94 protein-coding genes, 1 tRNA gene and 14 pseudogenes (2 of these 109 cut by a window edge) are annotated in these 115,343 nt (G+C 33.4%); 61 read left to right on the forward strand and 48 right to left on the reverse strand.

Annotated elements, in window-relative coordinates; translation table 11 throughout:
* On the forward strand, positions 1-64 hold the 3' portion of the coding sequence (tnpA, locus tag ACXKY9_RS32030; RefSeq protein ID WP_000762755.1) for an IS200/IS605-like element ISBth16 family transposase. Its footprint begins 335 nt before the window's first position; only the last 64 of its 399 coding nucleotides appear in the window; its start codon lies beyond the left edge, outside the window; its stop codon occupies positions 62-64.
* A gap of 11 nt (positions 65-75) precedes the next feature.
* Positions 76-1,188: an RNA-guided endonuclease TnpB family protein gene (locus tag ACXKY9_RS32035; RefSeq protein WP_016097395.1), complete on the forward strand. Its 1,113-nt coding sequence runs from the start codon at positions 76-78 to the stop codon at positions 1,186-1,188.
* Positions 1,189-1,329: 141 nt separating this feature from the next.
* Here ACXKY9_RS32035 and ACXKY9_RS32040 read toward each other — a convergent pair whose 3' ends face one another.
* On the reverse strand, positions 1,330-2,718 hold the full coding sequence (locus ACXKY9_RS32040) for an aminotransferase-like domain-containing protein (RefSeq protein ID WP_016090272.1): 1,389 nt from the start codon (positions 2,716-2,718) through the stop codon (positions 1,330-1,332).
* A gap of 228 nt (positions 2,719-2,946) precedes the next feature.
* Between ACXKY9_RS32040 and azlC the strand changes: the two genes are divergently transcribed.
* Both azlC and ACXKY9_RS32050 read left to right on the forward strand, forming a co-directional pair.
* Positions 2,947-3,660 carry an azaleucine resistance protein AzlC gene (azlC, locus tag ACXKY9_RS32045; RefSeq protein ID WP_000797393.1) on the forward strand — a complete coding sequence of 238 codons (714 nt, stop codon included), beginning with the start codon at positions 2,947-2,949 and terminating at the stop codon, positions 3,658-3,660.
* Complete coding sequence (locus tag ACXKY9_RS32050) at positions 3,657-3,992, forward strand: branched-chain amino acid transporter permease (RefSeq protein WP_000178819.1); 336 nt, start codon at positions 3,657-3,659, stop codon at positions 3,990-3,992. Before azlC ends, ACXKY9_RS32050 begins: the two co-directional genes overlap by 4 nt.
* A gap of 704 nt (positions 3,993-4,696) precedes the next feature.
* On the opposite strand, the gene ACXKY9_RS32055 is transcribed toward ACXKY9_RS32050, so the two are convergent.
* From ACXKY9_RS32055 to ACXKY9_RS32085, 7 genes are all read right to left on the reverse strand, one after another.
* Entirely contained in the window at positions 4,697-4,849 is a 153-nt protein-coding gene (locus ACXKY9_RS32055) for a hypothetical protein (protein WP_000691090.1), read from the reverse strand.
* A gap of 71 nt (positions 4,850-4,920) precedes the next feature.
* Positions 4,921-4,994, reverse strand: a tRNA-Ile gene (locus tag ACXKY9_RS32060).
* A gap of 224 nt (positions 4,995-5,218) precedes the next feature.
* Positions 5,219-6,223 carry a type II toxin-antitoxin system antitoxin SocA domain-containing protein gene (locus ACXKY9_RS32065; protein WP_016090271.1) on the reverse strand — a complete coding sequence of 335 codons (1,005 nt, stop codon included), beginning with the start codon at positions 6,221-6,223 and terminating at the stop codon, positions 5,219-5,221.
* 40 nt (positions 6,224-6,263) lie between these two features.
* Entirely contained in the window at positions 6,264-6,695 is a 432-nt protein-coding gene (locus ACXKY9_RS32070) for a hypothetical protein (protein ID WP_044157299.1), read from the reverse strand.
* 649 nt (positions 6,696-7,344) lie between these two features.
* Positions 7,345-8,625: a purine/pyrimidine permease gene (locus ACXKY9_RS32075; protein ID WP_013555075.1), complete on the reverse strand. Its 1,281-nt coding sequence runs from the start codon at positions 8,623-8,625 to the stop codon at positions 7,345-7,347.
* A gap of 127 nt (positions 8,626-8,752) precedes the next feature.
* On the reverse strand, positions 8,753-9,202 hold the full coding sequence (cynS, locus tag ACXKY9_RS32080) for a cyanase (RefSeq protein ID WP_016090269.1): 450 nt from the start codon (positions 9,200-9,202) through the stop codon (positions 8,753-8,755).
* A 31-nt stretch (positions 9,203-9,233) separates the two neighbouring features.
* The gene (locus ACXKY9_RS32085) at positions 9,234-9,815 is read right to left on the reverse strand and encodes a beta-class carbonic anhydrase (RefSeq protein ID WP_000926479.1); all 582 of its coding nucleotides are present in this window, start codon (positions 9,813-9,815) and stop codon (positions 9,234-9,236) included.
* A 167-nt stretch (positions 9,816-9,982) separates the two neighbouring features.
* On the opposite strand from ACXKY9_RS32085, the gene ACXKY9_RS32090 reads away from it, so the two are divergent.
* On the forward strand, positions 9,983-10,414 hold the full coding sequence (locus tag ACXKY9_RS32090) for an Lrp/AsnC family transcriptional regulator (RefSeq protein WP_000677474.1): 432 nt from the start codon (positions 9,983-9,985) through the stop codon (positions 10,412-10,414).
* 162 nt (positions 10,415-10,576) lie between these two features.
* On the opposite strand, the gene ACXKY9_RS32095 is transcribed toward ACXKY9_RS32090, so the two are convergent.
* The 6 genes and pseudogenes from ACXKY9_RS32095 to ACXKY9_RS32120 all read right to left on the reverse strand — a co-directional run bounded on the left by ACXKY9_RS32095 (position 10,577) and on the right by ACXKY9_RS32120 (position 16,208).
* On the reverse strand, positions 10,577-12,259 hold the full coding sequence (locus tag ACXKY9_RS32095) for a DUF2075 domain-containing protein (RefSeq protein WP_016090268.1): 1,683 nt from the start codon (positions 12,257-12,259) through the stop codon (positions 10,577-10,579).
* Positions 12,260-12,405: 146 nt separating this feature from the next.
* Positions 12,406-12,735: a nucleotide pyrophosphohydrolase gene (locus ACXKY9_RS32100; protein ID WP_033679414.1), complete on the reverse strand. Its 330-nt coding sequence runs from the start codon at positions 12,733-12,735 to the stop codon at positions 12,406-12,408.
* 68 nt (positions 12,736-12,803) lie between these two features.
* Positions 12,804-13,166: pseudogene (locus ACXKY9_RS32105) on the reverse strand (hypothetical protein).
* A 74-nt stretch (positions 13,167-13,240) separates the two neighbouring features.
* Positions 13,241-14,164: an HNH endonuclease gene (locus ACXKY9_RS32110; RefSeq protein WP_016090265.1), complete on the reverse strand. Its 924-nt coding sequence runs from the start codon at positions 14,162-14,164 to the stop codon at positions 13,241-13,243.
* 436 nt (positions 14,165-14,600) lie between these two features.
* A complete protein-coding gene (locus ACXKY9_RS32115) occupies positions 14,601-15,350 on the reverse strand; it encodes a zeta toxin family protein (RefSeq protein ID WP_016090264.1) in 750 nt (249 codons plus the stop codon).
* Between the two features lie 474 nt (positions 15,351-15,824).
* Positions 15,825-16,208 carry a (deoxy)nucleoside triphosphate pyrophosphohydrolase gene (locus ACXKY9_RS32120; RefSeq protein WP_000824502.1) on the reverse strand — a complete coding sequence of 128 codons (384 nt, stop codon included), beginning with the start codon at positions 16,206-16,208 and terminating at the stop codon, positions 15,825-15,827.
* A 354-nt stretch (positions 16,209-16,562) separates the two neighbouring features.
* Between ACXKY9_RS32120 and tolA the strand changes: the two genes are divergently transcribed.
* Positions 16,563-17,513 (forward strand): cell envelope integrity protein TolA, encoded by a 951-nt coding sequence (gene tolA, locus ACXKY9_RS32125; protein WP_153580423.1) that lies wholly within the window; start codon positions 16,563-16,565, stop codon positions 17,511-17,513.
* A gap of 110 nt (positions 17,514-17,623) precedes the next feature.
* Here the strand turns inward: tolA and ACXKY9_RS32130 are convergent, their stop codons facing one another.
* The gene (locus ACXKY9_RS32130) at positions 17,624-17,839 is read right to left on the reverse strand and encodes a M4 family metallopeptidase (RefSeq protein WP_016090261.1); all 216 of its coding nucleotides are present in this window, start codon (positions 17,837-17,839) and stop codon (positions 17,624-17,626) included.
* 298 nt (positions 17,840-18,137) lie between these two features.
* On the opposite strand from ACXKY9_RS32130, the gene ACXKY9_RS32135 reads away from it, so the two are divergent.
* Both ACXKY9_RS32135 and ACXKY9_RS32140 read left to right on the forward strand, forming a co-directional pair.
* Positions 18,138-19,232, forward strand: coding sequence for a Rap family tetratricopeptide repeat protein (locus tag ACXKY9_RS32135; protein ID WP_016090260.1), 1,095 nt, complete (start codon positions 18,138-18,140; stop codon positions 19,230-19,232).
* Positions 19,229-19,357: a hypothetical protein gene (locus ACXKY9_RS32140; RefSeq protein ID WP_000732003.1), complete on the forward strand. Its 129-nt coding sequence runs from the start codon at positions 19,229-19,231 to the stop codon at positions 19,355-19,357. The genes ACXKY9_RS32135 and ACXKY9_RS32140 overlap by 4 nt, the downstream gene beginning before the upstream one ends.
* Before the next feature lie 68 nt (positions 19,358-19,425).
* Here the strand turns inward: ACXKY9_RS32140 and ACXKY9_RS32145 are convergent.
* Positions 19,426-19,587, reverse strand: a pseudogene (locus ACXKY9_RS32145) (hypothetical protein).
* Positions 19,588-20,086: 499 nt separating this feature from the next.
* On the opposite strand from ACXKY9_RS32145, the gene ACXKY9_RS32150 reads away from it, so the two are divergent.
* Positions 20,087-20,503 carry a hypothetical protein gene (locus ACXKY9_RS32150; protein ID WP_000733519.1) on the forward strand — a complete coding sequence of 139 codons (417 nt, stop codon included), beginning with the start codon at positions 20,087-20,089 and terminating at the stop codon, positions 20,501-20,503.
* Positions 20,504-20,575: 72 nt separating this feature from the next.
* Here ACXKY9_RS32150 and ACXKY9_RS32155 read toward each other — a convergent pair whose 3' ends face one another.
* Together ACXKY9_RS32155 and ACXKY9_RS32160 are read right to left on the reverse strand one after the other, a co-directional pair.
* The gene (locus ACXKY9_RS32155; RefSeq protein ID WP_001167047.1) at positions 20,576-20,791 is read right to left on the reverse strand and encodes an alpha/beta-type small acid-soluble spore protein; all 216 of its coding nucleotides are present in this window, start codon (positions 20,789-20,791) and stop codon (positions 20,576-20,578) included.
* A 166-nt stretch (positions 20,792-20,957) separates the two neighbouring features.
* Positions 20,958-22,700, reverse strand: a complete 1,743-nt coding sequence (locus ACXKY9_RS32160) for a methyl-accepting chemotaxis protein (protein ID WP_016090258.1) — start codon at positions 22,698-22,700, stop codon at positions 20,958-20,960.
* Positions 22,701-23,681: 981 nt separating this feature from the next.
* On the opposite strand from ACXKY9_RS32160, the gene ACXKY9_RS32165 reads away from it, so the two are divergent.
* Entirely contained in the window at positions 23,682-24,167 is a 486-nt protein-coding gene (locus ACXKY9_RS32165; RefSeq protein WP_000913857.1) for a CPBP family glutamic-type intramembrane protease, read from the forward strand.
* Between the two features lie 34 nt (positions 24,168-24,201).
* Positions 24,202-24,676: pseudogene (locus ACXKY9_RS32170) on the forward strand (transposase); the annotation flags it as partial.
* Between the two features lie 123 nt (positions 24,677-24,799).
* On the opposite strand, the gene hepT reads toward ACXKY9_RS32170, so the two are convergent.
* The 5 genes from hepT to ACXKY9_RS32195 form a co-directional block, all read right to left on the reverse strand.
* Positions 24,800-25,213, reverse strand: a complete 414-nt coding sequence (gene hepT / locus ACXKY9_RS32175) for a type VII toxin-antitoxin system HepT family RNase toxin (protein WP_016090256.1) — start codon at positions 25,211-25,213, stop codon at positions 24,800-24,802.
* Entirely contained in the window at positions 25,203-25,610 is a 408-nt protein-coding gene (gene mntA / locus ACXKY9_RS32180; protein ID WP_000577229.1) for a type VII toxin-antitoxin system MntA family adenylyltransferase antitoxin, read from the reverse strand. The genes hepT and mntA overlap by 11 nt, the downstream gene beginning before the upstream one ends.
* Positions 25,611-26,039: 429 nt before the next feature.
* Positions 26,040-27,158: an IS200/IS605 family element RNA-guided endonuclease TnpB gene (gene tnpB, locus ACXKY9_RS32185; protein ID WP_040120030.1), complete on the reverse strand. Its 1,119-nt coding sequence runs from the start codon at positions 27,156-27,158 to the stop codon at positions 26,040-26,042.
* A 216-nt stretch (positions 27,159-27,374) separates the two neighbouring features.
* Positions 27,375-27,722 (reverse strand): YxeA family protein, encoded by a 348-nt coding sequence (locus tag ACXKY9_RS32190; protein WP_016090254.1) that lies wholly within the window; start codon positions 27,720-27,722, stop codon positions 27,375-27,377.
* Between the two features lie 210 nt (positions 27,723-27,932).
* Positions 27,933-29,582 (reverse strand): S8 family peptidase, encoded by a 1,650-nt coding sequence (locus tag ACXKY9_RS32195; protein ID WP_000688781.1) that lies wholly within the window; start codon positions 29,580-29,582, stop codon positions 27,933-27,935.
* A gap of 353 nt (positions 29,583-29,935) precedes the next feature.
* Here ACXKY9_RS32195 and ACXKY9_RS32200 point away from each other — a divergent pair, with 353 nt between their 5' ends.
* On the forward strand, positions 29,936-30,403 hold the full coding sequence (locus ACXKY9_RS32200; RefSeq protein WP_016090253.1) for an RsfA family transcriptional regulator: 468 nt from the start codon (positions 29,936-29,938) through the stop codon (positions 30,401-30,403).
* 160 nt (positions 30,404-30,563) lie between these two features.
* Here ACXKY9_RS32200 and ACXKY9_RS32205 read toward each other — a convergent pair whose 3' ends face one another.
* The gene (locus ACXKY9_RS32205) at positions 30,564-32,261 is read right to left on the reverse strand and encodes a helix-turn-helix domain-containing protein (protein ID WP_016090252.1); all 1,698 of its coding nucleotides are present in this window, start codon (positions 32,259-32,261) and stop codon (positions 30,564-30,566) included.
* Between the two features lie 93 nt (positions 32,262-32,354).
* The gene (locus ACXKY9_RS32210) at positions 32,355-32,513 is read right to left on the reverse strand and encodes a hypothetical protein (RefSeq protein ID WP_165370621.1); all 159 of its coding nucleotides are present in this window, start codon (positions 32,511-32,513) and stop codon (positions 32,355-32,357) included.
* Positions 32,514-34,086: 1,573 nt separating this feature from the next.
* Here ACXKY9_RS32210 and ACXKY9_RS32215 point away from each other — a divergent pair.
* Together ACXKY9_RS32215 and ACXKY9_RS32220 are read left to right on the forward strand one after the other, a co-directional pair.
* Positions 34,087-35,796 carry a hypothetical protein gene (locus ACXKY9_RS32215; RefSeq protein ID WP_016090251.1) on the forward strand — a complete coding sequence of 570 codons (1,710 nt, stop codon included), beginning with the start codon at positions 34,087-34,089 and terminating at the stop codon, positions 35,794-35,796.
* Between the two features lie 1,048 nt (positions 35,797-36,844).
* Positions 36,845-37,690 (forward strand): annotated as a pseudogene (locus ACXKY9_RS32220) (integrase); the annotation flags it as partial.
* 391 nt (positions 37,691-38,081) lie between these two features.
* Here the strand turns inward: ACXKY9_RS32220 and ACXKY9_RS32225 are convergent.
* The 3 genes from ACXKY9_RS32225 to ACXKY9_RS32235 form a co-directional block, all read right to left on the reverse strand.
* Positions 38,082-38,492 (reverse strand): HEPN domain-containing protein, encoded by a 411-nt coding sequence (locus tag ACXKY9_RS32225; protein WP_000798818.1) that lies wholly within the window; start codon positions 38,490-38,492, stop codon positions 38,082-38,084.
* Positions 38,479-38,865, reverse strand: coding sequence for a nucleotidyltransferase domain-containing protein (locus ACXKY9_RS32230; RefSeq protein WP_033679413.1), 387 nt, complete (start codon positions 38,863-38,865; stop codon positions 38,479-38,481). The genes ACXKY9_RS32225 and ACXKY9_RS32230 overlap by 14 nt, the downstream gene beginning before the upstream one ends.
* Positions 38,866-39,190: 325 nt before the next feature.
* Complete coding sequence (locus tag ACXKY9_RS32235) at positions 39,191-39,367, reverse strand: hypothetical protein (protein WP_000548401.1); 177 nt, start codon at positions 39,365-39,367, stop codon at positions 39,191-39,193.
* A gap of 168 nt (positions 39,368-39,535) precedes the next feature.
* On the opposite strand from ACXKY9_RS32235, the gene ACXKY9_RS32240 reads away from it, so the two are divergent.
* Positions 39,536-39,982, forward strand: a complete 447-nt coding sequence (locus ACXKY9_RS32240) for a hypothetical protein (protein WP_016090249.1) — start codon at positions 39,536-39,538, stop codon at positions 39,980-39,982.
* A 252-nt stretch (positions 39,983-40,234) separates the two neighbouring features.
* On the opposite strand, the gene ACXKY9_RS32245 is transcribed toward ACXKY9_RS32240, so the two are convergent.
* The 11 genes and pseudogenes from ACXKY9_RS32245 to ACXKY9_RS32295 form a co-directional block, all read right to left on the reverse strand.
* On the reverse strand, positions 40,235-41,002 hold the full coding sequence (locus ACXKY9_RS32245) for a PH domain-containing protein (RefSeq protein ID WP_016090248.1): 768 nt from the start codon (positions 41,000-41,002) through the stop codon (positions 40,235-40,237).
* A 194-nt stretch (positions 41,003-41,196) separates the two neighbouring features.
* Positions 41,197-41,481 (reverse strand): hypothetical protein, encoded by a 285-nt coding sequence (locus ACXKY9_RS32250; protein WP_000633815.1) that lies wholly within the window; start codon positions 41,479-41,481, stop codon positions 41,197-41,199.
* 817 nt (positions 41,482-42,298) lie between these two features.
* On the reverse strand, positions 42,299-42,586 hold the full coding sequence (locus ACXKY9_RS32255) for a hypothetical protein (protein ID WP_002183131.1): 288 nt from the start codon (positions 42,584-42,586) through the stop codon (positions 42,299-42,301).
* Between the two features lie 215 nt (positions 42,587-42,801).
* Positions 42,802-43,728, reverse strand: a complete 927-nt coding sequence (locus tag ACXKY9_RS32260; protein ID WP_170868018.1) for a hypothetical protein — start codon at positions 43,726-43,728, stop codon at positions 42,802-42,804.
* A 9-nt stretch (positions 43,729-43,737) separates the two neighbouring features.
* Positions 43,738-44,721, reverse strand: coding sequence for a hypothetical protein (locus ACXKY9_RS32265; RefSeq protein ID WP_000228952.1), 984 nt, complete (start codon positions 44,719-44,721; stop codon positions 43,738-43,740).
* 258 nt (positions 44,722-44,979) lie between these two features.
* Positions 44,980-46,680, reverse strand: a pseudogene (locus ACXKY9_RS32270) (DNA translocase FtsK); the annotation flags it as partial.
* 232 nt (positions 46,681-46,912) lie between these two features.
* Entirely contained in the window at positions 46,913-48,787 is a 1,875-nt protein-coding gene (gene ltrA, locus ACXKY9_RS32275; RefSeq protein ID WP_040120029.1) for a group II intron reverse transcriptase/maturase, read from the reverse strand.
* A gap of 671 nt (positions 48,788-49,458) precedes the next feature.
* A pseudogene (locus ACXKY9_RS32280) lies at positions 49,459-49,860 on the reverse strand (conjugal transfer protein TraG); the annotation flags it as partial.
* Positions 49,861-49,961: 101 nt separating this feature from the next.
* Positions 49,962-51,752 (reverse strand): group II intron reverse transcriptase/maturase, encoded by a 1,791-nt coding sequence (ltrA, locus tag ACXKY9_RS32285; protein WP_016090243.1) that lies wholly within the window; start codon positions 51,750-51,752, stop codon positions 49,962-49,964.
* Between the two features lie 702 nt (positions 51,753-52,454).
* Positions 52,455-52,607, reverse strand: a pseudogene (locus ACXKY9_RS32290) (conjugal transfer protein TraG); the annotation flags it as partial.
* A 111-nt stretch (positions 52,608-52,718) separates the two neighbouring features.
* Complete coding sequence (locus ACXKY9_RS32295; protein WP_001245659.1) at positions 52,719-54,542, reverse strand: reverse transcriptase/maturase family protein; 1,824 nt, start codon at positions 54,540-54,542, stop codon at positions 52,719-52,721.
* A gap of 704 nt (positions 54,543-55,246) precedes the next feature.
* Between ACXKY9_RS32295 and istA the strand changes: the two genes are divergently transcribed.
* Complete coding sequence (istA, locus tag ACXKY9_RS32300; protein ID WP_000275580.1) at positions 55,247-56,542, forward strand: IS21-like element IS232 family transposase; 1,296 nt, start codon at positions 55,247-55,249, stop codon at positions 56,540-56,542.
* Positions 56,532-57,284: an IS21-like element IS232 family helper ATPase IstB gene (gene istB / locus ACXKY9_RS32305; protein WP_000798699.1), complete on the forward strand. Its 753-nt coding sequence runs from the start codon at positions 56,532-56,534 to the stop codon at positions 57,282-57,284. The genes istA and istB overlap by 11 nt, the downstream gene beginning before the upstream one ends.
* Here the strand turns inward: istB and ACXKY9_RS32310 are convergent.
* The 3 genes from ACXKY9_RS32310 to ACXKY9_RS32320 all read right to left on the reverse strand — a co-directional run bounded on the left by ACXKY9_RS32310 (position 57,265) and on the right by ACXKY9_RS32320 (position 60,352).
* Positions 57,265-58,476, reverse strand: coding sequence for a type IV secretory system conjugative DNA transfer family protein (locus tag ACXKY9_RS32310; RefSeq protein WP_016090304.1), 1,212 nt, complete (start codon positions 58,474-58,476; stop codon positions 57,265-57,267). The two genes, istB and ACXKY9_RS32310, sit on opposite strands and share 20 nt — an antisense overlap.
* Positions 58,477-58,493: 17 nt before the next feature.
* On the reverse strand, positions 58,494-58,967 hold the full coding sequence (locus ACXKY9_RS32315; RefSeq protein ID WP_002006391.1) for a hypothetical protein: 474 nt from the start codon (positions 58,965-58,967) through the stop codon (positions 58,494-58,496).
* A 107-nt stretch (positions 58,968-59,074) separates the two neighbouring features.
* Positions 59,075-60,352, reverse strand: coding sequence for a replication-relaxation family protein (locus tag ACXKY9_RS32320; protein ID WP_016090305.1), 1,278 nt, complete (start codon positions 60,350-60,352; stop codon positions 59,075-59,077).
* Between the two features lie 1,710 nt (positions 60,353-62,062).
* Here ACXKY9_RS32320 and ACXKY9_RS32325 point away from each other — a divergent pair.
* Positions 62,063-62,485, forward strand: coding sequence for a hypothetical protein (locus ACXKY9_RS32325; RefSeq protein WP_001006726.1), 423 nt, complete (start codon positions 62,063-62,065; stop codon positions 62,483-62,485).
* Positions 62,486-62,489: 4 nt separating this feature from the next.
* Entirely contained in the window at positions 62,490-63,944 is a 1,455-nt protein-coding gene (locus ACXKY9_RS32330) for an FtsZ/tubulin family protein (RefSeq protein ID WP_001097031.1), read from the forward strand.
* Between the two features lie 34 nt (positions 63,945-63,978).
* Here ACXKY9_RS32330 and ACXKY9_RS32335 read toward each other — a convergent pair whose 3' ends face one another.
* Entirely contained in the window at positions 63,979-64,719 is a 741-nt protein-coding gene (locus ACXKY9_RS32335; protein ID WP_000572539.1) for a MerR family transcriptional regulator, read from the reverse strand.
* A 2,560-nt stretch (positions 64,720-67,279) separates the two neighbouring features.
* Here ACXKY9_RS32335 and ACXKY9_RS32340 point away from each other — a divergent pair.
* The 21 genes from ACXKY9_RS32340 to ACXKY9_RS32440 all read left to right on the forward strand — a co-directional run bounded on the left by ACXKY9_RS32340 (position 67,280) and on the right by ACXKY9_RS32440 (position 91,177).
* Complete coding sequence (locus ACXKY9_RS32340) at positions 67,280-68,227, forward strand: hypothetical protein (RefSeq protein ID WP_001002554.1); 948 nt, start codon at positions 67,280-67,282, stop codon at positions 68,225-68,227.
* 32 nt (positions 68,228-68,259) lie between these two features.
* Positions 68,260-69,753 (forward strand): hypothetical protein, encoded by a 1,494-nt coding sequence (locus ACXKY9_RS32345; RefSeq protein WP_016090307.1) that lies wholly within the window; start codon positions 68,260-68,262, stop codon positions 69,751-69,753.
* 15 nt (positions 69,754-69,768) lie between these two features.
* Positions 69,769-70,218 (forward strand): hypothetical protein, encoded by a 450-nt coding sequence (locus ACXKY9_RS32350; RefSeq protein ID WP_016090308.1) that lies wholly within the window; start codon positions 69,769-69,771, stop codon positions 70,216-70,218.
* A gap of 24 nt (positions 70,219-70,242) precedes the next feature.
* Positions 70,243-70,638 (forward strand): DUF4320 family protein, encoded by a 396-nt coding sequence (locus ACXKY9_RS32355; protein ID WP_001181729.1) that lies wholly within the window; start codon positions 70,243-70,245, stop codon positions 70,636-70,638.
* A gap of 197 nt (positions 70,639-70,835) precedes the next feature.
* Positions 70,836-72,209 carry an S-layer homology domain-containing protein gene (locus ACXKY9_RS32360; RefSeq protein ID WP_040120043.1) on the forward strand — a complete coding sequence of 458 codons (1,374 nt, stop codon included), beginning with the start codon at positions 70,836-70,838 and terminating at the stop codon, positions 72,207-72,209.
* A gap of 123 nt (positions 72,210-72,332) precedes the next feature.
* Positions 72,333-74,681: a hypothetical protein gene (locus ACXKY9_RS32365; RefSeq protein WP_040120042.1), complete on the forward strand. Its 2,349-nt coding sequence runs from the start codon at positions 72,333-72,335 to the stop codon at positions 74,679-74,681.
* Between the two features lie 131 nt (positions 74,682-74,812).
* Entirely contained in the window at positions 74,813-74,974 is a 162-nt protein-coding gene (locus tag ACXKY9_RS32370) for a hypothetical protein (protein WP_000358416.1), read from the forward strand.
* A 418-nt stretch (positions 74,975-75,392) separates the two neighbouring features.
* Positions 75,393-76,253, forward strand: a complete 861-nt coding sequence (gene cpaB, locus ACXKY9_RS32375) for a Flp pilus assembly protein CpaB (protein ID WP_016090312.1) — start codon at positions 75,393-75,395, stop codon at positions 76,251-76,253.
* A gap of 16 nt (positions 76,254-76,269) precedes the next feature.
* On the forward strand, positions 76,270-77,088 hold the full coding sequence (locus ACXKY9_RS32380) for an AAA family ATPase (RefSeq protein ID WP_000375878.1): 819 nt from the start codon (positions 76,270-76,272) through the stop codon (positions 77,086-77,088).
* Positions 77,089-77,104: 16 nt separating this feature from the next.
* Entirely contained in the window at positions 77,105-78,538 is a 1,434-nt protein-coding gene (locus ACXKY9_RS32385) for a TadA family conjugal transfer-associated ATPase (protein ID WP_016090313.1), read from the forward strand.
* Positions 78,531-79,463 carry a type II secretion system F family protein gene (locus ACXKY9_RS32390; RefSeq protein ID WP_016090314.1) on the forward strand — a complete coding sequence of 311 codons (933 nt, stop codon included), beginning with the start codon at positions 78,531-78,533 and terminating at the stop codon, positions 79,461-79,463. The genes ACXKY9_RS32385 and ACXKY9_RS32390 overlap by 8 nt, the downstream gene beginning before the upstream one ends.
* A gap of 1 nt (position 79,464) precedes the next feature.
* Positions 79,465-80,331 carry a hypothetical protein gene (locus tag ACXKY9_RS32395; protein WP_042970383.1) on the forward strand — a complete coding sequence of 289 codons (867 nt, stop codon included), beginning with the start codon at positions 79,465-79,467 and terminating at the stop codon, positions 80,329-80,331.
* 41 nt (positions 80,332-80,372) lie between these two features.
* Entirely contained in the window at positions 80,373-80,576 is a 204-nt protein-coding gene (locus ACXKY9_RS32400) for a hypothetical protein (protein ID WP_000956352.1), read from the forward strand.
* A 67-nt stretch (positions 80,577-80,643) separates the two neighbouring features.
* Positions 80,644-80,847, forward strand: a complete 204-nt coding sequence (locus ACXKY9_RS32405) for a hypothetical protein (protein WP_000949459.1) — start codon at positions 80,644-80,646, stop codon at positions 80,845-80,847.
* A 72-nt stretch (positions 80,848-80,919) separates the two neighbouring features.
* On the forward strand, positions 80,920-81,126 hold the full coding sequence (locus tag ACXKY9_RS32410) for a hypothetical protein (protein ID WP_000879960.1): 207 nt from the start codon (positions 80,920-80,922) through the stop codon (positions 81,124-81,126).
* Positions 81,127-81,212: 86 nt separating this feature from the next.
* The gene (locus ACXKY9_RS32415) at positions 81,213-81,758 is read left to right on the forward strand and encodes a hypothetical protein (protein ID WP_016090315.1); all 546 of its coding nucleotides are present in this window, start codon (positions 81,213-81,215) and stop codon (positions 81,756-81,758) included.
* Complete coding sequence (locus tag ACXKY9_RS32420) at positions 81,755-82,378, forward strand: hypothetical protein (RefSeq protein ID WP_016090316.1); 624 nt, start codon at positions 81,755-81,757, stop codon at positions 82,376-82,378. Before ACXKY9_RS32415 ends, ACXKY9_RS32420 begins: the two co-directional genes overlap by 4 nt.
* Before the next feature lie 935 nt (positions 82,379-83,313).
* Entirely contained in the window at positions 83,314-84,867 is a 1,554-nt protein-coding gene (locus ACXKY9_RS32425; RefSeq protein ID WP_016090318.1) for an NPP1 family protein, read from the forward strand.
* A gap of 1,886 nt (positions 84,868-86,753) precedes the next feature.
* Positions 86,754-87,602, forward strand: a complete 849-nt coding sequence (gene licT, locus ACXKY9_RS32430) for a BglG family transcription antiterminator LicT (RefSeq protein ID WP_016090319.1) — start codon at positions 86,754-86,756, stop codon at positions 87,600-87,602.
* A 147-nt stretch (positions 87,603-87,749) separates the two neighbouring features.
* Positions 87,750-89,642: a beta-glucoside-specific PTS transporter subunit IIABC gene (locus ACXKY9_RS32435; protein WP_016090320.1), complete on the forward strand. Its 1,893-nt coding sequence runs from the start codon at positions 87,750-87,752 to the stop codon at positions 89,640-89,642.
* Between the two features lie 95 nt (positions 89,643-89,737).
* Positions 89,738-91,177, forward strand: coding sequence for a 6-phospho-beta-glucosidase (locus tag ACXKY9_RS32440; protein ID WP_016090321.1), 1,440 nt, complete (start codon positions 89,738-89,740; stop codon positions 91,175-91,177).
* A 323-nt stretch (positions 91,178-91,500) separates the two neighbouring features.
* Here the strand turns inward: ACXKY9_RS32440 and ACXKY9_RS32445 are convergent, their stop codons facing one another.
* Together ACXKY9_RS32445 and ACXKY9_RS32450 are read right to left on the reverse strand one after the other, a co-directional pair.
* The gene (locus tag ACXKY9_RS32445) at positions 91,501-91,956 is read right to left on the reverse strand and encodes a MarR family winged helix-turn-helix transcriptional regulator (RefSeq protein WP_016090322.1); all 456 of its coding nucleotides are present in this window, start codon (positions 91,954-91,956) and stop codon (positions 91,501-91,503) included.
* A gap of 374 nt (positions 91,957-92,330) precedes the next feature.
* A pseudogene (locus tag ACXKY9_RS32450) lies at positions 92,331-92,530 on the reverse strand (hypothetical protein); the annotation flags it as partial.
* Positions 92,531-92,860: 330 nt separating this feature from the next.
* On the opposite strand from ACXKY9_RS32450, the gene ACXKY9_RS32455 reads away from it, so the two are divergent.
* From ACXKY9_RS32455 to ACXKY9_RS32480, 6 genes and pseudogenes are all read left to right on the forward strand, one after another.
* Complete coding sequence (locus ACXKY9_RS32455; protein WP_016090323.1) at positions 92,861-93,019, forward strand: hypothetical protein; 159 nt, start codon at positions 92,861-92,863, stop codon at positions 93,017-93,019.
* A 513-nt stretch (positions 93,020-93,532) separates the two neighbouring features.
* Positions 93,533-93,757 carry a hypothetical protein gene (locus ACXKY9_RS32460; RefSeq protein ID WP_000486797.1) on the forward strand — a complete coding sequence of 75 codons (225 nt, stop codon included), beginning with the start codon at positions 93,533-93,535 and terminating at the stop codon, positions 93,755-93,757.
* Between the two features lie 200 nt (positions 93,758-93,957).
* A complete protein-coding gene (locus ACXKY9_RS32465) occupies positions 93,958-94,164 on the forward strand; it encodes a hypothetical protein (protein ID WP_016090324.1) in 207 nt (68 codons plus the stop codon).
* A gap of 97 nt (positions 94,165-94,261) precedes the next feature.
* Entirely contained in the window at positions 94,262-94,576 is a 315-nt protein-coding gene (locus ACXKY9_RS32470) for a hypothetical protein (RefSeq protein WP_071686439.1), read from the forward strand.
* A 625-nt stretch (positions 94,577-95,201) separates the two neighbouring features.
* Positions 95,202-95,549 (forward strand): annotated as a pseudogene (locus ACXKY9_RS32475) (hypothetical protein); the annotation flags it as partial.
* A gap of 28 nt (positions 95,550-95,577) precedes the next feature.
* A pseudogene (locus ACXKY9_RS32480) lies at positions 95,578-96,464 on the forward strand (Rpn family recombination-promoting nuclease/putative transposase).
* 510 nt (positions 96,465-96,974) lie between these two features.
* On the opposite strand, the gene ACXKY9_RS32485 reads toward ACXKY9_RS32480, so the two are convergent.
* Positions 96,975-97,109 (reverse strand): hypothetical protein, encoded by a 135-nt coding sequence (locus ACXKY9_RS32485; protein ID WP_254911346.1) that lies wholly within the window; start codon positions 97,107-97,109, stop codon positions 96,975-96,977.
* Positions 97,110-97,185: 76 nt separating this feature from the next.
* Positions 97,186-97,680, reverse strand: a complete 495-nt coding sequence (locus ACXKY9_RS32490; RefSeq protein ID WP_000899000.1) for a GNAT family N-acetyltransferase — start codon at positions 97,678-97,680, stop codon at positions 97,186-97,188.
* A 208-nt stretch (positions 97,681-97,888) separates the two neighbouring features.
* Between ACXKY9_RS32490 and ACXKY9_RS32495 the strand changes: the two are divergent.
* Positions 97,889-98,265 (forward strand): annotated as a pseudogene (locus ACXKY9_RS32495) (LacI family DNA-binding transcriptional regulator); the annotation flags it as partial.
* Here the strand turns inward: ACXKY9_RS32495 and ACXKY9_RS32500 are convergent.
* Positions 98,265-98,553 (reverse strand): annotated as a pseudogene (locus ACXKY9_RS32500) (site-specific integrase); the annotation flags it as partial. The pseudogenes ACXKY9_RS32495 and ACXKY9_RS32500 sit on opposite strands and share 1 nt — an antisense overlap.
* Positions 98,554-98,975: 422 nt before the next feature.
* Between ACXKY9_RS32500 and ACXKY9_RS32505 the strand changes: the two are divergent.
* The 14 genes and pseudogenes from ACXKY9_RS32505 to mobP2 form a co-directional block, all read left to right on the forward strand.
* Entirely contained in the window at positions 98,976-99,395 is a 420-nt protein-coding gene (locus ACXKY9_RS32505) for a hypothetical protein (RefSeq protein ID WP_016090328.1), read from the forward strand.
* A gap of 66 nt (positions 99,396-99,461) precedes the next feature.
* Entirely contained in the window at positions 99,462-99,812 is a 351-nt protein-coding gene (locus ACXKY9_RS32510; RefSeq protein ID WP_016090329.1) for a PrgI family protein, read from the forward strand.
* Positions 99,813-100,727 carry a hypothetical protein gene (locus ACXKY9_RS32515; protein ID WP_016090330.1) on the forward strand — a complete coding sequence of 305 codons (915 nt, stop codon included), beginning with the start codon at positions 99,813-99,815 and terminating at the stop codon, positions 100,725-100,727.
* Between the two features lie 65 nt (positions 100,728-100,792).
* Entirely contained in the window at positions 100,793-102,829 is a 2,037-nt protein-coding gene (locus tag ACXKY9_RS32520; protein ID WP_372588503.1) for a VirB4 family type IV secretion system protein, read from the forward strand.
* A gap of 30 nt (positions 102,830-102,859) precedes the next feature.
* On the forward strand, positions 102,860-106,894 hold the full coding sequence (locus ACXKY9_RS32525; RefSeq protein ID WP_016090332.1) for a TrbL/VirB6 family protein: 4,035 nt from the start codon (positions 102,860-102,862) through the stop codon (positions 106,892-106,894).
* Positions 106,891-107,859 (forward strand): annotated as a pseudogene (locus ACXKY9_RS32530) (lysozyme family protein); the annotation flags it as partial. The gene ACXKY9_RS32525 and the pseudogene ACXKY9_RS32530, both read left to right, overlap by 4 nt.
* 703 nt (positions 107,860-108,562) lie before the next feature.
* Positions 108,563-110,368: a group II intron reverse transcriptase/maturase gene (ltrA, locus tag ACXKY9_RS32535; protein WP_000108316.1), complete on the forward strand. Its 1,806-nt coding sequence runs from the start codon at positions 108,563-108,565 to the stop codon at positions 110,366-110,368.
* Between the two features lie 97 nt (positions 110,369-110,465).
* A pseudogene (locus ACXKY9_RS32540) lies at positions 110,466-111,242 on the forward strand (C40 family peptidase); the annotation flags it as partial.
* A gap of 23 nt (positions 111,243-111,265) precedes the next feature.
* The gene (locus tag ACXKY9_RS32545; RefSeq protein WP_016097306.1) at positions 111,266-111,874 is read left to right on the forward strand and encodes a hypothetical protein; all 609 of its coding nucleotides are present in this window, start codon (positions 111,266-111,268) and stop codon (positions 111,872-111,874) included.
* Positions 111,875-111,962: 88 nt separating this feature from the next.
* Positions 111,963-112,238, forward strand: a complete 276-nt coding sequence (locus ACXKY9_RS32550; protein WP_016097307.1) for a DUF5513 family protein — start codon at positions 111,963-111,965, stop codon at positions 112,236-112,238.
* Positions 112,235-113,092: a hypothetical protein gene (locus ACXKY9_RS32555; RefSeq protein ID WP_016097308.1), complete on the forward strand. Its 858-nt coding sequence runs from the start codon at positions 112,235-112,237 to the stop codon at positions 113,090-113,092. Before ACXKY9_RS32550 ends, ACXKY9_RS32555 begins: the two co-directional genes overlap by 4 nt.
* A gap of 277 nt (positions 113,093-113,369) precedes the next feature.
* A complete protein-coding gene (locus ACXKY9_RS32560) occupies positions 113,370-113,651 on the forward strand; it encodes a hypothetical protein (RefSeq protein ID WP_016097309.1) in 282 nt (93 codons plus the stop codon).
* Between the two features lie 16 nt (positions 113,652-113,667).
* On the forward strand, positions 113,668-114,273 hold the full coding sequence (locus tag ACXKY9_RS32565) for a hypothetical protein (RefSeq protein ID WP_016097310.1): 606 nt from the start codon (positions 113,668-113,670) through the stop codon (positions 114,271-114,273).
* Between the two features lie 18 nt (positions 114,274-114,291).
* Positions 114,292-115,343 carry the 5' portion of a MobP2 family relaxase gene (gene mobP2, locus ACXKY9_RS32570; protein WP_016097311.1) on the forward strand. 493 nt of this gene lie beyond the right edge of the window, so 1,052 of the gene's 1,545 nt are visible here — the first part of the coding sequence; it begins with the start codon at positions 114,292-114,294; its stop codon lies beyond the right edge, outside the window.

Here is a 115,343-nt window from a genome sequence, read left to right on the forward strand (position 1 = left end):
AACTATTGGTGGTTCGCCAATAGACGTAGTAAAAACATATATTGAAAATCAAAGTGAAAAGTGAGGTGAAATGATATGACAAAGCAGAATAAAGCATATAAATTCCGTTTGTATCCAACAAAAGACCAAGCACATCTTATGCGTAAAACCTTCGGTTGTGTACGTTTCGTGTATAACAGAATGTTAGCTGAACGGAAAGAAGCGTATGAAAAACATAAAGATGATAAGGATCAACTAAAGAAACAAAAGCTTCCCACTCCTGCAAAATACAAAGCAGAATTTGAGTGGTTAAAAGAAGTGGATTCATTAGCTTTGGCAAATGCTCAACTAAACTTGCAAACTGCCTATAAAAATTTCTTTCGTGGTCAAAATGACTTCCCAACATTCAAAAGCAAAAAAGACAGAAAGTCTTATACAACGAATGTAGTGAACGGAAATATTATATTGCTTAACGGTCATATCAAATTGCCAAAACTGAAAATGGTACGTATCAAACAGCATAGAGAAATACCACAAGGCCATATAATCAAGTCATGTACGATTTCTATGACACCTACTGGTAAATACTATGTGTCCATTTTGACTGAATACGAAAAAGAGATCGTACAAAAAGAAGTAGAAACAGTTGTTGGATTAGACTTTGCGATGGATCAATTATACGTCAGTTCTGAGGATGAGAGAGCCAATTATCCTAAGTTCTATCGTGAAATGTTAGACCGATTAGCAAAGGCTCAACGAGTATTATCAAGACGTACAAAAGGTTCAGGGCGTTGGAATAAACAACGTATCCGTGTAGCTAAGCTGCATGAAAAAGTAGCAAACCAACGTAAGAACTTCCTTCATCATAAGTCTAAAGAGTTAGCTACTCATTTTGATGTTGTAGCTATTGAAGATCTAAATATGAAAGGAATGTCGCAAGCACTTCATTTTGGAAAAAGTGTCGCTGACAATGGTTGGGGTATGTTCACTTCTTTTTTAGCTTATAAACTACATGAACAAGGCAAACAACTTGTGAAAATAGACAAATGGTTTCCTTCCACAAAAACATGTAGCAGTTGTGGAAATATGAAAAATATGTCATTGTCTGAGCGAGTCTATTCTTGTATATGCGGTGTAAATCTCGATAGAGATTATAACGCAGCTATCAATATCAAAAATGAAGCAATACGCCTATTGGCGTTAGTATAGATAGCAATAAAATAACCCTTGGAACAAGGGAGTTAGCTCGGCTGTCTTAGGACGAATTCGTTAGCTACCAAAAGTAACGACTAACCGAGAAGCCCCCACTTCAAACAGTCCGTTAGGACGTTAAGTGGCGGGTAGTTCACACTAGCCGAGATATTGTTTTAGTATTTCTAGCCCTATTTTCAACTCTTCTAATGAGTTTGTAGAGGATAGAGCGACTCGTAAATACTGATTAGGCATGGTTTGTGCTGTAATAAAGCGCTCGGAATGAAAAACCCGAATGCCGTGCCTCTCCAAATCTGTTTCTAATTGAAATGCATCATAATGATTTTGAATAGGTAGCCAACGGTAAAAACTAAAAGGATGCCCTACAGGCTTGTTGGAAGAAAAATATCCTGAATAAATTTCGTTTGCAGACTCTGCTAAAAATTTCTTCTGCTTAACAATTTCATGAGCTTTTCCTGATAACACTAGCTCTGTTATCACCTCTACGTCTAAAGAAGATGTTTTAACATTGACATTAAATATAGCCTTTAAAATATCCTTACGTAAGGCATCTCCGAATACCATATAAGCAACCCTTAATCCTGAACAAATGCACTTAGAAGTTCCACTAATATAAACACTTTGTTCTGGAAGTAAATTAAACATTGGTTGCTCATAATCAGAAATAACCCCTGCTGTCAAAAATGCATGAATATCATCCTCAATCAAAATTATTTGATGCTTTCGAATGATTGCTGCTAACTCTTTTTTTCGAAAATCTGAAATCATAATCGTAGTAGGATTAGAGCAAGAAGGCATTAAAAAAATACCATGAATATCTAATTGACTACATTGCTTATCGAGTTCACTTGGGAGCATTCCAAATTCATCCCCTTGAATGGGTACTAATTGAATATGTAGCATTTTTGCCAATTCGATAAAATTTGAATAGGTGTATACATCAGTTGCAATTCGGTTTCCAGGTTTAAACAACGCTGTCAATGTAATTGCTAAAGCATTTTGTGCCCCCGAAACTATTGCTATATGGTCCTGATCCACATTAATGCCGAAAGACTTCATCCAATTGAGACCTGCCGTTTTTTGGTGCGGAAGACCAGTTGGATCATTGTAATTTAATAGTTGCTCTAAATACTGTTTATCTACGACCTTTTGAATAGTCTCTGCGACAATACTATTAGTTTGCTCAAATGATGCTACTAATCCAAGATCAATACAGTTTCTGATTTCCTCTGTAGAAATAGTAATGGAACGAGTTGCATTAGGAGCTACAAAAGTTCCACTCCCTGTGATTGCATAAATTAGGCCTTTAACTTCACATAGTTTGTAAGCTCGGGTAATTGTTGTAAAGTTTAAATCTAAAAAATCTGCTAATTCTCGTTGTGGAGGCAATTTTGTTCCTGGAGCTAAAAAACCATTTACAATATCATGTTCAAGTAGTGCTGCAATAGAGGAATAAAACGGACGCTTTAATAGTTCCTTATTAGGTTTCCAAGACATAGAGTAATTTTCAAATGAATTTACTGGCATGCTTCACCTCTACGATTAAATTTTTATAGGGTAAATTTTAATAGTTAAAATTAAGATTTATAAACTTTGAAAAGTATTACAAGGATAAAAACTCAGCATTATTTTAAAGTTAGAATAACACACTTCCGCTAAAGAAAATTGTAATACATACAATTTTCTTATTCATTGTATGGATTTTATGTGTTAAATTTGTATGCAATAAAGCTCTTGATTAAGGATGTGAATAATATGAAAAATAGAAATCAAATAAGAATCGCATTCCGTGCAGCTTTTCCTTATACAATACCTATTTTTGCTGGTTTTGTATTTTTAGGAATTGCTTATGGAATCTACATGAACTCTCTGGGTTTCAGTGCAATATATCCAATTCTAATGAGTTTAATCATATTCGCAGGATCAATGGAATTTATTGCAGCTAATTTATTACTGGTTGCTTTTAATCCAATTCATGCACTTTTTCTTACTTTAATGGTGAATGCACGGCATTTATTTTATGGTATTTCTATGCTAGATAAGTATAAAGGAACTGGTAAGAAAAAGTTTTATCTTATTTTTGGACTATGTGATGAATCTTTTTCTATTAATTCTACTGTTGATATTCCAAAAGGTGTTGATAAGGGTTGGTTTATGTTCTTCGTGACACTGCTTAATCATTTGTATTGGGGTATAGGAGCCGCAATTGGTGGTATTTTTGGTTCCCTTGTACACTTCAATACAAAAGGACTAGATTTCGTTATGACAGCACTTTTCGTTGTGATTTTTGTTGAACAATGGATGAGGGAGAAAAAGCATTATAGCGCTCTTGTAGGACTGGGATTATCGATATTTAGCCTAATTATTTTTGGTGGAAACAATTTCATAATTCCTGCAATGATTATGATTTTATTAGTACTTACTATCCTAAAAAAACCAATAGAGAACATAGAGGAGGTTTCCGTGTGACAATGAGTTTACTGCAACAAGTTATAACAGTTGGTATAGTGGTTTTAGGCACAATGATTACAAGGTTCCTTCCCTTCTTAGTGTTCCCATCAGATAAACCTACTCCGCAATATGTCCAGTATCTCGGTAAGGTACTACCTTCAGCTGTCATAAGTCTTTTAGTTATTTACTGTTTTAAGGATCTGAACTTATTATCCGGCAATCATGGTGCTCCAGAATTAATTTCAGTAGGAGTAGTAATAATCCTTCACATATGGAAGAGACAAATGCTTCTCTCCATAGCAGGTGGAACAATTATCTACATGCTGTTAGTACAATTGTTTTTTAATTAAATTTAAAGTGACAAGTAATTGATCCTATCATCCTTCTATTTTAGAAATAGGATCATTATATTCAATAAACTAAAGAATAAGCAATGAATGCATTAGCATGCGCAATTCTTTTCGATAATACAGTGAGCTTCGAGAAAGATTACTATTAGACTAGTTACAACGCACCAGTGGGCTAAATCTAATTATCAATGTTGTCTCTACTTCTGTAATATTTTGTATTTAACTCCAGCTACAAAAAATATGAAGAAGGTTGGCAAATATCTTACCTCTTAGTTCAGAGCATATTAATTTTCCTAGGTAAATACAACTTTATTGTTAGGAATTCTCCTTCGTTTTGTCCTTTAAGGGAATCAGAACCTTAGCTCTTTCCAAATTCTCTTAGCGTACGAAATTTGCGTTTTGATGGCGCTACCCTATCGCTATCAAGCTAACAAGACAAAATACCCTCTAAAATGAAAAAGGCGTTATTCTTTCTGAAAAATCATAGGAAAGAATAACGTCTTTATATTAATATTGCAACCCGTATCTAAAACCGCAATAGCTATGTCCTTTCCTTTCTCCTTTTTCTCCCATACTAACGGAGAAAACTCATCTCTTAGCCTTAGGAACTACAGGGATAGCATAATCAATCAAAATCCACGAGGTTTCCGTACTTAGAAATCTCCCACTTAACGACCTTACAGCCTATAGAAATTGAAAGTAGTTTAATTCTCTAACATGGATTGCGGAACAACTTTTTTTCCCACTACTTTAAATTCAATTTCCCCTTTTTCTCCATATATTAGTTCTATAATTGGAATAGTTACCATTAATTTTCCCTTCTTTTTTCTTTCTGTCTCTAAATCAATTATTTTCATGTCACAATCCCCTTTATTTATTATAAACAAGGAGAAAGCACTCATTTGAGTGCTTTCTCCTTGTTTATAAGTGGACCTTGTAGGACTCGAACCTACGACCGAACGGTTATGAGCCGTTTGCTCTAACCAGCTGAGCTAAAGGTCCAAAGCGTAAAATTTACTTCATAAGACGTTTTCATATATATCATTTTACCATATAATGTATCAATCCACTTTACTTTTTATTTAATATGCATATTTACATCGTGTTAATAATGTTTATATTCTGCAATCCTAACCTTTTGTAATTAGTACTATCTTTTAATACCTTTATAGAGGCCTGATTAACAGTAAAAAATTCATATATCAATCATATTAAAAATGATATAGTTACAACATTGAATTGTTTATATTTTCAAATGCTTTTATGCCATATTTCTTTATATCAGAAATTGTAACTAAATTATATGCCTGTTTCATTGTATTAAAGCAATTATCTATCTCTTCTTTTTCCATAATAGGTTTACCGGGATCATTATCTTCTAATTCTAGATGCGCAACTTCCCATGGTAAGTCAAATAGAATCATTTTTTCTAAACTCTTCCCACTATAACAACCTAAAGTATTGATTACACAGTCTAATATTTCCTTTTCTATTTGAGTTAATTGATTTGTACTATCATAATTAACTTCAAGATTGTCGTACTGATATACTTTATATTTATTAAAAATAGCTCGATATACCGGGCCATGACTTCCTACTTCACAATCATCTTCAAATAAATATGTCCCAGTAAGCACCTTACAAAATCCTTGCGCATAGTATAACAGCTTTTGAAGAGCTAAAGGAGTAATATCATCATTTTTATATAGCAAATAGTTAGCAACTTCCTCGATTTTCGTAGTCTGCGTAGAAGGAATATCATCATTTTCCTGTAGCTTCGCGATTGCTTCTTTAGAGACTCTATATGCTTTTTGAGTAATTAAATCTTTATTTCTTTCCAAAATATCTAGCATAAAAGATTGATCTCTACCTAATCTTTTCAATATATCCGAGTACTGCTTCGTCGGAATATCTCCATTTACATACCTTGTTAGGGTAACCTCTCCCCAACCTAAAAGTAAAGACAATGGACGTTTTCCAATCTTATATTTTTCTAAAACCTCTCTTATTTCAGAAATAGTAACTAACTGTTCCTGTTGTCTATAGGCATGATCTAATTGTTCTAAATTATAATCATGAATGTTAGGAACAAATATTTCAGATTTACACTCCTCGCAATTTGCTTCTTTACCTACATAATGATATTGCTTCCCTCTAATGACTGTCACTTTTGAAACATCTTTAGTAGAATACTTTACCATATCTCGACAAAACTCACATAAAACCAACATAAAAATCCTCCCTCATTCTAAAACCATTAGTCACTTATCTTTACCTAAAAAGATAAGTGACTGGTTTATTCCTTTTATGAAAAGAAACAACAATCATGTATTTGTTCCTGTTCTTATTTTCAATTAGATTCATCTTAATATATATGTCTACCGACTTCTTTTGTCCCCAATTATCTAACTCATATTGTGGACAAAAGATATACAATTTTTCATGAGCAAAATTTGGATTTTTATTATCAACTGCATAACAAAAATCACGTACTCCTATATTAAGAAGAATCTCTTTCACTTTACTAGCGTTAATCTTATTAGCCTCTAAAAATTCACTATTCTCTTTCCTTTTTTCATTTCGAGAAACCGTAAATCGATTATTTTTAATTAATTCTTTAAACTCTAATATGTACTGCTCAATCTCCCCGATTGTAAAATTAGTGTGCTTTTTTGTCTCCCTATTTTGAAAGCTAATATGCATTAAAATTCTTTCCCCTTTCAAATCGTACCTCATATTTACTAGAATTACAATAAAAAAACGTATCAATTGATGCGTTTTTTAAAAATTCACAGTAAAATTCTATTCATCCTTCTTATAATGAGTACATTTATGTCGTCTACAAAACTTCTATATAATTATTTTTGCTGCGATTCGTAAATCTATTATGTATCTATTTTACAACCACAGTTTCATATATCCGTGTATACATTTAACGTAAAAAAACTACATATCCCTCCAATTTCCCTGATAAACAAATCAATTACTCATATGTTTTCTCCCCCTATATAAATTTCCTATCTTAATCTGTTGTTTTATACAGAAATATATATTTATACCTGTTTAAACCCAAACAAAAAAGGCCTCCTCAAGTCGATTAATTGTGCATAGCAAAATAAGCTAATTACACTAATCGGCTCAAAGAAGCCCTTTCAAAATTAAAGTAAGAAAAAAACTTACTTCTACAACTCAACCACAACACATAAGGTGTGGGAATGAACGGAATCAAATAAACTAACAATATACCTATATATTACAAAATACATAGGTTTATATCAAGATATTTTAAAATATTTCCAAATGCTGATTTTCATTCTTTATTTTCTTCCAAATAAAAAAGCATATAAATACTTTATTCTTTCCAAAACTGTTCCAATAGAATGACAATCACGGTACCCACGAGCAATCCATTCCTTAAAACATATTGTAAGGAAGAAGGAATGCCACTAAATGCGCTTTCTGGAAGAAACATTATTCCTAAACTGATTAATAATGTAATTCCTAATATTGTTAATCGGCGTTGATTTAATTCTTCGCTTAAAATTGATTGAAATGAAATGCCTATTACTTGGACAAATGTTGCTAAAAGTGCAGCATTGGCAATAGGGCCTGGAAGCAAGGATATAAAGCTTACGATTGAGGGAACAAAAGAAATTCCTGCTAATATAAGACTTGCTATAAGGAACGACTTCAACTTTCTTTGTCCTGTTAATTGAATAAATCCTGCTGTTGCAGGTAATGGTACAATACCAATTGTAGAAAACAACGACGAGATAATATGTGATATACCTCCGACCCATACACCACGGTTCAATGTTTGCTTTTCATTTTCTTTAGATAAGGGAGCTACTTGTTTTACAGCTGAAATAGCAGCAATTGTATTTGCAACTAAAAGAAATGTAAATAAAGTTGCAGTTAGGGTCATTCCAATATCCAATCTAGGTGTGCCCCAAGCAAATATCTCTGGTAACTTAACTAGCGTTGTATGTGTAGGCATATAAGATGATTCTCCTAAAAGAGTATACAAAAGCCAACCACATGAAATTCCAAGTAACACAGCGTACCTTTTCATCCATCCTGTCCCTTTAATTGATAAGAAAGTAATAAAGGCAAAAACAAAGAGCGCAATAATAGCTGTTGGATAATCAGGATGAGTTGCAGATCCTTGTAATCCCATCATTCCTTTTAGTAACACACCACTAAGTTGAAGTGCTAAAATTAAAAGAAATGTCCCTGTAACTAAAGGAGTAAATAAACGTAAGATTTGATGAACAAGCCCTGTTATACCAAGAACGAAGAGTAATATACCTGCAATAATTAACCCACCTTCTAAAAGTTGCAACACGTCTTTTGCACTTTGTCCCTGATGCATAGCAACTTGTCCCAGTATGACAAATATACTTACCCATGAACCGGCTGGACCATCCGCTATGGGATAGCGATGCCCAAACCATGCTTGTATAAATGAACTTATTCCCACGACTAAAAAAGTTCGCTGCATTAATGTTGAAATATCTTCTACTGATAAATGGAATATGCCACCAATAATGATAGGCAATGCAATTGCATTTGCTAATAGAAACACAAACCACTGTAGAATACTAAAGCTTGTATTAAAGTATTTTTTATTCATATTATTCTCCTTTACTGAAAAAGAATCTCATAGTAAAAATCCATCCTTTCTACACAGTTAGATTAAAAAGGATGGATTTTGTAAATCTGTAAAATCAATTTAATTGTATAGATAGATTTTTAATTAATTACCATGCACGAAATGGTAAGAATTTCCCATTAAGTGTAATAACGATACGAGGATCGCCACCTTTTGGATCTTCTTGTGTATCCACACCTAAATTGAAGTTAATTGCACTCATTACACCTTCACCAGCTTTTTCTAAGATTAATTCTCTAAGAGTTGGTGCGTATTGTAACATCATTTCATATAATCGATATAAGATTGGGTCAGTAGGAGGCATTTGCATTACTTGACCTCTAAGTGGAACTACTGTTAATGCCTGAACTACTTCTTCATCTAATTCTAATAGTTTACCGATTTTTTCTGCCTCCGGACGTGTCATTGTAGCCTGCCCTAATAATGCTGTTACAACCCAAGTCTCAGAGTTTTCACTTACTTTTGAAATTTCTTCCCATGTTAAACCTTTTGCGATTTTTGCTTCCATAATTTTTTGCGTAGCTTCTTGTCTATTCATATTTAATAACTTCCCTTCATTTAAGTAATGATTAATGTTTCATACCATTTAATGTTTTATATCCATCAACTACTACATCTAATTTACCTGTGTGAGGATCAATAACTAAACCATGTACAGGAACATCTTTTGGAATAAGTGGATGATTTCTTACTAAATCAACATTAGCTTGAGTCGAATCACAGATATCATCGAATCCAAATAGCCATTTTTCAAGGTCAACACCAGCATATTCAATTGCTGCTAAAATTTCTGGTGAAGCTACTCCACGATCTAATATTTTTTGAAGTGTTCCTTTGGGATTAGTTTGGCTTGCACCACATCTATGGTGTCCGATAAGAAAGATTTCATCTGCATTTAGATCATATACTGATGCTACAACACTTTGCATAACACTATCGAAAGGAGAAGCAATCTTACCACCTGCATTTCTGATAACTTTTGCATCTCCATCGTGTATATCTAAAGCTTTTGGAAGTAGCTCAATTAAACGAGCATCCATGCAAGAAACAACAACCATACGTTTCTTAGGCATTTTTGTTGCTTCACGGGGGGCGTATTTCTTATTTTCTACAAATTTTTCATTGAATGATAAAATATCTTGTAATAACATATTTGTAACCTCCTTTAAATCTAGATGTATTTTTTTGTTGCGTCCTCTGTGTTATAAGTAAATATAACTAATAAACAATGCGATGTAAGAGGATAAACTTAGTATAGTGAATTGTATCGATAAGCTGAATAAGTTGGCGAAACACTTTCTGCTTTTCTACTTTCACGATGAAAGGATTGGTTTATATTATTGATCAAACAGATTTTGAGATACTGAAATTATTAGGAGAAAACTCAAGAATACAATGGAAAGAACTAGGTCAAAAAATACATATGACTGGGCAGGCTGTAGGAAATCGAATTAGGAGATTAGAGGATTTAGGGATTATTGAACAATATACAATCGCTATAAACCGAATCAAACTAGGACAAACCGTGACTGCATTTGTTACTTTGTTTGTCACATCAGCTAATCATCAAGAATTTATGGATTTCTTTCAAAAAGAAGAAGAAATATCTGAAGTACATCGTGTAAGTGGTGAAGGATGTTATTTATTAAAAACACATTTTTCTTCTAATGAAGAATTGGATAACTTTCTAGGTCGACTATTAAAATATGGGAATTATCGTGTTAACCTATCAATAGGGAAGTTAAAATAAAGTCTTTTTTCTTCCGAGGGGATAAGTTATTTTCTAATCCTTATTTCTATAGAGATAATAAGAGCCTTACTACAATTTATGTGTAGTAAGGCTCTTTAAATACTTATAAAATGCTATCTAATTGGCAGGGACTACCACATTAAAGGTAACCCCTTTTCATAATTATTGACTTACTTTTGCTATCTCCTTTAAATATCTTTGCATATTTTGATTTACTGCATAGACATAACATCCATTTATTCCGCGAGATAATAATACATAATAAATACGTTTAATATAGGATGTTAACTCCTCATTATTTATATCTGTTCCCTTAATTGGAAGACCGTTTCGATCTTTATATTCTTTTGGATTCACTACAATCTTAGCCTTATTTAAATCATAGTCTCCATTTTCTTCACCTGCGTAATCACAATCAATTTCAGCTCCTAAAATCACACCAACATAATTTAAATCCGCACCTTGTGTAGTATGTATACATCCTATTTCCTCTATACTATTCTCAAAGTTAATCCAACCTTTTACCTTTGAGTTCCATTTGAATGTCTCACCTGTAACAGGATCTTTTATATCATAATGATTTTTGTCCTTCTGTGTAATCCATTTCCAAGAATAACCCGCGACTACACGACATAATTCATGTTTTTCATTTAACATTTTCATAGATTGATTCAATTCTGTAATAGAGTCTATTACCTTAAAATCATAGCCCCGCAATAACCCTTCTTCATACACTCCAACATTATTTGCTATTTGTAAATATTTACGAAGCCATGCTAAATATTGATCTCCAGATTTTAAACGGAATTGTTTATGTAAGGGATGCCTCTTATAATTTGCTGTCAACTGCTGGAATACATCTGTATTTATATCTGCTGGTCGAATTGTTTGGTATGGATCATAAACCACAGTTAAGTGATACGCAAATGTTTCTATTAATTCCAACTCAGTTGTATAACCATTATCGGTGACTAAATGTTTTAAATCACGTGCTTGTTTACCAAAATATTGTTTTAGACGATGTGCTTCGTCCACAAAAACATATTTATATTTTGTGTCCCTACTTTTTGCCTGCTTAATAAATTGTGAAGGTGACAGTACTGTAATACTTTGTAGACCTAGTTTGTTCATCAAGCTCTTATATAAATTTAATGAGTGATTTTGTGGAACAACAAGTGCTATATCCTTATAATTCAATCCCTCTCTCACTTTACCAGTTTCACTGTCATAAGCAAGCGCATATAAGATGTTTGTTAATACAATTGTTTTACCAGTACCCGGGTCCCCTGTAATCAAATGTCGACTATTTGATGTAGTAAGCATTGTATTAAAAATGTCTTTACAAACCTCAATTTGATTAGCCGATAACTCTTTAAATGGTGAATATTTATAAATAAATTTATTATGTATCTCACCTAAATTCTCACTAGCTATACCTTCTTTCATTAACTGAGCCCAAATTTCTCCAAACATATTTTCAACATTTTCAATTCCATTATAGGAATGAATTTTTTGTCCTCTGACTTTATTTAGTAAGTTAAATTTTTCATCCGCTAATAAATATTCAATTAATAATGTTTCAATATGTTTAATTGAGCTTTCATTAAATAAATCACTCTTTATCACAATAACTTCCTTGAATGTTTTATCTTCATCATTTAAATGTGCAATGAAACGGCCATAAATATCTGTGGATTTACCTACATATAAATTCTTTTTATCTCGTTGAATATAAACTACTGGTATTCCATCTATTTTAGGGTCTCTAATATAACCTTGCTCAAACTCTTTTCGCTTCTTTTTAATTATGTAAAATGAAGATAATTTTGCTGCAAATGATAGCATTTGAATAACTCCCTACTTTTTAATTTTAATAATACTTAAGGATGTATGGATTTCATACTTTTAAAATACAATCCATACATCAAATCATGATCTCAACCATCTGCTTTCTCATAAGCATTTCAAAAAACTGTAAAACGATTATAGTTTTACAGTTCGTTATATTTTTTATTGCTTCCAAATGCTTTTTCTACAGGATATTTCTCTGCATTCTTTTCCAACTTTGCATGTACTACTTCTTCTAGATCAATATTTAATTTATCACTTAGCATAAGTAAATAAATCATTACATCCGCCATTTCTTCTTTTATGTCCTGCATTTTCGTCTCTGTTGCTTCTTCACTAGACTTCCATTGAAAAGCCTCAAGCAACTCTGATGCTTCTAAATTTAACGAGATTGCTAGATCCTTCGCATTATGAAACTGCCCCCAATTTCTCTCATCTCGAAATTTTATTACTGCATTTTGCAAATCTTCCATCACCATTAATCCCCTCTCAATTACTTACTATCTCTTTAAAACAAAATTCATTACATCTGGAATTCCATCTAATTAACCTTAATCCAGATATAATCATCTTCATATTTAACATTTAATTTTAATCGAATCCCCTTCATATAGTCCTCTAATCGTCTTGTGAAATCCTCATCATTGAATTGATCATATTGATCTACGCCTAAATATAACTTAAATATATTCCCTTTTGTTAAATCAAACTCCCACTTCAAAAAATTATGTAGCATATTTTCCTTACTCATGTAGCGATTCGCTTCCATATAATCTAGTAATTCATATAGATTATAGTATACCAAGTTATTTGGTTTAAGCCCTTCACATTTGGGACACTATTCTCTATATCTATCTTGTAATTGCATAATCATTTCTGTCCCACATTGATTACAGTTATACATGTACCATTCCCCTTTACTGGATAACCCAATTCGTCTCTCTTATGTTCTTCCTGTCCTTGAAGTTAAAAATTATACTATTTTCCTTTAAAAATATTCCTCTTATGCCACTTAAAGTATAATTTATTCTCCGGTTGAATTCCTATCTTAGCTTTTGGTATTAATCCAAATTTCAAATAATCTGTTTCCACTATTAATGAGGAAATATGCAGTCGTCCCTGGCCATCAAATGTGATAAAACCTTTATCATAAAGAGCATCATGATTACAGCACAGTAGTACACCGTTATACGGATCTAAGCGTTCCATACTTGTACTATCTTTCCATGGCTTAGAATGACTTGCTCTTAACAATTCTGGTAAATTTATTCCGCATAATGCACATTTTCCGTTCCAAATCTCCATTAATTCCTCTCTAAATTTTTGCTGTCCAATTCGGATTTTCGCTTTTACTTCGGATTCCGTCTCAGCTATAACCGGAATTAATGTATTGTTTTCTGTCCTTCTTACCGGATCAACTGCCAACTCTAATTGCTCATCATTGATTTTATAAATGTTTGAATCACCAATTAGTTCCATTAATTTAAGGGCTAATTCTTCATTACATGGATATAAATAACCTTGGTTTCCATTTGCATCTGATTGAAAAGGTGAATATTTAATTGGCAACAGGTGCGATATCTCTTCAAATTTCTCACGTATATTAATTGGTTTTTCTAACTCATGATATTTTAAAGATACCAAATAGCCTTCATCATTCCATTGATCATGGCTTTTCATAATCGATGGTTTATTCGATTCCTTACAATCTTCTTCAGCTATACTAACTGCTACAATATTCCCTTTTACATAATGAAAGATTCGATCCCCCTCTTTTACATCCATCATTCTTTTCCATGAATGTGGTACATTACCGCCTCTATCCTTTTTAGGTGACCAAATAATTTCTAATCCTTTTTCCTCTTGATATGTATGCCCCTGCATAACAATAAAATGATTCATATACTCTCTCCTAAAGCGTTAACTCATTACGCTATTTTCTATTTAATATAATACTAAAAAACTCTCCTATGATTAGCAAATTGTCTGTTTCATTTTCAATACCAAACAACCTTCTCTACAGAAAAATTCTGCAATTCCTTTTACTCAACAATTGAGAAATCCAACTTTATATCCATTTATAAAAACAAAAGAGTTGACCCAAAAGGCCAACTCTTCTATTTTAAATTTTTTATTTCTCTTCTTCTTCTTTTTTTACAATTTCCCGTTCATTTTTAGCGATTAAATCATGAAAATGTTCTTCTTTGTTTTCTTCAATATAATTCATAAGGTCTTTAAGTTCCATTTATATCGCCTCCTGTATTTATTATATCAATAATATAATAAAATGTCAGGATAATATCTATTAATTATCTTATAAAACTTAAACGATATATATTCACTTGAAAACAAGAGCTGATTTCTCGATAAATTGATTATTTCTACATTCATCAACAATAATTTCTTTTACTCGTTTTGATTCTTTAAAAGCAAAAACTTCTGGTTCCTTCCCTGTATTATCATATAAAGTATAGCAATCTATTAAATCTTTAATTTTAGAAAAAGTAGTCGCTACTTTCATATGGCTTTCTTCAATTATACTTTGGGGTACCAATCTTCCTGTTACTTTAAAACGCAAATTGGATCGCTCTAAGGCAACCTTGATTGGAACATCTACAATAATTGCTTTAATACTAAAACCTGCTAGTCTTAATTGTTGAATTAACTTTTTGTATTTTACTTCATTTTTCATTGTACCATCATACATACAGTTTATTTTTCTTTTCATGCAGATTTTTAAAAGTTTCATGGTAATATCACTACTTTCATCATGAACTAAAAAAGCTGCTTGTTTTATTAACTCAATGTTTCCGGATTCTATTAACTCTTGATATTCTGGTATTTTTTCTTTGATCTTATCAGGATCTATCCAAACCATGTTTTGTTTCTGATGTTTATATCCCTTACTTACTAACTCTCCAATTGAGCTTTTTCCAGCAGCAGAACCACCACCAAGTAATATAGCCTCAGGTTCTTGCTCTTGCTGCGGTTGATCATTTAGAAATAATTTAATGATTTCATTATGTAAAAGCTTACGTTCTATTGTGTACTCCCCATTAATTACGTACTTTTCTCTAGTTGGTTTCAATTTTAATTCTCCTCTTCTATAGATGCATTATTGTGTCCATTTAAGAATTTGGGACCTTCCCCTTTAACTGCGCTTATTACTTCGGTATTTTGAAATCTCTATAGGAGATTTAACTTACTATAATTTCATATAACTCTTTTAGTTAGGTGCTATAGGCTTCAGTTCATCACTATATATTCCTTCTAAACAATCATATTTCTCTTTAGCTTAAAACCTACTTTAAACCTCCACTTAAAAAAACAAAAAAAGGCTCCTTTAAGTCGATTAATCGTGCATAGCAAAATAAGCTATATACACTAATCGGCTCAAAGAAGCCCTCTCAAAATTGAAACAAGAAAAAACTTGCTTCTACAACTCAACCACAACACATAAGGAAGGTAGGTGTGGGAATAAACGAAATCAAATAAACTAACAATATAATTATATATTACATAATAAAATTATAATTCTCAAGGGTATTTGATTAAAATATTCCTACAGTGCTTCTACCGTAGGAACATCAGCGGGTGCCCACTTTAAATGCTTTAAATCCTTAATACTCATCCATTTTAGCTCTGCATGTTCAAGAGCTTTAGGCTTACCTGCCAAGATTCTAGCTTTATATGTAGTAAGATGAACAACAATGGTTTCATACTCGCACTCAACTTCCTCTACCTTCTCATCTACAACAATTGTACATCCAAGCTCTTCTTTAATTTCACGAATTAATGCAGCTGATGGTTCTTCTCCTTTGTTTATCTTACCACCTGGAAACTCCCAATAATCAGGTAACGTCATTGTCGGGGAACGTAATGCACATAAGACTTCATTATTTTCATTAACAATTACCGCACCAACCACTGATACTTTTCTCTTCATACCTACACACTTCCTTATACAGATTAATTAATACTTACTATCTTATATTAATTCATATTTTAACACCAAGTTTTCCTTTTAAATGATGATTAACCTTTCATTTGCTAATGAAGGAGCCAAAATAAAGCATCTAAAATCTCTAATATACTAAAATTTTTCGAGTAAACAAGACAAAATGAAAATAAAAAAATGGAAAATTTGTTAACGACAATGATATGCTTAGATATGTATATTTGTTACATAAATACATTAATTTTATTAAATGAGAGGTGATGAATTGCATCTCAATATTAAATCATTACAGTATTATAATTTATGAGCAAAATCTAGTATCTTAGATAAGGAGGTTCTTAAATGAACTGGAGAAAAATTTTTGGTTATCGCTCTAAAACCGCATGGAAAATGTTTATTGCTTCCATTGTTTATATCTTTATTTTATTTTTAATACTTCAAGCAATTATTCCAAATTCTATCCGCCCTGCCCTTGTTAATATTGGTTTTTTGGGATTTCCGTTAAGCTTACTTGCTTTAATTATTGGATTAATTAAACCACAATTTGTGTTACCCAAAATACAAATTAAAACCAGAAAGAAAGTAGTATATTCATATTTATATCTAGCACTAGCTTTCTTTTTAATGGGTATTGTATTTATTGATGGAAAATCAACTTCCAATCAAACTGTACAAAAGGCAGACACCAAAGTTGCCACTTCACAAGATACTAAAAAAGATACAGCAGACACAAAGAGTAAGGAAGAAGCTCAACGTAAAGCTCAGGAAGAAACTGAACGTAAAGCTCAAGAAGAAGCTGACCGTAAGGCTCAGGAAGAAGCTAACCGTAAAGCTCAAGAAGAGACTCAACGTAAAGCTCAGGAAGAAGCTAACCATAAAGCTCAAGAAGAGACTCAACGTAAAGCTCAGGAAGAAGCTAACCATAAAGCTCAAGAAGAAGCTCAACGTAAAGCTCAGGAAGAAGCTAACCGTAAAGCTCAGGAAGAAGCTAACCGTAAAGCTCAGGAAGAAGCTAACCGTAAGGCCCAGGAAGAAGCTTCACAAAAAAGTAATGCTGTTGTTTCCTCATCTAGTGGTAATCATAACGGTTCTAATCGGAAACCTTTCCAAAATGATCCTAGTGATGACAAAGAAGCCAATACCACTTGTAAAGGACAAATTAAAGGAAATGCCAATTCGAAAAAATACCATGTTCCTGGTGGACAATATTATGATTCTACAAAAGACAATATTGTTTGGTTCTGTTCAGAAGCTGATGCTCAAGCAGCTGGTTATGTGAGATCTAAAAAATAAAGTCAATTACATTAGAAAAGGAAACACTCTATAAGCGTTCCCTTTTCTAATGTCAAAATATTATTATCCATTTATTAATAGCGAATAATAAGCTACACCCTATTAAGAGATTAAATATAAGCTGCTTTACAAGCTTGTAGGACAGCTTGTAAAGCAGATGAATTTTTACCATATAAGTTTGTTGCTATACGAATACAACCCTCTTTTAATTCTTTAAAATCAGAAATAATATTTAACTCATCTGTATTCACATAATACAAGATATTAAACATCTTATCTTCTTCCAAAATCTCTTTTCTCTCTTGCTTTTCTTTTAACTCTAACATTTCAAATTCCCCGTTATTATTTATTTCTATTCTCCTATTATCCCTATACATAATTACTTAGGTATAGCTCCCTTTCCTCCTGTTAAAAAAATATATTTTGATCAAATCTTTAAATTGAAAAAAGAGGTTATTGTTATACAAATTACAATAATACATACTACTTGAATCTCAACAAATATAAATTGATAGAATATTCCGTCTTATATTGATAAATGCTATTAAATAGATTTTGATAGAGGAAATTTCTGATATGATACTAATTGCTGCATAATATCTTTGGAGAGGATGAAATTGAACAATGAATGTTCATATACAGGGGAACGAGCAAATAACTCATTTATTAAATGAATGGTATCAAGAAATTAGGGCTAGGCATGTAGACGCCGCTCAATTACTTAAACAAGAAATTGAAAACAAAATCCATAATATAGAAGAAAATCAAACGATATTATTATACTACTCACTACTAGATTTTAGGCATCAATATTTAATTGATAGCTTAAGTATTTCTAAAGATAGCTTTAAACAAAGTGATGCTTACAAAACTCCTACAGACGATTTCCTTTCATACTATTATCACTTCTTTAAAGCCATTCATTCCAATGTTACTGGCAATCATAGCCTTGCAAAAATCCATTACGATAAAGCCGAATACTTGTTAGAAACCATACCTGATGAGATTGAACATGCTGAATTCCATTATGAGTTAGCCATTTTCTACTGTCATACACATAGATCAATTTTATGTATTAATCATGTAATGAAGGCAAAAGATATTTTTTCAAAGCATTCTGGATATGAATTAAAAGTTGCCTTTTGTAATAACTTATATGGATTAGCATGCACTCATTTAAAGGAATGGGAGTTAGCTGAGGAACACTTTATCTCTGCTATGGATACATTCCAAAAAGAAAATTTAGAATACAATATTTTAATTGTCCGTCACAATCTAGGATTTATGTACGCTACACAGAATCTATCTGAAGTAGCATTAAGATATTTATCTGAAGTTAATCAAAAACTACCTAGCGATTATAAAGCCGTATTCATTGAAGCTAGAGAACATTATAAATTAGGAGAACATGAAATTGCTCAAGAATTAATAAAAAAGGGCCTCCAACTCTCTACTCAATTGGGAACCGAAGGCTATATTCATCACTTTAATATTTTAGAAAAAATAAATCTTCATAGTTGTGCTAATGATTTAGAAAAAGCTGTTTTAGAAGGAATTTCTTATTTTGAACGAGAAGAACTATATGAGTATATAAATGAATATACCGAAAAGTTAGCAGTCCAATTTTACAAAGAAGATAATCATCTAAAAGCTAGCTATTACTTTTATGAAGCTAGTAAAGCCAATGAAAAAAACTTTAAAAAAGGAGCATTAAAATGAAAAAATTAGCGGTTAGCTTACTTGGTATTTTAATTGTCGTTACAGTAACTTTTGGATCAAGTCCTTCAACAGGCACTCAAAGTACTGTAAATATTATTAAATATTCGCACGGACATACTGGATAATGAAAGGAAGGATTACACCTTCCTTTCATTATTTTTTAGAATGATAAACGTATCTCCTCTACATCTATCTATAAAAATTTAAGAAATAAATAATTCAAAAGGTAAAATAAAATACTACAATTAAAAACTTCCATTTGTTTCTTTTCGTTGGTTTTCCAGCATGTTGTATATAAAAAAAATAAGGCAATACCTGCCATAGTAATTAAAAACATTTGATAGTAATCAATCATCTGTAATACCCCCTCCATACAAAAAATAAGAAGTCTCTTTTTAAGAGACTTCTTATTTTTAATACAAACGACATACATAGGCTAAACACATACAATAAAGTCAGGATGATGTACTTTATTGCCTTTTTATCATAACATATAATTTGTAATTTTTGTTTAATAATCCCACTCAATGAAACTTTATCAACCTTAAAATGTTTTATGATAAAAAACAAATACAAATAAAATTAATAATATATTCACTTGATGCAGACGGAATATTCTCAAAAGATATATAGTTCGGTTACAATATCATTCATGATTTTTTAATTTTTTCCTTCCCTTCTGTTAAGAATACTTCAAAACTTGACTGATTACCTTATGTTAATACTTTATATATGCAAAATTACATACTAACCCTTATTGAAAATAATTCTCATTGTAACTATAATGGTTTCAGGGATTGAAATTTTCACTTTCGTTTCAAATCTCACAATATATTAAAGGAGGAAATACTATTATGAAAAAATTGATTTTAGCAGGGGCACTAGGAATTGCAGTATTTTCAGGTATAAACTTACCAGGGGCTGAGGCATCAAAAGCGAGTGCAGCTACTACGAATTTAGAAATTCAAGAAGTCACAAAATACTACTCTATGAGTTCCTATGAAGTGTCTCAAAAAGAATCATTTAATCTTAAAAAAGGGGAAGAACTTACAGTCTTTGTACAAAATTCAGGGTTCCCAATTTCTTATACGGTCTTTGATGCGGATAATCAAGTAATTGGCACATTCAATGCTAATTCCCCATATGGTCGCGTATTTAAAGCGCAAAAAGACGGTAATATTTCTGTACAATTTCAAGCAGGTGTAAATTCTACGTACATGAAGAAGATGAATTTTACAGCTAAATTTGCTGTTTCTAAACTTAACCAATAATAAAAAATGTAACGATCCTCTTTAAAAACAAATTAAAAAGGTATATCCCTTCAATGGGATATACCTTTAGTTTTAGTGAATTTTATATTGACCAGATAACTGCTCTTGCGCCATACGAACTAAACGTTTCGTAATCTCTCCACCTACTGAACCATTCGCTCGTGCTGTTGAATCTGGTCCAAGTGTAACACCAAACTCCTGAGCAATTTCATATTTCATTTGCTCAATTGCACTTGCTGCAGCTGCTATTAAGATTTCGTTTGAATTATTATTTTCGCGAATTTGCATTTTTTAAACACCTCCGTTGAATTTGGTAATATCATGCTCTATTTCCAACAAAATATGCAAAAAAATTATTCGTTTAGCTATTTTACATATATACCTAAGCTTTCATCCCTTATGTGGGAATAAATAAAGGTATAGGTCATACCCTATACCTTTACCTTCTTCTATCCTACTTACTTTTAAATTCCCCTATTAACCCCTGTAACTCTTGCGAGAGCCAATTTAGAGAATTTGCTAACTCTGCAATATCTTGTACATATAGTTCTTGCTCTTTCATACTTGTCTCCACATTACTACTACTATTCACATATGTATTCGCAATGTGTGATAATTCATTTATAAACTGAACAATAGTTTGATTATCTGTTAGAATTTCACTTGAATGATTCGAAGTCGCTTTAATTTGATTTGTAACAGATTGTGCAGATTCTGAAATCTTTTCAAAAAAAGCACCACTACTTTGAACAAGTGTTATTCCTACTTCTACTTCCTTTGAACTCTTCTGTATGGATCTTACAGCTCTCTCTGCTTCAGCCTGGGTTTCACCAATTAATTTAGCTATATCCCTTGCAGATGCCTCGGTTCTTTCCGCTAATATATGTACCTCGTCCGCAACACCTGAAAATTCTTCCCCCATCTCTCCAGCACATGAGGATTCAGTAGAAGCATTTAAAGCTAATGAATTTGTTTGATTTGAAATGGTTGTAATTACAGTAAGAATTTCATGAATTTCCTTAGATCGTGCTTCGAATGCATAAATACTAGAAGATACATCCTGAACTGTATCTTGGATTCTTTTCATTTGATTCACGATTTGCTTAATCAAATCTTTTCCCTCTACAGAATGCTGTTCCATGTCTTCCAAAGCATTGCCAACTTGTTTTGCAGCTCCTTTAATTTCTTTCATCTTACTTTCCATTTCTTGAACAATCCCTAAACATTTTTGCACTACATATTCATGAGAATGTGCTCCTAAATTTAATCCTGTAATAGCACTTGCAATTTCTTTAAAGGCTATGCTATTCTCTTTTGTACTTACCGACAATTCCTGTGAAGATGTCGAAACTTGTTCAGCAGTCTCCCTTACTTTATCTATAATCTTATTAAACTTTTTAATAGTGTTATTAAAATAGATATTAGTTATCCCTATATCATCAGATCTTTCATTCAATTTAATACTTAAATCCCCTTCACCAACTTTACGTAACCCTTCTTGTAAATCCTTTAAAGGCGATAGAGAGTTTCGTGAGATAAATATTTGAATTGTAATTGCGATAGTTAATGAAATTATAATAAATAGTAAACCTTGTATCATAAAGTTTTTCTTTGTAAGTGGAATAATAGAAGCTTCCAAATCCGCTGCAACAATTGCAATTATATTTTTATTTTCATCTGTAACTGGCTCTAAAATTGTTACCCAGAACCCTAATTCATCTTCATACACTTCTGTCATTTGTGCCTGTTTTGTTTGTATTACTTTATCATATGTTTTCATCCAATAAGTAGGCTGCTCATAGTATTCACCTGGTTTTACAGAAACAGTATTTGCTAATTCTGTATCCAAAGCTACTATTTGTAATTCAGCTTTTTCATTTAGCTTGGCTCCTGTAACATATGTTTGTCCAACACTTTTCATATCTTTTATAGATTTATTTAATTGCTCTGTCAATTTTTCTTTCTTCACTCTTTGAGCTGTGGGGTCTTTTGCTACATCTCTTACTATTTCTAGATCTAATTGATTTAATACCGCATCACCTGTTTCAAAAGACTGCCTCTCAAATATAGACATCATACTATTTTGAAACATATTAAAACTTAACGCTCCCATACTTCCAACAAGGGTCAGAATTACTAATACCGTTAGTAATACATTTTTTTGAAGTAACGATAGCTTATGCCAATATTTTTTCATTGATTTCTCCTTTCTTATTTTCAACAATACAAAAACAAAGTAGTAACATATTAAGAGGTGCTCTTTCTGTTATTAATTTAAACTTTAAAATGGCATACTAATCGTTCAACTAAATGTTCCAATTTTTTTCATTTACAATTGCATCTTTTATATGTCCAGCTGCTCTTGGAAATCTATTAAAAGGAAGACGTAATACTTCTACCACTTCATCTTTTCTATTTGTACTGATTTCTTCTAAATCGATGATATTAAAGGATTTGCCTATAATAATTGCTATAATGTTTTATAGACGACTAAGAATATTTAAAATTCCATATTTATCTCCTAAAGATTTTCAAATTAGATTTGTTGCAGTACCTTCAGCAAGGATTTTTTATAATATCGTTAGTTTTAAATAAAGATAAGAATTTTTAAGAGCCTCATCTTTAGTTATTTTTATCTTGCAGAACAATAAAATCTGAAAGTTTAATTCAATCTCCTATTTTATAACTTTTCCCCTTATTTTTCTATAATATTATAATATTTACCTGTACAATCTAAACTTAGACTCTTTTGGCCTTTACTCTTCAAGTGTCTTAAATTCATATGAGGTAGCGCAGAAAGTAAATTTTTAACAAAAAACTTTTGTATTAAAAAATGCAAAAATACATACTCCTCCAAAACTATATGCACTTAAATATTCATATAGTAAAATAAACAGTACAAGCGTGTCCTATACAGCATATTTCCTTAACTGGCTTGATATTATATTCATCATAAAATTGGTGTGAACTTAATATCTCACTTAGCTCTTTAATATTTTAATATTAACAATATAGTGTTAATATATCCCTACTTTATCGCTACACCTACATATAAGCCAAGAATTCAATTACAGAACGGTTTTCATCAATAGTAGACAAAAACATGTCAAACAAAAAGAGACTCAATTATTTATTACTTTTCGTATAGATGTAATAAAAGATTATAGGAGAAATATATATGCTCAAAAAAATAAATAGATTTATGTTTGCTTTGCCTACCATTTCTTTTATTTTTCTTATTTTATTAGGATCATTTTTATTTGTAATACCATTAGATCTATTCTTACCTGAAATACAAAAAAACCCAATAACAGAAGCACCTCTTATTCTTCAAGTTTTATTAGGGGTATTAGCGGCACCTATATATGAAACAATAGTTTTTCAAGTATTTTTATTTTGGCTATTAAGTTGGATTCCTTACATTAAAAATCACGATTACCTTATCATATTAATAGCTTCAATTATATTTGGATTAAATCATCCATATGGAATCACTTATATAGTTGGTACAACGATAATTGGTCTTTTATATAACTATGCTTATTGGGTATATAAAAAAAAGAATGAAAAATATCAGGTTACCATGTCTGCTTTTGGGGTTGTTTTTTTGATTCACTTATTACATAATTCTGTTACTTTTATAGCTTCAAATTTATCATTTTAGCCAAGAAGACTCCTTCCTCAAGGAGCGTAAAGGGTCAAAAAGCCAATTTAAATATGTAGAAGAAATGAATGCATTTGCTTGTCCGATGGGGTGTATTTTAGAGTATGCGACAACGGATCGTGAAGGATATCATCAATATAAATCCAACCCAGAAGACTACGCTGTTTGTCCGCTACGTGAGGTATGTTTTTCAAAGAAACAAAAAGTTATCACTCATCATATATGGGAGAAATATAAGGATATCGCTAGAAAAAACAAACTAACAGTTACAGGGAAAAAGTTTTACAAAGTACGCTATTCAACTATAGAGCGAAGCTTTGCGGACGCCAAAGAACTACATGGCTATCGATATGCTCGATTTCGGGGGCTGAAGTCTGTCCAAATGCAGGCTTATCTCACCGCAACTTGTCAAAACATGAAAAAAAATAGCCCTCCATCTGACCAAAAAAGGTCTGGTGGAGGGCCATTTTTTTGAAACTCTATTATTTTATATTGTTTTTATTCGCTAAAATCAAAAACAAACTCATCTTATGACCGCGTTTCTTCTTACGAAATTAAGTAATTGTTTCAATAGCTGGTTTTTTAGTCATAGAATTACTTTATCTCTCAGCTTTATTATTCTGTTCTTTCGCCTAAAATTCCAATATCCCCATTACTTCCTTCGTAAATAGTTTGAAATCAGTTAAATGTTTTTCAATAATTTGACGAACAATATCTAAATTTACACTTTGATAATCATGAACAGCAATATTACGAAATCCAACCATCGCCTTTAACTTATTTGCTAGATCAGCGCTAAGGAATCCTGCTGTAACCAATAAATCAAAGGCCTCTCGACTAGATTGGGGTAGTCCTAATTTTTTCCCAGCAACAATATGCATTGCTAGATCAATACTCGCTTCACAAGCTCTTTGTATATTCAATATTATTGAATCTTGTTTTGTAAAGTCCTCTAAATTTTCAGGGTCATTTCCATACACATCTTGGATTCTTTTTATACAACGCTCTATTGTAGAAATTTTATTTAAAATAACCTCATTCTTCATATATAGAACCTCTTTTCTTTATATCATCAAATACTACCTGTCGTTCTTCATTCAATTTTGAATACATTTTTAAAGTTTTCATTTCAAAAATAACCTTACGTTTTTCATCGGAACAAAATATTGTCTTTCCTGTATGTATAATCTGAGCTTGAAAAACTGTAGAAGCTTCGGATAAATCAACTAAATCAACATCCCTCTGAACAATGTTAGCTAACTCCTGTGCTAATAAAAAACGTTCATAGTTCCCTAATGTTGTGTCACTTACATAAGCTATATCAATATCACTATCTTCTCGTTCTCTGTTCTCAGCCGTTGATCCAAACACAATTATCCAATAGGGATTCACCGTCTCTTGTAATTTTTCTATAATAGCTGTTATCATGCTTTGAAAAATCATTTAATTAATCCCCCTTATTGTACTTGAATTTTATTATATCATAACCAATCATAAATCCTTTAAACGACTATAAATACGTAAACAAAATTAAGCTTTTTTAGTACTTAACTCCTCACAAAATCAGAAGCTTATTTCTGACCTAAAATTATTATAGTTCAGGAGTAGATATATTGTAGCTTTGGATCTTAAATAATTGTTAATAATCCAACACTTTCCTGTTAAATGCCTTTTTTATTTTCTTCCTGCAAAATTAAAAGACTGACAATAACTGTCAGCCTCTTACTTTAACAACTCTAAAGAACTTTCGCCTATTTCACAATATACATTCTAATAGTTTGAGGATATATTGCTCTATTGAACTACCCCCACTTTCACTTCGTTTAGAAGTGAGGGATTCCTAAGTAAAGAGTTCTATCGAACTCTAATTGATTAGGCTAACCCCGCAGTCCTTGCGGTTAGAAGCCTTATCGCTTCATGCTTTAGATTGATACTTGCGTTAATATCCCTATCATGGTGTGTACGACAAGAAGGACAGTCCCATTCACGTAGGTTTAGATTTTTAACGTCTTTATTTTGATATCCACAACAGGAACATAATTGGCTGGAAGCAAATGTTTTCGATACGACAATGACTTGTTTGCCATACCATTTTGCTTTGTATTCTAACATTGATCGAAATTGCAACCAAGATACCTCACTAATTGCTTGTGCTAACTTATGATTTTTTAACATATTCGATACTTGCAAATCCTCTATACCGATAACATCGTGGTTTTTGATGATTTCAGTTGAGATTTTGTCCAAGTAATCTTTTCTAGCATTTGATATGTATTCATGAATTCTAGCTATCTTTACTCGTTGTTTATTCCAGCGAGAAGATCCTTTCATTCTTCTAGAAAGAACACGCTGTGCTTTCGCCAACTTATCTTCTAATGATCGGAAAAACTTCGGATTTTTATAGTGTGTTCCATTTGACAAAATAGCGAAATCTTTTAGTCCTACATCTATTCCAATGTAAGAATGTGTTTTCGGAAGTTCTTGTATTTCTGTTTCAACTAATAGTGACACAAAATATCTACCAGAAGGGTTCCGTCTAACTGTAGCATTTACAATACGTCCCTCTACTTCACGACTTTTGGCAAATCGAACAAGGCCTAGTTTCGGCAACTTTATTTTATTCCCTATAATGGCAATGTTTTCATTTGTTTGTTTTGTGGTATAAGATTGTAAGTTGTTCTTCTTAGATTTAAAGCGCGGTGCGCTATTTTGTTTTTTAAAAAAGCGCGTATAAGCATCCGCAAGGTTGCGAACGGACGACTGAATCGCAATACTATCCACTTCTTTTAGCCAAACAAGCTCTTTCTTCATGGCAGGTAGTTTGGCAGAGCATGTACCATAGGTCAAGCCTTTTCCTGTCTCTTTGTATGCATGATCCCATAAGGATAGGAAATAATTGAATACAAAACGAGAACACCCAATCGTTTTGTTAATTAGAATTGCTTGTGCTTGATTTGGATAGATACGAAACTTATAGGCTTTATTCATCATTATTTGATTCACCTCCATTTCGGTATATGACCATTATACACCAAACGTACATTCGATAGATAGTGGAGTAATACTTTCTATATGTCGAACAATTAAGATGGCTTCCCGCCATCCCTTGTTCAAACCCAATTCATCTCCCACCTACTCACTGGACTGTGACCCTTCACGCTCCTTGAGGAAGGAGTCTTCTTGGCTAAAATGATAAAGAATTATATATTAATCCACCTTTAATTTTTCTTTTACCTTTGTAGGGAGTTCACCTTTTTTCACTTCTTCCCAAGATTTCACACCTTTTTTCTCAGAGTAATATATACGTAAAAACGCTTCTTTACGAAGGTTTTTTAACGCTGTAAACTCCATTTCTTTCTCTTTACCATCCTTATCAAATCCAGGTAATTTATATTCGTAAGTCGTATCCCCATTTACATTTTTCTCTTTTAATTTTTCACCATCCTTGGTAATTTGCACATAATATGTATCTGTACCAAGACGATTTAAATTACACCCGGATAACAACACAGTAAACATCACAAAAAAGCTACACATAAGCACTATTCGTTTCATATTATTCACCTCATATCTTTTCTCACAAAAATTATATCCTAATCTATTGGCTGCCAAAATTCATTTCCATTACGCTAACATTACGTTTTTGTAAGGTAGTAAAAACAGCTTAAAATAAAAAGGATATAAATTCATATTTCTATTGAATTCATATCCTTTGTTCTTATTGAGTAAACTATTTTGCCCCATGCTTAATAGGAGGTATTTCTATTATTCTGGGAAAATAAAGCTAGAGTCCTCTCCACTATTAGCGGTATCTTCTTTCGGGAATGTAATAGTAGATCCTTCATTTCCCTTATTTCCTTTATTTATTTCTTGTTCCTCAGGAAATACAATGGAAGAATCATTACCTAAGTTTGGTGAAAAACCAAGTTTAGATAAAATAGCTTTTAAGTCAGGTAAAACACCAATTTTATCAGAAGTTGGATCATTTGATTTCGTTCCGGTGCTAGAATCACTTAAAATATCCCTAAGTTGACTTGGTGTATATACTCTCCCCTGATTATTTTTTGCTATTCCTTGAATTGATGCTGCAGCACCAGCAATAATAGGTGATGCGCTAGATGTTCCAGCAAAACTAGATGTATATAAATTTGTTATAAATTCACTTGGTTTAGCATCTGTAGTATCTACTGCATTCCCCCATCCATACACATCCACTCTACTACCGTAATTAGAGAAATATGAACGCTTATGAGGAACCCTTGCAGAAGCTGCCCCAACCATAATTGCCCCTGAATCTTTAAAATCAGGACTATTACGATTTAAAACTTGTTTACCATTACGGTCTCTAAATTGATCCAAGTCATTTCCGCCATTTGCACCTGCTTCAATAATAATAATTCCCTTATTTGTTCCCATACGAATTGCATCAAATATGTCTGGTTTTACTTCCACAGGAAAATAGTTCTTATCTCCATATCCATCGTAAGTTGCTTGTGCCTCTAGTAAAAGAATATCTCCAGCTTGCATATTGTTAACCGCACTTAAAATAGCATCAGCTGTATTATAATTTCCGTTATCCCTAATCTGAGATACAACCTTTACCTTAGCTTTCGGTGCGATCCCAATTCCACCTATATTATTATCCTCTGCCGAAACAATTCCTAAGACTGAGGTACCATGATCATGGTGCTCGCTTTTATTCTGTCCAGATATCAGTTCAATCTTTTGATTCACTAAATCCTCATGATTAAATAACCACCCATACTCCATATCTACGAAAGTAGTTCCTTTTCCATCTCCACCTTTTATGCTCCAGGCATAAGGTGCATTAATTCCTAATGGTGCTGGTTCAAGGTAACCTTGTCTTGTAAGTCTAGGCTCATCATATGGATTAACAGATAAGTTTGGCAAACGCTCTGCTGGTGGCGCCTCTTCTTCCTGTAAATACGCCGTTTCAACAAGAGATGATTTTTCAAATTTTGTAAGTAATGCTTGTACATCAATATCATCTTGAGTTTCTACAATATAATAGTTTAGCAAATTAGAAGAAATATGATCGGAATCTTTTATTTCTTTACCTAGATTTTTAATTTCTTTAGGATTTAAAGAATTAAAAAGTCGATTTATAGTTACATTTGGATATTCAGCTAAAATTCTAATTAATTCAGGATCTTGTTTTTCTTCTTTAATGAATTTTTCTATTCCATCCTGATATGGTAAATTCACTTCATTTTTAAATTTTAAAATTAATTGTTTAGTAACTTGCTTATGTACAGTAGAATTCAATTGCTTATTTGAATAATTATAAGTAGCTGCGTAGGCAACTTCTGATTTTTCACTTGGAAGTATACTGCCTACTCCATTAAATGCTGTTAATGCAATTGAAGAAACTAAAATTCCCTTAAAAATTTTCAAAACATGCACCTCTTCTTATTAGTATATAGTTATAAAAAAATGTATATTACCTAATTTCTTTTTATACAAACGTTTTATATGTAGAACTATATTTTCAACTCCATTCATTCTTTAATATTTGTTTATACATCATTAATACAACCAATTCATACCAACAACTTTATTAATTCAGTCGCATTACTGTAACCAGTATAGTTACACCTCGTGAAATAGTCAACCTTAAATGCAATTTTGCATTTAAAATCATACATACTTCTACCAACTTACTCCCAATTATTTCAAGAGAAGTTGAACTTCTATCATTTTGAGTAATTGCATATATATAATATAAAACATATAAGGGGGGTTAAAACGTGGTAATCTCAAGACAAGATTCCTGGACTGATGATAACGATTTACTTCTCGCATCAACAGTACTTCAGAATATTCGTAACGGTGGAACACAGTTAGCTGCATTCAAAGAAGTAGCAAAACTACTAGCTAGAACACCCGCAGCTTGTGGATTTCGTTGGAATTCATATGTGAGAAAACAATACCAAGAAGAAATACAACTAGCAAAACAAGACCGAAAAATGGGAAACAACATTCCCCTCTCCCCATCAGAAAAAGAAAAAAACTCTTTGTCTATTACATTAGATGATATTATTCTCTTTCTACAAAATTATAAAGATGTGAATGAATTGACAAAATTACAAAATCAAATTGAAGATTTAAAAACAGAGAATCAATCTCTTCTACAACGTATCAATATGTATGAAGAAGAATATCGTATGTTACTGAACCATATCGATAAGACAAGAAATTTAATTGCAGTGGATTAAACAGCATAACTATAATGACTTTCCAGTAGGATCTTCGCCCGCCAAAACCACCATCAATAAAGAAAATTCAGACTATTATTGGTAATAATAAGTAAAATACACATACATAATGTATGTGTATTTTACTTTGACTATTATTAAAAGAAATATTTAGTCTATGTTACATCTTTTCTAATATTTCTTGCCTTTCACACCATTTTGTTAGCTTTTCTAATGCTTTTTTAGATAAACGTTTTGTTTTATAATTACAAAACCTAGATAATGTAGACGGAGAAATACTCATTTCATCTGCTATTTCACGAATGCTTACCTTTTTTTCATTGTGTACTTTCAGTATTTTGTCACGGATCTTTTTCTCTATTTGTTCGACTGATTCTACAGTCTTCTTTATTTCTTTAACAACTGTTACTTCCGGTAACTGCTCTTGTGGTTCCTCTATACTCTTCTTTCCTATTACCCTATCCATTGACTGTAACATTTCTTCAGGTGGCAAAATCGTTATTCCTAAGTTAGTGTAATAATTTTTAAACCAATTACGTTTCCCAATTTGTTGTTCATCCAGTGGATCACTATACTCCCAATGAGAGATTACTTTTTCATTTTCTAAATCCATTAGAACGTTTTCTAACTGTTCTCTAATACGATTAGGCTTCCAATCTTTCGGGATATCCATTACTGCTAGCAGGCCTTTGTCCCCACCTATAGAATATGGCTTTTTCAATGATGAATACATTTGTCTAATTCTCCATTGCCATGTTAAGTATCGTATTAACCTTTTATGATATTTGTGTCTATAACTATTGTATTCAAGTGCTTTTTTAGACAATAATGCTGTTGTATTATTTGATCCGTATAAATAATTGGTTAAAAAGCTGCCTGGCTTAATACGACAAGATTCAATACCCATATATTCATTTGTAACACTATGTCTCCACAATACAACCGAATCTAATACAAATAATCGTTTAACAACCTCACGCTTTAATTCTAGTCGTTCCCCTTCATCTTCACGGTCATTTAATACTACGACTTCATTCTCATCATTTAAATAGATAAAAATACTTGCTAAAGCTGCAATTCTTTTTGCTATTTTAATTTTATCTTCCGCTCTATAGTATTCCTTATTTTTGACTACTGTTTTTGGAATGTTGCACATCTCTAAAACTTGCTCATAAGAAAAATCAATGAATTCGTCTGGAGATTTTGCTTCGTTTATCCATTGTATTGTAATTGCATCTAAACAATCTGCCGTTAAATCATCCATATTACTCATTACATCATCAACAAGAGTATTCCATCGAGCTGCTTCTTCTATATTAGTAAGTCTTAAATCTTCATCTTTGTGTGAAGAAAGCTGGGCTACACCATTAGAAGATTTTGTTTCAATAGGATATTGTAAAACCTTACTCAGTTCATCTTCTTCAAATTGATTTTTTGCAATCCCATCTCTTAGCTTATAATAAACAGCAGAGTTATTTACCTCATAATAATCCTCATGGTTTACTATACTTGTCTCTTCTATATTTTGATCATTTTCTACTATTATGGAACTTGAAGAAGCTATATTTTGGAATTCTTTGTCTATAAATCCTTCAATTTCTTTATATATTTCTTCCTTATAGGAATCAATTTTGGCATAAATTTGTACTAATGTAGTACCGGATTCTTGTTTTTTCTCTAGCCAAGACACTAATGCAGTAAATGATGGGGAAGCATGAGGTGATGTGAGTACTTTATTATTATTGTTTTCAACATCTTTAAAATATGCATTCCACTTATTCCATACTAGCTCGTTAGTTTTATAAATTGGCTCAGAGATTAACAATGCATCTCGAAACATTTGTAATAAGTTATCCACTTTCTTTTCCTCCCTAAACCATGGATCACAATTAAATAATTCTCAGTATAAAAATCTTAACTACTATTATATTTAATTTATTGTAACAGATATTTACAAATTTTTGTTTCTTTCTTCTCTATTCTGCTTTTCTTGCATTCCTTTTGCAACTTTCTTTTCTGAACTTGCAACATGCTGCTCTTTCTTTTCCCTATTTCTTCTTCCTACATTTCTTTTGCGCCTTGCTTTCCTTAACTCCTCAACTTGCAACATACTGCTCTTTCTTTTCCCTATTTCTTCTTCCTACATTTCTTTTGCGCTTTGCTTTCCTTAACTCTTCAACTTGCAACAGGTTGCTCCTTCTCTTCCTTATTTCTACCTACTTGCATTTCTTTTGCGCTTTGCTTTCCTTAACTCTTCAACTTGCAACAGGTTGCTCTTCCTCTTACCTATTTCTTCTTACTTACATTCCTTTTGCGCTTTGTTTGCCTTAACTCTTTAACTTGCAACAGGTTGTTCTTCCTCTTACCTATTTTCCTTTACTGACATCCTTTTTGCGCTTTGCTTTCCTTAACTCTTTAACTTGCAACATGCTGCTCTTTCTTTTCCCTATTTCTTCTTCTTACATTTCTTTTGCGCCTTGCTTTCCTTAACTCTTCAACTTGCAACAGGTTGTTCTTCCTCTTACCTATTTTCCTTTACTGACATCCTTTTTGCGCTTTGCTTTCCTTAACTCTTTAACTTGCAACATGCTGCTCTTTCTTTTCCCTATTTCTTCTTCTTACATTTCTTTTGCGCCTTGCTTTCCTTAACTCTTCAACTTGCAACAGGTTGTTCTTCCTCTTACCTATTTTCCTTTACTGACATCCTTTTTGCGCTTTGCTTTCCTTAACTCTTTAACTTGCAACATGCTGCTCTTTCTTTTCCCTATTTCTTCTTCTTACATTTCTTTTGCGCCTTGCTTTCCTTAACTCTTCAACTTGCAACAGGTTGCTTTTTTTCTTACCTCTTTCTCCTTACTTACATTCTTTTTGCGCTTTGTTTGCCTTATATTTCTCAACTTGCAACACGTTTGCTCTTTCTCTTACCTATTTCTAATCAACTTGCAACACGTTTGCGGTATTCTTTCCCTATCTCTTTCAACTTGCAACAGTATAATTTATTTCTCAACTAAGTAATTCTAAAAAAAATCATGTCATTTTAAAGTTTTCAAGCTATTTTTCTCATATTTTTTATAAGTTACATACATAATATGCAACATGTTTGCGGTATCCTTTCCCTAACTTTTCTATCATCTTCACCATAAACCTTTATATACCAAGGGTTTAGGTGCTTTTCCATTTACTTTTATACATATCATCCAACTTGCAACACGTTTGCGGTATGCATGCCCTTATTTTTCTCACAAGATGCAACAGTGTTTGCGGTATCCTTTCCCTACTTTCATTCTATAAATGTCAACAAGTCCTTTTATATCAAGGGTAATTATTACAATTCATTTTTAATCATTACGTTCACTAACTTGCAACATGTTTGCGGTATCCTTTCCCTAACTCCCCTACCATTTTCACTATAATCCTTTATATACCAAGGGTTTAGGTGCTTTTTCACTTACTTTTATACATATCACACAACTTGCAACACGTTTGCGGTATCCTTAACACAAAAAAAAATCATGAAATTCTCTTATCCCTTGATACAACTAGCTTCATAAGCTGTTGCAAGTTGCTAATTTTCTTCTTAAAGGAGCACCTTTCATCATTTTTCGATTTGCTATAATCAAAATTGGTATATTTTATAGTATTTTGACATATATTTCTGAATTTGTAGAACGGAGGTGAAAAAGATGGGAAAATCATTTGTGATACGTAATCAACGTAGCTTAAATGGGAAAACAACAAACGCAGTTTTAGTAACACTCAAATCTTGGCAAAAGTTTGTGGAAACATTTGAGGAGAAATACTACAGCTATAAAGATACATATTTAGAAGATATTTTGCAGCACATGACATACGAAGAGCGTATTGCGGATGTAGAAGGTTTTGTTGAAAAAGCCAAACCATCTTTTTCACGTCGGGCAATGTCTACACTTGCAGAAAAAGCAGGACGAAAACATAAATTATACGGTATTACGAATGCTGATCTTGAAGTGTTCTTGTACTTACATAAAAAATGCTATACAAACGGCGTCATTCCAAATGTAACCATACATATGATGTGGGAAGATTACAAGCAATATAAAGAAGAATTTGCTTATATCCAACACTCTCAATTCTATATCGCATTAAAGAAATTAAACTTACATAACATTATCTCCATCGAAAATGGAGTAGATGGCCGTTATACAATCAAACTCACTCATTTTATGAATGAGGAAACAGAAAAAGCAAATCCGTACGTATATATTAGTCCTGTTGTATTTACAAAGGATTTCTTTAAGCTATCTGTAGCAGCTAAGAAACTATTCTTAGACATCGCAATGCAACAACATACGGAAACAACATTAAAGCGTTCTTTAGACAAGCAGGACGAAAGAGGAAACAAAACTCACTTCGGTGGGATGTATCGTTTCTTACATAAAAAATATCCGCATCAGATCCGTGCGGTTATCGAGGAATTAACAACTGCATTACCATGTACGGGGAATCCCCTATTCAAAATTTGCAAAATGCAAAAAGGTGTAAAGCATACAAAACGATATACAACATTATATCTGTCTATACATTCAGACTTCTTATGTTCGAAAGAAGCTGGAGAAGAACAACATAGGGATCCATTTACACCAAAAGCTACCTATGCTCGAAAAGCGAAATTTATCGAAGCAGTCCTACAAGAGATGAATATCGGTGAACTTTCTGCAGACATGAATAAATTCATTCATGTATTAAAGCATACTTGTCATCGTCAAATTCGCAGTGTAATTCACGGACTACGTGACATGGTTGATCGAAAAGAAGGATATCCAACGAAAATTGTATATACATTGAAGAAACTATTGCATCAAACATCTCAATATCAAATTCTCGATACAGCAGCTAAAGAAGGTATCTACCCTCTTATTGCGCAGCATATACCAAAAGAGAGAAATAGCGAACGTGAGCAAGCTATCTTTAATTTCGGCCTACATTATTCTATGTACTCTCTTCGTAACATTAAAAAGATGTTTAAAAATGTGCATGCATTATTGAAGCAGAAGTTTGCGGTACCAGTAACAGAAGAATCTTATCACCGTAATTATATAAAATACCAGGAAGAAACGTTATTTAGAAAATATGCATATGATCAGGGAGTGAATCTCCATGCATATATCGCTTTAGAAATTGAAATGCGTGAAAAACTAAAAGTTCGTGGTCATAAAGAACGCACAATTCCAAGTGATGTACGTGAATGGTTTATTGAAACAATTGATAAACTACCACAAGAACAACTGCGTGTGATTGAGCTACCAAAACAGTTTAATTTACTAGAGTTTATGCGTACCTTCGAACGCTTAGTACGTGCTGGTGTAACAATAACAGCTCCAGATCAGGTGCTACACGCAATGGAAATAAAATAATAGTAACGAGCTCTCTATTTTTGAAAAAATCGAAATTAGAGGGCTATTCGTAGTTGTTTCATTCATACTCTTTTTCTACTACTCTATTTATAAATACAAAATCAGAAGGACTTCATGTAAAATGAAGTCTTTTTTTATGCACTTCTATACAAATTCTCTTCTAGCACTATATAACTCTCCACATAGTGCCAGGGAGTATTCTTCTAATGTAATAAAACATACCTCATAATACCTACAAAAAATCAAAAATAAAATTATAAAAACAGTGGATATGAGGACAAATATACTCGAATGTGAATAGTATTTTTCTGACATCATTGTAACTACTAGTGTTGTTGTATATATCTAATAAAAATCATCAATAATAATGTGAGTTATGTGTAAATACTGAGTAATGTTAACAAATAACTACATTTTCTGAACAAAATGTGGATAATTGAACGTTAAATACTGCTTATTTACCAAAATAAAGTAAATGAAGCTTATTTCCATAGTTGAATAAATATAAAGTAATTTGTATCAATTTCTTTCCGATTTCATGTAGAAACATATGATTTTCTTTTTGCTTTTTTGTAGAATTGAAAGTCTTATAATTATTGAATCTACGGATACATTTTTTACTATTTATGATTTTTTACGTGCTAACATCAAATTTTCCCTTGTGGGAGTAGAGTTTCCCCCTATTTTTGATAACCTATAATAGTTTTATCTTTATTTCTTTTTAATATATAAGATATATATTTATAATAGATTTTACAATTACTAATATGATTATTAATAAGATGTCAGACCTAATTGAAAATATTTGTAAAAACCGTTATAATAATGGTAATTAAACATATCATTACTCCCATGTAAAAGGACAAATCTATGAATCCTTATTAGGACTAGATTTGTCTTTTTGTCATTGAAAATAAAAAACAACATATAAAAAAGGAAAAGGGTTGTTTGTCCGTTTTCCTTTTTTATATGCCAGCAACCGAGCGCAGCAAAGGGCGGTAGCAGGTCTTTCACTTATTTTTTGTTATAATATATGATAAGAATTTAGGTGATTATAAAGAACAAGGGTATTAGTATAGAAGTAGCATTAGAATCGTTTTCTGTTTATTTAGCAGAAAATGGACGTAAACAATCTAGGATTGAACGTTATAATTACGATATTACTGGTTTTTATAAGTGACTAAGAGCAAATGAGAAGCTCCTAGATATCAAATCATGAAGTGAACTACCTAAAGAAAATTATTAGGAGTATTTCTATGCGCTAGAAAACAAGGCACAGAATATGGCCGTTCTTAAATAAATTGAACATGTCTTTAGCGATAGATACTTCAGTAGATGATTTTCACCCCTCATAAATTCCTGATCAATCACTAAGTGATAAGGATTTTATTACCGAAGCAGAAGAAAAACTATTAAAACAAACTACCCTTTCAACAAAAGGATTAACAGAAAGACACGTTGAATATCGCCCTCTTATTATGGATAGAAACGCTTCTATAATAAATTTAGTAGTAAACTATGGGTTGTCCTTACAAGGGCTTGTATCGCTTAATATGAGCCATATACAGCTTGCTCTTTAATTGTTCCAGGAGAAAATGGTGTAACTAGGTCTGTTTCCTTAACCAAGGAAGATACAAAGCATCTTTACAAATACTATATAACTATTCCTGAACATGTAAGGCTTAGACGGTATACAGATAATCCTTTGTTTATAGCATTTAATTTTAATCAGGGAACATATCGTTGAGTTTACGAAAAAGATGCGCCAAAGGCTTTGTCTGAGGTTGCAATACAAAAGATGATACGACTTGAATTAAAACGTGAAGGGTTGAATAGACATATCTTGGCGCAGCAAATGCGAAATACATTCATTGTTTGTCTTATTAGGCAAGGCTCTTAATTACTGTTATCACGAGAGGTTTAGAAGTGTATAAACAAGCGATTAGCTGCTTATATATCTGTATTAGCCTAGATATTTTGTAATGTCAGTGAGATATCAGCAATCATAGAAGTGTTTCTACTCCAACCTAGGAAGCCAAGATATCAATAGGTTTTGTACGGTTCTCTAGCAGAATCTCAGCAATTGTATTACATAATAGTGACAACGGACTATCTTTTCCCCACTTTAACCTACAAAACAACAATCTCGAGATAAATTGACTTTTTTCATTTCCTCTTTAATTTCTCTATAAGTATTCATCATTATAAAACTTGCCCCTTCTTTTTTACATAGAAAAAGAGAGTCCCTTGCTATAGGAACCCTCTCTTATGCATATCCTCTATTTTTAATCAATCACAATTTCATGTATATTTAGCTTGTTTAATTTTTCATTATAGAAACTCATTACTTTTTGAGCATGTTGAGCCATTAATCCATCTTGGACAGTAAGTGCTTCAAAATACGGATAACGAATGTTTGTAACATAACCATTCAGCTGCACGTATTGTTCTAAAATCAATGAGAACTCCTCATCTAATTTACGACAAAATTTGTGCAGCATTAAAAGGTTATGAGTTTTAGGGGCTGTTCTAATGTTTAGTGTAAGAAATCCTTTTAGAGGTTTCCCAACACATTGTTGACTATGGTAACAAATAACTGAGGCAGGGAAAGGTTTCATGTGAGTTAAGTACCTAGCAGAATCTAAATTAGATTTTGCAATGAATAGCAACTCTTCTAGATCCTCAGTATTTTTCATATAAAACTTGCCCCCCTAGTGCAATTTTGTATTCCATGGTTACATTACGGTTAGCACGTTCTTGAAACTCTTCAGGTCCATATACTAAAATATCAACTGGTGTTTCCATCACATCGTAAATACCCCAATTGATAAGATTAATCACTTCTCTTTTTCTTGTTCCTACACCATCCACAATAATACAAAGATCAAAATCACGATCTTTATTTGGTGTACCATAAGCATGAGAGCCAAAAAGGATAATTTTTTGGACAGAAGACACGGTCTCACAAATTTTTTGTACTAATAGGTTTAGCTCTCTTTGTACTTCCTCGTTAATCCAAATCACCCCTTGGAAAATAGAATTATATTGACGTTTAAGTATATTATATATGCGCTTCTCTTCTCCTTACTATTACATATTTATTTTCATATTGTGCCCTTATTTCCCAACGTCCTTCAATGCTTAATAACATTTGTAAACCTTCTTGAAGTCTTGTTAGAACCCATCATCACAGATACCTTATTCCTTAACTTGATGAAGGACGAAAGTCCAAAGGTAAGTGAAAGTTAAATTAGGGGTTACTTGTAATAGAATGCTTTGTTCCTCTGTAGTTGTATATGAAGCAATGTTCTGTATGTAAATACATCTAAAGATTACCTTTCCAGTGGTCTTTAGATGTACTCCGCAATTTAAGTTTTTTAGAAAGCCTTTGTTTTTAATAATGATATCTTGGAGGTAGTGGCTGTGGATTGAGTTCTACAAAAGTACCAGGAGGTAGTGGTTGCGGGTTGAGCTGTACAAAAGTATTCCATGACCCATATGGAATATACTGCATAGGATTTGGTGTAAATGATGTATATACCTGTAGATGACAACACGGAACTATATGCATTAATATTTCATCTCCTTCAAAATAATAATTCGTTCATGACAACTTATGTATTTTAGATTTAAGTAAAGTAGTAATACTACCTAATTTTTAAAAATAGTTAAATCCAATTTACTAGGACAAAAATACATTCATACAATGAATATATTTTTGGATGAGAGGGGATATTTTATGGGATTTGAACCAAAAGACACAGTCTTAAAAATTGCTGAATTGGATAATATCCGCTTAACTAAAATATACTTTGCCCCAGGCTGGATTGTATTCAACAGTAGTACTGGGGATAAAAGCGATGTTTTTATGTCTATATCTAACGTTACTGGTACAGTTATGCTAAATTCTGATAAGAGTAGTCAAGTTAGTTTTTCATACATCCTAAATAACAACAGGACCCTCTTGGGGGAAGTAGTGTGGAATCCGGTTTTTAAGATTCTTTATTTAACCAAAGATGGAGGGTTCCTTACTGAATGGCGGGATATTGTATCACCTGATTCTAGGTTAAAGAACTATACTGTCACGCACACGTGGACTATTCCACGCAATATTTATGATAACTTTGGGAAAATTCGTACTTTTCTTAGTACCTCCTCAGCACCTTGGTATCCTTGTCCTAGGTAACAAAAATTATTAGTCAGATTATAAGAAATAGGATGTCTCAATTTTAAATTATTGGCTTTTATCGCTAAAAATTTAATAAACTGTCATCTAAAAAGAAACTCTAGGTTAGTCAATAATTCGTATAGGGTGCAGTTTCTATTTCATTTACAATATTTATTATACATGCTTCTCTGCAGTGTAATAAAAAAGACATTGAACAAATACGTTTAATGTCTTTTTCCCTCTAATATACTTGCCTTGTTTATCTTGTATTTATATACCAAGTAACTGCTTCTTTTTGGCGTTAAACTCATCTTCTGTAATAACCCCTATATCGCATAGCTCTTTGAATTTCTTTAATTCGTCTGCTGTTGATATTGGAGCAGATACTGCTTGTGGTTGAGCTTCAGTAGGTTTGCTTTTTAAAGCATCTAGAACTTGATGGATATGATTATTAATGGATTTTGCTGAATCTTTATCTAACGCAACTTTGATCTTTTCTTGCGGAGTATCAATTGTTAGAAAGCCTAACCACATCCCTATTTCAAAAGATATATCATTTATCTTTTCATGATCTACTGCTTTGAATTTTTCCCCAGTCATTGTTTTTTGTCCGAACATAATGCGTTTATTACTTATGGCGTAGGCATAATAACCATCATGCTTTGTTGTAGATTGATAATCGTGCATTCCGATATAAGTCATATGTATTTTTTCGCCATTCATCAAGTTATCTTCTAATACCTTGAAGTGTTTTACACCCCACTTTTCATTAAAGCCAGAACCGAATGTATTATCTATACAGAATTGATACATTCCTTCAGCGCATGACAATGGATCCTCAGCAAGTTTTGCTACCTTTGCATCGATTGTAGCTTTCAATTCTTCGATAGTGTCCGTACTTACACTTACAACACCCAAGCCACCTGCTTTATGAAAGCAATCTGGGCATAGCCATGCGTCAGATTTTAGTATTTTATAACGATTTAAACCAACCTTTATATCACAAACACCACATACTGCCTTTTTAAAAAAAACCATAATTTTCCCTCCAGTTATATATATTGAATAGTAGCAAACAAACCTAACATTCTACGTAATATTACAATTTATAAATATAAGTATAACACACCTAAAACACTATAGGATGCCAAACAAAGCCTTAACCATTTGTTTCTCTATAGTTTAAAAGGAAAAAAGACATTGAAACCAACTGTTCAATGTCTTTTTTCTTTTTAAATGTTTGTATACTCAAAGTATAATTTTTCTGGTTTTCCATACATGTTAATTTCATTTTGATATACGACAGCTAATGGCTGAGACATCTCAATGCTTTCCACATAGGATAATGAAGCAGTTGCTTCTATTTTTTCTTTAATCTCATTAGGAATGGATGAGTAAGATAAGTTATTCATTTTACTTCCTAGTTTAGTATCTGTAGCAGCTTCATAATAAATTTCGGTAATTAAGACTTCATTATCATCTGGATCATACATGTATCCTCGATTAACTGTAATCATATTATATAACTCCTCTCAAGTTTCATATTCTAATTCCTTGTGCTTTTAGCATTGCAACAAGTACTTTACATATTTAGATTCCCTTGTTCTTCTCTTTCGAATGTCAGTATGAATTGATTCTTATTACCTTACCTAATAGTTAAATTTTGGGATTTACAATAATATAAAGGTTTGATTTTATAGATAGTAAGTTCATAACATTTAACGTGTTAATTAATTTTTCTTTTGAAAGTTTTAAATGATTTCCCCTATTGATAATGTTGGCTTATCTAAAGTAATTGCATGTTCATATTTCATCATAAATATCCTCTTTTCTAAATAAAAAGCACGAAATATGTGCGTTTTATCCATATTTTTTTATGCTATACTCTGTAAAAATTCATATAATCTCTCCCCTAAATTAAACAAAAAGCACAAAATTTGTACTTTCTCATTTAGCATACTTTTAGTCCTAAAGGTTTATGTATAAGTGATTCCTAACTTGAAGACAACACAAAAAGGACTTCTTCAAGTCGATTAAAATGTGCATAGCAAAATAAGCTATATATACACTAATCGGCTCAAAGAAGCCCTTTCATAATTGAAACAAAAATATAACTTGTTTCTAAAACTCAACCACAACACATAGGGCGTGGGAATAGACGGAATCAATTAAACAATAAATATAGATTTATATTAAACCATTTTTATATTATATTCAATTGTTTTCAATAGAACAGAGATAAGAAGGAAGTTTATATGCAGATCCCACATGTATTGTATAATAATGCCCCTGATTCCCCTGCTATAAATCCCCTCTTATATTCAGGCCCTGGTGTTACTTCATGTACTGTATTTCAAAATATAGTTTTTCGGGCTTTTGATTTTGAACTAAATAACAAAGTATTTCCTTAATATTTTTTTCTTCTACTTCAACATTTTCCATATAGGTCATACTTTCGTTTTCCTGGACCTTTTCAAAAATAGCAATAGGTACTTTAACTGGATCAAATATCCCCATTTTACTGCCTAACTTTTTTTCTGATGTACCATCATAGAAAATTTCATTTACTATTACCTCATTATTATCAGGATCGTACATGTACCCTCTTTGTATACGTAGCAATATAGTACTCCTTTCTTGTATATTCCTCCAATGAAATAACTATATTTGTATATAATGTTATTTTATTAACAGGTGTCAAAGAATATTATTTCGCAAAATCCTTGCTTTGTATAGAGGTAGATACAGGATTATTAATTTTGTTAAGTTTTTTTGAATATTTCAAGCTAATTATAAAATAAACAAGCCACCCTTGAAGCGAAAGCTTGTAAGGTGGATTAGTTTTCTTTAAATAGCTTTGTATCTAATTGTTTAATCTCCCCTTCTGCAAGAGGTTGATAAAAAGCGTGTTGTAATCCTTGAAAATGTAAAGATTCCCCTATGCATAACAATACTTTACCAGGAATTAAATCAAGTAATAGTTCATTATTAATTTTCTTTGCTTGTTTTTTAGTAGAAACATAAATAACTAAGATTGTAGGGTTATTCCCTAAGTCCTGCATAATAACATCTTTTCCTGACTCTACAAAAGTCTGCCATCTAGCAATTATTCGTTTTAATCGATCCTTTTGATCAGATAATAAGGTGGAGTATACAACAAAGTTAAATTTACGTTCTTTTCCTCCATTTACTATAAAACTTAAAGAAGGGGTAAAAACCCCTTTACTAATAGATGGATGCATAATATGACCTAAAAATGAAGGAGCGTAGCGTAAATGACAAAGTAGGTCTATGTCATGCCAATAACGTAGGTGAACATATTTACCATGATTGTCAAGACGCTCTGGTGCAAAGAAGAACATATTCCCTTGCCAGTATTTTAGTAGTTTAAATCCATTATTGGATAAGGTATATGTTTCTTCAAAGATTTCCATATCAAAAATTTCTACTTGCCATTTTTCTATAAATTGATAGTAAAGTAATCCTTGAAGTGCATTATTAATTTTCTTCCGTGAAAATTTATTCTTGAATAGATATAATAAATGATTAAACCGAACAGATGTATGAACACCAATGAAATTGAGTATAGCATATTGTTCCTCTGTTAAAAGCTGCTTAAACTTAACTAATTCGTCATAAGAGTGGAATACATAGGTTTTATCCAAGTCATGTATCCGATATATTTGAAGTCCTTGTACATCCTCACTTGATAAATGAGGAATAGAAGGAATATAAGTAGACATTTGTTTCTTTATTGTACGCATAATCATCTATTAAAATTGGTAAATTGACGAATTAGATTTTTTACTTTGGCCTTGCGGATAATTTAGAATACGTACAGTTCCTCTTCTATTTTTAGCATCAATATTAAGCAGCTCACATGTAACAATTGTTTGGTTTATTGCGTCATCCACGGTTGGATTTGCCAGATTACGACCCTTTAACCCTTTAAATTGAATACCTGGTGCAACTTCTACGAAAATCCCAGCAATAGCATCTACACCTACAATTTTACCTACAAAGCGGTCACGTCGTTTGTTTAATTCTAATAGTTTTTCCATTGGATCCGTTTCAAGTTTCTTTTTATTTCCTCTAAACTCATAGCGCCCATCCTTTTCCACTACTTTATCGATGATAAGCTCTACAACATCGCCAATAATAATATCCGCCGAACGAACGAATGAATGAGACCATTGCGAGTATCTTACTCCTACTGTTACACCATGAACTTCAACCAGAATAGTTTGTGCAGATGGAATATGTCCAGAAACTGTTCCTGTGTATACTTTATTCCCCTCTTGCTCTACTATTTCTTCATATAATTTTCTTTGCAGTGCAAGTTCTCCTGCAGTGATAGATACAACAGCAAAGTTCCCTTCCTCAGTTCTTTGGAAATGCTCAATAATAACGGGTTTTGTTTTACCTATCAGCCATTGAGGATTTTTAGGAATATTTATACCTGCCTCTGTAAGTGGACAATATGCTGTCGTATGAGTACCAATTTGCATTGTGAGCACTTGTATCCGCTCAGATGTCCCGTTTTTAGTTGGGAATAATTTTTCAGATACTATTGTAATTAAGCCTTTCCCTACAGTACGTTCACGTTTCATACGAGCTAATTCTTCTAATTCATGTTCACGTATTCTTTCAAATTGATTGAAAGTTGATTCTATAAAGATGTCCTCTAGCGTGTTATCCGGTTCAAATGCCATCCCTAGTTCTTTTGTAATATGAGTATTTACCTTATCTTCAACCATTATATTTTCCTCCTTGAACGTAAAAAAGGACACACCTGTACCGTTGGAATGGTACGTAAGGTGTGTCCTTCACGTAAGTCATGTTTTATTTGTATAATTATTAATTAAAATATAACGTTTTTATGTAATTTGTGCAAGTATTATTTTTTGAAAAGGGAAAAGTTAAAATACTATATCTAACCTTTCCTCCTAATTTAAGTTAGATTTTCCCTAAAAATATAATCTTGAATAAAAAGTTATTTTAGGTTTCTATAGGTATTAATCAAAAAAATCATCTAATTCCTTACTCATTACATTAGATGTATTTTTCTTTTGTTGCTGGTTTTTATTAAGTAGTGAATTTGTATTGTTATACGTATTCTTTTGTTTGGCTTTTAAGTTTTTTTTGCGTTCTTTATAGTCGATATGTTTATCTTCATGCTGCTCTTCATTATTTCTAGTGTTCTCTACCATATTCTTTTCTAAGTTTTGATGAACAGTAATGCTAATAGATTCGTAAACTTTTGCAACCTCTTCATCAAGTTTATTTTCTTTAGTGGGATTAACTGTTTTTGTAGCTGGTTTCAAATTAGTTTTCATATCTGTTTTTGTTTCCTCTAATACTGTGGTTATAAGTCCCTCTGTTAGAAGCTTTTTTTGCAATGGATCAGTTTCTACAGGAATTCCTAAATGAATTGGGTAATCTATATCCCTTTTTGGTTCCAGCATAGTATTAGATACCTCTTTCTTCCGTTCTGCTAGCTCCATATTTTTTTTAGGACCTACTATTTCCCTATGTGTCTCTTTTGTTATATTCGGCAGCTCGCCATTCCGTTGTAGGGCATCTTGTAATCTTGAAGCACGTGTATAATCAATTTTAAATGCGTTCTGTAGTGCATGTATAGAAGAATTCCCTGATGCCTTAACAAAGGCTACTACATCATCATATAGGATGTCTTTAAAGAAGCCTGTTTCCTCTTGCTTTGCTTCTGATTTTTCGTTTGGAATGCTATTTTCTCGTGAAGTCGTATTATCTAAATCTGTATTAGATGAAGGAGTAGTATTGATTTGAGAATCCTTTGATAATATCAACGTATTATTATTGTTTGAAATTAAAACTTTACGAGGGCTATTCCCGGTGTAAGTGCTCACAATGTGATTGTGTTCTAACTTCTCAATAAATTTTACAGCCTTTATATGGCTGATTCTGAATTTTCTTTGCAAAAGAGATGGTGAGATTTGTTGTGATTCAATAACGAATGCCTTAATTTCTTCATACAACTTATTTTCAGTTTCTTCAATAACATTTCCCTGTTGACTGACATCCTTAAAATAATCAGGAAAAGTTACATTTTCTACAGTGTTTGTTTCTATGGAATTATTTTGTTCTATTTTATCACCATGCATAGGTGGAAATGATTCTATCTGTTTTTTATTATTTGCATCTACATGTTTCATAGGATTTGATTTTGCGATAGATTCTTCAATGAGTCGAAGACGTTCAGTTTCCCAATATTGTCCAGACTTGATCTCTACTTGAATGATTGCTTGAGTAAATTCCTCTTTGGGTACAAAGTTACTAGTAATTTGTTGTACAGGTTGCACATGATTGTCTTGTACAATACGCGCAGCACAAATGAAGGCACCTTGTGCCATAATATCTCCTGGTGACATAACGACTTCTTTTAATTTTTGATATGTCGAACCTAAGCGACTAACGGGATTCTCTTGCATAGGAGAAATCCCTTGTTCGGATTCGGATTCTTTAAATTCCTCTGTTTCACCAAACATGTCAGAGAAAATTTTCGCATCATATGGTGTTACATCACCAAATATCATCTTGTTACGGAACGAACCTAGTAAAGTAAACATATACTGCTCTGTGAAATCCAAAGCTAATTGAGATAGTGTTTGACTTGCAATTGTCAGAATGACTTTATATTTACGAGATTGTGCAGGGAACTCTTTGAACGGGCGCACAAATGTGTAGCATCCTAGCCCGAGAGGGCTGGGGTAGCTACTAACCCTTACGGGTCGCGATAGGTAAAGCTTTGAAGTTATCTCTACTTTTTCCCCCGCCCCACACCGTGCGTGCGACTTTCACCGCACACGGCGTTCCATCGGTTCAGATTGATAACCCCTAATAAATTTAGTTGGTATCATCCTTATTCTTTACCTCGCGATTAAGATAAGGTGAACAATGAGATATATTTCAAATGTGTAGCAGCTCACGGTATTTCTTTAGTTTCGGTAGTTTGTATAAGATACTGCCTTCTAAGTCCTTTTGATGTATAAGCTTATGGCATCTTATGCACATGGTGGCAAGATTGCTGAGTTTGTTGATTTTCTCTAAAGGTAGTCGGTTATTAACGTGATGGCAATGTATGTTAGTTGGAATCAACCCTGTCTTACATATTCGGCACTTTCCTTTGTCGCGATTATATGCATAATCGCGATTAAGTATATATTCAAAGTTATAGAGTCGTTTATTCTTAGTTTGTCTAAGCATCTGATACAAGACCATTTGGTTGATTTGGTCGTTCGAATAAATGGTTGGTCTCATTTTCTTATCGACCTTTCCATGTCTTCTCGAATAAATTATCCTTCCTATCTGTGTATAGGGGGTCGTATCATAATTGTATAGGAGTGCTTTAGTACTAGGTGTAAAACTCATTTTGGTTAATCCTATCTTAACTCCATCGACTTCAACGAAGGGAACTTTGGTTTTATGCCCTTTATGCCTATCTTTACGATTATCAAGATTTTCAGCTGGAGTAAGCATTTTTTCGAATACTCCTCCACCATGTTTGTTCTTAATAGACTTGTAGAATGTATAGCGTATTTTGTCATCGCATCTAACGAAAATTCTAGCAGAATTTCCTATACGGAAATAATTACTAATGCCAATAATTTTGGCGTTAATAAGTTCTATTTGGGCGGCAACATCATGAGAGTTGGTTGTTTTCCGAACATTGTATGTATCTCGAAGAATTTCTCTCATTTTAGAGTTTAATTTCTTTTTGTTCGGTATAGCTTTTCCTGCAATACGGTTTTTCAGTCTCATCTTTTCAGCTCTGATGTCGAATCCTAGGAATTGGGCTGTCTTCTCTCTCATATCGGTAATAAATGTTTTCTCCTTTGATAATTCTAATTTGAGTATATGTTTGTAATACTTATCGATTTTAGTCAAGAGTGTTCTTGCCTGTGCTTTATCCTCGCATAGAATTATCCAGTCGTCTGCGTATCTAACAAGAAAACATTTCTTATGTTTTCTAACTACTTTTCTAAGTCCTGTACTGAAAGCGTGTTTAACAGTATAACGCGCGTAGTGTTCTTCGAACTCTTTAGCTATCATCCAGTCAAAGTTATTTAAGTATATGTTCGCTAACAGGGGAGATATAATTCCACCTTGTGGAGTTCCCAACTCCGTAGGGAAAAGTTGATTATCTTCTAGTACACCTGCTTTTAGCATTTTCTTAATAATAGTTAGGAATCTTTTATCCTTTATGCCCATATTCCACATTATTTCAACAAGTTTATTATGGTTAATATGGTCAAAGAAACTTTTGATGTCACCTTCGATGGCTACGTACGTTTTTGACCTAGAAATGGTATTCAAGATTCTGCCTATCGCATAGTGACATGAACGATAGGGACGAAAACCATAACTATGGTTGAAAAACTTCGCCTCCGCTATGGGTTCTAACACCATTCTTGCTGTTTCTTGGATTATCCTATCTATCATGGCTGGGATTCCTAGAGGGCGCTTTTTACCATTGCCCTTGTCAATGTAATGCCTTCGAACGGGTTTAGGTTTGTAGTTGTCTATGTGTCCCCAGATGAGTTTGATAAGCTGTTCCGTTTCCATTTGTAGGTAGTAGTTCACGTCTTTCTTGTCAATTCCGACCGTTTTACTCCCACGATTGCTTTTAATGTTGTGAATTGCCGTTTTAATAGTCTGCTTGTTTTTCATTAGTTCTATCATGCCATGAAAAGAAGAGTTATCTTCTTTGGCCTTTTTGTATATTAGGTCTAACTTATCTTGGAGCTGTGCTTCATTATCTATCAAATGTCCTTTAATCCTCATTACATCTCCCCATTATTCAAGCGATTGTAACGATGTGCTGTTTAATTCCCACTCTAGAAGAGGTTCATATAGACATTTGAAATATCCATTGTTATTCTGAATCGACTGGTCCCCTTCGCTCCACGGACATTACTCCGCTTCCTCACTACTACGAGACCGCTGCCACTTGCATTGTTTCAAGCAGGATCACACTCCCTATGGCAATGCAAGCTTCCCAAGTTCCATTTGTTCTATCCCTTATTTTACATTCCTTTAGGTGCCCACTTTACGCCGACGGTACTCACCAGTCTTGAGTAGCTCTAACATACTGGTTCAGCATAATCGGTAATTACGAAACCGATTATGTGCAAGGATTAGAATTTCGAACTTCTCCTTGTTCCCGTTATTCCTTCCGATTGCTCACGTTAAGAAGGGATTCCCTCACGACGCTTCAAGACATGGATTCCTTTCGTCACCATTGGGATGTTTTTAAAGACCACCGCACCATATAGGCATTAGTGAGTTGTGCCATCAGGTTACGACCTTACCTAACTTCAGACCCTAACTCGTGTGTAAGTTAGCGCATGTAGGGGTATCATGGCTAGGATTAATGAGCTATTATCCTAGAATGGGAGTTTCACCCATAAAATTCGAACAAATAGTTAGGCTGTGTAAGAGTCAGCCTCTCCATTTCACGCCGCTACGTTTATAGGAGAACTTGGCGTACCATAATCAGGGAATTCATCCACAATAATATGATGGTATGGTGAAATATTTGGTTCTCTTCGGAATACAGCATTTTGCATACTTAGTAATACGAATTTTCCTAGTACATTAGAAAGATCTGCAAGTTCTCCTTTGGCTGTATTTACTAGTAAAATACCACCTTGCTCTAGGTGAACATCAAAATCAAAATCTGATTTTCCAAATAAAACACGTCGTATTAAAACATTTGAGGCTAAATCTTTTAAGATGTTACGCAAACCTTTTACATATTCTTCTTCCCGGTCATAATGCATTGGTTTTCCACGATATTTTCCAGATTTATAAACGGCCGGTTCCCCTTGGAAACCCGTTTTTTCACGAATGGTATTATATAGCAATAGGTAAGGTTTTGAGGCAATCTCCACCTTTTCCCCTGCTCCACACCGTACGTGCGATTTTCACCGCATACGGCGTTCCATCATTAAATTAACTAATCAATAATATCCAAATTACATTTCTGACGAAACATATTGAGTTTTCTCAATTGTTTTCCATCCAATTGAAGTAAGTTTTTATATTTAACAATCGTCTCTTTCTTTGTAGCATGTATAAGTGTATGAACTAATTTATGAACAATCACAAGGTTTTTAAAATCATCTTTTCCTCCTAATTTTCTGGGGGTTACATGATGACAATGTACCTCTTCAGCTTCTAGGAATGTTCCTAAAATTGAGCATTTCCCTAACTGCATAGAGTACCTAGAGATTCGATTATCCTCGTACTCCAAGTTGTCATTTCTTTGTGTGAACATCATTTTATTGATTTCGTGTTCTACACTTTGTTTAATTCTCTTGTGATTTTTTCTTCCCTCCGTGGTGTAATTACAGATGTTTTGACTGAAATTCATTGCATTTTCAGTTCGAATATCTGCTATTGGGTATAAATAGACTCCCATTATTTTGTATGTTTTATAGTTGTTTTTATGAAGTCGTTTATATAAAACCGAAGGGTTTATTGGTTTTTCAAATACATGGTTTTTAAGTCGATTATATAAGGTTCGTGATAGACGATAGGCTATTAGGCGAAAATTATAATTTACATGCGTAGCTGTTCGGTAGTAGTTTTTAATTCCTAATATATATTGATTATATTTGTTGACAGATATTACAGTTGGTTTATGTTGAATTTCTTTGATTAACTTTTTGGTTTTAGCTAAAATAGTTTTTATTTGTTTACTTGAAACATGAGTATTAGCAACAAATTTATTCTTCTTTTTAACTGCTTTTAAGTTGAATCCTAGAAATTCTGATTTACCCTTTGTAATATTTGTTATCTTTGACTTTTCTCTTGATATATTAAGCTGTAGGTGATTTTCAAGGTATTCTTTGACTGCATGGAATATCTTCTTTGCAGATTCGTGAGAATCTGTAAAGATTTTAAAGTCATCTGCATATCGTACGATAAACATTTCTTTTAGCTTGGTAGACTTCAGTGCTCTATATTTGTGAAGGCTTGTGTACTTGTGTTTCGTATTCATGTTTTCCCATTGGTTCGAGATCCACCAGTCTAGATCATTCAGTACAACGTTTGATAGTAGTGGTGATAAAATACCACCTTGCGGTGTTCCTTTTGAAGGTATACCTACGCCTTCTATCGGTGATTTAAGCATCTTTGAAATAATGCTTAGCACCCTGTTATCTTTTATTCCAATGTTGTATAGCTGTTTTATTAGCTTGGTGTGATTTACATTGTCAAAGAATCCTTTTATATCTACATCTACTATATGATGTTTATTCCCTTTATTTATAAGAGATTGACATCTAGCTATTGCATGTTTTGTCGCTCGATTAGGTCTAAATCCATAGGAATGATTGTAGAATTTTGCTTCACATATTGGTTCGAGAACTTGTTTAAACATTTGTTGGATTAGTCTGTCTCTCATTGTAGGAATACCTAAAGGCCTTGTTTTACCGTTTTCTTTAGGTATCGCTACCCTTCTTACTTTTTGAGGTTTATAATCATTTAAAGCTGTTCTAATGTCCTTTATGAAGTTTTCTACATTTTTCATTTTGTAATTATCTATGGTTATTCCATCTGTACCTTTTGTCTTTGAGCCTGTATTGGCTTTGATATTGCGGTATGCGAGTAGTATATTTTCTTTTGATGTTATAATTTCATATAATCCTATTCCTTTTGTGCAGTTATATTTACTGCGCTCATATAGCGTGTCAAAGGTGGATTGCATACCGTAGTACTCGCTGTTTCTCAGTGTAGCGTTCATCGATGGATATATTGCTCCTTCCTTTTGGAAAGTCCCATCATCATACTCGACCTTATGAACTTCATTTGGTTACTATTGCTTAATTTCTTTAATGACTCGGGGTTATCCCTCCACTATGTTTCCATAATTTCATCGGTACTGTACCCCTGCTTTCACGAGAGTAAATCAATTTCGGCTTTATACCTTATATGAACCAACCCCAAGATAGTGGTTTAAATAGTTGTCTCTCGCTTCCCACGTTCCGATTTAACTAGCTGTACATCTAATTTTAGGTGGATACTATAGGCCTGTAAGTTCTCTATGTTCATTGTTACATAGTACGAATTTCATAGGTTCGATTCTTACTTTTCGTTGACTTACCCCATACAAGGGATACAGTTTTCACTGTATTCGAATTTTAGACCCGTACATTCGTATCTTCGTCAGACCAGTTGGTCATTCTCACCATGATTAGTTTATAGCCAACCGCATTATCAATTGCCATATACATGTTGTCATGTACTTAGACTTTCTTCATGCGTCTTTACCTAGCTTCATACAGTGCAGTCTATCAACTTTCTCTGCATGTAGGAGTATTATTGGGAGTGTTTCAGCTCAACATGAAGGCTTTCATTCCACTCACTCGTTAAATCAGTTATTACTATCTGTGTTAATCTAGATAGTCTTCTCATTTCATAGTTATTAACTATTTATAGAGAAACGTGTCGCACCGAACCATTCATCGATACCTTTTATAATCTTATATTCGTTTTTTTGATCACGTGAAGCAACACCACTTTGAACAAAATCATATAATTTTTCTACCTGTACTTTTAATAGTTTGTGCATACGGTGTACACGTTCTACATCGTCGTAGGGTAAGCGCCCAACGCCTTTTCACATTACTGTGATAGGTTTTCAAACGCTCCCCTCCGAACCGTACGTACATGTTTCCATGTATACGGCTCTCCACTTATCCTCTGAATTTCAATCTAACCTTCCAGCGTGCAGGTCAACATGACACTTTTTACACAATGCTAGTGTTTTGCGGTTGCGAGCTATCATGATTCTTTCCCAAAGTTGTTTTCCTTTTAGTTCTTTGAGTTTTTTAACATGATGCATTTCGATAGCGGTGTTTTCAGTTTGACACCACTCACATTTACTAGCCTGAAGGCGTCTGATTAGACTATTGCGTCCTGCATATATCATAGTATTTGGAACGATATCTATTTCTTTATTAGTAGTTGGATTTTCATAAACTCTTTTCAAAGGTTCATTATAGAAATATCTATGCTTCTGACCAGTTTTAGTCGTGTAAGAAATTCTAAAATTGCCTTCATGATTAAACTTTTTCATTATTTTGCTGACTGATAGTTTGTATTTGTTTGCAAAAGTTTTTACCATGCTGAATTTCATAATGTAGCGAAACTTCTGTAGGCTGTGTACATTTTTTGCTAGTTTATAATAATTATATAAACCTCTAATTTCACTATTGTATATACTTAGAATTTCTAAATTGTCGGAGTTTATTAATTCGGCCCTATGAATAGACTTCCAACTACTATCTTTTTCGATTTTAAGAACTTTGAGCTCCTTAAGTTTTCCAATCCATTTTTCCTTAGGCATGTAAATTTCGCACTTGTTTGATGCATACCTTTTGGCTATTCTACTGTTTGAGCCTTTGTATACAGCCTGAAGGTTACTTATAGTTACATCGTATCCAAGGAATCTCGCTTTCATTTTGCCGTGTGTAATGAGTGTTTTCTCTGATGATAGTTCAAGATTTAGTTTATTCTTTAGAAAAGCCGTAAGGTCTTTCTTTACTTCTTCTGCGTCCTGTTTTGAACCAATTATCCCTATTAGGAAATCGTCGGCATATCGTACATATTGAATTCTCTTAAAGCTAGAATCCATTAATTCTACTGAACTCATTGTACGTATATCTTTTTGAAGCCTTTTCACTTCACTTGTAATCTCAGTTAATTCATTGTGTGGAGCCAGTACTTTTCTATCTGCGAATTTCTTTTTTAAATACCAAAGTCGCTTATATTTTTGGGTATATACTATGTTGTTTTGTCGGCGTGTGCCTTTATCAAATAGTGTTTTATACTCTTCGATATACTTATCAAGTTCATTTAGATAAATATTTGATAGAATTGGGCTGATTATTCCTCCCTGTGGAGTGCCACTATAAGTATTATTGAATTTCCAATCTTCTAAATAACCCGCTCTAAGAAATTTCCAGATTAAATTAATGAATTTTTCATCTTTAATTTTTCTTTTTAGCAGTTTAATCAAAATGTGATGGTCAATATTGTCGAAGAAGCCTTTGATATCACCTTCTACCCACCACTTAACTCCTTTGAAGATTTTAGTTGCTTGTGTTAGTGCTGTATGACAACTGCGATTACGTCTAAATCCATGAGAATTGTTAGAAAAGGTCGGTTCGAAAACAGCTTCTAGGATGTTTCTTACGATTTCTTGAACTAATTTATCATCTATAGAGGGTATCCCTAAAGGCCTCTTTCCCCTATTTTGCCCCTTATTGATATATACTCTGCGAGATGGAGCTGGTTGATAACTTTGGTTTTTAATTCTTTCAATAATTTTATCGATACGTTCCAAACTCATACCATCAATGGTATGCCCATCTGTTCCTCTAGTCATGTTCCCTTCTTTTGCATATATTTTTTGATATGCTGCAAAGTAGAACTCCTGGTTATATAGATTTCGATACAGACGTTCAAATTTATAAGCTGGGTTAGTTGTTTTTTTATTCAGATTGTCTAATACTGCATTTGGATTTCTCATTGTGTCTCACACACCTTCCAATTTTGTTTTAGACCGGATAAGTTGCCTTCCTTCGCCATGTACTAGGCTTTCCCTAGCTCGGACTACTATGAAGGCTCCGTTGCCTTATTGGGTATTCAGAAGTCACACACCTTGTTAGTAACTTGGTGTCATTCTTCATAGCCAAATTCGCAAGTATGCCGGTGGCATCCCAACTTAGGCAATCCCCATTTAGATAGATAAAGAATAGCTTTCATAATGTCGGATGTGACGTTTGACCTTTTTCCACTTACTGTGGCTGGGAGGGAGAGACTCACTGATAGTTTATATGTACGACCTAAACTATCCTCTTTATAACCTTGTTCCCTAGTAATGTATCAACTACCTTTCATTACTCGTATCGCTGACCACCCTTGGTCTATCATTCAAGCAGTGTAGCCTTCATCCTTATTTATGAGTTTTACCTTGCCATTCAGTCGTGATCTTAGTAGTTGACCAACTTATGACTTTATCACCATGCTGTTTTCCCCTTTAGGTTTCCCTTCTAGGTGAGGTGATTGGTAATAGGTCTTTCGTGAGTTAACCTAGATTAGTGCTATTTAATCAATTCTAAATCTACCCTTATGGGCGCACGTATAAATGCTAACTTAAATATGTACATTAACGCTTGAATAAATATGTACATTTTCAATTGGATTCTCCATACTGACTCTGAGGTGGTTAGTATGTATATTAAGCTAGATATTCAAACAGAATTTGAGGTTAAAAGTCTTTCAGACTTACCAAATTTTAAAAAACTAATGGGGAACTTAAAAATGAAGATAAATAAAAGTCAATTAGCCAGAGAATTGAATGTGGATCGGCGTACCATAGATAAGTATTTGAATGGTTTTACACCAAAAGGGACAAAAAATAAAACATCGAAAATCGATACATATTATGAAGTGATTGCAGCTCTTTTATCTAGTGATTCTAAACAAATCTTCTACTACAAACGAGTGTTATGGCAGTATCTAACAGACAATCACGGTTTAAAATGTTCACAGTCTGCATTTCGTGCTTATATTAATAGAAAGCCTGAATTTAGAACATATTTTGATGAGGGGAAGCGTATTTTATCAGGTCATTCAGTGGGTGTCCGTTATGAGACACCTCCAGGAGAACAAGCTCAATTAGATTGGAAAGAAAGCATACGATTTGAAACCAAAAGTGGCGAAATCGTATATGTGAATGTAGCTGTACTTTTATTGTCCTACTCGAGATTTAAAGTTTTTCATTTGAATATTTCAAAATCACAAAGTGTTTTAATGTCATTTATGACAGAGGCATTTGAAATGTTTGGTGGTGTACCGAAGGTAATTGTCACGGATAATATGAAGACGGTAATGGATGAAGCTCGAACAGAACACTTTACAGGAACGATTAACAATAAGTTTGCCCAATTCGCTCAAGATTTTGGATTTAAGGTACAACCTTGTATCGCAGGGCGACCAAATACCAAAGGGAAAGTAGAAGCGCCAATGAAACTTCTAGACGAAATTCATGCTTATCAAGGAAGATTCACTTTTGAAGAATTACATGAATTTGTGCAAAAATTATGTGCAAGAATTAATCAAACATTTCATCAAGGGACTGGTAAGATTCCAGTGTTTGCCCTAAAACAGGAAAAGAATCTCCTACAACCACTCCCGAAGAGCGCGATAAGAGATTCCTATATGATTAAGCATAAACTTGTAAAAGTTAATACATCAGGCATGATATCTTACAAATCGAATCAATACTCAGTTCCAGCTGAATATCAAGGTAAAACCGTCGGTTTACAAGTATATGATAATCAAATATATGTTTATCATAACATGAAGTTAATTGTACAACATAAAATCAGCCAATCTAAGCTCAATTATAAAGAAGAACATTATAAAAAAGCATTGGCTAAGTCACTACCTAAATATCCGAACATTGACAATTTGGCGAAACAAAATTTATCAGTAATTGGTGAGGTATATAGAAATGAAGAATAGCTATCAACAATTAACAACAAACCTAGAGTATTTAAAATTAAAACAAATGGCACAACATTTAGGTGACGTAGTCGATTTTAGCATTAATAATGAATTATCCTTCGTAGAGACACTTGTTAAACTGACAAACTATGAGATTGATGTACGAGAACAAAATATGATTCATTCTATGGTGAAAATGGGCGCATTTCCTCATAGAAAGGAGGTTGATGAGTTTGATTTCGAATTCCAGCCGAGTATTAATAAACAACAAATCTTAGATTTTATTTCTCTACGTTTCTTAGAGCAACAAGAAAACATAGTATTTTTAGGACCTAGTGGTGTTGGTAAGACCCATTTGGCCACGTCTATTGGTATAGCAGCAGCTAAAAAGCGAACAAGTACTTATTTTATTAAATGTCATGATTTACTTCAAAATTTAAAACGTGCCAAGATTGAGAATCGCCTAGAATCTCGTTTAAAGCACTATACAAAATACAAATTACTTATTATTGATGAAATTGGGTACTTGCCTATTGATCCGGAGGATGCAAAATTATTCTTTCAATTAATCGATATGCGTTATGAAAAGCGTAGTACCATCCTAACGACCAATATCAACTTCAAGTCTTGGGACGAAGTATTCCAGGACCCTAAACTCGCCAATGCCATACTAGATCGTGTCTTACATCATGCCACGGTGGTCAGTATTGTAGGACAATCCTATCGAATTAAAGATCATTTTAGCAAAGAAAATGATTGATTTTGTACATGCTTAAACAAGCGAAAATGTACATGTTTATCTTGACATTTACACGCACGTACATATCTATTAAGTCATCAAAGGTCACATCTTTTTGTGGGTTATGTAGTTTTAATAAATAAATATGTTGCTTAAGGTGGTTCCGTTGTGCTTGTTCAAAGAATGCATTATTAGATTCCGACAGACCCTGGATAACCATTGCAAAAACCTCGGCTACTTTATCAACTGGTCCACGTAAAATATTAATGTTTTTGGTATCAGGGTTTGTGGGATCAATATAATAAATTGAACTTTCAGGAATCTTGTGTGCTTGTACTAACTTAAATACCTTTTGACATAAATCATTACTCGGTTCAATAACAGTTATCCCATTTAAAAATGTTCCTTTTACTTCTTCTGTATCATAATTATTCTTTTTATACGTATTTTCAAACTTATTTATAAAACGTACCATCCAGTGTAAATCTTGATTAATCATTGGAATAATTAAACTAGATGTCTTACCAGAACCAATAGGACCAATAATAATTCCATTTAGGGTTCTATCTTTCCCCTTGATTCGAATCATTTCTTTGTGCTTAATATGAGGACCTATATCAACATCAGGATGTATTTGTTCCTCTTGGCTATTAAACCACTTTTGCAACTTATGATTTTTATATTCGTATTTTTGTACCCACTTTAAGATTTCTTCTCTGTAACGGATAATATGGCCACTATACCAAAGAGTAAACAAAATCATAAATACGGTCGGTAAGAATACAAATATCATGGTGAGTGTATGGAAATTTCCTGTTAATACATCCCCTATTGCTTGATATTCACCAAAATTAACATGTTTTGCTTTATTCATAAGATAAGGAATAACTTTCGCATGGATAGGAGTAGTTGCAAACCATAAAAACTGAATATCTACTGCAATATGAGAAGCAATTAAAATTAATAACTTGCCATTTTGAAATTGTAAAGCTGGGATACGGCTGTAGAACCTAAAACTAAATTCTCCTAATAGCAAAGAGAAGAACATTAAAAATAGTGGTACATATGTAATTTCTATAGGATAAGACGGTGGTTCAAATGCATAGTAGAGTAACTGGATGTAGTTTGCTACACCAAATCCAAATGAAAGGATAAATCCGCTAATTAAGGCGATTGTAGTGTATAATGGTAATCTTTGCTTAGATCTCTCCATAAGGGTTCACCTACTTTTTAAAGACATAGTTGAGCTTTATGGTGTAATGTAAAACGATTATGAAGTTCTGGCTTGAATTGTTCCTTTGATTTTTTTAGAAAGAACTTCGCTGCATCTTCAGTTTGTTTTAAATATAAGTCAATACTATCTCCTTCACACAATTGGTTATATTCTTCTTGAGAAAGTACTGCAATATTTATCTCTAGTTTGTTATTCGCCGCAGTTTCAATTATTACATCGTACCAATAATAATTAGGTTTCCCTGGAATTTTGATATCTTGTAGGGAAACGCAAAATTTAGCTCCCCCTTCTGTAATATGTTTAAGGACTAGTTCTGGAGTTTTAAATGCTTCTCTTGCTGAGAGCACTCCCCCAGTAGTTGTTGCAAATTGTAAGTTCATTGTCATTTTCCACTTCCACCTTTCTCCATACAAAAAAAGGCAAGCGACACCCACTGTAAAAACAGCGTGTGTCGCTTGCCTTAATTTCATATGTTCTGATTTGATTGTAGTTTTGAGTGTTTAGTTCAAACGTTATTCTATCACCTTAAATAATAAAAATCAATAAAGTTATATAAAAGTATATAAAAAATAAACGATTAATATAATTCTACAAGTTTACGTCTTTTCGGATTAACGTTATTTGCAGCATGTACCATGATCTGTTCATCGGTTGCTATATTTGTATTTTGAATGGATAGAAGTAGTACATTATCATAAGTGTCCATCAGTAGAATATCTCTAGGATTTTCACGTTTAGGATAGATAACTACAAGCGGAATGCCTTCATCTCCATTCCTTCTTGAAAACACGACATCATCTAATCTTGCAATCATTCGGTAATCATTTTCATTTCCAAAAATAAAAAAGAAATCTTGAATAGAAGCTTTATCTCTCTTGTATGTGCGTCGAAGGCCACCATCTATTGATTCTTTAAACGTTTGAATTTTTTCGACAAAAGTGTAACGCCAATTGACATCTCCTACTGTACGTTGAGATAAAGGAAAAAGAATATCTTGTTCCCAGTTTTGATTATCATCTGTTCCTAGAATGATATCTGAAATAACATCCCCAGCATCTTTCAATGAGCAAATGTGTACATTTAGATTTGGTATATTCATTAATAATTCATGATGCTTCCGCATAGAAAATAATAGATTTTTCATACGTATGTATGGCGGTTCTGCATCTTCAGCAAGGAACATTGATTTGTCGTACATAACAAAGACAACCGTTACATCCTCATTTGTTTTTTTTGCATATTCTATGTACTTCTCTACTTTTTCAACTAAGGTAGAATTTGTCTCTTTGCACATGTCCATCTCAATATGGATATTTTTATCTTGGTATGAAATATGTTCATCAGGAATCAAGGCCAATTGGTTGCCCTCAATTTTTATATTTTTTTTCTGGTAAAAAGAACGAATATCCAATTCATATAATAATTCATTGGTTTGTGTCTTCTTTGTAGTCGCTAAAAAAGTACGGATCATGACTTCACGTGAACACATAGTGTGAAGAGAAGTTGTTCTTGAGTACCGTCTTTTTGAACTTTTTTTTGGAATTCTTCCTATTTCCAATAAGAATTCAATTGTCTTTTCTTTTAAGGAAAATAAAGCGCGTTTCGTAATACTATCAGCCCTTTTATCTATTCTTTTAGTTAGCATAGCTCCATATTGTGAGTAACGGTCAAGCTTTGTAAATATGCTAGCTTCAGAACAGTCTCTTCCCTCAAATGCACTATATAACTGCGTGATTTGCCTTGTTGTAAGTGCTCTTTTGTAATATAAAACTGTAAAGACAAATATGTCAGCTTCTTTTAAGTGAAAATGTTTTTGGGTACCTGATCTTCTATATTTATACACTTTTTCGGACAATGCATACACCTCTTATATTGAATTAAACTAAATTAAATACTTATTATTTTTAATATACTATTACATTGATGTGGTGGTTGTAAAACCCGAAAAAATAAATAAGACATTTTAATTTTTAGAGATACTTCATTTTGTACGTTGAAGTTGAGATGAAAACTACTCTTATAAATCTCTTATAAATTATTGATTTATAAGGCTTTATTAAATCGTTTGTTTTGTTAGGACGAGCTACTACTAGATACCTAACAATAGTTATAATGATATTCTATTTATAAAATAATGTTATGACGTCCTAACATTTATTAGATAGCCAAACTACTATTTTAATTGATTAAAATTATTCAAGATTTATAAAAAGGTTTATTGATAATAAAGAGTAATTTTTTCTATCCTTAATTCGAAATTCAACTTTTTATTTGTGATGAAACGCTCTTTTCAACTTCTGCTATTTGCTCAATCTAAAATTCCAACTTTTTCTTTTATGTTTTTTCTTGTATAGAATCATAAATTCACTTAGACAAATAATATTAATTGTTTCTACCAAATCATAAATAAGTTAACAATATGTCTATAGATACTTAACATATTGGTTTTAGTCACTTGAATTACCTTCACTTTTTCTTCGTTAAACAAGGAGTTATCTTAACTGAAATAATAAAATTGAACAGTTGTTAATTTTATGTGAGGTTGTAATTGCTATCATCATTCCTCCTGCATTACAAAAAAATTATTGTAATGTAAGTATCACTTTGATGTTAATAAGATGAGATTTCCTTTTTAATAATCTAGTTTGAACAAATGTTTCTTTTTTATAGTAGAGATGTGATTGTTAGCCTACTACTTTTAGAATGTCAAAGTTGATTTATCCTAGTCCTCCCTTTTTAATATGTAGAATATTGAGGGTATTGATGCTGTTCATATGAAATTAACAACCTCTTCTACTGGCTTTTGAGGAATGAATGAAATTGACAAGGAATTGAATTCAAATGAGGAAAAGAGGATAATTTTTCTTATAACATATATAATAATGTGAACTAACAAGTACTAAGTGAAGAACAGTACATTAACATAACATTAACAATGAGCGGTCTTATAAGTGATAAATCCCGTTAAAACAGCTAGGTAACAAAGAAAACCTTAGTGTGAATTGCTATAAGAATGTCTTGAAATCTCCCTAGTAATATAAATACACTCGAACAATATTTATTATTGGAATATTTAAAAAGTTTAGTTGAATTATATAAGCTTTACAAATACGGTTTACATACAAATTTTATATAAGAGTCTTATATAAAATTTGTATGTAAACTAGATAATTTGTTTTTCGATTTAACTACGATATAAAAGCATTATACTATACACTTCATATGTAAAGCTTATATATAAGGTGTATAATATTTACTGGAATTTTTATGCTAAAAAAATTGGTGGTTTTTAATCTGTTTTTTAGAATTTCGATTTGGTTTTTTTAATAATCTTTTTTGAAATGTCAATCACATGAAATTTAAGATTGATATAACATGTATACGCATTATATATAAGGCGTATACATAAACCCTTATAAAATATATATTAATTCTTTTTTTAATTTTATAAGTCTTATATACAAGTCCTGTATATAAGTTTTATTTATAATGACTTGATATACGACGTGTAATGATGTACTATGTTTCTAGGAATAATTAACCAGTGTTTTAAGGGGGGGACGACTTGAACGAAGTTTTAAGTGAAAAATATCAAACAATCAAGTTTGCAGATGAAGTAGTAAACATGTTTGCTGATATACTTGAACAAGATGAGATACTCTATAGTGTATTTCTATACATAGGAAACATAGTAAATAAACAATTTCAAGAGACGAAGTACATGAGGGGCATATCTATTAATGAAATAGTGGAAAATGTAGTTATTGATAGGAGAGTAAAGAAAAAAAAGGGAAAATCCTATTCTTTAGAGGTTGAACGTACGAATATATCTAGACGTTCAGCTGAAATAAGTGTGAGTACACTATCATCAATGTCTTTAATCTATGAAAAAACCATGCACCCATATAAATTTTTGATCTCAACTTATAGAGGGCAACAAGTACTGATTGAGTTAGGGAAAAGAAAAAAGATAAATAAGGAGAGATAAAATAATGGCAAAAAACTTCTTGAAGAATGAAGTGGCAGTTAAAATGACGATGGTCGGTTTTGGTCAAGCTGGTACTAGAATGGTAGATAAATTTGCGGAATATACACATACAGATGGTACAGCAGTATATAATTGCTTAGCACTAAATAGTAATGATGGAGATCTAGCTGAATTAAAAAATGTACCCAAAAGTAATCAAGTTTCACTGAAATTAGGTGGTTTAGGTAAGAATCCTGAGCGTGCAGTAAAAGTCCTTGATTCAAATGAGGAAGCAAAAGAAAAGCTAAAAGAATTTATTACTGAACGAGTAAGACCTTCGGATGAACTTGTTTTATTTTTTGCAGGTTTAGGTGGAGGAACTGGAACTTCTACAATCATTAAGGCTATTGAAGAATTTTCGGCTTTTCATAACAAGCCAGTAATCAGACAAGAATTACAAAAAGTTGCGCAGCTATATCCAATGTCTGAAATCAAGGCGAATCAAGCGAAGTTTGCGAGAATAGCCTTTGAAAATGCTATTGAGCGCAAAGACTTTATTAAAATGGGGATTGTTGTAACTCTTCCCGTCCGAGCAGATGGGCCTGATGTATTACGACAAGTAAATAAATTTTCACAGGAAATTTGGAAATTAGCAAATGATAAATCAAAAGGTGTAGCATTTGTTGTGTTTGCTGATAACCAGCATTTTTACGATGAATTTAAGGAATTGAATGAAAATGAGAAAAAAGGTATTGCTAATTCACGAGATTATGCAAATCAACGTATTAGTGAAATTATTCATGAGTTAAATACCGCTGCTAATGGATCTGGTACATCTGTAATACTGGATTCTCAAGATTTTAAACGTATTTTACTTGAGAAAACGGGCTGTTTAGTAATTAATAAGGTTTCACGTAATATGAATCAAATAGAAAATAGCCATGCAATTATAGAAATGTTCCAAGAATCATTAAGAGGAAGCTCTTTCCATCCCCCGATTGATTTGATGAAGAAGAACGATGATGGTTCTGTTGAAGCATCAAAAGTACATCATTTTGGTATGCTTGCTATCCTAGATGAGCAAAAGAATATTAATGATTCCTTTATGGATGACGCTAAGGTAGAAGTTTCAAATAATTTACCTATAAATGGTACAGTTTTTAATGGATATTTGGTAAGTAAGAATGATTTCTTAGGAACTGTATATACCTTCTATAAAACCGATGCATTACCATCGAGATTATCTAAAGGTTTAGTTGAAGAATTTAATGAATTTAAAGAAAGACAAAGCCAAATTCAGTATAAAAAGTCTCAAATTAGTACGATTGAAAGTATAGATGAGGATGAGGATTTAGGTTTTGCATTTGGAGATTTTATTGATATGGGTAGTGACGAAGAAAATAATAATGCTGGAGCAAATGAAGATGAAGATCTAGCAGATTTTCTAGATCCAGATAAGATGTTTGGTACTACAAAATAATAAAAAAGTCTGGACTAAGTTCCAGACTTTTTTATTATTCCACTGAATCCATAAGAGATTTTATATACTCAATAATATTATCTTGTATGTACTGCTCTATGAAGAGTTGTTTTTTACTCAAGTCTTCCTCTTTTTTAAACCAGCCTGCTTTTCTAGTGCGCTCTTCCTCAGGTTTATTATTCCATAAGCTCTCTGCTTGTTTTCTTAATTCCTGACGTGCCCTATGCTCAATAATAAAATTATCAAGCCTATCTTGGCGTTGACGCAATTTTAGCGTTTCTACATCTTCTGGTTGTGGTAATTGCTTTAATATACTTTCTACCCTCTCTTCATAATGAGATTCAATATGTTTTATTTTTTCTTCTAACTGTTTAGTTACCATTTTTTCAATAATTTCAGCAGTAGCTTGAAGGTTTAATTCAGTGGATACCTCATTTGTTTGATGTTCTGGTGAAACTGGTCTTAAATCAAATTGGTGTGGTAAAAGGTCAATAATTGCATCTAGAGACCATTTCTCATCCCTTTTCTGCTTTATAAATAGAGCAATTTCAAGATCTAAAGCATTATAGAGTTTTTCATTTGTATTTTGAGTTCTTAAAGTTTCATGAAGTCCCTTTTCTTCTAGGATATTGAACCAATTATAAACTGTATTATGATGACGTCCTACTAGTTTTGAGAATTCTGTTATCCGCCATGCTTTTTCGAAAACATTATCATCTAATATATCATCATCGTTAATTTGATGGTCTTGTTTTTCATTTTTTTGCTCAATCATTGTAACTACCTCCTCAAAAATCAACTCATAAATAACTAATTATAATTAACATGTGAGCTGAGATTAACATGTTAGCTAGTATTTCGATAATATTAGTAAAAATCCCTACCAATCCAGTGAATTACATGAAATATAGAATTAACATGTAAACATATACTTGTTAACAGAACATTAACGTTTAGTATAGAATTCGGTGAATCAGTAACTTTATTACCAATTTGAAATATATAATTGGTAATGTTTTGTTAATGGGAATATATATATTATTGCAGTAGCGCTATTGATAGTTGCTATGAGATTAACAAATCAGGCTACTTAATATTAATGATAAGGAAATAAAGCTATTTTGTAAATAAGTTATAAGGATATAATCCGGGTATATAACGGAAAATACACAAAGTAACGCCCAAAATCTAATTATCACGTATAAAAACTAGTAAAAAGTAAATAATATTAATGTAGAGTTAGTATTGTTCAATAAACAAAACGGTATTTAAGGATATAGGAGCACAATCATAATACTTCGAAGAGGTTCGTCCTACTCCCTATTTACTTGCCACATACAAGTTAGGATCTACTTATGTATATTAATTTAGTGTAGAATGTACAATTTAAGTTGTATATTGCATGTCGTGATAGAAATTTATGTAGTCAGTATCAACAAAATGATCTTTATCAGCATTAAAGAACAGATTGAGCCCGCGAGTTGACATTAACATGAAACATGACATTGACATGAAACCGACACTAAAACCACCTACTAATAACATACGAACACCTATTGTTAATGTTTTGTTAACTATAATAGATATAGATCAACCCTTTGTATACATGTTGATCTAAAAAGATTACCTTTTAACATGAAATGTGAACCATAAACGAAGGATTTTATAGATAATTTTGAGGAAGTTTTTAAGATACTAAGGTTCGACTCAGAATACTAGAATAATCCAAGTGATGTATTTTGTAGATATCCGATTTCTAGTGTGCGTTTGCATATATTAATAAGTTCATAAATAAGACAATGAGATTGATATGTTAACGAAAATTAGATAAGCATACTTCGAATATCCATAAAGATAACATTGACATGAAATGAGGGATTTCTATGAGATTAATATGACATTAACAAAAAACATCCAAACAAAAGATAAATCATCCTAATTGTTAATGTCATGTTGATCAGAAATAGAAACTGCCATTTACATTTAGAGATATTAGTTATTCTAATGGGTGTTTATGACTTAGATACCCATTAAAAAGTTAATAAAAGTAATTAGTAATAAAATATAGCATGCGCTGGTTTGTTAGTTATTACATTCCAGTAACTAATGATAATAAATGTAGATCTACTAATTGGTTTTACGTTAATTTATATCTGAGTATCATCGGATTGATATAACACATAAAATATCGATATGAAATTAACATCTGTACATTTTTATTTCCTTTCATATCAATGTCAATTGATATGTTAATTTCATTCGAGGGTATTAGTGTTGGTTAATTGTTTATATGACATTAACAAATTTGGGTTGTGTACTTCAAATTGTGTTAAAAATTAAATGGAGATAGACTTTCTTTGAAACCTTCTTGATCAAGGAGGTTTATAAAAAGAACGGTGTAGCATATTGGGAGTTTTGGTTGTAAATAGCAGTTGTAATACTTAGGTATACGACTTATTTATTTGGGCATACTATAAGTATGAGTTCTTTTCTATGATAAAAAAAGTGCAGCTAATATCTTTACAATCTATAATTATAGATTGTAGTTTTTATAGTATTTGAGTAGAAGAAATGATTTTGTGTATCATTCTAATATAAGTATATACTAACTAAAAGTCATTTTAATTGTTACAAGAAAAATATGTTATGGATGTATATTCATTATTAGCGTGCTTTTTGTCTAATAACTAAAATAGGAACTTAAAAGCAATTTTATAATTTTTGTTTGCGAAATATGTAATTAATAAATTGGCTTAGGTATGAACTGGATGGTTAGTTTAACTTGTATTCATCTCTCAATATGAAATTTCATGTCAATGTCAGTTGATATGTTAATATCAACCGAACGAGTTTGTGTCGCTTTATTGTTTACATAACATTAATATGCTTTAGTCGTTTGCTGTTAGTTATGCTATGAGTAATATAAAGATTGTTTTATATTTAAAGTTCTCTAAGGTAAGGAATATATTAAATGAATGTTTTTTACTTTTGAAATTTAGTTGTAAATAAAAAAATCGAAATTTTGTTATGAAAATCCTATACTTAGATATACTAATAGTATTACCTGAATTAGGTTATTAAATGACATATGCAAAAAAGAAAAGGTTAATCAATTAGAAGCATTATTTTTGTGAGTTTATTTAATAATTGCGAAGTAGTATTGACATTTAGATATTATATAGATAATCTTATACATAAGTTTTATTGTTTAAAATTAATATACAAATCGAGAGATATTTAATTCTTGCTAAACGGACACACCGAGGGCATATACCTGCCATTGGTGTGTCTTTTTTTATTTAATAACTAGAAAATGATAAGGAGAGTATTAAAGAATGAATGAAATTATTAGTGAAAGTAAAAGAAGATTTGATAAATATTGTAAAGATAATCAAGTTTTTGAGGAGAGAATTAATTCTCTTATTAACTACTATTTTTTACTGCTTGCTGATCGTGTAAACATTTTACAAGATAGAGAATTTAATAACGAGGTCGAAGAGAAGCAATTTAAAAGCAATCTCAAAAGATTTGAAACATTATTCCCAGCTGCTGCTAAGAATGCATTTCTAAAAGGATATCAGCTTGGTTTAGAGTTTTTCAAACATCCAGAGACAGTGATTCCGGATTCTCTATTTATAAATCCTAATTTTGTACAAGATATTCCTTTTGCAATTGTAAATGCAGCGGAATTTAGCATTTATGAATTAGTTCGAACGGATGAAACACAAGAATTTAGTGTATTTGCTGTTCGAACGTATGAAGGCATTAAACCCATAATGGAACAAGTATTTTGTGAAATTGCATTGTTTGGTGCGGAAATTTCGCTTGAGCATGAACGTGAGGAAAGAGGACTGAAAGTAGTTGAAGGAAAAACAACTACTTTTACAAATGTTCCAGTAGATCGTTTATTTACAATTACTCCATCTGTAGCTGCTAATGTTGTGCATGCGGACGGCCGCTGTGAAATCTGGAGTCTAAACTGGAATACAAAATTAACTTTAGATAATCCTTTTATTGAATTAGCACAAGTAACCATTGTTTACAAAGACAAGACAGAAATACAAAAAAATCTTCGGGATGGATTTATATATGAACAAAGTTTATTTAGTGCGATACCGTTAGAAGAAATAGAGGATCGTTTAGAGGTTAGAGTCAAATATAACCTTATTGATAATATGCCATGTAATTTGGATGGATTTGAAATAGAATCACTTCTCACCGAATTATTAACAAAAATACAAAACGCAACAAAAGTGCCTTTTGAAAACATGCTATTACTTTAAAGTGATTTTCTATCAAAGAGGAGTTTTTCATAATGAAAAAGATTGTTTTAGCTATTAGTGATACTGTGTATACGGCATATTTACGTGAGGATTTTGTTGGTGCAGGATTTGAAGTAGCTGATAGTGATGTCATGCACATAAAGTATTTAGATGAAATTCTAGATACGGAGCAACCTGATATTCTATGTATTAATGACAAACGATTAAATATTGATGCGGGACACGAAGATAAGCGAGAATTAATTATTTTACAGAAGTTAAGAGACATTCGCTTTCAGCGGGATATTCGCATTGTAGTATTTACAGAGCGTGAAAATAATGATGAATTTTTAGCGAAACTGATTTATCTAGGTATCTATGACATTTTTAACTCTCGTAAAATTGATATTGATAATAAAGTCATCCCACAGCTGCTACAGGAATCGGATATTAAAAATGTGGTGGAAATTGTAGGAGCAAGTCAAGCACCGCAACATACGAAATTGCCTGAAGTGCCTTTTGATGAGGAAGAAGCGAAAGTATCAAGTGAATTAGAGGAAGGTAACAACAGTGAATCACACTCTAATTTAAAATTATTTAAAAACAAACAAAAGCGTAAGTCTATTCAGGAAGAAACGTCAAAAGCGCCAATTATAAAAAAACAGTATAAATTGGCTTTTGAGCCAGTATATGAGAAACAAATTGGTATTGCTATTCCAAGACGAACAATTGTTGTGGCCAGCATGAACAGGAGAAGTGGTGCCACATTTGTTTCACATCTTTTAGCCGCTTACTTAAATGAACTACAGATTGATGTGAATTATATAGAGAATCTATATGATGATGGTTATACGTATCCGTTATTAAAGGGATATACAGAAGCGCCAGAAAACTATCGTAGTGAATTTATGTTGCAGCGATATAAAGAGATGCTACAGAAGGAATCTGATATATTATTAATTCCAAAATGGAAGCAAGGAAGAATAAACTATATTGTAAAGAATCCTATAGTTGACCAAGAGCTGAAAAACGAAACAGAGCAGGACTTCGACCATTTTATTAAGGTTTTATTGGCCAACCAGGAAGCACCTATATCTATTATTGATGCAGGAAGCGATTGGGATAAAGATTTATACCATGAGATATGTGAAATGGCGGATTACATATTCTTTGTAGCGGAACCAGATCTGCATCAATTGCTAAAGATAGCGCATCCTCTTACACAAAAAGAGAGAAAGCTCGTTTCTTACTTAGGTTTAGAGAAAGTGAGGATCATTGGGAATAAGTTTTCTCCTGTACTTTTAAAGCATGAAATAGTAGAAGAATGCTTTGGAGATAAGGTATTAACTGCTTTACCACCATATGAAATAGAAGATGTGTTTGAGTCACAATTGAATAGTAGTACGTTACTATCAAGTCGCAACTATTATAAAGAGTTAGAAGGAATAATGAAGGAAATAGCAGAGTTATTGCTACCAAATCAATTGTTGAATTCCAAAAAAAGTTCCATTTTAAGTGGATTTCGATTTCGAAAGTCTGAAAGTTAAGGAGGCTGAAGAGGAATGCAAAAGTTTATTGTTGCAGCAAGTATGTTGCTGTTATTTGTAGGTTGTCTATCCTTTGTAACTGATATGGTGATTGGAGATACAACACATACTGATAATAAATCGTCTTTAGAAAGGGGAGGTGAGATAGCTGTGGCTAAGTCTGTAAAAGTAGGTACTCTGCGTGCAGAAGAAGAAATAGCTATTGATCCAGAAAAAGCGAAACAAGAGTTTGAAAAGGCGTATAACGGTAATGCGGATTTTAAAGATCCCGCTTCAAAACGTAACTTCACTGTACATGATGTACAGGAAAAACCAGCAATGATTGCTGTCGAAAGTGATGCAGAAGCTGCTAGTTATTTTAAGCAATTTGATGAAAAAAAAGAAACGATAAAGAGTAAAGCGAGAAGTATTATTATTTATGATGCGAATGGAAAAGAAAAACAAATAGGTGGAAACGTAAAATAAAGAAAAAGAGTAGGTGCATTAAAAATGCAAAATACAGTAACTACGGCTCTATTCCTTACCTTTTCTTTATTATTAATTAGCCTTTTACCCGAAGGCGTTTTGTACGGAATACAGTTAGTGAAAGCACATAACTTTGCTGCTGATATGGTAGAAAACGCAGAAAATAAGGGTGGATTTCAATATGATTACAATGGAAAAAGGGTGGATTTAGTCCCTGGGATAGAGAAAAGAATGAAAGAAGAAAAGATGGATGGATGGAAGTATGAGTATACAAAGGGACGCATCGATCATAATCAATCCCTTTCTTTTAAGGTGAAAGCAGAACACCATTTCTTCATATTTAAGTTGATTGGTGTAGATGGCATAAAAGCTCCGATATGGGCGAGTAAAGAGGGATTGGGACAAGTATATTTTAAGTAATGAAAATTCTAAGATTTGTACTATAAAAGACTATGCTGAAAAGTATAGTTTTTTTGTCAGGAAAATATACCTATATAGACAGAAGTTATAAAAAATGTTAATTAATTAATTTATATGTTAAATTATCTGGATTTTATGTTTAAATTAGGTACAATAAAAGAATCTATGAAAAACTAATATATTTGGAGGAACAAACAATGGCTAACAAATTTTTAAAAACAGCAACAGCACTAACAATTATGGGTACATCATTACTAGGAGCAGGAGCATTTACTGCTAAGGCTGATAACACAGACTCATTAAAATTCAATGATGTTCCAGCAAATCACTGGTCTACAAAAGCAATTTATGATTTAACAAATCGTAAAGTAGTGCAAGGGTACGGAAATAATATCTTTGGCTTTGGTGATAATGTAACTCGTGGGCAAGTTGCTCGTATGATTTATATGTACGTAAAACCAGCAGATGCAGATGCTAGCTTCAAAAATCCGTTTACTGATATTAAAGGACATTTGTTTGAAAAAGAAATCTTAGCACTTGCTAAAGCAGGACTTGTAAATGGATTTGGTGATGGGAAGTATGGTCCAGATGATATTTTAACTCGTGAACAAATGGCACAAGTGCTTACAAATGCTTTTAAATTTAAGGCAACGAAAACAACAAAATTTGCAGATGTTGATAAAAACTCATGGGCATTAAAAGCAATTAGTGCATTAGAAGAAAATGGCGTTACTATTGGTACAGGAGGTAATATGTACTCACCATATACACATGTAACCCGTGAACAATATAGCCAATTCTTATACAACTCTATTAATGCAGTTGAAAAAGAAACAAAACCAGAAAGAAAACCAGAGACAAAGCCAGAAACAAAACCAGAGACAAAGCCAGAAACAAAGCCAGAAACAAAGCCAGAAACTAAGCCAGAGACAAAACCAGAAACAAAGCCAGAGACAAAGCCAGAGACAAAACCAGAGACAAAACCAGAGACAAAGCCAGAAACTAAGCCAGAGACAAAGCCAGAGACAAAACCAGAAACTAAGCCAGAGACAAAACCAGAGACAAAACCAGAAACAAAACCAGAGGAAAAACCAGAACAGCCTAAAGTACCTGAGGGATTAGACGTTGAGATTGCACAACCTGACTTTGATTACCACCCTGAAGCTTTGAAAAATGAAAGTGTGCAAAAACAATTATCATCAGAAGCACAAAATATAGTAAAAGATATTAATAAAAAGTACAATACGAATCTTAAATATAAAGATTTAAGAGGAGGAGTACGTATTTTGGATAAAGATATGTATCTTCCAGCTGGTTCAATAGGTGCACAATTCGCAGTTGAAGGTTCTGTAAATAGTAATTATAAAATCTATTTTTTAGATAATAATCCAGCAACTGTAGAATTAGCTAAACGATGGGTTACCTTCTTAAGTGGATTGAATTTAGAGCAAGAAATTGATGAAACTATTGCGCAAGACTCTATTAACAATTATCAAAAAGGTAATTATAAAGTCCGTATTGGTCAAACTGCAGCTTTTGATACAATGTATATTCAAATTGAAACAAAATAATGATATACTAAGTATTATAAAATATGAATATAATATTTAATTAAGCATACGTAAAGGACACACCTTACGTACCATCCCAATGGTACAGGTGTGTCCTTTTTTATGTTTTGGGAGGAGAAAGAAATGAAATTAAAAAGAGGTTTACTATTTATTTGTACTTCAACTATGCTTGCTATACCAAGTATGGCAAGTGCTAAAAACAACGATGTCCCATTCTATAACGGTCAAAATGATTCGTTTTTAACTTCACTTAACTTACAGTTGCCAGGAAAATATTATAGACCTGGAAGTGGATATGCAGCTAAAGAATCTTTATACAGGGCCGATGTGCACTTTCCTGCAGTATATAACGGCTCTTTTAATTGGGATAACCCAAGGGAGAATTTAGTACAAGCTGAAGATACTTCAGAGCCGTATATTCGAATTGCAAATGAAGGTTATTTAAATAGTAAAGTACCAGCGGGTGACCGTATGGTGACTGAAGTAGAAAGGGTTAATAATTCTGTTATTTCTAGTAAATATTGGGGAAACCCAGAATTCGTTTTAGAAAATATGGATAAACATATGATACAAACTTATGAAAGTTTTAGAGAACTTGGACAGTTTTATTGGATTCGTGACATTGCATATCTTTCTGGTGGATACGCTGGTGCTAGTGGTGTAGGTAATATAAATAAATATAGCCTGTGGTATGTACGTACAAGTAAACCTCAAGTAAAAGACTTTCAAGCTATGAGTGGAAAAAAAGATATACCTGTTAAATTTACATTTAAAGGTTTTGAGTATGTAAGTAAAAATAAAGGATACAATGACCGAGATCCCAATGGAACAACAGTAAACCCTTATCAAAAAGCTGCTGGAGAACGGAACCGAGTTAAATGGATGTTAGATATTACAAAAGATGGTGAAACCGTGTATCACCAAGAAAATTATCTGCGTTCAACTCCACAAAAAGATAACCAAAAACCAAATGAAGGAGATGCAGGGCAATTTAAAAAAGAAGATATAACCTGGCAGCCGCAATTGTGTGGGCAATATACTGCGAAAATTAAAGTCCTAGATGCTGTTCAGAGGGAATCAAATGAGAAAGCTGTTGATTTCACCATTGATGGCAACTGCGGTACTGAAGTAACACCTAACCCAGATCCAGGTGATGAAGATGACTTTAAATATAAAATTGATTTCTCTGCTGACCGAATTGAAGGAGAAACAGCAAGAGAAGGAAAGAATATCAAAACAAGAGTAGATGTATCACGTGATAATTTTAAACTAGAGCGTGATCAATATAGAGCAAAAGTAAACAACAATATTAATAAGTCACAGCAAGAAATAAACAGCACTGAATCTGATAGAGATAGTGCACAATCCAGCTTAAGTTATTGTCGTCGCAATCCAATTCATGAAGTAGATGCCGAGGGAAAGGATCACTATTATGATAGAGACTGCTCTTGGGAAGAAAATAAATTAGATAGTGCAGCAAGTAAGCTAGATAATGCAAGACAGAAACTAGAAAAAGAGAAGAATAAAATTAAAAAGTTAGATGTATTAGAAGAAAAATATATGAATCCTGAAACAGTAGTTGTGTTAAAACATAACGGACAACAAGTAGCTTTACAAAAGGTAAGATTAACTGAGGGAGAAAAGAAAACCCTGAACCTTGACTGGCAACATAAAGGTAAAGGAACAATTCAAGCGGAAATTAACCCTGCTGGTAATCGTATAGACATCGAGGAAACTACGTACAAAAATAATCCTATTAAAACAGCAATCTATGAGCCTTCAAAAGAAAAGGCAATGTGTGGTGTAACGAGTGTAAAAGGTGTAGTAGAAACAGTAAGTGAACGTGTATCAAAAGAAGATATAACTGGGGCAATGTATTATGAAACTTTGACAGGGAGTATTGGTAATTTAGCTCCTTCTAAGCTACATTCTGGTTATGGATTTTCGTATGAAGTAAACGGTAAGTACAAAAATGATTGGAATGCGAATTACCCTGGTGTATTTACTGCTGCTAAGGCACAATACCCATTTGCAGACGAAGGATTAAAGTCTACTCAAGATTTAGAGAAGAAAGAACTTAAAGATACTACAGCGAAATTCCTACCTAAAAATATGTATTTATCTGAAGCAACAGGACATGTTTTTGATAGTAAAAGACCAACTAAGTCTTTATATTGGGATGGACAAGAGAAAATCATTGATGGTGGCCAAAAATGGTATTCACCACTGAAGACAAAAAATGGTGTATACACTTTTAATGTAGAAACAGCTCCAGCAGGTATCAATGAAATGAGTTTATGTTTAACTGAGCAAGTAGAGATTAAGGGTGTTGCGTATGATGATTTCATAAAAAGAAGAGTATTTCCTGACGATCCATTCCCTGGAGGAAGTGGAGTTGGTTGGAATTGGGTTGGTAAGGAAGATGTACTTTATAAATTAACAGATTGGTATTACATGAGAAATAGGAAATGAGAATAAAATATAGTATAATTAGATGAATCAACACAATAAGATATCCTTCTTAAACTAGTAGCTGAATGGATAAACCAAAGGCACATCCCTTAATGGGATGTGTCTTTTTTTTGTAGAAAGGGGAATATTGAATGGATAAAAAGAAAAAACAACGTATGAAACGTGTAATTTTCATTGGAATTATCGTAATGATTGCATCGTTATATATTGGAAGTGAATTTCAGGATCGGAATGGGAAAAGTTATGCTCCTGCAAAGTATTTTGAAACAGGAACAAAATTGATTTCGTTTTAATAATAATTTTGCCTCTTGCATCAACTATTGTGAACAGTATTTCCAAATGATCTCTTCTTTTCTCCATAAAATGAAAGAGAAAGGATAGCAACCGACACCTTGGAATATTCAGTTGTGTTAGATTAATTACAACATATTTTTGGGATGCTTAATAGGTTAGAAATCTTGTTATAACAGGGTTTTTGGAGCGAGGTTAATTATCGATTACGTGGTTTTTAAATAGAAAAAACAGATATTTTTTAGAAATGATTGACATGAAACTATATATATCATAATATTGAGATTGTAATATTAGAGAAAATAAATCCAACATTTTCATATAGACTTTAGATTAGCTAAAAGGACACACCTAAGGCGTTTTACGCCATAGGTGTGTCCTTTTTTGCGTTTAAAGGCTACATAAGGAGGAATATAAACATTGAAGCCGTCTAAGTTTCACAAGAAGCAGATTACAGCGGTAGGTTTAGCTGCTATAACAGTAGCGGGTATCTATGGATACAATCATTTTGCAGTAGAAAATGCAGTAAAACCAACAAAAGTTGTTGTAGCTGCAAAGGATATACCTGCGCATACAGAGATTAAAGAAGAAATGCTAGTGGAACGAACATTACCTGGTGATGGGATTCCTCCAAATGCATTACGTGTAAGTAAAAAAGAGGTTATAGGTAAGTGGACAAATGATGGGCAGCCCATCACCGAAAATAGCTATCTTTTTAAAAATAAAGTAGTAAAGAAAGAGGAGTTACCTGACTCTGCTATTTTAAATTTGAAAGATGGAGAAGTTGCATTCCCGTTACTTGTTGATTTGGAAACAAGTTCAGGTAATAGTATCATTCCTAACACTTATGTGGACTTATATTTTAAGCAGGTTGTGAAGGACGGGGACAATGAGAAGGTAGTATTCGGTGGTCTTTTCCAACGTGTACGTGTTACGGCTGCAAAGGATAGCAATACAGAAGATGCATTTGTACTAGAAAAGAAAGAATCAAAAGAGGAACAAGAAGGAAAACAAAAGCCAAAAGTAACGCGATTATATACATTGGCTGTTTCACCAGAACAACTTCAATATCTAAATCGTGCGAAAACACTTGGAGATGTAATTCCTGTTGCAGTTGGACAAAAGGTAGAACAAACAGGGAAAGAATTAGAACCAGCAGAAGGATTCTCGCAAATATCTGACCAGAAAAATATTTTAGACTATGTAGAGAAGCATTCAACCAATCCCATATCTAAAAGTGTAAAAGAATATGTTGCACAGTATCTGAACGAATCCAAATAAGGAAGGGGCTTTTAAGATGGACCGGCAAGTAAGAATGGTTGCCTTTTATGCGACAAACGAAAACGTAGGAAAAAGTACGTTAAGTATTGCGATGGCAAATGAGTTAGCTCATTTAGGGAAAAAGGTGCTTTATGTAGAAGCGGACCAAGTAAGACCAAACTTCGCGGTTGGAACAGGTCTTAGCCATGAGAGTAAAAATATGCTAGGGCTTGTAAGAAAAGAAAATGAATACAATCTCTTGCAGTATATTTGTACCAAGCAAGATTTACTAGAAAAAAAAGTGAATCCAAGGTTGACGCAAAAATTACACGATAAGATGGATTTTCTGGTGTTTCCATCAGGTTATAGTTTAACTCAATTCCCAGAGATTCAAAACAAAGAATTGTTTGTAACGACATTTATCGAATCACTTGTAGATACAGAATATGACTACATCATCCTATCGGTACCAACTGAATTATCCGAGGTGCTTAGTTACCCAATCCTATACCAATCAGACCTTGTTGTTCATGTGCTAAATGGCAACCCTCGTGGTGCGTTAGCAATTAAAAGAGAATTACAACTAATAGAAGAAGCAAAGCTAACATTACCTCGTATGATTCATGTTTTGAATATGGGAGACGAGGACTATGTAGAAGATATTGAAAAGCTTTCTTCCCAAAACATTGCGGTGACAATTCCGTATGACAGAGATCGTACGAGTTATGAATGGGGAATGCAATTTGGTTCCCCGCAAATTAATGCAAAGGTCCATCATATTATGGAAGTAGCTGGTCTTAATATTCCATCCCAGCACTCCTCTATGAAAAAGGGTCTCTTTGGTTTACGAAATTAAAAAGGTGGCAAGTAGTATGTGGGGCTATTTACAGGAAAAACAAGTATCCTTAAAGCGAAATCGAGTGGACTTATATCACTTTGGTTATAGGATTCGTTCTAAATCGGTTCGAAAGTTAGGAACAACTACAGCTCAACAAATTAAAGATATTACAGATGAAATTCGTGCATTTTTAGTAAAAGAACATCGTGATATCTTAAGCGAATCCTTTATGAATAAAGAGAAGAGAACAGCTGTGGAGCAAATTATTAAAGGCTTTTTACTAAGCAATCAAGTCGTCGTTTCAGATGTACCTTCGGAACAGTTACTAAATATGGTGTGTGATGAAATTGTTGGATTTGGGATTATAGAACCTTTAAAAGAAGATAAGGATGTAACGGATATTTATATCAATGGCACAAAAGAAATCATTTACGAAAAAATCGGAGAGGGAGAATGTACATTTCCTTACCGATTTGAGACAGAAGAAGAAGTGAAAGCCCTAGCTTATAAGATGGTAAACAGTACATCAGAGTCATTAAATACAGCAAAGCCGTATGTGGACTGCGTATTTCCGTATATAAGAATCAATATAGCCCTAGATGAGCTAGGGGGGCTAGGAACAACAATAACGATTCGTAAGAATGCAGATCACCTCCGTGCCTCTAAAGAACGTATGTTATCTACCAATCAAGCATCGAAAGAAATGTTACACTTTTTGGCTGCAGCTGTGAAAGCCAAAATGAATATTTTAGTCGCTGGAGCAACAGGTACAGGAAAGTCAGAGTTTATGAAGTATCTTGCTTCTCATATTCCAAATGGGAAGAAGAAAGAACGTACTCTCGTAGTAGAAGATAACCCCGAACTCTATTTACATCGCATATTTCCAGAACATCACTTCGTTCCGATGCAATGTAGGGCATCGGAAGTAGAAGAAAATGCAATCGATTTTGACAGATTGTTAACAAATGCTTTACGTCAAGGACCAAAGCGATTAATTGTAGGAGAATCGAGGGGGAAAGAAGCGTTAAAAATGATTAACTTCTTTCAAACAGGACATCCTGGTTTCACCTCTGTCCATGCAAGAAGTGCAAAAGAAGCGGTTAGACGTTTAATGCTTATGTGTCTGCAAAGTGGTGCGAATATTGATGCTCAGTATTTATATGAATTAATTTCACAGACATTTGATGTGATTGTCTTTTTAGAGAAGAAAGATGATGGGAATCGCTATATTACAGAGATGATTGAATTGTTAGATTATCGAGATGATATACAGTTCAATCAGCTTTCTCAATTTATTCTGTCGGGTGAGGAATACGATGAAATGAATGAGAGAGTAGGAAAGATTCATGGAGATCATATCATTACAGCAAAAATGTCAGCTGAAATGGAGAAGAAATTCCGTTCTTCTACTGTAAATCCAGCTCTTTATGCGCCATTCCTTTCACAAAAGGAGGTGCAGTATGCATAGTTTGTTAGCCTATGGATGTATATTTTTAATCTTTATTAGTGTAGGATTGCTCGTTTTACTTTTTGCAAAATCTAAAGGTTCTGCTCTTTCTCAATTTGTTCAAGAAAATGAGAAAGAAGAAAGGCGCTTGGAATTAAGAAATATCAAAGGGATACGAATGTATTTGCCACAATCCGTTATCCAAGAAGCCCAAAAGTACGAGTGGAAATTGACAAAAAGTATGTACTGGGTATATACGATTCTTTCCGGAATGAGTATTGCAGCAGTATTCTATTTTTCCTTTGGTAGAGATCTTTTTACACTGATTACTGTTTTATCTGGATTTTTAGTTCCAAGGTTTCTTCTTTATCGAAGAAAAAAATGTTACTACTTGATTGTCATTGACCGTCTTTCTATCTATATGAAGGCAGTAGCAAATGCACTTCAAATTAGCAACAATGCAAAACGTGTGTTAGTTCAGGTGAAACCAATGATGCATGAAAGCATTCAAGAAGAAATAGAAAAAGTTTCTCTTTTATTAGAAGGTGGAACCACAATGCATCGTGCATTTAGAGAATTCAATGAAACGTTTAACTTTAGAGAATTGGTATTCTTCCATGAAATGTTGGAAGTGTGTAGCCGAGAAGGTGGAACAAATTCAGTGCAAGTCTTACTAGATATTGCAGAAGATTTCGAAAAACAAAAGCTATACCTGGCAAGATTGCGTTCTAGTTTGTCGCAAGCACAACGTGCCTTTGTACAGAATTGCTTCATCGTCATTGCTATGCCGATTGTTATTATGTTGATGTCAAAAGAAGCATATGGATTTTTAGCAGGTTCTATGATGGGGAAAATCGCGTTAGCGGTAAATATGTTCATTGTCTTTTTCTTAGCAACCCGTGTAGAAAAGATTGCAAATTATAACCCAACAGAAAGAGGGGAATAAGGTGGCTACGATTTTAGCTGTAGTGGTATTCGTTGTCATGTACTGGGTATTCTCTACCTTTCTACAAAGTAAAAAAGACAGCGGTAGCTTACTTACGAACTATGTAGAAAATGCAAAACGAATTGAAAAGAAGAATTTAAATCAGATGATGCTCGCGCCCTTCCAGTCGTTATCACATAAGTACCTGACAGAAGAAAAGAAAGAGCAGATTCAGAAAAAATTAGAAGAAGCTGGCCTGGATACGAAACCAGAAGAATATTTAAAGATGAAGGTAGCATATCCCATCATTTTCACCTCTGTTTTCTTGATATGTACGGTGTTCTATGATTACTACTTATTTAAAGTGGGTGTTTTGGTTTCGCCGCTGCTGTATTTCTATCCTGATTATCTATTAAAGAGAAGAATCAAGCAGGCGATAGAAGCTAGGAAGTTCGAATTACCAGAGTATCTAATTCCTATGCTGCAGTTGTTAAAAACACATACAACATTAGAAGCAGTCAAAAAGGCGCAAATATATGCTGGAAGACATCTTCGTCCGTATGTATCTACACTTACTGCGGAATTAGAAATGTATGCAGGATCGGATCAACCATTTCGAAACTTTGCAGCAGCCTTAAATAGTCCAGAAGTAAATACCTTTACGATTGCATTGCAACAAGCGCAAAAAACGGACAAGGTACAGAGTCTTCGTATTATGGATGCACAGATTAAAATGATGCGTGAGTTAAAACATGAGAACTATAATCGTCTCATTCAAAATAAACCAATGGAAATGAATAAATTTAACGTCGCAGTTATTGGATGTATTGTGATTTATCCGATGGTGATTGTTATTCAATCCTTAATGCAAGGATTTGCAAGTTTATAGAAGATGTTATCAAAAATGGAATAGGTAAAGGAGCATTACACATGTTAACAAAAATGAAGAATTGGTTAAAAAACGAAGACTCACAATTATCATCAGAAAACGGTATGTTAATCGCGTTAGCGGTGATTATCGTATTAGTAATTGGCCCGTTTGTATGGAAAGCAATTCAAGGCGGGTATGATACAATTCTAGCTCGATTTACAAAAGCATCAAACAACGCTGATGTAAATTCTTGGAATAAGTAATAAAAGTTTTAGATTAATGATGTTTGTAACGTATAGCTCAAATAAATAGATAAGGGGGAATTTAAATATGTTATCCAAAATGAAGAATTGGTTAAAAAATGAAGACTCACAATTATCATCAGAAAACGGTATGTTAATCGCGTTAGCGGTGATTATCGTATTAGTAATTGGCCCGTTTGTATGGAAAGCAATCCAAGGTGGTTATGATACGATCCTGGCACGATTCACAAAAGCATCAAGCAATGCAGACGTAAATTCTTGGAATAAGTAATTAAAGATTTAAATAGATAAGTTCTAATTTTAGTAGATTCTTAAAATCGATATATAAAGGAGACGAAATAAAATGTTAGCAAAAATGAAAAGTTGGTTAAAAAATGAAGACTCACAATTATCATCAGAAAACGGTATGTTAATCGCGTTAGCGGTGATTATCGTATTAGTAATTGGCCCGTTCGTATGGAAAGCAATTCAAGGTGGCTATGATACAATCCTAGCTCGATTCACAAAAGCATCAAGCAATGCAGATGTAGATTCTTGGAACAAAAAATAAATGTAAAAATAAACGAGGGGCTACTCTAAAAGGGGGTCCCTTTTTTACACAGCATTTTTTATGAAATTAAGAGGGGAGTAAAGAAAATGGGTCTGTATATTGTGGGATTATTACTAAGTTACATGTTCCTAAATGTATTTACTGATTTGAAATATAGAAAAACGAAGAATATGTGGCATCTACTATTTTTAATATTGGGGATAGGAATCACGTACCTTGCCGGAACAAGAACAGGGAAAGAGATTGCAATTGTACTAGTCATGGCCTTAGTGTGTGGTTTATTGCTAGAGACATTTAAATTTTCTTCACCCGGTGATACCAAAATGCTTGTGGTGGTAGGTTTATATGTTAGCAATGTAGTAGAAGAATCGGCTATGCTTACCGCAATTACATTAACAGCTTTTCATTTACTATTCTTTTGGATTGCTAGTGTGTATCGATTAATTAAAATTTTAGGGTTTGCGGGAGCGATTAAAGACCAATTGGAGCATGCTGCTTCTATATTTGGGGCAAAACTACCAAAGAAAGAAATACAGCTAATACAGAGCTTTCCAGGGGCTTGTTCTATTTTATTAGGAGCAATTATGTATGTTGCTTTCACTATTTATCAAAACGGAGGTATGTTAGCTTGAATAGTAGAATCATTCATCAAAGAGAAACGTATATTTATTTCACGATATTCGCACTAGTAGGGGTACTTATTGCAAATATGTTTATTAATATGGTGTTTATACTAGCGTATCCGTTACTTATCGGATTAATTGTACAGGTTGTTCTGCTTCAGAAGATAAAAAAACCTTTTTATCGGAGCGGAAAAGAATTAACGGAACAGTTAAAACTAAAAAATATATTTCTAGTAGAATCAAACATTTTAGGAGACGAAGAAGGAACTGTCTATGAGGTGCATCAAATGCCTTTTTCATTTTCTAATGGATTAATTAATAAAGATAAGAGTTATAAAGTCATAAAACAAGAGTATGATAGAAAAGTTAAAGAGGATTTAACGAAAATTGCAAAATGGCAAGTTACAACAAAAGCTAGACTTGTTACGACAACACATTTTCGTTTATATACAATTTGGCAGAAAAATAGTACCGGTTATCAATTGAAAAAAATAGAAGAGTGTATTGACCCATATGCCAAGATGAATCTTATACAATGGATGATTGCTTCATTCTGTACGACTGGACGTTTAAAGTATGATAAGAAGCCTAAAGAGTGGGAAAGTTACGAATGGATCGCCTTAAAATAAAAAGGCAAAAGTATTCTGTAAAATTAAGGCTAAGTGAATGTGCTTTTTTATATACAGAGTAATTGTTTGTCTTTAATGTCACACATTGAATATATATTAAGTACATCACTTTTAGGTATAGTGATGTACTTTTTGATTTTTAAAACCTTTAAATGAATCCATTTACAACCAACATAGTAAAACTCATAAGCAAAAAAAGAATAGCAAAAACAATACATTTAAACGTTCAATTTCCTACGAGGATATTGAATTTCATAAAATAAAACTAAACCGTAATCTTGATAACCTGAGAAGGAAATATATGAAATTAACTAAAGAAGAACTTGTCAAAAGACTAATTCTTGCAGAAGAATATATTGCAGAAAATAACACTAAATGGGTTTCGAATTACTTTGAATCATTTAAGTAGGTGATGTACATAAAGGCATCATCTACTTTTATTAGGGGTCCTACTACATTGCTATCAAGCTAAGTTTTTAAGGTACCCCCTAAAAGATAATTTTGTGCCCAATTAATCCACTTAATGGATATTACATTGTTTGAGATGTTGCATAATCCTTATAACAAGGATTCTTTTTTATTATATTTAAGCAAAAGAGAACTCTTAAATTAAAATTAGAATATTAGAAGACCTTCGAAAGAGTGCTTTATCTACTTCTGAATAAAACACTGATTTGAATTATATTTCTCAATAAACAAGATATATAAATGGCATAAAATAAACTTTATGAGATATATTTAGAGGTCACCACGCTATTTTGAGGATTTTTACGTTTAGACAAAAGTGGACCTTTATGATGGATGTTAAGAGCTATATTTTCCAAAAAACTATATTTATATGTTGAAAGGAGGATTAGAGCTGAAAATTATAATCTACGCTACTTTAAAAAATGTTTTTAGTAATGATTTTTATTCATATAACTAGGAGGAGTAATATGAAATTAATATCAAAAATAGTAATGACCGCGTTAATTGTATTGAGTACATTTGCATTCAACTTAGGTGGAGAATTAGATAAGAGTTTTCTTTCTATCCCAAAAGCATATGGGGATGTAATCAAGGCACTTCCACAAAATGCGTCAAAGATAGAGTTAGATTATGCTCCTGTGTATGATTACGACACAGACGGGTGCTATGCGACTGCAGCAATTTCTCCAGATGGCACGACTAACCCTGGCCTAAGTTTGGGCGGTTCCCCGGAAAGTGTCTGTAGAGATGTTAACCGACTGGAAAATTCAAACACTTATTCTCGGGCCAAATCAAATAATGGTTGGACTGCCATTATGTATGCGAGTTACTTTGAAAAAGATCAATCAACTTCGGGCCCTGCTGCGTCTGGACATCGACATGACTGGGAACACACAATAGTTTGGATTAAAGATGGTCAGGTTCAATATGTAACTTATTCAGCACATGGTAACTGGTACACTAAGCCTCGCTCAGACGTTAAATTCAGTGGAAGCCACCCGAAAATTGTATACCATAAGGACGGCCTCTCGACACATGCTTTTCGCCTGGCTAATAGCAATGACGAGCCGCCAGAAAACTATAAACACCAGTGGCTCCATTTACCAATGGTTGGTTGGAATGGCTATCCAAGCCTAGCTATTCGAGAAAAACTAATGACTACGAACTTTGGATCTGCAACACTTGAGATCAAAGATGGAAGATTTGAAGAAGCCCTTGATAGCGCAAAGCCATCCAATGCCAATGACTTTAACCCTTACGCACCGGAACTGGAAGATGGCGGTGCTTATCAAATAGTTTCTACTTTAAATAATAGTAGTGTTGTTGACTTAAATCAAGCAGATGGAAATGTTCTGTTGTGGCAAAATCGCAACGCTAATAATCAAAAATGGAAGCTAGTATATGATTCAAATAAAAATGCATATCAATTTAAAAGTGTAACAAATGAAAATTTAGTATTAGCTTGGAATGATCTTAATGGTTCCAATAATGTAGTTGCTACATCTAATCAAAATAAGGAAGAGCAATATTGGATACCAACAGAAGCAGGAAATGGATATTATTATGTAAGGAATAAGAAGGATCAAAACAAAGTGTTAGATGTAAGTGGTTATGGTACTGCAAATGGAACAAATGTTACAGTATATAATTTCCATGGTGATAATAATCAAACATTCAAATTGTCTAATGTAACAGGAACTTTAACAAGAGAAGTGGAGTCACTCTATAAGGCACAGCCTGGTCAAAGCAGTAGATCAAGTAATAATTTTTCACTTGAACATCTTACGGCAGGTACCAAAGTACGAGTTGTTTTAGAAGGAGCAGGTGCTACCTCTTTATCATTTAACATTTCAAGAGATAAATCAGGTGCAGACTCTAGAATTTGGTCAGCTGTTAGAGATGGTTCTATTCTAACGATCCCTTCAGGAGATAATAGAAAGAATTTGTATATCTCAGGTCCTCCTAGCGGATATACTTCTAACGGTACATTTAAAGTGAAATTCTACGCTCTTCCAAACTAAAAAATATTATAAAGTTTCTATTCCTTTTATATTAATCTAATTAGAAAATGAGTATGCATACTTCAAAAATTTATTTCGGCTTGCTCGATTGGATTAACTATATTAATAGGAAATATAGTGTTCTGTTGCAAAGTTTTGTTAAGAGATAAAAAGGTGAGGTTAAGTACAGCTAAAAACCGAAGTCTGAGCCATGACTTCGGTTTCTTTTATATAAGCCTAGTGAAAGGATAGCTGTTCTGGACCGCAGCCACATTTCCTAATAATGAATTTTTGTATTTTTAATCATTAATTGTCCATCCCTTGAAAAGGGAGAATTAGAAAAACATAGTGTACAAAAACCTGATAAATAAGGATTTTACTTTTAATATATATTTTAAAACATATACCATTGTATTGACGTGTTTCAAATATTATTAAGTTGTATTTTTGAAAGGAACATTCTCTAAAGAAGAAATTTTACAATGGTTTAATAAAGTGGTAGCTGTTTTAGGATCGGCCCTTAACTATGAAAAGGAATTATGGGTAAAACAACTAAATTAAAAAATGTGAGTAAATTAAACTGCTGACTAATCTCACTTTTTATGTACTAAGTAAGTAGTGCAAGTGGATTACGAATCGTAAAAATGCTCATAAAAAGATTGCATTTATTTAACTTGAAATGATCAAGGAGATAGTGAATAGTATGTAATATTTTAAAATGACAGATAATCATACTAATACTCAAACTGGAGGATAAGAAGGATATTTAGGAATACATACAAAAAGGCCTTATTTTTATATACAGGCCTTTTTTGAATGACAAATGAGATATGACTCAATATCTCATGTAGGACACTTTAATTATACATTACTTCAAGAATTTAGAAAAGAATCTTCAACAAAAGCTAGACTAATTACGACAACACATTTTCGTTTATATACCATTTTGCAGAAAAATAGTACAGGCTATCAATTGAAAAAATAGAGGATTGTGTTAGTCCGTATGCCTAAATGAAGAAATCAAAAGAGTAGGCAAGCTATGAATGGATTGTACTAAAATAAGAGACCATTATATGGTCTCTTATTTTATATAGTTGTTTTGCATGGTTTGTATAGATTTATAGATATTATCGAAATTTTCTACTTGTTCTAGACCAAGGTTTGACTTTTTATGTCCATCAAGAAATTCCATTACATTCTTTTGATAAATTTCTATATTTATAGGTGTTGTTGAATTTTTTAAGAATGTTTTTGGTAGCAAGGGCATATGAGATGATTTAAATGTTAGCTCACTTTTAATTAAATAACTTTCATATAGCTCACGAACAGTTTAAATTTGGTCAAACTTGAACTTTTCATTTTTGTTAAAAAGGAAGTAAATTGGTTCCTTTTTGTTAAGGTTGTTATTAATGGCACTTAGAATACTAGATAATTCTTTCTTATACTCAAGAGTATCTTTATCATCATCTTTATTAGAGCGGGTAATCATAGTACAACAATCAAAAAACCTTAAAGTATTAATAAGTAAAATGCCACTTAAATCCTTAATTACAGGAACTAAACTATATTCTTCTTTCTTTGCTTTATAATATTAAGCAACTGACTACGTAGCAGGAGTTGTAGAAAGAAGCTGATACGGAAGATTATGAAGAGAGAAAGTTTTAGTGGAATTTAAGCAACAGCTGATTAACTGTTAGTATTTTGCTTTGTAAAAAAAATTCAATAATTTATCGTTGCAACCGCTTCCTTTTTGTGTATAATGAAGGTAAGTTAATAATTAAAAGGATTGTTACTGTTCAGCAGGCAAAACCTAAATTGATCTAGAGGCTACGGGTGTAGTGTGGCTTTTGGAATCAGTTTAGGTTTTTTTATTACCTTTTGTGACTTTAAGAAGAAGGTGGAACAATATGAGAATCCATAAAATCTTAAATAACAATGTTGTTTGTACGATGAAGGATAATGAGACAGAAGTTGTACTTATGGGCAGAGGTTTGGGATTTCAGAAAAAAGTAGGCGATGCGATTGATGAATCTAAGATAGAAAAAACCTTTGTGCTAGAAACAAGAGAATTATCAGAGAAACTCGCTAAGTTGCTAACTGAAATTCCTGTAGAAAATTTAGAGATTACAGAGAGAATTATTCAGTTTGCTAAGACAGTTTTGCCGGGGGATTTAAGTGATTATATTTATCTTACATTAACGGATCACTTAAGTTTCGCCTTAACTCGGCATAAAGAAGGAATGAATCTCAAAAATACTCTGCTTTGGGAGATAAAGAGGTTCTATCAGAAAGAGTTTGAAATTGGTCTACAAGCTTTGAACATCATTGAAGAAGAGACTGGGCTTAGACTTTCTGAAGATGAGGCAGGGTCAATTGCACTGCATTTCGTTAATGCACAGCAAGGAGAGCCGGCAATGCAACAAACGGTAACGATGACGAAAATCGTCCAAGATATTTTAAATGTTGTAAAGTACCACTATAAGATGAACTTAGATGAGAATTCATTTAATTATAGTCGGTTTGTAACGCATTTGCGATATTTTGCTCAGCGTTTAATGCAGAAGGAATTGAGCTCGGCCGATGATGATTTTTTATACGAGCAAGTGAAAAATAAGTACGAAGAGGCGTATTGTTGTACAGAAAAAATTGAAGCATACTTACAAAAAGCACATAATAGTCATCTTTCAAAAGATGAAAAGGTGTATTTGACGTTGCACATTCATCGTGTAACGAAACGCAATGAATTATGTAATTGAATAAACGGGATTGTTACTGTTTAGCAGGCAAAACCTAAATTGACTTGTAATGGAGTGATTCGTATGTATCGCACCGTTATGGTTAATTTAGGTTTTTTCTTTTTATAAAAATGATAAATGAGATGATTGTAGGGGGGAGAAATTATTATGAAGTATGAAAAATTGGCAAAAGACATACTGAAACATGTTGGTGGGAGAGAAAATATAGATAGCGTTATACATTGTATAACTCGCTTACGATTTCAGTTGAAAGATGAGGGGAAAGCTAATACAGAAGTACTGAAAAGTATGGAAGATGTTGTGACTGTTATGAAAAGCGGCGGACAATATCAAGTTGTAATTGGTAACCATGTATCCGACGTGTATAAAGCGGTTATTGCTGTCGGAGGATTTCAAGAAACAGAGGAAGAAAGTGCGAGTGAGAAGAAAAAGAGTAGTCTAATAGATATTCTCTCTAGCATTTTCACTCCTATTTTAGGGGTGTTAGCTGCAACAGGGATGATTAAAGGATTTAATGCACTATTTGTAGCGTTAGGCTGGTTAAGTACACAGTCAGGAACGTATCAAATATTAAATGCAGTTGGCGATTCGTTATTTTATTTCTTCCCGATCTTCTTAGGATATACAGCAAGTAAGAAATTCGGAGGATCACCATTCATCGGTATGGCAATTGGTGGAGCATTAGTCTATCCGGCTCTATCCGGTATAACAGCAAGTGAGCCATTATATACGTTATTTGCAGGGACTATGTTTGAATCACCAATTCATATTACGTTTTTAGGAATACCAGTTATTTTAATGAACTATGCATCATCTGTTATTCCAATTATCCTCGCTTCTTATTTTGGAGCGAAAGTAGAAAAGTCTTTAAAGAAAGTCATTCCGGATGTTGTGAAAACATTTGTACTACCATTCTTAACGTTACTAATCGTTGTACCAGTTACATTTCTCGTTATTGGTCCAATTGCGACGTGGGCAGGGCAGTTCTTAGGACAGGCGACGCTTTGGCTTTATAATTCAAGCCCATTAGTTGCGGGTGCTTTACTCGGTGCTTTCTGGCAAGTGCTTGTCATATTCGGCCTTCATTGGGGCGTTGTTCCGATTGGCTATAACAATTTAGCAGTACACGGTATTGATCCGATACTAGCGCTTATATTTGCTGCTTCATTTGCTCAAATTGGTGCTGTACTTGGCGTTTGGATGAAAACGAAAGATCAGAAATTAAAAACACTTAGTATTCCGGCTTTTATTTCAGGTATTTTCGGTGTTACAGAGCCGGCGATTTATGGTATTACACTTCCTCTTAAAAAGCCGTTTATTATGAGTTGTATTGCTGGGGGAGTTGGCGGCGCAATACTTGGCGTATTTGGTACACAAAGTTATATGACGGGTGGGCTTGGCATATTTACGCTTCCGACATTTATTAGTCCGGAAGATGGGATTACAGCTGGATTTTGGGGAGCAATTGTTTCGATGGTTGTTTCTTTAATAGTAGGTTTTATTCTGACTTACTTATTTGGTTTTACAAAAAAGCAAATATCTACAGAAACAGATGGAACAATTGATAAAGTTGCTGCATCAAACGATGATGAAGTAATCTTTAGTCCTTTTCATGGTGTAGTTATGCCACTTCAAAACATTGATGATGCTGCATTTGCATCAGGTGCGTTAGGTGAAGGCATTGCGATTGAGCCTTCGGAAGGAAAGTTATTTTCACCACTATCAGGTACAATTTCTGCGCTGTTCCCGACGAATCATGCAGTAGGAATTACGGGGGATTCAGGTGCTGAAATTTTAATCCATATTGGGATGGATACTGTGAAATTAAATGGCGAGTTTTTCTCCTCTCATATTGAACAAGGAGCGAGAGTAGAAAAAGGGCAATTACTTATTGAATTTAATATAGTTGAAATTCAAAAGGCGGGTTATATTGTGACGACACCAGTTGTTGTTACAAATTATGATAAATATAGTATGAAAAAAACTGAAGTAGAAAAGATTCAAGCAGGAGATTCTTTACTAGAGCTAGGAATTAAATAGTAGTTACATTTCATTATGTTTCACACGAAGAAAGGCATTCTTTGAGAATCGTAATACCTTTCCTCGTTAAATCTTATATAAAGGAGTTTTTCTATATGTCTAAAGTTATTTTTCCTAAAGGATTTTTATGGGGGGGAGCGATTGCTGCCAATCAAGTTGAAGGCGCATATGTAGAAGACGGAAAAGGATTAACGACGGTTGATCTATTACCAACTGGTGAAAACCGCTGGGATATTATGAAAGGAAATATTCATTCCTTCACACCAGTAGAAGGAGAGTTTTATCCATCACACGAAGCAATTGATTTTTATCATCGTTATAAAGCAGATATTGCTCTTTTTGCAGAAATGGGATTTAAAGCGTTACGTGTATCGATTGCGTGGACGCGTATTTTCCCAAATGGTAATGATGAAAAGCCAAATGAAGCAGGATTACAGTTTTATGATAACGTATTTGATGAACTGTTGAAGCATGGCATTGAACCAGTTGTTACGATGGCTCACTTTGATGTGCCTGTTCATTTAGTAGAAAAGTATGGAAGCTGGAGAAGTAGAAAGCTTGTAAAATTCTTCGAGACGTACGCAAAAACGATTTTTAATAGATATAAAGATAAAGTGAAATATTGGATGACGTTTAATGAAATTAATATGCTTTTACATTTACCTTTCATGGGAGCAGGTCTAGCATTTAAAGAAGATGATAATAAAAAACAAATTCAGTATCAAGCAGCTCATCACCAACTTGTCGCAAGTGCGTTAGCTGTAAAAGCTTGTCATGAAATCATTCCAGATGCAAAAATTGGTTGTATGCTCGCAGCTGGTGCAACGTATCCATATACATGTAATCCAGACGATGTTCTTCGTGCGATGGAACAAGACCGTGAATCATTCTTCTTCATTGATGTACAAGCAAGAGGAGCATATCCTGGATACGCAAAACGCTTCTTTAAAGATAATAATTTAACAATTGAAATGGAAAAAGAAGATGAAGAAATTTTAAAAGAGTATACTGTTGATTATATTGGATTTAGTTATTATGCAAGTAGAGCAACAAGTACAGATTCAGAAGTGTTAAAAAGCATAACGAGCGGGAATGTATTCGGTTCAGTTGAAAATCCATATCTTGAAAAATCAGAGTGGGGATGGACGATTGATCCAAAGGGCTTCCGTATTACAGCGAACCAACTTTATGATCGCTATCAAAAACCTTTATTTGTTGTTGAAAATGGTCTTGGTGCAATCGATCAATTAAATGATGAAGACGAAGTGAATGATGAGTACCGTATTGATTATCTAAAGAAGCATATGATCGAAATGTCCGAAGCAATTCAAGATGGAGTAGATATTATCGGTTATACAAGTTGGGGCCCGATTGACCTTGTCAGTGCTTCTACTGGCGAAATGAAAAAACGTTATGGATATATATACGTTGATAAAGATAATGAAGGAAAAGGTTCATTAAAAAGATCGAAGAAGGACAGTTTCAATTGGTATAAAGAAGTAATTGCGACGAATGGTGAGAGTTTAAAATTTTAATTAGGAAAAGGAGGCACCTTGATGTATGTCTTTTAGATATGTGTAGGTTTAGACAAAACCGTTATCTTGTAGTAAGCAAAAAGAGCATACATGTAAGTATGCTCTTCGATAAGAAAGGTAGATCTCTATGAGCGGAGAGACTACATACAAAAGCGTATGTTTGTTTCCTTTAAATGTGAAGAAAAATCAACAAAAGGTCAACGTAAATTTAATAAAAATTCAACAAAACCGCTATTTTAAATAAAAGAGCAGTTAGTGAGATCTAACTGCTCAGTTTTTTGAAAAATAAGAATTAGAATTTGTTTTTTTATGTTTTACATCAATTAACGAAATTGCATTAGAGAGGTTAATAAATTTTTATGGATACGCAATAATGTTTGGACATCGTCTTCTTGAAGCTGCTGTAATGCTAGGGACATCGCTTTGTAGGAAGTTGAGTTTTCAATGGATTTTTTCGATGCCTCTTGTCCTTTGGGTGTTACTTTTAATTTTATTTCTCTACGATCTTCATCTGATTGTTTTCGTTCGATGAACTCTAGACTAACTAAATCATCTACATTTACACTCACTGTACTTTTAGGAACTGAAAGACGTTCTGAAATCTCTTTCAGAGTGATATTAGGGATTGTATAAATTGTATTTAAAATACCCATTTGTTGTACTGTTAGCCCTAAACTGGAGGCATTTTGATGTGTGAACTTTATAATTTCTTTGTTAATGGATATAAATGACTGAACAACTTCTCCAGCTAGTTTGAAATTGTTGTCTTTTAAACTCATGATACTCAATTCCTTTCTTTCTTAAATTAGCTTAACATAGGATAGTTCAGTGTTGAACTATTTATTTATAAACTAATTCAGAAAAGAAAGCACCATATTGTATTGATAGAAAACTTAATGAAAATTTCATTTTGTATTAAGTTGGAATATAAAAAGAGCACTTAGTAAAGTGCTCTCGTGACGAGCCTCATTTTATAACGACTATTTTATAAAGAAAGGAACTCAGAATATTATATGTGCGCCAGTCAATTGAGTACCTTGTACAAATAAAGAGCAGCTAGCAAAAGCTAACTGCTCAGGTAATGGAATATGGTTCGAAATGGGTTGTCTACAGTATTGACGGAATATTGGTTTTTATTCGTGAAGAATTACGTTTAACTTAATGCATAGCCAACGGTCAAAGTTAGTGTTAAAAACACTGATAATAAAAGTATTAGTAGAACGGTTGCTATGTTTCTAAGCATCGCAACCCAATTATTTATTTTAGAAAATCCTTTCATACCAGCAAAAAAAGTTCCTATTGTTAAAACTAGTAAAAAAATAAAGGGTGGATAGGTAGTGAATTCATAATAAAGGTTTTAACGATTAGGCATATTTAAGAATCTCGAACATAAGATGGTAATGACACCGAGAAGAATTCATTGTGTTCGCTACTCGCGTTAATACGTTTTGAAAAGGCACCTATTTAGGTGCTTTTTTGTTTACATCTTTCGAGATAGACGAGCATATATTGGAATGTGTGGATGGAAACCATTTTATATATCAGAGCACCTATCAATTATGGGTGTTCTCTTATTATGTAAAAATTTTATAAGTTGTGTGGGAGTTGAAAAATAGTATATTATCTTTCTTAATGTACATATTAATAAAAGTTTTTAATATCATACATAAAAGGCGGGATAATATGAGTGAAAATAAGAAAAATGAAGAATTGAATAAGATAAAGAAATATTATTTTAATGAGGACAATCAACCAGTAGCTGGTATAGAGCTAATTTTGCCGCCGGATATAGGAATCATGTTAGACCCGAAATCAGTTAATGATGAAAGTAGAGATAAATAAGTTTAATTTAAGCATCCATTCGGGTGCTTTTTTCTTTGTTATATAGAAATTACACATGATCCCCCTTTAATACATGACTTAGGCATAGTTGGGAATGAGATATCATATAATGATACTGAACGGTTTCCAACATGTTCCCCTATATTTTTTTAAGCGAGAGCACTTATTGGGGGAGTGCTCTCTTTCGTTTGCACATAAGGAATTCCCAAACATACAATATCGAGTCAATGCCAATCAACTTATTCCTTTTCCGATATATATATATTCCGCTATAAAGCCCTTTTAGGTTGCGCCATTAGAACGGGCAAGGCATTGTCGTATATTTTATACTCAGAAGCTTAGGGCACTTTATAGTGTTCTTTTTTTATTGAACAAAATGGAAATTTGAATAGAAAACATATCCTTAAAATAACCTTAATTTAACTATGAATTTAATAATAACTGAAAACTAAATGGTATAATTTTCTAAAGAAACTCAAATAAAGTTTATTTTAGAAAAGGGGTAGAGGAAAAATGTTTCAGAAACTTAAATTTTATTTAATGAGCATATTAATTAGTGCATTTTTAGGTGGGATTATTATAGGTGCTAATTTCTTGGTACATAACATATATAATTTAGTTGCAGGTAAAGAATATCAATTTAATATGTGGTCTTCTATTATTATATTTAGTGTTGTATTTATTTCGGGTTTCTCGTACATGTTGAAGAAGGGACCAGATATACTTGTTAATGATTAAACCAATAGCAATTATCGTAGGCGCTGCCGTGATATGGGTAGCGTCTTGTTTGTTGTTAAGGAAAGATAAGGGATGAGATAGACTTGCAAATTGAAATATTATTAGTCTAAAACATAAAATATAGACTAGTAAACAAGCTGTTTTCACCTTTTAATCATAGAATATGATGAATTCTATTTTTAGAGGAGGGAATCATATCTATGGGATGGAATAATAATTTTGGACATTCTCGAGATTGTAATAGATTTTGGGATGATTTAGTATTTTGCGGATGCGGTCGTAGACGTAGAAGAAACGATTTTAACGACTGTCATTGTAGACGCGATTGCGATTGTGATGAGTGTCGTCGTAGACGTGATCATGACCGCAATCGTGATCATGATCATGGTGAACATCGAGATTGGTAAAGTCTTTTGAAGGAGTGCATATCTTAATAGCACTCTTTTTTATTTTATAAAGAATTTACTTTAAACATTTCTTATAACTAAGAATACTTATGTAAATATAGGAAACATATTTGATTCTTGGAATGAGGGGATCGATGTGGATATAACGCAAAGTATTGCAAGAATAGTTGCTAATGGGATAGATCTTCCGTTTACTTCAGTTAGAACAACTGCGTGGATTAATGGACCTGCAAATGATTTAATTGTTACGACTAGGCAAAGAGTGAATGAGCTTTATCGTGTTATGTGGTCGCGGGTGCCAGTTATGCTAAAAATGTATTTCATTCAGGGGGCGGACATAGTAAGATTTGCTAGAGTTGCAGGAGTTGATGAAAGTATAACGGGAGAATATATATATCATTTTATTTGGTGATAAGACAAACTTTAAGTAACCTAACAGCTGCTTTTTTATTTTATAAAAAAAGAACCTGCAAACCTGCAGATTCTCCTGATAATGATTTATGGAGCAAGACCCGAAAATATAATATAATAATTCGAAAATGAGTTCAAGTAAATAAAAAGAACCCGCTGGAGTTCGGGTCCTTTCAGAAGTGATGATGTATTCTCGGCTTGGGAACTGAGAAAAACACAAAAATATAATACATCGAGTTTTAGAGAATTTCAATATTAAATTAAATATTATCGTGGAGGGAGTTATATCATTTGATGAAGAAAACAAGGTAGTGATAAAGCATATGAATTTTAAAAAAATGAGCGGGATATCTTAAGAAAACATAAAATTATTGAAATTTTTGTATGAATTCATTAATATGGAATTATATTTATTGTTTAATTGATTCCGTTTATTCCCACACCTTATTGTGTTGTGGTTGAGTTGTAGAAGCAAGTTGCGTCTTGTTTTATTTATGAAAGGGCTTTTTTGAGCCGATTAGTGTATATATAGCTTATTTTGCTATGCACATTTTTAATCGACTTGAAGAAGCCCTTTTTGTATTGTCTTCAAGTTAGGAATCATTTGTAAAAAGGTCTTTAGATTTAGGTATATAAATAAAAAAGGGGGAATCTATTTGTATCATGTCTATTTCAATGGATGTATACGAGATTTCCTTTTTTATTGGAGAGATGCTTTAGAGGGAAAAGTTATCGCTTTACTGCAATCCGTGATTTTCTAGAAATGGATGCCGATTCTACACAGCTATCATGTAAAAACTGCAGATGTGGATTGTCTTTTTAAGAAAGATGATCTTGCAAAGATTGTGCATCATGATTGAGTGTTAGAAGTGGTTAAGCGTGCAGAAAAAAGTAAACTTTCTAAAGGTAGATTGAAAAAGATAGAGTTTGTAATTCTATCTTTTTCTTATATTCAATTACTACAGAGGATTTAAATTCACTAAAAGAAAGGTAGAAGAGAATATGAATACATCTATGAAAAAAATCTAGTAAATTTACGAGTTGATTTTGCTTTCAAGCGCTTGTTTGGGGTAGAAGGAAACGAGGATATACTCATTGGTTTTCTTAATGCGGTATTACAAGACTCTTTAGATGAGGAAATTATTTCTTTGCATTTAGATGATCCACATCTTCCAAGGGAACAAAAGGATGATAAATTGTCTATTTTAGATTTGCGAGCTACCCTTAATAGTGGTATAAAATTAAATATAGAGATACAGGTTCGCGACAAAAAAGACATGATCGAGCGATCTTTGTTCTACTGGGCTGGCATGTATTATTCTCAAATGACTCAGGGGATGAAGTATACAGAATTAAGACCAACCATTTGTATTAATATAGTGGATTTCATTCTGTTTCCAGGAGAAGAGGACTTTCATAATATCGGTGTAGTCATGAACAAAAAATCGGAGCACATAATTTCAGAGAATATGCAATTGCACTTTCTTGAGATTCCAAAGGTTATTCGAGAATGGCAAGAAAATCGAATGGATCCATGGGAGGATATATTAGCACGTTGGCTATTATTATTTCCTGCATATGAAGATGAGAAATTAACTACAATCCTGGAGGGAATCGCGATGGAAAAAGATCCAGTTTTGAAAAAGGCAATAGAGGATTGGGAGCGTTTAAGTAGTGATAAAGACTTTTTACGCTTATATGAGGCGAGAGAGAAGGCAATAAAAGATAGAATATCAGAAATAGAGACGGCAGAAGAAAAAGCAGCAAAAGAAGCTAGAATAGAAATGATTCATAATTTAATTAAAGTAGGTGTACCTATAGAGAAGATAGCGGAAGCCGCTGAATTAAGTGTCGAAAAGGTTAATGAAATTTTAAGAAACAAAGAGTAGATAGAAGTAGTGAAAAACAGGTACTTGTGAAAAACGCACAATTACCTGTTTTTTGTTTCTAATGAATAGTTTGATAAACACAAGGCTTAGACACTCCTTAATAGGTAGTATACTCTTATTAAGGAGCATAATAAGTTGTTGGAGAGATTAAAATGAATAAGAAAAAAGAAGCGCATACCCTTAGAGATAAAATTCCAAAATGGATAAAATAGAATCATGTTGCTCACTGAAAGAAGATATACATTCTTATCAAGACCTAAATTGTAAAAAGTCATAAAGAATAAAGTGCGATACATATTAGACATGACCAATATGTATCGCACTTTTACTTCATATTGGGGTCCCGCCACATCGCTATCAAGCTAATATTTTGAAGAACCACCAAAACAAAAATTTTACCTCTCGACAGTTATATTTGAGAATTAAGCTTATTTTTTCGTTTTGGGGTGAATCTGTTTTCTTAAGTTGATATGCATGTATGGTGACCCCTATAAGTGGCGTTTTTTACCGTTATCGATTTCTATCAATACCTAGTGACGTTAATAACAGAATTGCCAAATTTACCGATTCACCAGCAGCTAACGATTTGAAATAATTACATGCCTTGGTCGAAAAAAATCCAAGCCACATGTGCAAACTAGCCATCTATCCGAAAAAAATTAGGATAGATGGCCATTCATCGTGTGTACCGAAAAGGTGGCCCTTTTTTTATATTTCGGGCTTACTTTCCACTAGAAATTGAAATACTAAATTTAGACTGTTGATTACCGAATCGTTCCAATGTCCCCTCGAATTTCATTCCAACTCTTTTTAATAGTCCACAAGATTCCATATTAAGTGACTGAGTTTCAGCGACAATAGTGGTTAAGTTTAATGCACTAAATCCATGGTTTAATACTTTCATAATCACTTCTTTTGCATAGCCTTGACCCCAAAACTCAGGTAAAAATTGATACCCAATCTCTGTATTAATCCCATCATGATATGTATCAAGGAAAACAAAACCTATAAATTCTTTACTATCTTTTAAAAATACTGTCCAGTGGAGGGAGCTATTTTTTGAATTTAATATATCATAAAATCTAATTTTATATGCTTCTTCGTCGATAATACCTCCTAAGTATTTTCTTACTAGCTCGTTTTCATATAATTTTTTAATGTTTTTATAATCATTTTCGGAAATTACGTGTAACTCACATCTCTCAGAGAATAACAAGTAAATCTCTCCCTTCGATAATTATTATTATTTTCCTGGTAATCCACCTATGAAAAATATGTGCTCTACTTACAAAATCATATAAAACATACATCCTTTCTTATTTAGTCTTCCATAACATGGTATGATGTGAAATGCTTACCAGGTCAAGGGGCATTTATCAATTTTTTTGTATGCGCTAATATGTAGTGGGAAGGGAGTGTGTATGATGACAAATATTAAAAAATCGCAGAACTGGCTGGGGTCTCGATTTCTACTGTTTCTCGTGTTTTAAATAATTATCCGTATGTAAATGAACAAAAACGAAAAGAGATATTAGCAATTATCGAAAAGTTAAATTACACGCAAAATTCGAATGCGATTCATTTAGTACGAGGAAAAACAAATGTTATTGGAGTGCTTCTTCCATTTGTAAATAATCAATATTACAGTGAAGTTATAGAAGGTATTTCAAGAGAGGCTGTAAAACATAATTACAATATGATGCTCTGCCAAACGGATAATAGCGCGGATAAAGAAATAGAGATTTTGAATATGTTAAAGATGAAAAAGTTAGACGGAATCATTAGATGTTCGAAAGTCAATGTCTGCACAGGCCAAAGGGACATTATCTTGGTGCTCTCATACGGATTCCGAAGCCATCCCACAAACTCCACCAAGTCCTCTAATCTTATATGCTTGTAATCTTTCTCTGTTTCCTGTAAGTACAAGAAATACTGTTTGAGTACAACAATAAGTCTTCCGTGTGTTGCTGCTTTTCCCTGTAACATCCAAATACTTGAGGTACTTCACCACAGGAATCACAGGAACCCCATCTGAATCTACTAATATGTATCTCTTTCCATTCTCTAGGATCACCTCTTGTACACGCATAGTTCTTCACCTCTTAACTCCGTTGTACGATCGGTCTCTCGACCTTGCTACGCCTCACGTTGTGGGCTATATTCCCTAATACAAAATCGAACGTAAGTTCTCGTATTATTGTATACATAATAGACCATACTTTCAACCTCTAATTATGGAATATATCATGTAAGAAAAAAGCGGATTTATGCCCTAATATTGGACATAGTATCCGCTTCTAATTATAGTCTGTTTAAGAATGCTTTAGGTCTTAAGGACGGTAATATTTTTTTTATTCTTATAGTATGGTACGATCCTAACAAAGAGGGTATAAATAAAGGTGTAAACAAGGACTTGTTTTTATAAAAACGTATTGCTATAATATAAAGGTAATAAGATTTTACAATAAAAATATAAAATTAATCAGTTCGCATATAAGAGAAGACCTCAATATGCGCCATGTCCTTAGGGGACGTGTGCGTGTATTGAGGTCTTTTTGCGTTTTGCGAACAAAAACACCTGGAGGTGCAGGAATTATGTTGAATTGGTTGTCTGCAAAACTTATGACAACATCAGTAGGAGATTTCTTACTGGCAAAAAGTAGCTTTACGAAGGGGCTTGGTGGTAGTGGCAGTGGTGCCAATGCTGAAACCGTCCAAAAAAGCATGAACACTTTGGTGAAAACCTTAATTGGTTTTGGGGGAATATGGGTGGCAGCTTGCGTTGTATTTGCAGCTATTAAACTATCTGGTGCACAAGGGAAGAATCCTGAAAACCGTACACAAGCTATGATTGGTTTAGCCTGCGCAGCAATTGGAGGCTTTGTGATGATCAAAGCGTACGATATCGCTGCTTGGGTTACGACAATCTAACATAAGAGTTTGTACAAGCTTTCCTCGATTTGGGGAGAGCTTCTCTTATACAAGGGAGGAAAAAGAATGAGAAAAGTAACCGTTCCTGTTGATATGACTTCGGAACAAAAAACACTACTAGGTGTGCTGAGCAAGCGCCAATTGATTTATCTATTGGGTGGCGGAGCATCCCTTTATTTATATGTACCATTTTTATGGCGACTATTTGCACCTATTGATGCAGTAGTAGCGTTTTTTATTTGCTTAATTTTAGCACTACCAACGGTAATAGGTGTTATAGCGTTTGCGTTTATATATAAAGAAAAACAACATATGTATCTAGATAAGTATTTAATTATTAAAATGCGTAGCCGCTCCGAAAAAGGTAAGTGGAGAAAAGGGTACGAGCCAACTATATGGGCAAAGGAGAATCTGTAAATGTTAGAAATGATATATTTTGCGGCGATAGCCATTGTAGGATTTTTCTTTTATCGGAAAATGAATGGAAAACCACTGTTTGGTTCTAAGAAAAAAGGGAAAAAGCAAGGTGGAGTAGAGAAACACACTATTGAAAAAGCTGGAAAGAAAAATAAAAAAAATATGTCTGCTGAATCGGAAATTGATGAGGATAATGTTGACTTCTTTCGTGCTTTTGTAGAAGACATTAAGGAAATCGATAATCATATGATTCGGTATCATGACGACACATTTGTCCTGATTGCGGAAGCACATCCAGTTAACTATTACTTACTTTCCAATATGGAACAAGAAGCGATTGATATCAAAATTGAATCATGGTTAACCACATTAGAGTTTAATACGAAAGTATATATTCAAAGTAAGTTTGTAGATTTAACAGATCCTGTACGAAAAATGACAGAAACAATGAAAGGTGCGAAGGACCTTACACCAGAGACAGTTCTATATGGGCAAGAAGTTATCGATAACTTAGAGTACTGGCAACGTTCGCAACCTCGATATGAACAAAAACGTTATTTAATTTACCCATACAAGGTTGATATTAGTACGATTACTGCTGATACAGAGGAAGAGTTGGAAGAAAAGATTGTGGATAAGGCGTTTAACGAATTATATCGCCGTTATAATGCTTCTCGAAATCTACTATCGAAAGCAAAAATTAATGTAGAAATGTTAACGAAAGATAAATTAATAGAACTTTTATACGTAGCATTTAACCGTCGTAAAGCTGTAAAAGCTCGTTTCCAGGACTTAATTGAAAACGAGAATTTCTCCCTCTATTCAACAGGAGAAACAAATGAAAGAAAACTAGAGATAATGAAGAAAGTGCTAGCGGAAGAAAAAGCAGAAAAATCAAATAACGGGGTGGCGTAAACATGAGGTTATTCGGAAAAAAGAAAAAGGAAAAGAAAAAAATAGAAGCAGAAGAGAAGGATGAATTGCAGCTAGAGGAGGAAGAGGCGGAAGAAGAGGAAGTACCGACGCAATTAGATAATCAAACAACAGTGTTTGATGTTATTGCTCCAGAAGGAATGAAAATTGATGCAGAAGATTATGGGGTCATTAAACAATCTTTAGGAAGTAATACGTTCTTCCGTCCGTTTTATATTCCACGTGATGGGTACCCGCGTATGATGCAAACCAATTGGCTCAACATGTTAACTTCGGCTGGGGAAGTGGATGTCATGATCGATATTCATAAAGAACCAAAAGCTAAAGCAATGCGATCATTAGATATGCAGTTGACGATGTTACGTTCGAATCTTTCTTTCCAACGTACACGAGGAAACATTGACCAAGAAAAAGACTTAGATGCAAAAATTCAAGATACAAACAATTTAATGGATGAAATCCAGTTCAATGAAAACGACTCCTATATGGTGAGTACCATGGGTGTTGCGTATGCCGAATCAAAGAAAGAATTGGACGTTTTATGTGAGTATATTGAAGATGAAATGCAAGCATCTCATTTTAAGATTGCAAGTACTTGGAACCGTGTGAAAAGTGGTTTGAAAGCTACTATGCCATTAGGTGCACCAAATACGCTGCAAGATACCTATCGAAATATCGATAGACGTGCGTTATGTACGTTTGCACCATTTGTATCAGGATCCGGGAGATTTAATGGTGGCATACCAATAGGAAAGAATAAAATTACTGGGCAAGTAGAATTTTTAAATTCATTTGGTAATGCAGATTATCGCCCGCCAAACTATAACATTGGTGTAACAGGGATCTCAGGTTCCGGAAAAAGTTTACTTTTAAAAATGAAGTTAGCTCGTGAAACGTCACTTGCAGATACGCATGCAATGATTATCGATCCAGAAGGAGAATTCGTAAAAATTACAAAACGTCTAGGTGGTATTAATTTAAATATTTCACCTGAAAGTAATATCATTATCAATCCTTGTGCAATCGCTGTAACAGAACTTCAGATTACGGATAAAGATGAAGAGCTAGAAGCACTTGAACAATATGATAAGAAAGAACTTGTAGAGTGTGATGGCATGAAGTATGTGAGATTTGTACCAATTTTAGAGAAAATCAATGAAATACTAGGTTTCTTTGACATTATTATTCGCGGGCAAGACTTTGATCAACCAGGATTAAATGTATTCCAACGTACTATGCTAGAAGATGCAATCCGTGAAGTGTTTGATAAACATGGTATTACTTCACATCCTTCCTCTTTATATACAGATGAAGTGAAGAAAGTGGATGGACAGTTAATTCAGTCTCAAGTGAGAAAGCCAGAGCCAGAGTTAAAAGAAATCTATGATGTCATAGTAGAACATCATGGAGACGATGTAAAAGCAGAAGAGTTAATTGCTGCGATTCGACCATTCTTACGCGATGGTTCAAAACCATTATTTGATGGACAAAGTCATTTTGGTCGTGGTGTGGAAACTCAGTTAAATGAATCACGCGTTGTTAATTTCAACATTAGTCATTTAGAGGAAGGGTTTTTAAAACCAATCGCTTTCCACGTTATCTTGAACTATATTTGGGAGCATTGGATTAAGAGTCCAGAACACGCTATCAAGCGAAAAGTATTATATGTTGATGAGATGTGGCAGTTTATCGACTATGAACAAACGGTTAACTTCTTGGAAAAAGTAGCACGTCGTTCACGTAAAAGAAATGCCGGTATGTGTTGGGCAAGTCAGGACTTTGTTCGTATTTTAGAAAATGTAAAAGCTCGTGGTATCTTGCAATCTACTTTCTCTTATTTCTTCTTAGAACAAAATAAAATTGATAAGAAAAAGATCCAGGAGAACTTTAACTTAACTGCTGGGGAGCTTGATATTATTCTCAACAACCCTGGAAAAGGAGAAGGGATTTTCCGTGTCGGAGATAGTTCGGTTTGGATTCAAACTGATCCATCTGACAAAGAAATGATGTTCATTGAATCAAATGAAGCGGTACTACAAGAGCTTTTAAACAATATGAAGAAAGTACAAGGGTACGCAGGATAATGGCGTACTCTTAAAAAGGAAGGTGAAATTATGCTTGAGAAAATAGTAGAGTGGGTCGGAGGCTTAATTATTGCTATAGTAAAGGCTTTTCTTAGTCCGGTGTATGCAACTTTGGATCCGCTGCCAGTTTTAGTGTTTGGAGGAGAGGGAACAGAAGGAAAGGGGACAAACTTAGATTTCTTATTTTCAGGTAATTCTCTAACCAAAGTATTAGACACAGGCATGCCTGTCATGTTCAAGCTTGTTGCTTTTTGTGTCCTTGTCAGTGTAGTTATTACGGCGGCAAAATATTCGGCAACAGCTATTAATCCAAATAATAGAACAGCATTAATAGAGTATGCGAAGGATTTGATGATCATTTCAATTTTTCTTTGGCACCTCGATTACTTCTATACACTCATATTTGAAATCAATTCTTGGATAATAATAGAGTTTAGAGACGCTGTTAATGTAGCAAGTGGGGGGGATTTTGATCCAGATAAGGGTACTAAATTTCTACAACCTGGATTTGGTGGGGCTGGACTTACCATTACTGAGCTGGGTTTGAAAGGTCATGAAAATGACTATATGTTTATTATATTTGGTTTGTTTATAGAAGCTGGTCTCATCGTCTGGGCAAACTTTTACTACTTAATGCGAGCGGTGTCACTATACGTTTTAATGTTAATTGGTCCGTTAATGGTAGGTATGTGGCTATTTCCACAAAAGAAACAACAGACATTATATTGGATACGTGAATTTATAGGAGCGGTGTTCATACAAGCAATTCATGCAATTACCTTATGGCTCATTATTTCTTTAATTGGAGCAGCAAATAGTCCGTTAATCAAATTAATTTTACTTGCTATGTTTATCCCAATAGGTGAGATTGTAAAAAGTTTTATTGGCCTTAGTACCAATGCATCAGGTGGCATTCATAGAGCAGGTACGATGATGGGTATGGGTGCTTTAGCAAGTGTGGCTGGACTCGTTAAAGGTGTTCGTGATGACTACCGTAATTCAAAAGCAAAACCTGATGATAAAGGGGATAAAGAAAAGACAAAAGAAGATGCTGATAACCCGAAAGATGCATTAGGAGCGAATTTAGGGACAGATGTTGGTACAACATCTCGTGCAGCTCGTATGTTAAAAGCTGGTCAAATTGGAAGTTCAATTGGTAAAGCGGCTGGTGGACTTGCAGGTATGACAGCAGGAGCTGGTCTTGGACCAGAAGGAATGGCAATAGGGACATTTGCTGGCAGTAAAGCGGGCGGATTTACTGGTGCAGTTACTGGAAGATCTGCTGCTGCAGTTGGCGAAGGGGCTGTAGCCTTAGGAAAACATATTGGTTCGAGTGTAAAGAAGGGTGCGGATACGTATTCAAATCTAAATGACAAATCTTATCCAGAACTAACCGATGAAGATATTGCACAGGATTTAGCTACAAAAGATTTTGAAAATTGGAAAGCGGATAATCCCGATTCTGCAGTTGCAAGTCGCTTAAAACACGCATTCCCTAGTGCCTCCGATGCAGAGATTGCTAAAAAAGTGGCAAAAACAAACAATGATCAAATGTCTCGTTTCTCAAATCAGCGGAAACAAGATTTACAAAATATGAAGAAAACCGCTACACCATATGGAAATGCTAGAGAGTTAGTTAACGCTGCAACGAATGCATTCCAAAAGGGTTATGAGGCAGACCATAAAGATACGTTTATGAGTCAGTTACCAGAAAATATTTCAGCGGAAGAGAAAGAGAGACACTGGAACGACCACCTGAACACAAAAGTACAAGGATTTAGAAACCACGCAGAACAGGCGGCAACAAAAGCAGGAGCCATGCCAGTTGATGCGAAGGATAAGCAAGGAAATAATCTGTTTGATAAGTCCTATGTGAATAAAGATGCGTTTGCTTCCCGACTTGCATTAGGAAAAGTCGGAAAAGCAGTTGAGGATGTAAAAGGAGAAACGTTAGAAAGTGGCCATCAAAATATGGGACAAGTAGGTGCTCTTGTCGGTGCTTCTACTGCTGCATTTAAGAAAGCGTATAGTGCAGACCATAAGGCTGGATTCATGAAACAATTCCCTGCAGATATGCCGCAACAAGAAAAAGAAGCCGCATGGAATAAACATTTAGGTCAAAAAGTACAAGGATTTCAAAATCATGCGCAAAAAGCTGCAGAATCAGCTGGTATTGTACAGCAAAAAGACGGTACAAACTATGCGAATAAAGAAGCTTTCGCTTCTCATTTATCACAACAGTTACAAAAAGATCCTGGTTTAAATGCTATGGGTGTATCTAGCACAGCAGGCATTCAGAAGGCAGTCAACGGTGTGAAAACGCACGGTTTGACAAGTGGAGCAGGAAGCCAGAAAGCGAAACAAGTAAGTAATGTTGAGAACCTGGTACAAGCCTCTACAGAATCCTTTAAACAAGGCTATGCAGCAGAACAACAGGCAAGCTTTATGAAAAAGTTGTCTCCAACTATGTCTCAACCACAAAAAGAGCAAGCTTGGCAGTCGCACCTGAATGAAAAAGGAAATGAATTTAAAGCAGTGGCACAACAAGCGGCAGTACAAGCGGGAGCGATGCCCGTACAGGCGAAAGATACGAGTGGTAAGAGTTTACATAATCAATCGTATATTAATAAAGATGCCTTTACTTCGCAATTAACGAAAGGATTACAAAGCCATGCAAATCTTGGAACAGTGAGTCAACAAGTAGGTTCTGGAATTACTAGTGCGATTCAAGGTGTTCGTTCACATGGTGTTGCAACAGGTGGCGCAATCAATAAAGCTGTATATGCGGCGACACAAACGCAAGCGAGTATAGCACATGCAGGAGATCTTTCCGTTGCGGAAATTGAACGCTCTTATGCAGATGCATCAACAAGTGTAGCAAATATTGCACAAAGTGCTGGTAAAATGTCTATCCCAACATCTGCAGTGGGACGTATGACACAGCAGAGTACAAAACTTGGCATGAGTGTAATGGAAGGTGCGAAACACCTTATGCTTGCGGATAGCATTGATACGGTATCAAATGCATACTATAGTGCTGCGAGTGCTGTACAACAATCCGGAGGGAATGCAGTACAAAGAATGATAAGTGGAACTAATGCTGCTGTTAATACATCATTAGGAGGGAATGCAGCAGAGCGTCACTATAATGTGACAAAAGGCTTAAGTTACGCCGCAGGTGTGATTGGTGGTGCAGGTGCTTATCAAGCGACTGCACGTATGGTAAGTAAACATAATCCTTATAACAATGCTGTTCAAACAGAGGCAAAAGAAATTCAAGAGATTCAGAGAATGGTACCAACAACAACGGATGCTACTGGAAAACAATCGGTTGTTCAAGGTGCAGTACGTCTTGTTACGACAAATAATAAATCCTGGATTGAAGCAAAAGATTCTAGTGGCGTGACGCAAGTTGTATCTCGTTATGCTAGTGGTGATAGTAGTATTCGTTCGGGACAAGTCGTATATCAAGATTTAAATATTTCGGACGGACAATTAACGCAGTACCGTAATGGTATGAAAGCTACACCAGCGTATGTTCAAGATTCTAGTGGTGGGAAAATTAGTATCAATCGTTCTATCAACGTTAACCCAAATCAATTAGTAGGAAACCAAAATCAAAGGTCATTACACCAGAAATCAGTATTTAATGAACCGCCACTTACGGTCAATCACAAGGTGGACAATGGTCACTTCTATATGTCTGATTTAGACCAAGGTGGTTATAAGAATGTACAAATGGTCGTAGAAAGAGATCGTAGTTATATGGTTGCGACAACAACAGACGGTACACTGTCACGTATTTCGCCATTCGGAAAAGGAGATACGCGCTTACAAGCAAACCAAAGGATTGAAAGAGCTTGTGAAGTGAAGGACAGTAGTATTAAGCCAAGAGAAGAAATTCTAGTAACACATACACAGGACAAGGTTGTTCGTACAGAGACGCACCTGAATTTATCAGAACATGACCCACAAAATCTGATTCCATTTGCGCCAAACCCTCGCTTAGCACAGCGAAGAGGAAGAAATTCTCAAAATGGAAAATATGGTGTGATAAGTCTATGAGTCAAAATCCTAACGATCCAAATGAACAGAAAAAAAGTAACCCTTTAAAAGATGTAGCTTCCCACTTTATTAAGAAAAAAGGGATGCAAGCGCGCGGGAAGATGGCAAAATTGGCAGGGAAAGCAGGAAAGGCAGCAGCGAAAGCTGCTGCCAAAATGCTAAAAGCAGGTATACTAAAAATTGTGGGTGCCGTTATAGCAGCGGTTGGAGTACCTGCCGCTTTAATTATGGGAGTAATTATTGCTGTGTGTGTGATTTTAGTCTCTTTTGTACCTTTTACCGATGATGAAGGTAAGACAGAGGAACAAGTAAAAAAATATATGGAAGTCTCAATGGCTCTGAATGTGGATTGGAAAGAGGTTGTCGCCTTTGACATGGCACGATATGATAATGATTTAACTGGTAAAGATCCGCATGATGCTATATCATATTTCTTGGATATCCAATATGAAGAATATACGGAAAAAGAGGTATGCGAGGAAGGACCGAATGGTCCTTGCGAAAAAAAGAAAAAGGAGATGCAAAAAACCAAGTCTGAAAGTTATTCTGGACCAGATGTAAAAAAGATATTAGGAGATACAGATTTTAAGAAAAAAATAGATGAGATTAATGCGAGTGGAAGTAAAAAAGTGACAACATCTTCTCATGGGCTAGAGAAAGCCATGGAACTCGCAAAGTTTAGTAAAAGTCAAAAAGAGCGGGCTCGTGAGATATTAGAAGCCGGGATGTTAGAAGGAATGTATGGACATCTTGCTCCTACTACTGGTGGATATATTGGTGGTATGTGTGTAGGTGCTGTGAGTCCAGGTGGAGAACCTGTCAATATCAATGAAAAGGTAACAGGTTACCTTCCTAAAATTAAAGAGATGGCGGAAAAACATGGGGTTGCTCAATATGTTGGTATTCTCGCAGCCCAAATGATGCAGGAGTCAGCTGGAGCGGGAAATGACCCGATGCAAGCAGCAGGCGCGACACGTTTCTCTATAAGCGTTTAGACGTGAAGTGAGAGTGTTGCTGAAATTTATCTTAAGCAACAATAACTAATATATCGAGAGTTGGAATGAAAATCGTCATGTTGAATTGAAACAACTCCATTAATACTCCTACATGCATGATTTGTTAGTAGACAGATTGTGTATGAAGCTAGGTGAAGTCGGCTGAACGAGCCTAAGTGATTTTTAATCATATGGTGTAGGATAGGTCGGATGGCTGAAAAGATAACTATGGTGAGAATGTCCCTTATGGGTCTGACGAATTTGCGAAGGTACGGGTCTAAAATTGCACTATACCGAAAGGTATAGCACACAAGAGTGTGGTAGGGTACCGAGAAGTACGAATCTGACGGTAGGAAATCGGGATAAGCAACGATGAGCTTATAAACTCTACAGGCTTATAGCAAACACCTACGGTTATCATGAATAGCTAGATATATTGGAACGTGGGAAGCAAAAAACTGCTAAATGAAAACAGCTACTACTGGGCAGGTGGATATAAGGTAATTAGCCGAAATTCCTTTATTTTTGTGAAGGTAGGGGCACAGTACCGTTGAAGCGTCTAATGAACGTGGAGGGATGGCCCCAAGTCTAGTTTGTTTTATGTTTAATTTTAAGAAAATGAAGCTCAATGGTCAGGTAGGAATGTGGGCAAAAACCTAGGAGGTTTCCACAGTTGAGCACAACAATGAGATATTGGGAATATTACAATATGCAAGAAACATTTGATAGGTTATATGAAGAAAGTCAAGGAAATAAATCATTCCATGGTCTATATGAATTGATTACTTCGGAGAACAATATTCTTTTAGCATACCGAACAATAAAATCTAACAAGGGGTCCAAAACCGCTGGCACGGATTTGTTCACGATAGATAATTATAAACCAATGTATAAAAAGGAATTCTTATCATTGGTTTGTAAACAACTAGAGATATACAAACCAAAAGCAGTAAAGAGAGTTTTTATTCCTAAGTCCAATGGAGATAAAAGACCTTTAGGAATTCCAACAATGTTTGATCGGTTAATTCAACAAATGATTAGGCAAATTTTGGAGCCGATTTGCGAGGCGAAATTTTACGAACATAGTTATGGATTTCGTCCGATGAGAGGAACAAAACATGCCATTTCTAGAGTAATGTTTTTGATAAGCAGAAATACTTTTCATTACGCGGTAGATATAGATATAAAAGGATTCTTTGACAATGTTAATCACACATTACTTCTAAAACAATTGTGGAATATGGGTATTAAAGATAAGCGAGTGTTAAAACTTATCTATTTAATTCTAAAAGCACCAATTAAGGGATTTGGAATTCCAAAAAAGGGAACACCACAAGGTGGAATACTCTCGCCATTACTATCCAATATAGTTTTAAATGATTTAGACCAATGGATAGCAAGCCAATGGCACTATTTTGAAACATCATATCCATATACAAATAATGCAAATCAAAAGCGAGCAATGAAAGGTACCAAATTGAAACAAGGATTTATTGTTCGTTATGCAGATGATTTTAAAATTATGGCAAAGGATTTCCGAACGGCACAAAAATGGTTTTTCGCGACAAAAATGTATCTCAAGGAACGATTAAAGTTGGACATTTCACCAGAAAAATCCAGAATAATCAACCTTAGAAAAAACAAATCTGAGTTCTTAGGATATTTATTATATGTAGTACCCAAAAGAAACAAATGGGTTTGTAACTCTAGGATATCAAATAAGAAAAAGAAGCAAATCAAACTTGAGATCAAAAAGCGAATAAAAGCTATTCAGTTGTCATCAACTCGGAAAAATGTGCAATTATATAATGCCTATGTACTTGGACTGCGTAACTATTTTAGGTATGTTACACATGTAAATATTGAAATGAAACAGCTTGCATTTAACCTATCATTAGTAATATTCAATCGATTAAAAAGTGTCGGGAAATATGAAGTTCCAATCAATGCACCTCCGGTGTTTACAAAATTCTTTAAAAATAATTATCGAACATTTAAAGTATGTGGTATTTACTTATTTCCACTAGCGGATATACAAACAGCAACTATATGGAATTACACGCAAACCCAAACACCTTACAATCAAAAAGGCCGAAAGATTGCCAAACATATTGAGTTAAATAAATTGGTATTAGGCGAAATTAAGAAACTACTAACTGCAAATATCCCTAATGAAAGTATAGAGTACTTGGATAATCGAATGGCAAGGTATTCTATGTTGAATGGAAAATGTGAGATACTTAAAGAATTTTTACCAGCAAGTGAGCTACATTGCCACCACTATATTCCGAAGGGATTAGGCGGAACAGATGAGTATGAAAATCTTAGAATCATTCATAAAGAAATTCATAGATTAATTCACATGACAAATAAACAAACGATTGAATCCTACTTTCAAAAACACTCGTTGACTGTGGAACAAGTTAAACGAATAAACCAATATCGAAGAGCTTGTAATTTAGAAAAAATTAAACAATAAACAAATTAGATGGAGCGCCGTATGAGGTGAAAGTCTCACGTACGGTGTGGAGTGGGGGAAAAGGTAGAGATAACTTCAAATCCTTACCTATCACTAACAGTCACAAGGTTGGGCAATGAATACAATTTCTAACCCGAAAGATTCTATTTACTACGGTGTTATGCATTTAAAAGGCGCATTTGATGATGCGAAAATGCTAGGGATTAATGATTTGTTAGCCATTGTACAAACATACAACTTTGGTCGTAATTATGTGCATTGGTTAGCGACAAATAGTAAAACGCATTCTTTACAAACGGCTGATTATTATTCTTTAACAGTTGTTGCACCTGCTGGTGGTAATAGGAATGGAACAACAATTGGATACAGTCAACCTGTAGCAATTGCTTACAACGGTGGTTATCGCTATATCAATGGCGGTAACTTTTATTATGCAGAAATGGTGAAACAATATTTAAGTTTTAATAACGGGACTGCACCAGTAAACGGATCAGAAACCTTTAAGAAAATAATGGAGGAAGCTTTGAAATATAACGGAAACCCGTATGTTTGGGGCGGGAAAACTCCTGCACAGGGATTTGATTGTAGTGGATTAACCTCTTGGGCATTTAGAGCAGCAGGAGTCAATTTAAATGGTTCAGCATCAGAACAATACTATGCAACTGTAGAAGTTGATCCGAAAGATGCACAACCAGGCGATTTAGTTTTCTTTAAAGGGACATACGGTGGGCCCGATCATGTAAGTCATGTAGGGATATATGTTGATGCTAATACAATGTATGATTCTGAAAGTTCAGGGATAGGGTATCACCAATTTACATCACCAGGATGGCAAAAGTACTATGCAGGAATTAGAAGAGTAGTTCCAAAATAAAAAAAGAAATGGGTGCAAAATAAATGAATAATATATCAAAGATTTTAGGTGTAGTGTTGATTTTATCACTGGCTTTTAACGGAATACTGAGTTATAGCACAAAGAAAGAATTTGAAAAGAAGGATAAAAAACATCATGTGACTGTAGCGGAAAAAGAGAAGCAAATCGGAGATTTAAAAGTGAAGTTGGAGCAGGAAAGTAAAAAAATAAATGAGGGTGCAGCGGACGAAAATAAAAAAGAAAGTAATCCAACAGTAGATTTACAAAACAAATACAGAGAAGTTGCAAATCAATTCGTACATGCTTATTTAGATTATTCGGTACAAAATAAAGGCGAAAGACGAAACAACTTGTTAAAAATAACGGACAAAAAGGTAGTAGATGTAGTAGCACCTAATACAGATGATTTAGGCGATCCAAACTTCAAATCACATGTAAATAAGGCTGCAATATACATTAATTCAGAAGGTGATATTTCTAAGAAATGTACGGCTTTACTTGATGTGGAGTACACAATTGAGGGATTAGAAAATAAAAAAACAACGATTAACAGTGTTGTAAAGATAACGCTAGAAAAGCAAGGGGAAGAAATTAAAGTTGTAGAGTATAATCCGTATCCAGCGAAACGATGAATAGAAAATGATGTAAACGAAAAGCCCCTTACTAACTAGTATGGGGCTTTTCGTTTAACAAATAAATCTAACAGGAAGGAGTAACATCATGCTTTTGAGTGAACTAAAACCCAATCATGATTATGTAAAAGAAGGTAGGTATTTAATTTTAAGTCTACGAAAAAAGAAGGGGATTCGAAAAGATAAGTTTATTGAAATCCCGATAACATGGTTTGATTATAACTTTGGGGAAAAAGTGGAATGGCTCATTGTACGTGAATATCAGTCTAGTGTTAATGGGAAAGAAAAGTATACAAATTATAAACTTGAAAACATTCACGCTCACGTGAGCGTAGTAAATGTGAAAGGAGAAACAACAAAATGAATTTTAATTTTGGAATGAATAAGGAAGGTAGAAAGCCTGCAAATACAAAAAGGAAGGCGTATTTATATACTTTAGGAAGTTTTTTCACAGTGTTTTTTGTACTTTGTATTTCTCCTGTTTTTAGTGGAGCGACATATAAATTTGAAGAAATGAAAATAGGTGAGTATCAGAGTTTGTCCACCACGGTAAAGATTTCAGTTGCAAAAAAAGAATACAATCCAGTCAATCAAACGTTACGAATTGATTATGAGTTAAGGGCAGATAATGACTCTCAAATTCTAAGTAATATGAAATACAAAGTAGAGAATAAATACATTAAACAAAAAGATAATAACGTGAAAACGAAGGTTTATCGGGCAAGTGATAACTACATTGTGGTAATTAGTGAAAATGTTCCTGAAGAATTTGGTGTTGTATCTTCGGTTGTGAAGCCTGAATATATTCATCCTGAATTGCAAACGGACGTGGATGATCTAAAGGAACGGAGCTTGAAAACGTACGTTTTAGAAAATGAAAAATTGATTAATAAAGAATTGAAAAAGGAATCGAAAGATTTCTATGAAAAAGAGTATCTTGCATTTTCGCAACAGGGATTGAGAAAAGAAATGAAAGAAATAGAGAAGAAAATTGATGATAAAGCTTCAGCTATGAAGCAATTAAAAATCAAAAATGAAAAGTTAACAAAAGAAATGGAGTACCAAACAGAGGGCGAAAAAGTGAAAACCAAAAACACAATAAATTCAAATGAGTCTACCATTAACAACCATCAAAAAGAAATTGATGTATTAAAAGAAGACATCAAAATGAAAGAAAAGAAAATTAAATTGCTGAGTGAAAAGAAAAAAACGATATAAAAAATAGTGTTTTTGAGTGACCACTAAGTGACCACTGAGTGCCACGAAATGACCACTATCCTTAAAATATGACCACTGAGCGACCACTCGGAGAGGATTAGTGATATCAATTTGAGTGAAGTAGAAACCTAATAGGCACAGCCTATTTAAGCGCTTTGTTTACAAAGTGATATCAGGTTTCCTTATGCTCTTTTTTAATCACTGTCTTTAGTTCTTAACTAGAAAGGAGGAAATACGACTATTCTAGTTATGCATTTATCAGAAAGGAAGTAATAACATGGACATCTTGTTAAGAGGTATTGATCCTAAATATATAAAAGATATTGATAAGAGGTGTGAATTAATAAGTGTGAAATTGAAGAGAAAGTATACTCGTGCAGAATACTTGAGAAGTCTCATTCAAAACGATGTAGAACATTCTTTGCTTCAGTTTAAGCAAGATAAATTTGATGAAGCAGTCGGCAATGTTACCGTGTCATTAGAAAGACAAGAGAATAAGTTACAAGAGTATATAGATGCAACTAATGAATTAATAATGAAATTAGCTACTCGTAATTAAAGACAGGAGAGAGAATATGAGTGAAGTGGTTTTGTCTGATACAGCAAAGTTTAAGATTACTAGAATTCATAATGATATTGTGGAGGAATACTTGCAACAGCATCCTGAGTATAAAACTAAAGCGGATGTGTTTAGACGTGCAATTGGGTTGTTAGATGAAGATATGAGGAAGGAAAAAGGCGAGGATGATGTATCACTTTTGAAAAAAGAAGTGAAAGGTTTAACGCAAGCCGTTAATACAATGAAACAACAAATGGATATATTAATTAAGTTAAACATGGAACTTATTGCACGATCAGGAAGCGATTTAAGTTTAGAAGAATTGGAGCAGGAAGTTAAAAGTGAAATTGCTTCTGCTGTTACAAAGAAATCGGAAGGGAAGTTCTCTCGAACTGTTAAACGTGAACCTATAGAAGTAAACATGCAAGAGCAGGAACACATACAGAGAGAAGTTAAAACACCATCTTTTGCAAAGAAAACATTACCGATGATTACGGATGATGTACAAATTGTCATGAAAAAAGGTAAACCACATAAGGCAATTTCTAGATTAGGACAGACCATGTATGAGGAAATTGAGTGGGAACAAATCCCCGAACATAGACGAAAAGAATTAACATAACTTGAAGGAGAATGATGTATGGGAAAATCACCAAGTATCATATTAACATCTCAATATACCATTCCAAACCAAAAGAGTTTTACAACGTATGTAGATTATTGCATGAGACAAAAAGCACTTTTAAAAGAGAGACATACCTTAACAAATACAGAACTAACCGAACTGAGTCGATTGCAAAATGCAATTGACTCTTTTGATATGGAGAGGGGAAGTCCTCATTCTAATCAAAAGAAAGTGAGTGTATCTGAAAAAGAAGCAGAAGCAAAAGTGCTTTTAACTTCTCCAAACAGTTTTAATACTACGACTGATTTTGAAAAGTATGTTAGCTATATGGGAAGAAAATATGCGCTAGAAAGCAAAAAGAAAATGACTAAAACGGAAGAAGAAGAGGTGTTATTACTTAATAAACATATAGAAGATTTGTCTCCTGAACAAATGCAGGAGAAGATAAAAGCAGAAGAAATTTTGTCGGGTGTTTTCTCGAAAAATAAAAATGTAATTACCTCCAATGATTTAAATGAAATAAAAGAGTTGGTGGGAAAAGCACAAAATAAAGGTTCGGTTTATTATCAAGATGTTATCTCATTCGATACGGACTTTCTAATAGAACAGAAACTATATGATCCTGTAACGGACGTGTTAGATGAAAATCGGATTCGAAATGCAAGTCATAAAATGATGGAACAGTTATTCAAGGATGAACAAATTGAAGAGAATAACGGCTTTTGGTTTGCATCTATTCATCGGAATACAGAACACATTCACATTCACTACGGAACAGTAGAAAAAGAAAATAGAAGGAAGCTAGTCGAAGTTAAAGTGGATGGAGAAACTTTTTACGAACCAAAAGGAAAAAGAAAACAAAGTACACTAGATCATATGAAAACAACTTTTGCGAACTCTCTCGTAGATCGTACAAGTGAGTTGAGTCGAATATCTAATCTAAGAAATAACTTAGTGCAAGAAGTCAAAAAGGAGTATCTACAATCAAAAGAAAAGCAACCAAGTAGGGAAGTTACTTTGTTACAAGAGATATACAACGGGTTACCTAGTAACAAAAAAGATTGGAC

It is taken from the genome of Bacillus sp. 2175 (assembly GCF_057812155.1).

Excerpts from the sequence above, each read along its gene's own strand:
- ACXKY9_RS32035 (WP_016097395.1), top strand. The coding sequence starts at position 76 with ATGACAAAGCAGAATAAAGCATATAAATTCCGTTTGTATCCAACAAAA.
- ACXKY9_RS32040 (WP_016090272.1), bottom strand. The coding sequence starts at position 2,718 with ATGCCAGTAAATTCATTTGAAAATTACTCTATGTCTTGGAAACCTAAT.
- azlC (WP_000797393.1), top strand. The coding sequence starts at position 2,947 with ATGAAAAATAGAAATCAAATAAGAATCGCATTCCGTGCAGCTTTTCCT.
- ACXKY9_RS32055 (WP_000691090.1), bottom strand. The coding sequence starts at position 4,849 with ATGAAAATAATTGATTTAGAGACAGAAAGAAAAAAGAAGGGAAAATTA.
- ACXKY9_RS32065 (WP_016090271.1), bottom strand. The coding sequence starts at position 6,223 with ATGTTGGTTTTATGTGAGTTTTGTCGAGATATGGTAAAGTATTCTACT.
- ACXKY9_RS32070 (WP_044157299.1), bottom strand. The coding sequence starts at position 6,695 with ATGCATATTAGCTTTCAAAATAGGGAGACAAAAAAGCACACTAATTTT.
- ACXKY9_RS32075 (WP_013555075.1), bottom strand. The coding sequence starts at position 8,625 with ATGAATAAAAAATACTTTAATACAAGCTTTAGTATTCTACAGTGGTTT.
- cynS (WP_016090269.1), bottom strand. The coding sequence starts at position 9,202 with ATGAATAGACAAGAAGCTACGCAAAAAATTATGGAAGCAAAAATCGCA.
- ACXKY9_RS32085 (WP_000926479.1), bottom strand. The coding sequence starts at position 9,815 with ATGTTATTACAAGATATTTTATCATTCAATGAAAAATTTGTAGAAAAT.
- ACXKY9_RS32090 (WP_000677474.1), top strand. The coding sequence starts at position 9,983 with ATGAAAGGATTGGTTTATATTATTGATCAAACAGATTTTGAGATACTG.
- ACXKY9_RS32095 (WP_016090268.1), bottom strand. The coding sequence starts at position 12,259 with ATGCTATCATTTGCAGCAAAATTATCTTCATTTTACATAATTAAAAAG.
- ACXKY9_RS32100 (WP_033679414.1), bottom strand. The coding sequence starts at position 12,735 with ATGGAAGATTTGCAAAATGCAGTAATAAAATTTCGAGATGAGAGAAAT.
- ACXKY9_RS32110 (WP_016090265.1), bottom strand. The coding sequence starts at position 14,164 with ATGAATCATTTTATTGTTATGCAGGGGCATACATATCAAGAGGAAAAA.
- ACXKY9_RS32120 (WP_000824502.1), bottom strand. The coding sequence starts at position 16,208 with ATGAAGAGAAAAGTATCAGTGGTTGGTGCGGTAATTGTTAATGAAAAT.
- tolA (WP_153580423.1), top strand. The coding sequence starts at position 16,563 with ATGAACTGGAGAAAAATTTTTGGTTATCGCTCTAAAACCGCATGGAAA.
- ACXKY9_RS32130 (WP_016090261.1), bottom strand. The coding sequence starts at position 17,839 with ATGTTAGAGTTAAAAGAAAAGCAAGAGAGAAAAGAGATTTTGGAAGAA.
- ACXKY9_RS32135 (WP_016090260.1), top strand. The coding sequence starts at position 18,138 with ATGAATGTTCATATACAGGGGAACGAGCAAATAACTCATTTATTAAAT.
- ACXKY9_RS32140 (WP_000732003.1), top strand. The coding sequence starts at position 19,229 with ATGAAAAAATTAGCGGTTAGCTTACTTGGTATTTTAATTGTCGTTACA.
- ACXKY9_RS32150 (WP_000733519.1), top strand. The coding sequence starts at position 20,087 with ATGAAAAAATTGATTTTAGCAGGGGCACTAGGAATTGCAGTATTTTCA.
- ACXKY9_RS32155 (WP_001167047.1), bottom strand. The coding sequence starts at position 20,791 with ATGCAAATTCGCGAAAATAATAATTCAAACGAAATCTTAATAGCAGCT.
- ACXKY9_RS32160 (WP_016090258.1), bottom strand. The coding sequence starts at position 22,700 with ATGAAAAAATATTGGCATAAGCTATCGTTACTTCAAAAAAATGTATTA.
- ACXKY9_RS32165 (WP_000913857.1), top strand. The coding sequence starts at position 23,682 with ATGCTCAAAAAAATAAATAGATTTATGTTTGCTTTGCCTACCATTTCT.
- hepT (WP_016090256.1), bottom strand. The coding sequence starts at position 25,213 with ATGAAGAATGAGGTTATTTTAAATAAAATTTCTACAATAGAGCGTTGT.
- mntA (WP_000577229.1), bottom strand. The coding sequence starts at position 25,610 with ATGATTTTTCAAAGCATGATAACAGCTATTATAGAAAAATTACAAGAG.
- tnpB (WP_040120030.1), bottom strand. The coding sequence starts at position 27,158 with ATGATGAATAAAGCCTATAAGTTTCGTATCTATCCAAATCAAGCACAA.
- ACXKY9_RS32190 (WP_016090254.1), bottom strand. The coding sequence starts at position 27,722 with ATGAAACGAATAGTGCTTATGTGTAGCTTTTTTGTGATGTTTACTGTG.
- ACXKY9_RS32210 (WP_165370621.1), bottom strand. The coding sequence starts at position 32,513 with ATGTTGCAAGTTGAGGAGTTAAGGAAAGCAAGGCGCAAAAGAAATGTA.
- ACXKY9_RS32215 (WP_016090251.1), top strand. The coding sequence starts at position 34,087 with ATGGGAAAATCATTTGTGATACGTAATCAACGTAGCTTAAATGGGAAA.
- ACXKY9_RS32225 (WP_000798818.1), bottom strand. The coding sequence starts at position 38,492 with ATGAAAAATACTGAGGATCTAGAAGAGTTGCTATTCATTGCAAAATCT.
- ACXKY9_RS32235 (WP_000548401.1), bottom strand. The coding sequence starts at position 39,367 with ATGCATATAGTTCCGTGTTGTCATCTACAGGTATATACATCATTTACA.
- ACXKY9_RS32240 (WP_016090249.1), top strand. The coding sequence starts at position 39,536 with ATGGGATTTGAACCAAAAGACACAGTCTTAAAAATTGCTGAATTGGAT.
- ACXKY9_RS32245 (WP_016090248.1), bottom strand. The coding sequence starts at position 41,002 with ATGGTTTTTTTTAAAAAGGCAGTATGTGGTGTTTGTGATATAAAGGTT.
- ACXKY9_RS32250 (WP_000633815.1), bottom strand. The coding sequence starts at position 41,481 with ATGATTACAGTTAATCGAGGATACATGTATGATCCAGATGATAATGAA.
- ACXKY9_RS32260 (WP_170868018.1), bottom strand. The coding sequence starts at position 43,728 with ATGCGTACAATAAAGAAACAAATGTCTACTTATATTCCTTCTATTCCT.
- ACXKY9_RS32265 (WP_000228952.1), bottom strand. The coding sequence starts at position 44,721 with ATGGTTGAAGATAAGGTAAATACTCATATTACAAAAGAACTAGGGATG.
- ltrA (WP_040120029.1), bottom strand. The coding sequence starts at position 48,787 with ATGAGGATTAAAGGACATTTGATAGATAATGAAGCACAGCTCCAAGAT.
- ltrA (WP_016090243.1), bottom strand. The coding sequence starts at position 51,752 with ATGAACGCTACACTGAGAAACAGCGAGTACTACGGTATGCAATCCACC.
- ACXKY9_RS32295 (WP_001245659.1), bottom strand. The coding sequence starts at position 54,542 with ATGAGAAATCCAAATGCAGTATTAGACAATCTGAATAAAAAAACAACT.
- istA (WP_000275580.1), top strand. The coding sequence starts at position 55,247 with ATGTATATTAAGCTAGATATTCAAACAGAATTTGAGGTTAAAAGTCTT.
- istB (WP_000798699.1), top strand. The coding sequence starts at position 56,532 with ATGAAGAATAGCTATCAACAATTAACAACAAACCTAGAGTATTTAAAA.
- ACXKY9_RS32310 (WP_016090304.1), bottom strand. The coding sequence starts at position 58,476 with ATGGAGAGATCTAAGCAAAGATTACCATTATACACTACAATCGCCTTA.
- ACXKY9_RS32315 (WP_002006391.1), bottom strand. The coding sequence starts at position 58,967 with ATGAAATTAAGGCAAGCGACACACGCTGTTTTTACAGTGGGTGTCGCT.
- ACXKY9_RS32330 (WP_001097031.1), top strand. The coding sequence starts at position 62,490 with ATGGCAAAAAACTTCTTGAAGAATGAAGTGGCAGTTAAAATGACGATG.
- ACXKY9_RS32335 (WP_000572539.1), bottom strand. The coding sequence starts at position 64,719 with ATGATTGAGCAAAAAAATGAAAAACAAGACCATCAAATTAACGATGAT.
- ACXKY9_RS32340 (WP_001002554.1), top strand. The coding sequence starts at position 67,280 with ATGAATGAAATTATTAGTGAAAGTAAAAGAAGATTTGATAAATATTGT.
- ACXKY9_RS32345 (WP_016090307.1), top strand. The coding sequence starts at position 68,260 with ATGAAAAAGATTGTTTTAGCTATTAGTGATACTGTGTATACGGCATAT.
- ACXKY9_RS32350 (WP_016090308.1), top strand. The coding sequence starts at position 69,769 with ATGCAAAAGTTTATTGTTGCAGCAAGTATGTTGCTGTTATTTGTAGGT.
- ACXKY9_RS32355 (WP_001181729.1), top strand. The coding sequence starts at position 70,243 with ATGCAAAATACAGTAACTACGGCTCTATTCCTTACCTTTTCTTTATTA.
- ACXKY9_RS32360 (WP_040120043.1), top strand. The coding sequence starts at position 70,836 with ATGGCTAACAAATTTTTAAAAACAGCAACAGCACTAACAATTATGGGT.
- ACXKY9_RS32365 (WP_040120042.1), top strand. The coding sequence starts at position 72,333 with ATGAAATTAAAAAGAGGTTTACTATTTATTTGTACTTCAACTATGCTT.
- ACXKY9_RS32370 (WP_000358416.1), top strand. The coding sequence starts at position 74,813 with ATGGATAAAAAGAAAAAACAACGTATGAAACGTGTAATTTTCATTGGA.
- ACXKY9_RS32380 (WP_000375878.1), top strand. The coding sequence starts at position 76,270 with ATGGACCGGCAAGTAAGAATGGTTGCCTTTTATGCGACAAACGAAAAC.
- ACXKY9_RS32385 (WP_016090313.1), top strand. The coding sequence starts at position 77,105 with ATGTGGGGCTATTTACAGGAAAAACAAGTATCCTTAAAGCGAAATCGA.
- ACXKY9_RS32390 (WP_016090314.1), top strand. The coding sequence starts at position 78,531 with ATGCATAGTTTGTTAGCCTATGGATGTATATTTTTAATCTTTATTAGT.
- ACXKY9_RS32400 (WP_000956352.1), top strand. The coding sequence starts at position 80,373 with ATGTTAACAAAAATGAAGAATTGGTTAAAAAACGAAGACTCACAATTA.
- ACXKY9_RS32405 (WP_000949459.1), top strand. The coding sequence starts at position 80,644 with ATGTTATCCAAAATGAAGAATTGGTTAAAAAATGAAGACTCACAATTA.
- ACXKY9_RS32410 (WP_000879960.1), top strand. The coding sequence starts at position 80,920 with ATGTTAGCAAAAATGAAAAGTTGGTTAAAAAATGAAGACTCACAATTA.
- ACXKY9_RS32415 (WP_016090315.1), top strand. The coding sequence starts at position 81,213 with ATGGGTCTGTATATTGTGGGATTATTACTAAGTTACATGTTCCTAAAT.
- ACXKY9_RS32425 (WP_016090318.1), top strand. The coding sequence starts at position 83,314 with ATGAAATTAATATCAAAAATAGTAATGACCGCGTTAATTGTATTGAGT.
- licT (WP_016090319.1), top strand. The coding sequence starts at position 86,754 with ATGAGAATCCATAAAATCTTAAATAACAATGTTGTTTGTACGATGAAG.
- ACXKY9_RS32435 (WP_016090320.1), top strand. The coding sequence starts at position 87,750 with ATGAAGTATGAAAAATTGGCAAAAGACATACTGAAACATGTTGGTGGG.
- ACXKY9_RS32440 (WP_016090321.1), top strand. The coding sequence starts at position 89,738 with ATGTCTAAAGTTATTTTTCCTAAAGGATTTTTATGGGGGGGAGCGATT.
- ACXKY9_RS32445 (WP_016090322.1), bottom strand. The coding sequence starts at position 91,956 with ATGAGTTTAAAAGACAACAATTTCAAACTAGCTGGAGAAGTTGTTCAG.
- ACXKY9_RS32455 (WP_016090323.1), top strand. The coding sequence starts at position 92,861 with ATGAGTGAAAATAAGAAAAATGAAGAATTGAATAAGATAAAGAAATAT.
- ACXKY9_RS32460 (WP_000486797.1), top strand. The coding sequence starts at position 93,533 with ATGTTTCAGAAACTTAAATTTTATTTAATGAGCATATTAATTAGTGCA.
- ACXKY9_RS32465 (WP_016090324.1), top strand. The coding sequence starts at position 93,958 with ATGGGATGGAATAATAATTTTGGACATTCTCGAGATTGTAATAGATTT.
- ACXKY9_RS32485 (WP_254911346.1), bottom strand. The coding sequence starts at position 97,109 with ATGGCTAGTTTGCACATGTGGCTTGGATTTTTTTCGACCAAGGCATGT.
- ACXKY9_RS32505 (WP_016090328.1), top strand. The coding sequence starts at position 98,976 with ATGCGCCATGTCCTTAGGGGACGTGTGCGTGTATTGAGGTCTTTTTGC.
- ACXKY9_RS32510 (WP_016090329.1), top strand. The coding sequence starts at position 99,462 with ATGAGAAAAGTAACCGTTCCTGTTGATATGACTTCGGAACAAAAAACA.
- ACXKY9_RS32515 (WP_016090330.1), top strand. The coding sequence starts at position 99,813 with ATGTTAGAAATGATATATTTTGCGGCGATAGCCATTGTAGGATTTTTC.
- ACXKY9_RS32525 (WP_016090332.1), top strand. The coding sequence starts at position 102,860 with ATGCTTGAGAAAATAGTAGAGTGGGTCGGAGGCTTAATTATTGCTATA.
- ACXKY9_RS32545 (WP_016097306.1), top strand. The coding sequence starts at position 111,266 with ATGAATAATATATCAAAGATTTTAGGTGTAGTGTTGATTTTATCACTG.
- ACXKY9_RS32550 (WP_016097307.1), top strand. The coding sequence starts at position 111,963 with ATGCTTTTGAGTGAACTAAAACCCAATCATGATTATGTAAAAGAAGGT.
- ACXKY9_RS32555 (WP_016097308.1), top strand. The coding sequence starts at position 112,235 with ATGAATTTTAATTTTGGAATGAATAAGGAAGGTAGAAAGCCTGCAAAT.
- ACXKY9_RS32560 (WP_016097309.1), top strand. The coding sequence starts at position 113,370 with ATGGACATCTTGTTAAGAGGTATTGATCCTAAATATATAAAAGATATT.
- ACXKY9_RS32565 (WP_016097310.1), top strand. The coding sequence starts at position 113,668 with ATGAGTGAAGTGGTTTTGTCTGATACAGCAAAGTTTAAGATTACTAGA.